Below are 111,745 nucleotides of genomic sequence, written 5' to 3'. Positions count from 1 at the left end.
TACCCTCGGTCGAGCTGTGCAGCAGGTTGGCGTCGATCGAGAAGGGGGCCTCGCCACGCTTGTCCCTCGGCACGGGGATTTGATGCCTTGCGGCATATTCCAGCAACTGGGCGCGCGAGCGGATATCCCATTGGCGCCAGGGGGCGATGACCTCGAGTGACGGGTCGAGCGCATTGACGGCGAGTTCGAACCGGACCTGGTCATTGCCTTTGCCGGTCGAGCCGTGGGCGACGGCATCGGCTCCGACCTCCCGGGCGATGGCGACGAGGTGTTCGGCGATCAGCGGACGGGCGATGGAACTGCCAAGCAGGTACTGGCCCTCATAGACCGTGTTGGCCCGCAGCATGGGAAAGACGAAATCGCCGACGAATTCCTCTCTGAGATCGACGATGCGAATGTCTCGAACACCCAGCATCTTCGCCTTGGCGCGGGCAGTTTCGAGTTCCTCGCGCTGGCCGAGATCGGCGGTGAAGGTGACGACCTCGCACCCATAGGTCTCCTGCAGCCATTTGAGGATAATCGAGGTATCCAGCCCGCCGGAATAAGCGAGCACGATCTTTCCTATCTTTCTTGCCATTAGCTCTTCTCCACATCGATACGTGGAACGATAGGCCAAAGCTCACGCAATGAGATTGCGAAGCATCCCTGAAATTGTAAAAGATTGGCATGATATGCCACTAATGAATCTTATGGAGCTATAAAATGTCCGTCACCCTGGATGCGATCGATCGGCATATCTTGCGTGTCCTCCAGCGCGACGGGCGCATTTCGAATGTCGAGCTGGCGAGGGAGGTGGGGCTGTCGCCTTCGCCCTGCTTGCGCAGGGTGCGGCTGCTCGAAGAGGCAGGCATCATCGATCGTTATGTCGCCGTGCTCGACCCCGCAAAGGTCGGCGCGGGGCTGACGGTGTTTGCCCGCGTCTGGTTCAAGACCCAGGATGCCGAGGTGACGCTGCGGTTTGCCGAAGCCGTCCGGCGGTTTCCTGAAGTCATGGAATGCTACCTGACGACGGGCGAATGCGACGCCGTGCTGCGTATCGTCACCGCCGACCTGCACAGCTACTGGCGCTTCCAAGCCGATCATCTGACCCGCATCCCGAGCGTGCTCAGCGTCAAAACAGACGTGCCGATGGAAACGCTGAAGCGGAGCTGCGAGCTGCCGCTGCGGTAGGTGTCGCCGATTCCTCCAGCAATGTGGGTGGCCAGCCCCGCCCTTCGAGGCCCCTTCGGGGCGCCTCAGGATGAAGCTGGAGAGAAGGGCGCGCCTGAGACGGCTGGAGAAAGGGCGTGCGTGGTATTGCCAGGTGGGGCGGGTGGGAGAGAAGGCGCGTCGAATTCCTTGCCGTAATCGGATCGGTTATCCCCGGCTTCGCGGGCAGACGGCGGAGAACCGCCGTCTGCATGCGTCGTTCTGGTTACGCCGTCAACGCGGCGGCGTAATCGGCCGCATAAGTCTGCAGTGAACGCGGGGCGTTGCCGGTCAGCGTCTCAACATCGCCGTTCACGACGGCGGTCCAGCCTTGGCGGACGGGATAGAAGATCGAGGCGAGGAAGCTTGCGTAATCGGCCGGTACACCGGCGCCGGTGAGCATGTCGATGAAGGTTTCGTCGGAGACGGCGTTATAGGAGACAGGCTTGCCAATCGCTTCGGAGAGGATGGCGGCGCCTTGCGTATAAGAGAGCGCTTCCGGTCCAGTCAGATTGAAGGCCTTGCCGTCGAAGGACGAGGAGGTGAGCGCCGCCACGCCGCTTGCCGCGATATCGCGGGCATCGATGAAGCTCGACTTGCCTTCGGCGGCGGGAAGGGCGATCTGGCCGTGATCAATGCCGGGTTTCCAGAAGGTGTGGAAGTTGTCGGAAAACCAGTTCGGACGCAGGATGACGTAAGGCGTGCCTGACTTTTCCAGGGCAATTTCGACCTGGCGATAGGGGATGGAATCGTCGGCATCGACGCCGAACGCACTCTGGAGCACGACCTTGACCTTGCGGGCCGCGGCCGCCTCGATGACCGGCAGCAGCAGGCCTTTGGCATCGGCATGGCCGGAGGCAAGCAGCACATAGGCGCGATCGACGCCATCGAAGGCCGGCCCGAAGGTTTCGGGCTTGGCGTAGTCGAAGACGACGCCCTCGGCGCCTGCCACCGGCTTGCCGGCGCGGGAGGCGGCCTTGACGGCCTCGCCCTTTGCCAGGAGCCCGTCCACCACGTGCCTCCCCACGGTGCCGGTTGCGCCGATAACCAGAATCTTGCCGCTCATGTCATTCTCCATTGGTTTCTATTGGAAACTATCTTTCCATGGGATAGATACAGAGAAAATGGGATTGGAAAAGAGAGCACTTTTTTCTCACCTGGTTTCCTCAAGGAAACCAGGGACAAACCGGGAGCGGATGATCATGCCAGCGCAGGCCTATAATGTTTACGAGGATCGTTGTCCGACGAGGCTGGTACTCGACCGGCTGGCAGACAAATGGGCGCTTTTGATCCTCGACCGGCTGCGGGGCGGGCCATTACGCTTCAACCACATCCGCCGAGAGATCAAGGGCATATCGCAGAAGGTTCTGTCGCAAACGCTGAGAAAGCAGGAGCGCGACGGCTTGATCACACGCACCATCTTCCCGACCGTGCCGGTAACCGTCGAATATGCGCTGACGCCGCTCGGGCGCACCCTGACGGAGACCGTTTCGGCGCTCACCCATTGGGCGGAGAAGAACATGGACGCGATCCTTGCGGCGCAGCGTACCTATGATGAAAGGGATGCTAGTTGACGGGCGAGGCGTCACACTTGTCGGCCCGCGGTGAACGTGTCTCGGCCGGCAGTCAGGATGGCGCCGCGCCGCTGCTATAGCATGATGCCGAAAAGGGTGAGGCGGTTTTCGGACGACATCATGCTCTAACTCTTTAAACAGGGTTCAGATTTTAGGCCGACCGAGCCTAAAATCATCCTGTTCTAGCCCCTCATGCGGTCCTGATCCGGCGTAGGCGTGTTGAGCACCACTGCCATGCCGGCGCAACGACGTAGCCGACGGCCGGGATTGTCGCCAGCCCGATGAGGATGCCAACGAGACCTGAACCGGCCGCCTGAACCAGCCAGGAAAGCACGGCGCCGCCGGCCGGCACCGCATGGGCGATACCTTCCCCGGCATCGTGGAGGAGATGGCTCGGCCAGGCGAGGCCGAAAGTTTCGGCGCCGTGCACGATGATGCCGCCGCCGACCCAGATCATCGCCGCCGTCCCGATCAGGCCGAGCACCTTGAGAAGATAGGGCATGCCCTGCACGAGGCCGCGCCCGAGCATGCGCAGGAGCGCGCCGGCTTGAGAAGGGGAGGAGCGCTGGGCAAGCCAGAGGCCGAAATCGTCCGCCTTTACGATCAGAGCGACGACGCCGTAAACGGCAGCCGTGATCATGATTCCGACCAGGGCGAGAACCAGCGCCTGCATCGCCAGCCCCGACTCGGACAGGGAGCCGAGCGTGATCGCCATGATCTCGGCCGACAGAATGAAATCGGTCCTGACTGCGCTCGCGACTTTTTCGTCCTCGAAGGTTTTGGCATCGACGCTGATCGTCTCGAGCCCCGCCTCGTGTGAATGGGCGGCATGCGGCACGACGAGCTCGTAGACCTTTTCGGCACCTTCGTAGCAGAGGTAGAGCCCGCCGAGCATCAGCAGCGGCGTCACCGCTTGCGGCAGGAGGAGGCTGAGGGCGAGTGCTGCCGGCAAGAGGAACAGAAGTTTGTTCTTGAGGGAGCCGACGGCGATCTTCCCGATGATCGGCAGTTCGCGCGCCGCCGACAGGCCGGTCACATAACGCGGCGTGACGGCAGCGTCGTCGATCACGACGCCGGCGGCTTTGGCGCCGGCTCTGCCCGCGTGAGCGACGACATCGTCCAGGGAAGCAGCGGCCGCCTTTGCAAGCGCGGCAACATCATCAAGCAGGGCAATCAGGCCGACACTCACAAGCAAACCTCTCGTTTAGGGACATGGATGGCGAAAATAGACAATCGGGCGGCAGCCGGAAAGAGGTGCTGCCATGGATGGTTGCGGCGCGCGCTCGATCGAAACATTCTCCGGGGCGGTCGCGAGGGCTTGTCGGAGAGCGGCGGGCTGCAGTTTCGTCAGCCGGTCGATTGGCTTTGATCGCCAGGCCAAACAGCAATGCCGTCGGCTCCGGGCAGCCCGTCGCCGCGACCATCGCCGCGACAGCGGCAGGCGATCCGACAACAGCGACGATAGTATGTTCCATGATCCACTCTCGATATCGGAGCCGCTGGTTCGTTGCCGGATCAGCTCTAGCGGATTTCCTGTCGCGTGCAAGCGAGTTGGGCAGGTCTCATTCGACCTGGATATGAAGATGGTCGTCGTGGCGGGCGGCCCGGCAGCCCTGAAAGCTGACATGGGCGTCGGTGATCCCGAGCGCGTTCTTCAGGTGCGGTTCAATGAAGATCTTCTGCAGACCAAAGCGCGCGACCCCTTCCGTCGTCAGCCAGGCGACCGCCGCCGCGGTGCGCTGCTCCTCGATCCGGTAGGCCGGGAACAATGGCTGCAGCGCATCGAAATTCCAGCGGGTGGTGAGCCAGTCATGGCGACCCGCGCACGGCAGTTCGTCGCCCGGGCCAGGCTCCTCGAAAGCGAAATAACCGATCGGCGAGCGGGTTGCGCCATTCAAGAAGGCGCCATTTGCATCCTTGTAGTAATAGGCGAAATCAAGCTTCTTGCCGTCGGCATGCGAGAGATGCGGCAGCAGCGGGAAACCGTTGACGAAGGGGAAGTTCGCATCCAGCTGGACGGTGACGGTGCCGGGGAATTGCTTGTCCATATGGGCGGCGAGCGCCGCTGCCAGATCGCGAAGCTTGGGCGTGACGTAGTTGCGGTTCAGCGCGCAGTATTGGCGAGCGGACCACGAGCCTGTCTTCAACGCTTGGCAGGCAGGAGAGAGGAACGCGGCCGAATGCCGGTGCCGCAAACTGCGTGGCGACCGTCGCGGCGGCGTAGCACAAAAGGAAGAGCGCGAGCTTGGCGGGAAATCGCCTGAGGCCGCATATTCGCGCGGCGGCGAGGGCGATGAGATAGGCGATGCCGCCGATCTGGGTGAGCAGCGTCAGGATGAGAGCGGCGAGGGCGTGGATGATGAAGCGGAGCACCGGGCGGACTTGCGGAAGGAGGTTGCATTGCCTTAGGCGAGGGAGTGGAGATGTGCAAGGTGGGTGGGGAGTGCGGTTATTTCGCAGGGCCTCGACCTTCAAGCCGGGACCTGCGCGATCTGGCCGGCACCGGCACCGGCACCTAAGAGGTGTCCGCGCTCATCGAGAGAATATCGGATCTTTTAGTGGTCCAGCTGCTTCGACAGTTCGGCAAAAAGCCTGTCGCCGCGGGTGTTCATCTGGAGCAGATCGACCGCGACCGTGATGGCGCGGCGTCCCTCGACGCTGTCGATGTCGAGTTTCTTCTCGCCGCACCATTGCCGAACGGCATCGGTGACGATGGTTATTTCGTGGTCGTCGAGTGAGATGAGCGATAGGAGCAACGTCGTACCCTCCATAAAGCGGCAAGAGCACTTATGATCTCCCAAGCGGTCGCGCCGATGATGCGATGGGCGATGACGCTCACTCTACGCTCATTCCGCAGCAATGCTAGAGCTATTTTGGCGCGGTCGAGCCGGCCGCCCGGCGGGCGCTGCGACCGGCGCATCCAAGGCTGCCGAAGGCGGACGCACGGCCCGTTTTTTGCTATAGTTGCGGGAGCCGCCGTGGATCCCATGGCCTGGCCAATCGAGGCGCAGGTGTGAGATGATCGATGTTCGGGAACGACTCCTCGACAGCAAGATGACCGAGATGGAGCTTGCCCGGTCATGGAGCCCGCGCGTCATCTCCAAGTTCGAAAGCCTGATCCGCAGCGGCGACGATTTCTCGCTCTACCGCATCAATCCGCTGGCTTTTGCGCGCGATCACGCGATCTCCGAGGCCGAAAGCATCGATCTCTTTCTCCATGCGACGCGCAGCGGCCTGTTCGAGATGAGCTGGGACGTCGTGTGTCCCCAATCCGGCATGGTGCTCGACAGTTTTGGCGCGCTGCGGACGCTGAAGACCCACTATGTCTGCGGCCTTTGCGACGTCTCCGGCGAAACCGACCTCGACGACTTCATCGAAGTGACCTTCACGGTGTCGCCGCAGTTGCGCCGGCTGCCGTTTCACGATCCCGGCTCGCTTTCGGTCGAGGATTTTCACTGGAAGGCGCGGTTTCTGAGCGATGCGCGGCTGCCCGGCCAGCAGGCCCGCTTTGTCGATGTCCTCAAGGGGATGGTGCGCGGCCTGACCTTCCTGGCGCCCGCATCCGTCACGACGGTGAGGGCGGAGCTCGGTCCCGGGGCGCTCGCCGGCATTAACGTGCAGACGCAGGCGAGCTTTGCGCTGCCGGTGGCAGGCGAACCTGTGACGGCGCCGACGTTTCTGCGCATCGGATATGACGGGCAGCGGTTCTGTGCTTCGCTGCCGTCGGTGCGGCCCGGCCCCGTCATCGTCGACGTCGAGAACTCGGCGGCCATGCGAGGCTCGCTGCTGCTGATCAACTGGCCGCCCGAGATCCTGGCGCAGACCACCAAGCCGGTCCTCGACTTCGATCCCTATGTATCGGGCGGAATGCTTTTGGCGCGCCAAACCTTCCGGCGGATGTTTCGTTCCGAGCGCGTCGACGAAAGGGAGGGGCTCGGCATCCGCCAGGTGACGCTGCTGTTCACCGATCTCAAGGGCTCAACCGCAATGTACGAACGGCTCGGCGATCTCAACGCCTATGCGCTGGTGCGCGAACATTTCGCCTTGCTCGGCGCCACGGTGCAGGAGCATTCGGGCGCAATCGTCAAGACGATCGGCGATGCCGTGATGGCTGCCTTCTCCCGCCCGGCCGATGCGGTTTCGGCGGCGTTGCATATGCTTGGGGAAATCGAGCGTTTCAACAGCGAACATGGCGATCCCAGCATCATCCTGAAGATCGGCGCCCATTGCGGCCCGTCCATCGCCGTGACCTTGAACGACAACCTCGATTATTTCGGACAGACGGTCAATGTCGCTGCCCGGGTGCAGTCGCTGGCCGATGCCGGCGAGATCTGCATTTCCGAAGCGCTGTTTTCGGCACCTGGTGTCGCCCAGTTGCTTTCCGGCCACCGGCTGGCCGCCTTCGAGGCCCCGTTGCGGGGCGTCGAGGGAACGGCATGCGTATACCGAGTGATTCCGGGTTAGATCTGACGCGAGCAGGCGACCCTTGCGACCGCCTTGCCCGGACGGCCTGAGCCGGCAATTATTTCGCGAGCACGATATGGGTGGCGTGTTCGCTGGCGACATGTTCGGTGACGCGGAAACCTAGGTCCGGTAGGTCGATGCCTGAAAACATCGCTTCGCCTTTGCCGAGCACCACGGGGGCGACGGCAAAGTGCAGTTCATCGATCAGGCCGGCCTGCAGATATTGCCGCACGGTGCTGACGCCGCCGCCGATCTTCACGTCCTTGTCGCCCACGGCGGCCTTCGCCTTGTCGAGCGCTTCCTCGATGCCCCCGGTGATGAAGTGGAACGTCGTGCCGCCTTCCATGACGATCGGCTCGCGCGGGTAATGGGTGAGGATATAGGTCGGTGCGTGGTATGGCGGGTTCGGACCCCACCAGCCTTTCCAGGTATTGTCCGGCCACTCGCCGCGGATCGGACCGAACATGTTGCGGCCGAGGATGAAGGCGCCGAAATTGGCCATGCCGCGAGCGGCATAATCCTCGTCAACTCCTTGCGAACCGTCGTCCTTTCCCAGCATCGCACGGAAGGTGCGGGTATGGAAAAACCATTGAAACATCTCGGGTCCCCGCTTGCCGAGCGGATCCTGCAGGCTCTGTTCCGGACCGGCGCCGAAACCGTCGACGGAAACGGAAAACCCTGCAACGCGCACCTTGGACATGCTCTCCTCCATGTGATTGCAGTTTGAAACTAGTTGTGTTCTCCCATAAGCGATCCTATAGTGCAACTGGTTTCTACAGGAGATGCTTCGTGGATATTGAATTGCGGTCCGGCTGCCCGATCAACCTGACAATGGAAGTGCTGGGTGACCGGTGGAGCCTGATCATCATCCGCGACATCATGTTTGGCAACCGCCGGCATTTCCGCGATCTGCTCAACAATTCGGAGGAGGGCATCGCCTCCAATATCCTGGCGGCGCGGCTGAAACGACTGCTCTCGCTCGGCTTCATCAGCAAGCGGGACGATCCGAGCCACAGCCAGAAAGCGATCTACAGTCTGACGGAGCCGGCGATCCAACTCGTGCCCGTCTTCGCCATGATCGGCGCCTGGGGACGACGTCACCTGCCGGTGACGGAGGATCTCAGCATTCGCGCGCAGCTTCTGGAGGAAGGCGGACAGTCGCTCTGGGATGAATTCATGGAGGATCTGCGGCAGATCCACATCGTCGATCCGGTCGGCGGGGCGAACGGGACGGTGACCTCGCCGGTGCTGGCGCGGCTGACGGCGGCATTTCTGGAGGTGCGGGAGAAGTTGGCGGCTGGGGTGGCGTGATTTAGGCGAAGGGTCGGATGAGGGGGCCGCACGGCACGCCGTTGCTTCCACCTGGCAGCAAAAGCCAATTACGGTCAATCTCCAATTTTCGTTATCGTTCCTTGGGTTGAATTTCGTCTCTACCTCACGAACAAAATGATCAACGGCCCGGCCAGCAGGCTCGCGAGGATGAAGGTGGAGAGGAGATAAGTCTCCAGGAGGCGGAGGATGGATTTGAAATGGATCATGTCGAGGTCCTGAATTGTGGTGCCTGATCCTCGGGTGGAACAATTGCAGCAGCATGACCGGCTGCCTTTCAAGTTCCGCAATGTTGCTGCAACCCTTGCGGCCGAAACAGGGGCGTGAGGGTTGGTTGGGCGATGCGGATTCTGCTGATTGAGGATGAGAAGGAGCTGGCCGAAGCGCTGACTGCGGCGCTCGGCAAGCATGGGATCGTGACCGATCACACGGCGCATCTTGCCGATGCCGTGGAGCTGACGCGGCAGAACCCCTATGATGCGATCCTGCTCGACCGGCGCCTGCCTGACGGCGAGGGGCTGCGCTTCATTCCGGAACTGAGGCGGACCGGCAAGGATACGCCGATCATCGTGCTGACGGCGCTGAACGCGCCGAAGGAGCGGGTGGAGGGGCTCGATCTCGGCGCCGACGATTATCTCGGCAAGCCATTTCTGGTCGAGGAACTGATGGCGCGGCTGCGGGCCGTGCTGCGGCGGCCGCCGAGCCTTTCCGAGCTGAAGATCACGGCCGGGCGGATGGTGATCGATCCCCTGCATTTGAGCGTCACCGTCGGCGATATGCCGCTCGATCTGCCGCGGCGCGAGCTTCTGGTGCTCGCCGCGCTCGCCAGGCGCAAGGAGAAGACCGTGCTGCGCGCGACGCTGGAGGCAGCCGTTTACAATTATGAAGAAGAAATTCAGTCGAACGCCCTCGATGCCCATATATCGCGGCTGCGCAAGCGGCTTGCCGATGCGGGTGCGGAGGTTTCGATCCACAATATCCGCGGCGTCGGCTATCTCATGAAGGAAGAATGATGGGGGCAGGAAGCTCCAATCCATCGCTCTGGTGGCGGCTCAGCTGGCAGCTTAGCCTGGTCTTCGTCAGCGTGGTGACGGCCGTCATCATCGGTCTCTGCTTCTATGGCGCGGCGATCCTCTCTCCGAATGTCGCGCTGGAGGATCATATCACTGCAGTCCTGGCTCCGGCCGGCTCGCTCGATGCCGAGGGACGACTCGAAATAAGGAATACGCTGGAGCTTAACGCGCTCAAGCAGCAATATGACGGGCTCTGGTATGTCGCGGCGACGCCGAACGGCTCCTTTGTGTCGTACGGGACCATTCCCCCTGTTTACGCCGAGCTTGTACGTCTGACCTATTTGTTTGAAGGAGCCGATATCAGGGGATCGGCCGGCACAAACGAGATCGCATCGGTGGAAAGCGTCGAGACCGGTATTGGCGAGCTGCGTGTGCTCTTCGGCGGTGTCGCAGACAAGGGCTGGCCAATTTTCACGCTGATGGGCATCGCCTATCCGATCTATGTACCGCTGCTCGCCATTGCCTTGCCCGCGGTTTTCCTCACCGTTCCCAGGATCGTCCGGAGGGGCCTTGCCAGCGTCAGCGAGGTCGCCCGCAAAGCCTCGGAGATCGAACCGCGCCGCTACGATGCGCGCCTGCCGCTGGACGGGATTCCGAGGGAGATCGCGCCGCTGGTGATCGCCTTCAACGAGGCACTCGACCGGCTGGAAATCGAGTTCCGCAAGCGGCAGCACTTCCTGATGGACGCGGCGCACGAGCTGCGGACGCCGATCGCCATCATGCAGACCAGGATCGACGGGACGGCTGAGGGGCAGGACCGCAGGCGGCTGCTGGACGACGTCGCGCGCCTCGCCGAGACGGCCGAACAGCTGCTCGATTTCGAGCGCAACGGCCAGGCAACCGATCTCCATGAAATGGTCGATCTCGTCGAGATCGCCCGCGGCGTCGTGGCCGATCTTGCGCCGCTGGCGATCGGCGCCGGCTACCAGATCTCGTTTCAGAGCGAGGTCGAGAGCTTGAAACGCAAGGGCAGTCCTTCGGCGCTGCCGCGGGCCGTCAGCAACCTTGTGCGCAATGCCATCGACCATGGCGGCAACCGAGGCATGATCACGGTCGCAGTCTCGGATGCAGGCGGCGGGCGGATCAGCGTCACCGACGAAGGGCCGGGCATTCCGGCCGAGCACCGGGAACTGGTGTTAGAGCCCTTCTACCGGGTCACTCCGAAGAGCACGGGGGCGGGGCTGGGCCTCAGCCTCGTCAGGCAGATCGCCTTGAACCATGGCGGCGAGGTTCGCATCGCGAGCGCTGCCGCCGGCATCGAGGTGGCGATCCAACTCGGATGACGCCGGTTGTTTCCGGCAGCCGATGCTGCCGGAAACGATGTAATGCTGCGGCAATTCTTCGCCGCCAATTTCCCCGCACATTATCGGCGACGGAGGCCATCAGAGTGCGCAGAAATCTTTTTACTTCATCTTTTTCAAAGGCTTCGAAAGCCGTGTCCCTCGCATTGCCGCTGGCGCTGACCGTGGCTGCGGTCGGGTGCAGCTCGGTCCCGCTCAAGGAGAGCGGCACACTCTCCACTTATTCCAATCTCGGCGCGCCGAAGGGCAAGCTTTCGAAATCACGCGCCTATGTCGATGGCCTCAGTCTCGCCCCGATCAAGACGGTCGCCATCGAGCCGACGCGGTTCGGCTTCGCTGCGGCAAGCCGGATCAAATCGCCGGCCGACCGCGCGATGGTCGCCAACGCGCTTGACCGGGCGCTCTGCATCTCCCTGAGCGACAGATACCAGATGGTGGCAGCAGGCGAGAGCGCGGACCTGACGATCCGCTCGATGGTCACCGACATCGTGCCGACCAACAAGACCATGGCGGGCGTTTCCACCGTCGTGACCGTCGGGACGGGCTTTGCGCTGCCGGTCGGCGTGCCGCGCCTGCCGGTAGGGCTCGGCGGGCTGGCAGTGGAAGCCGAGGCGGTCGACAAATCGGGCGCACAGCGGGCGGCGATGGTCTGGGCGCGCGGGGCAAATTCGCTTCAGAACAATCCGCGCGTTTCCGAGGTGGGTGACGCCTACGGCCTGGCTTCGAAGTTCAGCAGCGAATTCTCCCGCATGCTGATCGCAGGCAAGGAGCGGAAGGGATTGGACCTTTCGCTTCCCTCCCGCCAGCGGATGAAATCCTGGCTCGGCGGCAAGCCGAAATACGTCGCCTGCGATGCCTTCGGCCGCGAGCCCGGGCTGGTCGGCGCCGTCGCCGCCAAATACGGCGCGCCGCCGCAATGGACGGAGAAGAAGCCGAAGGCGGCCGTCGCTTATTGACCGTGCTCAGCCAACCCCGAGGCTGGGCGGACGGGACGGACGGAGCCGGGACCGAAAAGCCGTGCTCCGTCCGTCTTTTGCGTTCGGGTGTTCTCTCAAACGAGTGACAACAAAAAGCCCCGCATCTTTATGCGGGGCTTGCTCTGGAACAGGGGTGACAAAATTACCGGCACTGACGGCGCGGGCCGTAGTTCGGCTGGTAGGTGTTGTCATAGGCGCGATACGACCGATAGCGGGCGTAGCAATATTCGGCATGAGAGCTATAGCCACGCGAACTATAGGCGCGGGGTTGCGAGGCGATGATGCCGCCGATCAGGGCGCCGGCCGCCAGGCCGCCGATAATGGCGCCGGTGTTGTCGTGGTGGCGCCGCCATCTGCGATCATAGCGGCGATGCCCGTAGCGGTCGCCACGATAGTAGTCTCGGTCGCGATAGTAGCTGCGGTCACGATAGTAACGGCGATCGCTGTAATGTCTGCGCCTGTCACCATAGCGCGAGCAGACGATCGAGAATCTGCTGCAGCCGACAGTCATGATCCGGGCATCGTTATCCGCCGGCGCCGGCTGGGCCGCCGATTGTACCGGCCTCGGCACGAAAACCGGGCCTGCCGAAGCCGGCGTTCCGGAGAAAGCCGTCGCTATCGACAGGGCAATGATGGCGAATTTGTTCATTTCATTCACCTTGGATAGACGGATGTATAAGGGGATAACGCTAGGGAAGGGTTTTAGTTTCATTCTGGGAATGATGAAGGCATTTCTCGCAGAAATATTCGGCAGGAAGTTCAAATTGAAAGCAGTTGCTCAATGAGATCTTCATGGGCTTGCTGGTTCAATCCTGATGCAACGGCACTCCAGTGCGGAAGGATTATCATGCGGCTCTGCAGGCTTCTCGGCGTTCTCTGTCTCTCCACGACAGTGGCGCTTTCACCTCTTACCATATTTTCTACCGATCTCTCGCCGGCGTTCGCCAAGGGCGGCAACGGAGGCGGCGGCGGTAACGGCGGAGGAGGAGGCGGAAGCGGCGGAGGAGGCGGTGGCGGCAATAGCGGTGGCGGAGGCAGCCATGGCGGCGGGAGCGGCAGCGGCAACAGCGGCAGCCACGGTGGCGGTCGCAGCAACAGCGGCGGCAGCGGAAAGAGCGCGACCCACTCCAGCGGCAAGTCCGAAAGTGGCCGTAGCGCCAAGAGCGCCGGCAAATCGGTCCAGACCGGCCAGGCCGGCAAGGCGAAGTCGGCCAAGCAGACCGTCAGCACGAAGGGCTCGGCCAAGAAGACGACCATCGCCTCGGCGCCTGCGGCAAAGCCCGCGAAGAAGCCGGCGGCCGAGCTCGCCGGTCTCAATTCGCTCAAACGCAACTTCCATGCCCTGATGAATACGGCTGACCCGCGCATGGCGGCGATCTCGGCATTCGCCACCGCCTATGCGCAGTACGAACTGACCAAGGGGGCTGCCCCGCCGGCCGACGATCCCGCTCTTGGCGACGCCGCGCTGGCGGCCGCGCTTGCTTCCGCCACCAAGACCGGCACGGTCAGCCCTGAGGCCTTAAGCTGGGCAAAGGATACGCTTGGCATCGGCACGGCGGTCGGCAAGATTGACCAGATGCGGGAGACCATGGCGGCGCAAGCCCCAGCGGAAACCCCAGCAGCGGGAACCGAAACCGAGACCAGCGAAGCGGTCGACAGCACCGAGACGACAGATCCTGCCGTGACTGCGGAAACGCCGGCAGCCGACACGGGCAGCTCGGAAGAGGTAGCGGGAGCGATCGAATCCACGTCGGCCATCGATCCGACTGAAACCTCGGCGGCCACGAGCACGGAAACCAGCGGCCTCTGATAACGTCAGCAGGGGTCATGGGAAAACGTGCATCCTATCTCGCTCGTAACGAGGAAGGTCAGGGGCGCGAAGAAGAGGGGAGGCCGGGCATGGCATGACTTGCCCGGTCAGCCTCGTTTCCCGCCGGCAAGCAGGCGAAGCTGGGTCTCGTCATGCACACCCTGCCGATATAGCTCGATGATGAGGGCGCCGAGACGATCGGCTTCCGCGCCTGATCTGTCGATATTGAGCCCGCTGCAAAGAGCTTCATGCACACGCCTGCAGACAGCGAGGTCTTCCGAGGCGAGCGGTTCGTCACGCGTGCTGAACAGCTTGTCTGACATCGCAGTCTGCCCTTTTTCGATGCCGTGAATCGCTATTGCGAAAAAAGATAATTTCGCAGGCCTTGCTCTGCAAGATGGGCGAACGTCTGAATTGAAAAAGCAGCGCAACGCTTCAAGATGCTGCAGTGCCATGTGCGCGTCCCCAAAAAAGCGCGGCGTTGGAAACAGGGCACGCGGAGACGCAGGCGAGGGCATGGAGATGCGCTGGTCGACGGCATCAGAATAGGCCTACCTCGCCGCCGGATCCTTGCCGCCCTGCTGCGATAAGCGCAGTTCTTTCAGCCGCTTGGTCTTTTCCCGGCGGGCCCGCTGCTCCGCCTCGATGGTTTCTTTGGCGGCTCGCTCGGTATTTTCAAAACGATCCTGCCGGTAAGCCTTTGATGAGGGTTCACGTTCTCTTTTCATGGCCGCTAAACGCAAATCGGCGAAAACGGTTTCATGCGAAAGCCGTTTTACCGGAAACGGCATGGCCCGCGGGCGCCTCCAGCGCCCGCCGGCCTAGCGTCAGCCCTTGATGAAGGCGAGGATGTCGGGGTTCACGATATCGGCGTGGGTGGTGCACAAGCCGTGCGGGAGTTTCTCGTACACCTTGAGCGTGGCGTTCTGCAGCAGCTTGGACGAGAGCAGGGCGGAGTCGGCGATCGGCACGATCTGGTCGTCATCGCCATGCATGACGAGGGTCGGCACGGTGATGATCTTCAGATCCTCGGTGAAGTCGGTTTCCGAGAACACCTTGATGCCGTCGTAATGCGCCTTGGCGCCGCCCATCATGCCCTGGCGCCACCAATTGTTGATGACCGGTTCCGACACTTTCGCGCCCGGCCGGTTGAAGCCGTAGAACGGGCCGGCCGGCAGGTCGTGGTAGAACTGCGAGCGATTGGCGGCGAGCTGCTGGCGCAGGCCGTCGAAAACTTCGATCGGCAGCCCGCCGGGATTGGCATCCGTCTTGACCATGAGCGGCGGCACGGCGCCGATAATGACGAGCTTGGCAACGCGGCCCTGCGGCTGGCCGTGGCGGGCGACATAATGGGTCGCTTCGCCGCCGCCGGTGGAATGGCCGACGTGGACGGTGTTCCTAAGATCGAGATGCTCGACGACGGCTGAGGCATCGGCGGCGTAATGATCCATGTCGTGACCGTCGCCGACCTGGGTGGAGCGGCCGTGGCCGCGCCGATCATGGGCGACGACGCGGTAGCCCTTCTCGAGGAAGAACAGCATCTGAGTATCCCAGTCGTCAGCGCTCAGCGGCCAGCCGTGGTGGAACATGATCGGCTGGGCGTTCTTCGGCCCCCAGTCCTTGTAGAAAATCTCGACGCCGTCCTTGGTTGTGACTGTGCTCATGTCATGACTCCTTGATTGGGTGGATTGAACTAGACAGACAGTTGCAGGCGTGATCGGCAAGGCCCGGGAGGGTCGTTACGCCAGGGGCCGGAGAACCGCGCCTGCGGGGGTTAAAATTGGCAAGATAATGAAGTGCTTATTGAGCACATCATTGTATTTCATTGATATGACAGCGGTTTGATAGGCTAGTCTTCATGCCGGGTGCCCATCCTTCCAGGCCGCGGCAGCAGGACATGGCGCGCCTTGCCTGCTGCTTCGCGCTGCGAATATTCCTTTTGATACCCCGCATCTCGGTTGCGGAATGCGCCGAGATACGGGCTGATAATGAGCCATTTTATTTCCATTCGTTCAATCTATCTGTCGCGGTAGTTCGATTTATCCTTCCGGCTAGGTTCGCCTTCCCTCCTGTTGCGCCGGGATGCAAGCTCCGCTGGCGCTCACTTGAACGCGGATCGACGCCCAACCATCTAATTCTCTCGAACAGCGCCATGGCCAACGATCGCAATCGCGATTGCTTTGCCGGCGGCGGGACGGCCGTTGCTGCCGCCAGAGGATCAGATCATGGGTTTCATGGACAAGGACATCGCGCCCGGGGATGACGTGGCGCTGATCGATGCCTATTCGCAATCGATCGCAGCCGCAGTCGACAGGGTTGGGCCGGCGGTCAGCCGGATCGAGCGGGTGGGAGGCCGGCAGGGGCATGGGTCGGGTTTTGCCGTTTCGCCCGATGGCCTGATCATCACCAACAGCCATGTCGTCGGCGACGCCAAGCTCGTCCGCATCACCACGCCGGACGAATTCATCACCGAGGGACGTGTGCTCGGCCGCGATATCGATACCGATATCGCTCTTGTTCGGGCCAATGCGAGCACCGGAGCCTGGGCGAGGCTCGGCGACTCGCAGCGCCTTCGCCGGGGGCATATTGCGATCGCGATCGGAAACCCGCTTGGCTTCGAATGGACGGTCACTGCAGGCATCGTCTCGGCGCTCGGCCGCTCGATGCGGGCGGCAAGCGGCAGGCTGATGGAGGATGTCATTCAGACCGACGCGGCGCTTAATCCCGGCAACTCCGGTGGGCCGCTGGTGTCTTCGGGCGGCGAGGTCATCGGCGTCAACACCGCCGTGATCCAGGGCGTGCAGAGCATTGCCTTTGCCGTGGCATCGAATACGGCCAATTTCGTCGTTTCGGAAATCCTCCGCTACGGCCAGGTCCGACGGGCCTTCATCGGTATTTCAGGCGACACGATCGTGCTGCCGCGCCGGGTTGCGCTGGCAGCGGGCACGCTGCAGACGACCTCCGTTCGCATCCGGCGTGTCGAGCCGGAAGGGCCGGCGGCAAAGGGCGGGCTGCAGGAGGGCGATTACATTCTCGCCATCGACGCAAGCCCGGTCGGCGGCGTCGACGATATTGTCAGGCTGATGGACGGCAGCCGGATCGGCAGAGAAACGGAAATCCTGGTGTTCTCCGTGGCCGGCCGGATCGAAAAGAAGATCTTGCTGCCGATGGCGCGGTCATAAGCCGTGGCAGAGTTCGTAACACAAGGTAAGTACATTCGACGTGGCGACGAACACATAACCTTACGTCAGGCGCTGACCGCTTCCTGTTCCGTCCCGGAAAAATCCACCGCCGCGAAGGCCGCCGCCAGCACCTCCGGTCCGGCGCCGGTTTTTGCCGCGTCGGTGGAGAGAATCTGGCGGTAGCGCCGGGCACCGGGCAGGCCGGTGAAAAGGCCGACCATGTGGCGGGCCACGTGCTGCAGCCGTCCGCCGGCGGCGATATGGCGCTCGGCATAGGTCATCATCCGCTCACAGAGCGCCGGCCAGTCGGGTTCTGCCGCCGGCGCCCCGAAGAAGCGGTGGTCGACGTCGGCAAGCACCGCCGCATTCTGGTAGGCTGCCCGGCCGAGCATGACGCCGTCGACATGGGCGAGGTGGCTCGCGGCCTCGTCGAGCGTGCGGATGCCGCCGTTGATGCCGATGAAGACGTCGGGCCAGCGCTGTTTCATCCGGTAGGCGATCTCGTAGTCGAGCGGCGGGATCTCGCGATTCTCCTTCGGACTCAGGCCTTTCAGCCAGGCTTTGCGCGCATGGATCCAGATCGCGTCGGCGCCGGCATCGAGAACGCGCGTGATAAGCGCGGGCAGGGCCTCTTCCGGCTCCTGCTCATCGACGCCGATGCGGCATTTCACCGTCACCGGCGCGGTCGCGACCGCCTTCATCGCCGCGACGCATGCGGCCACCGTCTCCGGCGTCAGCATCAGGCAGGCGCCGAAGGTGCCCGATTGCACGCGGTCGGAGGGGCAGCCGACATTGAGGTTGATCTCGTCATAGCCATAGGGTTCGGCGATTTTCACCGCCTCGGCAAGCTTGCCCGGATCCGATCCGCCGAGCTGCAGCGCCAGCGGATGTTCCGCCACGTCATGGCCGAGCAGCCGCTCGCGCGGGCCGTGGATGATCGCATCGGCGACCACCATCTCGGTATAGAGCAGCGCCTGGCGGCTGATCTGGCGGTGGAAATAGCGGCAATGCCGATCCGTCCAGTCGATCATCGGGGCGACCGCAAAAATCGGCCTTTTCTGCATCATCGAGGTTTTCTTGTTCCTTGTCGCAGGCGGCAGGGCGCTGCACCTGCAGCCCGCCGGCGGGTTATCATAAAAGGCGCATATAACACTTGCCGGTGCGATCGACAAATTCGCAAGCGCAAACGAAAACGGCGCCCCTTGCGGAGCGCCGTTCATGCCGCAGAAAGCGGATATATGACTTACGAAGCCGAGATGTTGACGGCCTTCGGGCCCTTGCCCATGCGGTCCGGCTCGGTGTCGAAGGTAACCTGCTGGCCTTCGCGCAGCGACTGGATGCCAGAAGCCTGCAGCGCGGAAATGTGGACGAAAACGTCCTTTGCGCCGCCGTCCGGCGTGATGAAACCAAAACCCTTGTCCTGGTTGAAGAATTTTACGGTGCCTTTGGTGGCCATTGGGATCGTCCTTTTCCCTTAGTCTGTCTAGTATCCGCGCCCCCGAGGGGAAGCGGACGGCTTTAGCTTTCGCCCCGAATCGATGGGACGAAGGGTCAGTCGGAGAAGTCACGTACGGGGAAAGAACGTCTACGCAGGCGGGTATTCCCGCGTCTCCTTCCGTAACGGAAGGGATTGCCACATCAGTCCAGTCACCGGCATGCTAATGCCCGAGTAGGTGGATTGGTGCCATCTTTTCGGTCAAAAGGCAAGCGACATTATTGTGGCATGCCGTTTGCCGTGACAGGAAATCCCGAAGATTCAGATACTTGACGAAAAGTTGGCAAATCCTTGCATGGCTGTGCCATGGCGGGATCGGCGTGCCGAAACGGAACGAGGCAGTGCGCAACAACCTTGCATTGCTCTTTGCTCGCGCTCGGTGCATGCGCTCTCTTTGCTCACGTGACTGGCACGCCCCTGCTGACGGGCGGAAGAGGGCAGCGCGTTGGGACTGTCGCCGCCTACTGCGCATCCCCCAACAGTGCGGTCAGGCTCCAGGGAGAATCGCCTTTCTGATTGGCGATGTCATCGACCTTCCAGCCGCCGCGTTCGCGCACCAGGGTATAGAAGAGCGTCACCTCTTCGCCGTTTTCGAACTGCACTTCCACCTCGGCCTTGTCGTCCAGCAGGATCGGCTGGCCGATCCGGACGTTGCTCGCTTCGCCGTCCTGGCCTGCAATGACAGGATCGAAATCGACCGCGCCGACATCACCCTCCGGCGTGTTGTCGAGATCGGCCTGGAGAAGCTTGTTCAGGTGGTCGGAAAAGAAGATCGAATAGGGCGAGGGCGCCTCGGCGTCGCTTCTGTCGGTGTCGTAGTTGTAAAGCGCCTTGAGCAGCGCTTTCGGCGTCTTGTAGGTCTCCGCCAAGGCGGGCAGGGCGGCGAAGACCGAAATGGCGAGGGCGAGGATGAATGTGGGCAGACGCATGCGGCTCTCCTCGGGTGGGTGGAGAATCATAGCCGAAATCGGCGTCGACGTGGAGCGGCATTTTCGCAGGGTGTCCGCATGGCCGCCGGCCTCGCCGGTTTTGGGTGGCCCCCGCGACGACCGGCGGAAGAGTCTCACCGGTGGGGCTTGCAAGACTGCTAGCCCCACCGGTGTTGAGGCAAACTGTCGTGCTAGATCAGCGCCTCATGCCCCAGGCTCGATGACATCGGCTCGAAGACGTCCTTCACGGCGAGCGTGAAGTCGTGGCTGGTGACGTTGCCGGCCGCGTCATAGGCTTCGGCGGTGAAGGTCAGGCTGTGGGTGCTTTCGTAGTCGATCGCCGCCTTGGTCTGGATCTTGTTGCCGACCAGCTTGAAGATGCCGTCGGCATTATCGGTCAGCCGCCACTTGACCACGCCGCCTTCCGGGTCAACGGCCGAGAGCAGGCCGACCGAAGTGCCGATCGCGACATTCTCGGAGATCGAGCTGCGCGAGAAGGCGAGCTTGATCGGCGCCTGGTTGGCCGGGGCCTCGTTGACGTCGAGGACGTTGATGGTGATGTCCTTCTCGACCGTGACCTTGCCGTCGGAGACCGCCACCTTGATCGTGTGGGACTTCGCCGTCTCGTAGTCCAGCTCCTTCGAGGTGACGATGCGATTGCCCTTCAGGCGGAAATGATCGCCGGCGCCGTCGATGAGCGTGTAGGTGAGGGCGTCACCATCGGCGTCCTTGGCGCTGAGCAGGCCGACCGTCGTCCAGATCGGCGTATCCTCGGAGAGGGAGGTTTTCGAGAGCTGGATAATGGTCGGTGCGGTATTGTTAGGTTTGAATGTCTCCGTTGCGAAATCGTAGACGCCATCGGCAAACTGCGCGAATTCAACATCTGTCAGCGTGTCCGTTCCGTCCTCGGCGCTGGTCAGGATGTGGTCGCCGTTGTTCACCGCCAGGGAATAGTTGGCGAAATTGCCGGAAAAGATCGCCGTGTCGATGCCGGTGCCGCCGATCAATCTGTCATCGCCGGTTCGGCCGTTGAAGATGTCGTTGCCGCCGCTGCCATCGAAAATATCGTTGCCGTCGGTGCCGAAGAACTCGTCTGCACCGCCGCCGGTCTTGACGTCGATGCCGGAGGTCACGCTGTAAATGTTAGTCGCACGGTTTGCCAGCTCGTCGGAGAGATCGGCATGGCTGCCGTCCGTCAGTACCAGGGAGACGACGTAATTCTCGTAATCCGGTTGGTCGTAGATAACAATCTTGTCGAAGCTCTCGAACTGCGTGGCGGAGCCGACCACGCTGGCGCTTCGGGTTTCAAGGGTCTCGAAGTTCCGGATGGTCAATCCTTCAAGATTGTAGGCTTGCAGCGTATCGATGCCGGCTCCGCCTTCGACTACTCCAGAATTCCCTACGTTGAGAGCGTTCTCCAGGCTAACAATATCTCTGCCGTCGCCGGCATCGATATCGAAAACTTCCCTATCGATGTAAAAGGCACCGTCGACGATAATATCGTCGCCCGCCCCGCCTTTAATCACGTCATCGCCGATATCACCATAAATTTGGTCCTCGCCTTCGCCTCCAACCAGTATGTCGTCCCCGGCGTAACCATAGATGATGTCGTTCCCGGCTCTGCCGTCGAAAGTATCGTTGCCGTCGGTGCCAGTCAGTTGGTCGTCGCCGCTACCTGTTGTGACATCGATGCCGAAGGCGGTGCCGGTGATGGAGACGTCGAGGCTCGCCAACTCGTCGGAGAGGTCGGCATGCGCACTGTCTGCCAATATCAGCGAACGGTGAATGATCTTATCGAAGCTTTCGAATTGCGCTGCCGACCCGGCGATGTCTGGCCCTGCACCAAGAATTTCGAAGTTTCGGATCGTCAGGCCGATCAGATTGGTGGCTTCCAGCGTATCGGTGCCGGCGCCTCCATCGACCGTTCCTGAATCATTGAGGAAGTTTGAGCTCTGCAGGTACACCGCGTCATCGCCGTCACCTGCATCTATGTCGAAGACTTCAGCGTCGGAGGAATCGTAAATCGAATCGTTGCCGACACCGCCTCTGATGACATCGCTGCCAGCGTCGCCTAGGAGGTGGTCGTCGCCGTCTCCTCCAATCAGCACATCATTTCCGACATCGCCACTAAGCCAGTCATTCCCAGCGCTACCGTCGAAAGTGTCGTTGCCATTAGTGCCAGCTAACAGGTCGTCTCCGCCGCCCGTTTTGACGTCGATGCCGGGGGCGGCCCCGCTGATCCTCACAGAGCGGTTTTCCAGTTCGTCGGCGAGATCGGCATGCGCACTGCCTGTCAATGTTAGGTCGACGCCAGCGCTCTCCGTGCCATCCAGATAGACGATCTTGTCGAAGCCTTCGAACTGCGCGGCCGAGCCGGCAACGGTCGCACCCGTCGTTTCAAGTGTCTCGACATTCTTTATCGTCAGGCCGCCAAGCTTGTAAGCTCGCAATACGTCAGCGCCACCACCGCCATCAATTAATCCAGAATAAACAGCGGCACCGCCTTGCAAACTCACTTTATCGTTGCCATCGCCTGCATCGATATCGAAATCCTCCGTAGTGATACTAAAACCATCATTGTCAGTGATCGTATCATCACCCGCTCCGCTGCGGATGACATCGTTTCCAGTGCCTCCGGAGATCTGGTCGTTACCTTCACCACCAGTCAATACGTCATTTCCCGCTCCACCTTTGATCGCATCGCTACCGGCGCCGCCGTTCAGCGTGTCCGCGCCGTCGCCGCCGGAGATGGTGTCGTTGCCGGCGCCCGTCGTGATCGTGTTGTCGCCGCTCGAGCCGTTCACGGCCGCCGAGACTGAGCCCAACTCGCCGGCCAGATCTGCGGCCGAGGAATCGGAGACAGTGAGAGAGACAGGTGCGGAAGGATTGGCTGCGGAGTCGCGGATAACGTCATAAGCTTCGAACTCGGCGCCGGTCTTGGTGACTGTGGCGCCGTTGGTGTCCAGTATATTCAAGGCCATATCTAAAATTACCCCCAGTAGATGCGTTGTACTTCGAAAACTCAGAAATCCGCGGAAAAACTCGTTAACTGGTTCGGCGCAGGACAACCCCACGGGGATCTATGCCAATCATTAATGATGTTTTCAATGAAAAATTGTGATTTTTTCTTGGTTTTTTAACGAAAAACCAAGGCTGAAATACTGGAGGTTAACTTTGAATTTGCAAACCAAAAGTCGTATTTTAGTCTTTTAATTTATACTCCTTCGTGACTTATATAATTCGCGCTCTAGGTGTCAGCATAGCGGTTCAATAAGACCGGCAATCGGCCTGCCGGGCATTCCGGCAAGTGCACAACTGAAGCTTTGTTGACCGGACGGGGTTCCGGAACATAATCAGAACATCCAATATTCTAACGGCAGCGAGGGAGCATGTGCGGACGCATTTTCGTCAAGACATCGCTTGAAGAACTGATCAGCAATTTTCCCTTTGCTGTGAAGGGCGGAGATATCGATGGGCTTGGGAATCGCTTTCCCCGTTGGAACGGCGCGCCGTCGCAGGATTATCCTATTATCATCCGGGACATTGTGCGCGAACCCGATACGTCAGGTCCTATGTTCGTGGTGGCGCGCTGGGGCCTGATGCCCGCCTGGGCCAAGCCCGGCGGCCGCCCGCCGCCGGCCAATATTCGCTGCGAAGGCATCAGCTCCAACGGTATGTCGCGTGCTGCATACCGCTCGCGCCGCTGCCTGGTGCCGATCAACGGCTTCTTCGAATGGAAGGACATTCACGGCACCGGCAGGAACAAACAGCCCTATGCCATCGCCATGAAGGACGGCTCGGCCTTCGCGCTCGCCGGCATCTGGGAGACCTGGAAGGACGAAGAGGGCGTATCCATCCGCAACTTCGCCATCGTCACCTGCGCGCCGAACGAGATGATGGCGGAGATTCACGATCGCATGCCTGTCATCCTGCATCGCGAGGACTACGAGCGGTGGCTGTCCCCCGAGCCGGATCCTTACGATCTCATGAAGCCTTTCCCGGCGGAACTGATGGTGATGTGGAAGATCGGCCGGGATGTCGGTTCGCCGAAGAACGACAGGCCCGACCTCATTGAAGAGGTCGAGGACGATTCCGAGCCGACGCTGATCTAGGGTACTTCCGGCAAGCCGCGGCGGTCTTGCGTCCGGAATTGCTCCGATGTCACCGGCTCGGGCGGGAGCCATTCACGAAACCATGCGGCAAACACATCCTCACGAGGAGAGGACAACGCATGCAAGACGACATCGGAACGCTCCTGCGGTCGTTCCTCAACAATGCCCTTCGCAGACAGTCTCAGCGCCGCATTCGGGATTTCGGCGGCTATCAAATCGGCAAGCGCCGCAACCTGCATGTCATCGAACCGATCGCGCGGGATACGGCGGAATTTCTCTGCACCTATCTCTGCATCAGCCTGCGCGGCGGCGAAGCGGCAAGCAAGGAAGGCGTCGCCTCCGCCATCGCCGCGGCCTTGAGGAATGTCTCCGACGAGCTTGCCTTCAAGCTGACCCGGCACAGTGACGAGGCGTGGACAACCCTCTGTCATTCTGTGGCGGAGTTTCTGGAAGGCTGCCTGCAAATCGACCATAGGCCCTATGACGGCTCCCTGACCGCGCAATCGGACTTTAACGGCTGGAAGAGCTGGGAGTTGATCACCAGCGGCGAGAAGCCGAAGGGCCAATGGCGCCACGCCTGGAAGGAAAAGCCCGGTGACGATTTCATCGGCTTTGACGGCAATGCCTGCATGGGACGGATCTTCAAGATCGACCTGATGGATTCAAGTGAGCGCTGGTATTGGCTGATCGCGGCCGACGGAAGCCCCCGGCGCGGCTGGCCGGCGGCGGGGTATGAAGCGAGCGCGAGGAGTGCGGCCTGTCGAGTAGAGCGGATTTATTTTGCGCTGGCGAAGGGCGAGGAGAGGATGGGTTTTCGGTGAGCAGGAGGCTAGGCCAGCTTGATGAGGCCGGCTTCGGTTGGCCGGAAACCGCAGGCGCGATAGAAGGAAGTCAGATGCGGCTCGAAATCGACATGCAGCCATTCGGCGCCGCGCTCGCGGGCAATCCGCGTGGCTTCCCTGACCAGCTGCGTGGCGATGCCTTGCCGGCGCATGTCGGGGTGAACGCAGGTATCGAGAAGGAAGGCATGAATGCCGCCATCCCAGGCGATATTGACGAAGCCGACGAGCCTGTTGTCGTGATAGGCGCCGATATGGGCGAGGCTGCGGGGCAGGATGCGTGAGAAGTCAGGCGCGGTGGCAGTGTTCCAGGCGGCGGACCAGAGTGTGGTGAGTTCGGCGGACGAGGGGAAGGGGTCGATGCGCAGGTCGGGCATGGTGGGACCGGATTGTCTGTGGCGGCGCTTGCTAGGTTTTTCTGCCGATTGCGGTCACTTCGCAATAGGTTTCATCGCTGCGGCGGGGCAAATTCCTCTGTGCCTTGACACGAGGCCGGCCCCGCTATCCTCCGTCATTCCTGTGCTTGTCACAGGAATCCAGCCACGGCGCGTCCGCGCCGTGAATGACTCTCTTACTAAAAAGGGAGTCTCCCGCGCCCAAGGACTTGGGCGCACTGGATTCCTGTGACAAGCACAGGAATGACGGAGGAGAGTGGGGCGGCGACCGAGGGAGGCGCTGCCGGTCTTTCAGGAGCATTGAAGTTCACCGCCCCGGCCGCCCGGTCTTCCCCTTCGTCCGCCCCTTGCGCTTCTGCTCGCCCGGCTCCTCATAGCTCCCGGCGCCGACGCGCCCTCGCACTACAGGCCGTACGCCGTCATCGCGCTCCGGCTGTCCTTCCAGCAGCGGCGAAAAGTGCTTCGTGCTCTTTGATGCATCCGGCTTTTCCGGCACCCGACCGATCACCGGCTTCTCCGTGCGGCCGACCGTCATCTCGTCGAGGTCGTTCTTGCGGAAGAGGCTCTTGCCGGCGGGGGTGGTCGGGTCGCGGCCCATTTCGTCGAGGTCGGGTTTGCGGAATAGGGGCGTGGTCGTGTCGGTGCCCGGGCCCATGTCGTCGAGGGAGGGGCGCGAGAAGTAGGAGGGTGTGGCCCCCTCATCCGCCCTGCGGGCACCGACCGGGGTCGAGCCGCTTGTCTCGACCCGTCCTCCGGACCCCCGTTGGGGAGAAGGGGACTTGCCGCGGGCCTTTCCTTCCATTGCCTTCGATTCTTCGCGTGCCATCGGGTCGTCCATGACCGCCAGCTCGGCGGCCTTGAGGCGTTTGATTTCGTCGCGGAGGCGGGCGGCTTTTTCGAAGTCGAGGTCGGCGGCGGCGTCGCGCATGCTTTTTTCGAGCGCGTTGAGATGGGCCTGCAGGTTGTTGCCGACGAGGTTGCCGCCGTCGGCGAAGCCTTTGCCGGAGACGCCGGAGATATCGGCGCGGACGTGGTCGCGTTCGTAGACGCTATCGAGGATGTCGGAAATCTTAGCCTTGACCGATTCCGGCGTGATGCCGTTTTCGAGGTTATAGGCCATCTGCTTTTCGCGGCGGCGGGCGGTCTCGTCCATGGCGCGCTGCATCGAGCCGGTGACTTGGTCGGCGTAGAGGATGACCTTGCCGTCGACGTTACGCGCGGCGCGGCCAATGGTCTGGATCAGTGAGGTCTCCGAGCGCAGAAAACCTTCCTTGTCGGCGTCGAGGATGGCGACGAAGCCGCATTCGGGAATGTCGAGGCCCTCGCGCAAGAGGTTGATGCCGACGAGTACGTCGAAGGCGCCGAGGCGCAGATCGCGGATGATCTCGATACGCTCCAGCGTATCGATATCGGAGTGCATGTAGCGCACGCGCACGCCCTGTTCATGCAGATATTCGGTCAGGTCCTCGGCCATGCGCTTGGTCAACACGGTGCACAGCGTGCGGTAGCCCTTGGCGGCGGTCTCGCGGATCTCGCCGAGCACGTCGTCGACCTGGGTGCGGGCCGAGCGAACCTCGACGGGCGGGTCGATCAGGCCTGTCGGGCGGATCACCTGTTCGGCGAAGACGCCGCCGGACTGTTCCATCTCCCAGCTGCCCGGCGTTGCGGAGACGGCGATGGTGTCGGGGCGCATGGCGTCCCATTCCTCGAAGCGCAGCGGCCGGTTGTCCATGCAGGAGGGCAGGCGGAAGCCGTATTCGGCCAGCGTCGCCTTGCGGCGGAAGTCGCCGCGATACATGCCGCCGATCTGCGGCACGGTGACATGGCTTTCGTCGATGAAGACGAGGGCATTGTCGGGAATGTATTCGAACAGCGTCGGCGGCGGGTCGCCGGGGTCGCGGCCGGTGAGATAACGCGAATAGTTCTCGATGCCCTGGCAGGAGCCGGTGGCTTCGAGCATCTCGATATCGTAGCGAGTGCGCTGCTCCAGGCGCTGGGCTTCCAGCAGGCGGCCGGCCTTTTCCAGCTCGGCGAGACGAAGCCGAAGCTCCTCCTTGATCGACTTGATGGCGCCGTTCAACGTCGGGCGCGGCGTGACATAGTGCGAATTGGCGTAGATCTTCACCGATTTCAGGTCGCCGACTTTCTGGCCGGTCAGCGGATCGAACTCGGTGATGGCGTCGATCTCGTCGCCGAACATCGAGATGCGCCAGGCGGCATCCTCCAAGTGGGCGGGGAAGAGCTCGATCGTATCGCCGCGCACCCGGAAGGAGCCACGCGTGAAATCCATGTCCCGGCGCTTGTATTGCTGGGCGACGAGGTCGGCTAGCAGCTGGCGCTGGTCCAGCCGGTCGCCGACCGACATCTGGAAGGTCATCGCCGTATATGTCTCGACCGAGCCGATACCGTAGATGCAGGAGACCGAGGCGACGATGATGCAGTCGTCGCGTTCGAGCAGCGAGCGCGTCGCCGAGTGGCGCATGCGGTCGATCTGCTCGTTGATCGAGCTTTCCTTCTCGATATAGGTGTCGGAGCGCGGCACATAGGCTTCCGGCTGGTAATAATCATAGTAGGAAACGAAATATTCCACCGCATTGTCGGGGAAGAAGTTCTTGAATTCGGAATAGAGCTGGGCGGCCAGCGTCTTGTTCGGCGCCAGGATGACCGCCGGGCGCTGCGTCGCCTCGATCACCTTGGCCATGGTGAAGGTCTTGCCGGAGCCGGTGACGCCGAGCAGCACCTGGCTGCGGTCGCCATTCTCCAAGCCCTCGACGAGATCGCGGATGGCGGTCGGCTGGTCGCCGGCCGGCTCATAATCCGACTTCATCAGGATGCGGATGCCGCCTTCGGACTTGTCGGGGCGGGCAGGGCGGTGCGGCGTCCAGATCTTGCCGTTCTTGTGCAGCGGATTGCCGCTCTCGATCAGCTTCGACAGCGCCTCGACCGTGGCGGTGACGCCGCCGGGCGCGATATTGCCGGCATCCTCCAGCGAGATATCGAGGCCGGCGACCGGGTTGAGGCCGGCGGCGGCGCGGGTCTTCGGATCGCTGGAACCGCCGATGGAAACGCCGCGTGCGGTCTTGCCCACCGTCGCCTTCTTGTTGACGCTGACGGCTTCCGAATGCTTGCGCGCCTGGTTTTCCACGGCCTTGCGATGCTTGCCGGCCTTGGAGGCGATATCACGCTGGCTCTCGACGCCCGATGCTTCCGCATCTGCCTCGAGCTGCTTCACCCAATCGGCAACGGAACCGGAGAGCGGGGCGCCTTCAAAGGACGATTGCGGAGCTTCCTCGAAGCCATTCGGGGCGGGGGATTTCTTCGGAGATTTGGCCATGGCGGGAATATGGAGAGAGTCAGCGCGAAAGGGAAGAGGGAAAGGGTACAAAAGGGAAACGAATGAATCGTTCGGGATGGTGGATAATGTTGGCGCGGAATGTTGGTGAAGCGCCTGCGTTTAAGGTTTGCGCGGGTGATTAAAAAGTCTGTGGTTGAAGAGTAGGCCACCTCCCGCATTGCGAGCGGTGATGTTACAGCTGCTGCGGGAATAGGGGACCATTCATGAAAAAGATCATTATCGCATTCGTGGCGACGGCGACACTTGCCGGCTGCGCCAAACGTCCTGACGCCATCGTGCAGGTCGATATTCCAATGGCGGCTTATACGAACCTCAGCTGCGAAGCTCTTGCTGCCGAACTCAAGAAGGAGCGGGGCAAGCTGGACGACTTGTCGAAGCAGCAGATCAGCGCGGCGAACGGCGATGCTTTCGGCGTCTTTCTCGTCGGCGTCCCGATCGGCAGCGTTGCCGGAGGAGACAAGGAAGGCGAAATTGCTGCATCGAAAGGCAAGGTTTCAGCCATGCAATCCGCCGGCATGAGCAAAGGCTGCAAGCTGCCAGGTTGATGGCAAGGCGCGCGCAGGGTGGCGCCGTCATGCCGGCGCCCTCGCATTGTCCTTCGAAGACCGGCCTTAGGCTTCGGCGCCTTAGCAACCGTGCTCCTTGCAACCATCCCGCCGGCACACCTTCTGCAGACTGATACCACCTGACCTGCAGTGGAACCGTGATCGGCCTTCCGCAGTTAGTTCGCTGTCCACTCAGCTGCAGGTGCTAATGCCATTAACGACCATTCCGCCTTCTGGAAGAAACCGATTTCGATCGATCTTGATACCGGCGAACGGCTGGTTCTCCGCTCACCGCAGGACGCGCTTTATGCGCTGGTCTCCGACTGGCCGGTCAATGGCGGCGTGCATCAGCAGAGAGCGATCGATTTCTGCCGCGCCTGGCTAGCGGGCCGCATGCCGGCCGAAACGGTGCGGCAAGCTTTTATCCTTGCGGCGCTGGAGGCCGGGGTACCAATCGTCGATGATGAGGATGGGACCGCAAGTTCCGGTTCAAATCCTCCGGTATAAGCCGAGCGGCGCACATCTCGCGGTTATGCTGTCACCTGCTCAGAATAAATAATGTTTATTTTCGTGCATTGCAAATATTGTTCCCGCTGTGTTTGTAGGAATGCGCAGCGGTTATTTTACTGCGATTCTTGGAGATCCACCTGAATGAGAATAAAAGTCCTTGCTTGCGCTGCCCTGCTGATGCTGGCCGGCTGCAACGCCCCTGTGTCGCAATCCGTTGCAGATTCCCAGCGGCCTCCCTCGAACGAAGTCCGGCAGAACTTCATCAACATCGTGTTCAAGAGAAGTTATCGACACGAAGCGGGAGAAGTGGTTTGGGCCCGGATTTCAAGCGTGGTGCTGCTTGATCCCGAGAAGAAGATCTATGCTTACTGTGTGCGCGTGGTGCCAAAGCGCAGCTGGGGAGACTGGGCCTATCTCGGTGTCTCCTACACGGACAGCCAGATCCTGGGCGCGACGGCGAATGACAATCGCTGCAAAGACAAGCGGCTGCGTTACTACTCGTTTCCTGAGTTGACCGGCATGAAGACATGACGAAAGAGACGAGGTTTAATCGCGATAAGCGCTGTTTTACGGCTAGGCTATGCCTGGATATTAGAAGCGACCGCGGATGCAGCCATGCGGCACGGCTGCACCCGTCATTGCTGCAATGATGCCAAGCAGCGCCGGCACAGCAAAGCCAAGCTCTAAACCCGCGAACCGTCCTCCCTCCCACAGCGTCATTGCCTCGTGCAGACGATCGGGTTCCGCGCAACCAGAACCGCCGAAGGTCGCCACGGTCCCCTCAGAATGCGTGCGCCCTGGAATCCGCCACAGCCGGCGCTCTGCAATACCAGGCGATGACGACAATCGTTCCGATGGGAACCAACAGCGCAACCAACTGGAACCAGCCGCTGCGGTTGATGTCGTGAAGTCGGCGGGTGGCCATGGCGATTGACGGGAGGAACACCGCCAGCGACCAAATTCCCGCCAATGCTCCGGTTGGCTCGATAAGGTACAAAGCGATGTCGACGAGAACGACGAAGAGCGTCGAAAACCAGAATTCCGATCGGCTCGCTCTGCCGGTGAAATCCACATATTTCCTGAAAAAGCTGCTGATCGCCTGGCCGAAACCCATCGCCTGCGGCAGGTCACCGAAGCGGTTCGGCCCGGCCGCCGGCTTTCTGAAGGCGAGGAACAGCCCCACACTCAGCGGGACCACGATGATCAACCAGTGAAACAGAGAAAAACTGCCCATGAGAAACCCCAGCTGTTAAAACGGCTTAGAGATAAGCGATGTTTGTTTCCGGAGGATTAACCGGCTGGTAATCGAATATGTTTCGCAATCACAGCGTGAGAAACTGCGGCTGCCATGTTGGCGGCGGGATGATGCTTTGAGCAGGCCGCAATCGCCGTCGCTCAGTGCTTGACAAGTACACGTGCCTGCACCGGCTGCTCGATGCCCTTCAGGGCCAGCATGCGGGTTTCGGCGCCTGCCGCGAGGTCGGGGGCCTTCGCGGCCGTTTCCGCCGAGATCAGGATCTCGCCGGCGGCGGCCTGGGATTCCAACCTCGCGGCTTGATTGACGACGCCGCCGATGGCGGTGAAATCGCTGCGGAAGCTGGAGAATTCGCCGATCTGCACCTCGCCGGAATGGATGCCGACGCCGACGCCGAGGGTGCGGCCGGGCAGGGCTTCGAGCGCCAAGCCATTCAGCGCCGCGGTGCAGTTTCGCTGGATCTCCTGGGCGGCCAGGATCGCGGCGCCGGCGTGATCCTTCCTCACAATGGGAAAATTGAAGATTGCCATCAGGCCGTCGCCCATCTGCTTGTTGACGATGCCGTCATGTGCCCAGATCGCCTGGGCGCAGCGATCCTGGAACAGGCTGACGATCTCGCTCAGCTGTACCGCCTCGATGCGCTCCGACAAATCCGTATATCCTCGGATATCGGCAAACAGGATGGTGGCGTCGACGGTGATCTGGCGCTGCTTTTTGACATATTGGAAGGATCGTTCGCAGATCGTGCAGATATCGGGGTTCATCTTGCTGCGAGTGATGCCCAAGGCGCGGAAGGGCAAGGCGAGCGGGCCGCCGATGGGGATCGGCATGTGCATCTGGTCCCAGCAGCCGCGGCAGATCCTGGCGCTGCCGTGCCTGACTGGCTCCCTGGAAGTGGATTCTGTCATCATCTCGCGTAGTCCGTCCACAATAGCCGGCATCAAGCTTCCTTCAGTTGGTGGCTTTTGGCAATTCATCCATTTGGCTCGGGAGCACCTCCTTGTCCCGAGCGATGATTGCCCGAACTTCTCCCCCGCCGTTGCTGCAACGGCGGCGGTGGAAATTCGGTCACACTTGTTACTCCCGCTGTTCGATTTCCGATGCGAAACTATGTCCGATCAATGCGCACAGAACCGCGGATCGATGATGAGGCGCGGCAATTCGCCCGAACGAGGAGATTAATGCGATGACTGCAACAGCCGAGAATGGAAAGGGCGGACAGCCCATGCAGAAACCCGCGGTAGTATCGCCCGAAGCCTGGGAGGCGGCGCGCAAGCAGCTGCTGGTGAAGGAGAAGGCGCAAACCCGCGCCCGCGACGCGCTTGCCGCCGAGCGGCGGCGCATGCCGTGGATGGCGGTGGAGAAGACATATGTCTTCGAAGCACCTGAGGGCAGGGTGAGTCTGCTCGATCTGTTCGAGGGCCGGCATCAGTTGATCGTCTACCGCGCCTTCTACGAGCCCGGCGTCTTCGGCTGGCCTGACGACGCCTGCCGCGGCTGTTCGATGGTGGCCGATCAGGTCGCCCATATCGCCCATCTCAACGCCCGCGACACGACGCTGGTCTTTGCCTCGCGCGCGCCGCAGGCCGAGATCGCGCGGCTGAAGGCGCGGATGGGCTGGAGCATGCCGTGGGTGACCATCACCGACAGCTTCGACAAGGATTTCGGCGTCGACGAATGGCACGGCACCAATGTGTTCTACCGCGACGGCGAACGCATCTTCCGCACCTATTTCGTCAACAATCGCGGCGACGAACAGATGGGCGGTACCTGGAACTATCTCGACATCACGCCGCTCGGCCGGCAGGAGGTCTGGGAGGACTCGCCTGAGGGCTATCCGCAGACGCCGACCTACAAATGGTGGAACTGGCACGACAGCTACGTTCCGAATGCGGCGCCCGACAAGACATGGGTCGAGGTCTCCGACGCCGGCGAAGCGGCGTTCCGGGCCGAGAGCGCAAACGAGAAGCCTTGAGCGAAATCCGCCGGGGCCGCTGGTGGACCTCCTCCCCGAGAACGGCCGGCAAGCGGTTGCCTTGCCGGCCGCAGCCCATGCATAGTGGCGACGCGGAGGGGCCGATGACCAGATTGCATGCGCTTGTTATGATGATGCTTCTCGTGCCCGCCGCAGCACAGGCGGAAAAGCGCTGCGGCTGGCTGGACAATCCGGCAACAGCGACGTGGTCGCTTAACGACGCAAACGGCGGCTGGATCATCATGGAGAACGGCAGCGGCTACAAGGCCGAGGGAATGAATCATATTCCAGATCTGACGACCGGCGAATATGTCTACACCCATGCCGTCCATGGCTATGCCTGCGCCTGCATGGACGTCGACACGGATGGCGAGGGGGGCATTACCCGCATTCGTTCCGTGCGGCAATTGCCGCTGTCCCGATGCCGGACCGATCCCGCCCTCGGCTGGTTTCTCGATAAGGATCCGTGAGGGGGCAAGGGGTTCCACATTGGAAATCGCCAGGTGCGCGTGCGGTATCGTACACGGCCCGTCGGCGTCGGAACTTTGGCGTCTTCAGCCAGTTTGAGGCCGGCTCACGGGAGAAGACGATGGCGCCATTGACGCAGCCTCACTCAGCACCGGCGAATTTCCAGTTTCCCGGCGAACAGCGGCAGGGCGACCCGATGATGGGGACAATTAATGCCGAGCTCGCCGACAAAGGCTTCCTGGTCACCAGCACCGACGAACTCATCACCTGGGCGCGCACCGGATCGCTGATGTGGATGACCTTTGGCCTTGCCTGCTGCGCCATCGAGATGATGCAGATGTCCATGCCCCGTTACGACATAGAGCGTTTCGGCGTCGCTCCGCGGGGCAGTCCGAGGCAATCTGACCTGATGATCGTGGCGGGCACCCTGTGCAACAAGATGGCGCCGGCGCTTCGCAAGGTTTACGACCAGATGCCGGAGCCGCGATACGTCATTTCCATGGGCTCCTGCGCCAACGGCGGAGGCTATTACCACTATTCCTATTCAGTGGTGCGCGGCTGCGACCGGATCGTGCCGGTCGATATTTACGTGCCCGGCTGTCCGCCCACGGCCGAAGCGCTGCTCTACGGCATCCTGCTTTTGCAGCGGAAAATCCGTCGCAACGGCAGCATCGAGCGGTAGCGGCCGATGATCTTGGTGAATTGGTTACCTTTTTCAAAGACAGGCCGGGCTGTATAGGAAACTTTCGAGCGGGAGTTGCGTTGATCCGATGGCGGGGGTTGTGCTCACCGGCAGCTTGCCGCGGGAGGAGGATGATCCATGAAAGTCATGATCGTTGAGGACGAGGGATTTATCGCCCTGGAGCTCGAGCGGATCGCTCAGGATGCCGGGCATGAGACGGTCGGGCCGGTGTCGACAATCGAGCAGGCTCTCGCCTATGCTCCAAAGAGCGACATTGCACTCGTCGATCTCAGCCTCTCCGACGGCCTCAGCGGCGCCCAACTCGCCCGCCGGCTGATCGATCGCTTCGGCGTCGACGTCATCTTCGTGACCGGCAGCCCGGAAAGCGTCGGACACGGCATCGAAGGTGCGCTTGATGTGATACCCAAGCCCTTTACCGATGAAAGGATTGCCGGCGCGCTCGCGCGGGCGCAGGCTTTACGCAGGGACTTCAATGGAGGCAATGCCATCATGTGAGCCGGATGAAGCATGCACTCGCCGTGGAAGTCGCGGGCCTCAATGATGCCAGCGCCACCTTGATCGAAAGCCTCGACGGCAAGGTGGTGCTGAAGGAAGTGTGACGGGGCTGCCGCTATATAATGGCGAAGTCGTCGCTGCTGCCGATTCCCGCGTTCAACCGTCTGGCGGCAAGTTCGATAAAGGTCTTGACCAGAGGCGGCAGGTGCCGGCTGCTGGGATAGACGACATAGAGGCCGCCGGCCGGAGTCGTGTAACCGTCCAGGACGCGGCACAGCCGCCCATCCCTGATGAAGCCATTGGCGACCCCATGGGGCAGTCGGGCGATGCCATAGCCGGCGATCGCTGTGGCCATGACCGCCTGCATTTCATTGGCGGCGAAGCGTCCCGAGACCGTGACCGTTTCCTGTCCGTGCGGGCTTTCGAGCAGCCATTGCGCATGGGTGGATTGGCCGGCGATGACGCAGTCGTGGCGGACGAGATCTGCCGGGCGATCGGGCGCGCCGCAGCGGGCGAGATAGTCGGGGCTCGCGCAGAGCAAGCGGTGGGTAGAGCCGAGCTTGCGGGCGATCAGCGTGGAATCCTCCAGGATGCCGGTGCGGAAGGCGAGGTCTATGCCATTTTCGACGAGGTTCAGCCTGTCGTCGGTCAGGCGCAACTCGACCCTCGACTTGGGGTAGGTCGCCAGAAGATCGAAGATCGCATCCTGCAGGAAGTGGCCGCCGAAGCCGACCGGCGCCGATATGCGGATCGTGCCGGCGGGCTCCGTCCTTGCTTCCGCGAGACGCAGGTTGGCGCCTTCGATTGTGCGGAGCGCCTGGCTGCTTTGCTCGTAATAGAGGCGGCCGGCATCCGTCGGGTGGAGGCTGCGGGTCGTGCGATGCAGCAGGCGCACGCCGAGTTCGCGCTCGAGGGCGGCGATGCGGCGGCTCACCGTCGTTTTCGGCATGCCAAGCAGGCGCGCCGCGGCGGTGAAGCTGCCGGCCTCGATAACGCGGGCGAAAATCATAATGTCGTTGAGATCCAGCATTGTATCATGAGATGGTACGATGTTTCCCAACTATAGGCTATTATGGCTCAATCCGCCAGGCCTTAGTTTTGCTCCATCGTTCACAACAAGGAGCAGACAGATGAGCAACACACGAAGCGTTCTGGTGACGGGCGCCACCGGCCAGCAGGGCGGCGCGGTCGTGCACGCGCTTCTCGCGCGGGGACACCGAGTCAAGGCGCTCTCGCGTAAGCCGGACGGCGACGGCGCAAAGCGGTTGGCCGCGGCAGGGGTCGAGGTCGTTGCCGGCGACCTGGATGACGGCGCATCTGTGGCGAAGGCTGCAAGCGGCGTCGACACGATGTTCCTGATGGGCAACAGCTACGAGGCCGGGACGGAAGCGGAAACGCGCCAGGGCATCACCGTCGCCAATGCGGCGAAGGCAGCCGGCGTCGGTCACCTGATCTATTCCTCCGTTGGCGACGCCGACAAGAAAACCGGCATTCCACATTTCGACAGCAAGTATCTCGTCGAAAAGCACATCGCAGGCCTCGGCATCCCCTATACGATCAGCGCACCCGTCGCCTTCATGGAAAATAGTGTGGAACCTTGGGCGATTGATGGGCTCCGACAGGGCGTCTATGCGGCAGCGCTGCCGCCCGCACGCGTGCTGCAACAGATCACCATAAAGGATATCGGGGTGTTCGTCGCGGCCTTGGCCGAGCGACGCGAACAGGTGTTCGGCAAGCGTTTCGATATTGCCGGCGACGAATTGTCTGGCGAGCAGCAGGCGGAGATCCTGTCCGAGGCGCTCGACCGGCCGATACGCTATCAGGAACTGCCGATCGCCGCGATGCGGCAGCAGAGCGAGGACGCGGCGCTGATGTTCGAATGGTTCGATCGCACCGGCTACGACGCCGATATCGCCGCCCTGCGCCGGGATTTTCCCGATGTCGGCTGGCACAGCTATGCCGATTGGGCGCGCGGCTTCGACTGGAGCGTTCTCGGCAAGGCATCCGCCTGATACACTCTCCGTCGTCCCCAGCCCGAACCGGGGACGACGGAGAGCCGGATCCGCCTCGCCCAAGGCGACGGATCGCTCAGCTCTGCGGCGATCGACCATCGTCCTTGAAGAGGGAGGCTTCGATGCCATCGAGTTTCAATGTCGAAAGTGCGGATGGTTATGAGCGGCTGATGGGGCGCTGGAGTAAGAGGCTGGCGCCGATGCTGATCGATTTCGCCGGCTTGGCGGATGGGGATCGTGTGCTCGACGTCGGTTGCGGCACCGGCAGCCTGACATTTACGCTGGCCGAAAAGCCAAGCCTGCAAGAAATCGTCGCCATTGATTATTCGCCGGTTTTCGTCGAGGCGGCAATGCGGCGCAATACCGATCCGCGCATCGCCATTCGGCAAGCCGATGCCTGCGCGTTGCCGTTCGAGGATAACCGCTTCGACAGGGCGATGTCGCTGCTCGTGCTGCATTTCGTGCCGGAGGCGGGCAAGGCTGTTTCGGAAATGGCCCGTGTCGTCCGCCCGGGTGGTGTGGTCGCCGCCGCCGTCTGGGACCATTACGGCGGCATGCCGGTCATGCGGATGATGTGGGACACGGCTGTCATGCTCGACGAGGACGCGCTGCCGCTGCGTCGCAAATACTGCTTCCAGCCGATGATGCGGCCGGGGGAGATGAAGCAGAGTTTTCTCAGTCAAGGCCTTGTCGACGTCGAGGAGAGGTCGCTGCTGATCCGGATGGAATACGGCTCCTTTGAGGACTATTGGGGGCCGATCGCCGCAGGCGAGGGGCCGCTCGGCAAGTATGTCTGGGGGCTCGAGTCAGCGAAGCGAAAGGCGCTCGGCGTTGCCATGAGAGCCGCATATGAAGCCGGCGAGCCGGATGGGCCGCGGTCGTTTGCGTCGGTGGCGTGGGCATGCCGGGGCAGGGTGGCGGGCGGCGGGTAGGTTGGTTGTGACGACCAGCCATTGCGCCGCATCCGCTTTCTTGTCGATTCGACGGATCGCCCACTCCACTCTCCATCATTCCTGTGCTCGTGACAGGAATCCAGTGCGCCCATGTCCTTGGGCGCAAAAGACTCCTTCCTTATTCACGGCGCAGACGCGCCGTGGATTCCTGTGACGAGCACAGGAATGAGGGAAGAGAGGTTGGGCGGTCCCGTAGGCGTCGGTGACATAGGTGTCGGAGCTCCGCACGGCGGAATAGAGCGCCCGACGCTGCGTCTCCGCAACGCGCCCCAATCACGCGAAACGTGATGGAACTAGGCCACGACCGCTGACATTATCCCCGCTGTCTCGCCTGCGACCGAGCACACCTCGCGCAATCGCAGCCCCTGACATCCACCCGCCCGGTTCGGGCACCCCTTCCGACGGCATCCGGAATTGCCCGCCTCGCCGCCGCTTTCGGACGGAGGAATATTAGATGTCCGCTTTGGAAAGCCTGCGCCGGCTGACGCCGCAGCAGCGCAACACCGTTATCGCCAGCTATCTCGGCTGGACGCTCGACGCCTTCGATTTCTTCATTCTCGTCTTCGTTCTCAAATATATCGCCGAGGAATTCCATACCGACGTCCCCGCCGTCTCGGTGGCGATCTTCCTGACGCTCGCCATGCGGGCGCTCGGCGCGCTGATCTTCGGACTGGCGGCCGACCGATACGGCCGGCGCATCACCCTGATGGCCGATGTATTGCTCTATTCGATCTTCGAATTCCTGACCGGTTTCTCTACCGGCCTCACCATGTTCCTCGTGTTGAGGGCGCTCTATGGTATAGCCATGGGCGGCGAATGGGGCGTTGGCGCCTCGCTTGTTATGGAGACGGTGCCGGAGGAGAGCCGCGGCATCGTTTCGGGCATTCTGCAGGCCGGCTACCCCACCGGCTATCTCCTCGCCTCGATCGTGTTCTTCCTGCTTTTTCCGGTCATCGGCTGGCGCGGCATGTTCTTCGTCGGCGCGGCTCCGGCGCTGCTGGTGCTCTACATCAGGCGCAATGTCGAGGAGAGCCCAGCCTTCCTGAAGCGGCAGGCCGAGGGAAGCCGGCCATTCCTCACGGCCTTGCGCCAAAATATTCCGCTGTTCATTTGGGCAGTGCTGCTGATGACGGCATTCAACTTCTTCAGCCACGGCACCCAGGATATCTACCCGACCTTCCTGGAAACCCAGCGCAGCTATTCGAGCTATACGGTCGGCGCCATCGCCATCGTCTACAATATCGGGGCGATCTGCGGCGGGCTGTTCTTCGGGGCGCTGTCGCAGCGGATCGGACGCAGACGCGCCATCGTCATCGCTGCGCTGATCGCCGTGCCGGTCGCGCCGCTCTGGGCCTATGCGCCGGGGCCGGTGCTGCTCGCCATAGGCGCCTTCCTGATGCAGTTTTTCGTGCAGGGCGCCTGGGGCATCGTGCCGGTGCATCTGAACGAGCTGTCGCCGGACGAGGTGCGCGGCACATTCCCGGGTCTTGCCTACCAGCTCGGCAACCTGCTGGCGTCAGGCAATGCGACGCTGCAGGCGGGGTTAGCTGTCCGCTGGGACGGCGACTATGCCTATGCGCTGCTGATCGTCGCAGCGATCGTGGCGCTCGTCGTCGCAGCACTTGCCGGCTTCGGCTACGAGAAGAAAGATGTGCGCTTCGGCACGGAGGAGGCCGACGAACCGCATCGCGCGATGCAAATCTAGCGCTGCCTGCGGCTATGGAGGGCCGGCGGCGATGTCGCCGTCCTTCCTTGCTGGCTGCCGCTGTGTCCTTCGAGTTCCTTACAACCCGGCTGGCGCGGGCGTTCCGGCAGCAACGGCGGAAGGCGAGGCGCATGGGCTCTCTCGATTTGAATCGCTGGCGGCGTGAGACGATTGGTCATGACCTTGTGGGCTTGCCGTCGGATGGCAGCATGCTAGGTAAGACCCGCCGGTATCGAGCTTTCGCTACCGGATCGACCGTTTCCTCCACAGCCCCCGAGTTTCTCCATGCTATTTTCTCCCGCCGCCCTCTGGCCTGTCGTCATGCTGTTTGCCTCCAACATCTTCATGACCTTTGCCTGGTATGGGCATCTCAAGCACAAGGGCACGGCCATCTTCCTTGCCATTATCGTCAGTTGGGGCATCGCCTTTTTCGAATATTGCCTGGCGGTGCCGGCCAACCGGATCGGCTCGGCGGTCTATACGACGGCGCAGCTAAAGACGATGCAGGAGGTGATCACGCTGCTGGTCTTTGCCGGCTTCTCGATCTTCTGGCTCGGCGAGGACCTGACCTGGAACCATGCGATCGGCTTCGCGCTCATCGCAATCGGAGCATCCTTCATTTTCCGGGCGTAAACCCCTAGCCTTTTCAATAGATTACAAATCGTCCATGTCTTGATAACGCCACATTTCCTACAGATTGGCGTCGCATTCGGCTGTCAGCGTGTCACTACGTAGTGATCAGGAGTTGATCGGCCATGAGCCTCTCTTTCCCGACAATGGCAGCGATCCGGTTCGGTTATGGATTCCGGCCGGGCGAGGCGCCGCCGCAAAACAAGGATGAGCTGATCGGCCAGCTTGTCATAGGGGCGGCGGCAACGCCGGATTTTCCGCTTGGCGGCCCGGACATGCGTTACCGCGCAATCCTCAGCCTGCAGGAGCAGTTGAAGCAGATCCGCCAGGAGGCGAAGACGACGGAAGACGATCCGGCGCGGCGCGAAATGCGCAAGGGCGTGCAGCGTCAAGCGCAGCAGCAATTCCAGCACGACGCGAACCTGCGGCTGATGCAGGCGGTGCTGTCGCCCTACGGCTTCTTCGAGCGGCTTTCGACCTTCTGGACCGATCATTTCTCCACCAGCGCCAACAAGAACCTGTCGATGCGCCTTATCGTGCCGCTCTACGAGGCAGAGGCGATCCGGCCGTTCATATCCGGCAGGTTCGGTGATCTCCTGCGCAGCGCCACGGCGCATCCCGCCATGCTGATCTATCTCGATCAGGCGGATTCGCTCGGGCCGGATTCGGCCGGCGGCATGAAGCGCAACAAGGGGCTGAACGAAAATCTCGGCCGCGAACTTCTGGAACTGCACACACTCGGCGCCGGCAGCGGTTATACCCAGGCGGACGTCACCGCTGCGGCCAAGGTGCTGACGGGACTCACCATCGATCGCAAGGAGATGGACATCGCCTTCCGGCCGAATATTTCCGAGCCCGGCACGCATGAGGTGCTCGGCGTCAGCTATGGCGGGCGCAAACGCTCGCGCGACGACTATCTCGACATGCTCGATGACCTCGCCGTTCATCCGAAGACGGCGGCGCATATCAGCCGGAAGCTCGCGGTTCACTTCGTTTCCGATCAGCCCGACGAGGGCATGGTCTCCGATATGGCCGCGGCCTGGAAGAAGACGGATGGCGATCTCACCGCCGTCTACACCGCCATGCTCGACCATCCCGCTGCCTGGCAGAATGAAGGCGCCAAGGCGCGCCAGCCCTTCGATTATGTCGTTGCCGGCCTCAGGGCGCTGAATGCCGGGCCGGTCAACGGCGTCGTCGGCAGCTTCCTTGCCGCCAATCAGCAGGGCACCGATGACGGCGACATGGCGGCGAATACACCCGGCATGGCCGGATCGCCGGTGCCGACGGACCCCGCCGGCAAGGCGAGGGACAAGCGTCTCAAGGCCTTCCGGACGGCGCGGGCGCTGGGGCAGGGGGCGCTGAAGCGCATGGGCCAGCCGACCTGGCTGCCGCCGAGCCCGGCCGGTTTCGAGGAAGGCTTTTCCGCCTGGATCACCGGCAGCCAGCTCGCCGAGCGGCTGGCCTGGGCAAGGCGGGCCGCAGCGCAGTTCGGCCGCGACGAGGATCCGCGCGAATTCCTGAAGTCGACGCTTGCCGATGCGGCGCGCGACGAGACGATCCGCGTGGTGTCGCAGGCGCCGAACAAGATCAGCGGGCTTACCCTGGTGCTGGCATCGCCCGAATTCAACCGCCGCTAAGCAGACTTTCGTTGGCAAGCCAACGCTTCGTCTGCTCAGCTCATTTGTTTTGTCGCAGGTTCTGACCGGAAAACCGCTGTACACTTTTCCGGACCCTGCTCAGGAGCCCCGCCCATGACGCTGTCGATGAACAGGATCTCGCTTTCCCGCCGCGGCTTTCTGACGTCTGCCTGCTGTCTTGCCGCCGCTCCCGTCTTCACACCGGTCACCTTCGCGGCGATGCCGGGTGATAAGCGCTTCGTCACCATCGTGCTGCGCGGCGCGATGGACGGGCTGGATCTGGTGCAGCCCTATGCCGATGCCGGCTTTGCGGCGCTGCGGCCGACGCTGGCGCTGACGCCCGAGACCGGGCTTCTCGATCTCGACGGGCATTTCGGGCTTAACCCGGCCGCCGCCGATCTGATGCCGCTGTGGAAGAGCCGGGAGCTTGCCTTCGTGCACGCCGTCTCCACCCCCTATCGTGACCAGCGCAGCCATTTCGACGGGCAGGACATGCTGGAATCGGGCGGCGAGCATGTCGCCGAGGAAGGGACCGGCTGGCTGAACCGGGCGCTTGCCGTCATTCCGCGCTCGGATTCCCGCAAGGCGATCGACGTCAACACCTCGACGGAACTGATCCTCTCCGGGCCGAACGAGGTCGATGTCTGGGCGTCGGATTCCAATCTGGCGCCGGCGCGTGACGAGATGCAGTTCCTGGCGCGGCTCTATGCCGGCGATCCGCCGTTTGCCGCGGCACTTGCCGAGGCGACGCGGGCCGATAGCGCCTCGATGATGACCGAGCCGGACGGCCAGCGCGGCGAAAAGACCGCCGATGTGGCGGCACTCGCCGCCAACATGCTGAAAGGCGATTACCGCATCGCCAGCTTTTCCATCACCGGCTGGGACACGCATATCGGCCAGGCTGGCCAGTTCAAGCGGCCGGCCCGGGATCTGGCGCAGGCGATCAATACGCTGAAGGCGACGCTCGGGCCGGAGATCTGGACGAAGACGGTGGTGCTGGCGATGACCGAATTCGGCCGCACCGTCCGCCAGAACGGCTCTGATGGCACCGACCACGGCACCGGCAGCTGCGCCCTGCTATCAGGCGGCGCCATCAACGGCGGCCGTATCCTCGGCAAGTGGCCCGGGCTCGGTGATGGCCAGCTGCTCGATGACCGCGACCTGATGCCGACGGCCGACGTGCGAGAAGTGGCGGCGGCGATGCTCTACCGGCAGTTCGATGTGGGTCCGGAAGATCTGACGGGGAAGATTTTTCCCGGATTGAGCTTTGATAAGGGATCGCAGTTTTTGAAGGTGTGAAGGGCGGCGATTTTCTTCCTCTTCCGAGTGACGGGCACTGTGAGGAGAGGCGGGACGGCACGGCACACCGAACAGCCCTCATGGTGAGGAGGCCAGAAGGGCCGTCTCAAACCACGGGGGCGGGTGGCTTGGGGCCACGCCAGCCTTGGCATTTGGCGAAGCGGTGGCCACCCCGTCCTTCGAGGCCCCTGCAGGGCGCCTCAGGATGAGGCTGGAGAGATGGCGGGGCTTGAGACGCAGTTGTGGAGCAAGCCGCTGCCCCTCCGGCGAGCTGACCGTTTCCATGCCCTCGATCCTGGTCTGTCACTCCTCGGGGACTTGTTTTGGTTTGCCCTCTTCGTCGAGCGCCACCATGATGAAGGTGCCGGCGGTGACCTTTTCCATCTTGGCGTAACGCGAACGGTGCGCCCAGGCTTCGACAATCAGCGTGATCGAGGTGCGCCCGACGCGGTCGATATCGGTATAAACCGACAGCGTGTCGCCGATCTTGACCGGCAGTTCGAAGGCCATCTCCTTGACGGCGGCGGTGACGACGCGGCCCTTGGCGCGCTCGGCGGCGCGGATGCCGGAGGCAAGGTCCATCTGCGCCATGACCCAGCCGCCGAAAATATCGCCGGCGGGATTGGCATCGCCGGGCATGGCGAGCGTGCGCAGCGTCAGTTCGCCTCTCGGCTTGGCGGCATCGGTCATCAAGGGTTCTCCATCTGATGTTGGTCATGGGGCCGGCGATTCATCGAGATCACCCTAGTGCATGATCGCGAGCCGTGTCAGCGGTTTTCCCAGACTCGACAGAAAAGTTCGAGGTCACACTCTGGATAACACTATTTGTGGAAAATAACGGGTGATGCCGACCTAAATCCCAACCTCATTCAACGGTTGAATTTTACAACCAACACCTCACCAGGCGCTGTTTAAGTCAACCCTAAATAAGCTTTACGCTCCAGTAATTCCGGTGGTGCAGAATGAGACAGATCTCTCATAAGAATCGCCGGGAACCTCATGCGCAACGTCAAGATTTCCACTCGTCTTTATTGCCTCGTCGCCTTCACGCTTGTCGTGCTCGCAGCGACGATGGTCTTTTTTCTGAACTATTCCTATTCCGAGCTGGAAGAGGAGCGAAAGGCAGGGCTGGCGCAGCTGGATGCGACAGCGCTCGGCATCTTCGACAAATATTACAAGTTGGAGCAGGCGGGCACCATGACCCGCGAGCAGGCGCAGACGGCGGCGAAGGATGTGATCGGCGCGATGCGCTACGGCGCAGACGGCTATTTCTGGATCAACGACATGCATCCCAAGATGGTGATGCACCCGATCAAGCCGGCGCTCAACGGCACCGATATCATCCCAGATGAAGGATCCGAACGGCAAGTTCCTGTTCGTCGAGTTCGTCAACAAGGTGAAGAAGGACGGCAAGGGCTTCGTCGATTACTACTGGCCGAAGCCGGGCGCCGATGAGCCGGTGCTGAAATACTCCTACGTCGCCGGTTTCGAGCCCTGGGGCTGGATCGTCGGCACCGGCGTCTATGGCGACGACCTTGCGGCGCTCTATCGCCAGAATGCGATGTGGGCCGCCGTGGTTTGCCTGATCGGCGCGCTGGCGACGATCGCGATCGCCTTCGCCATCGTGCGCAGCGTGACGGCGCCGATCGCCCGGCTAAAGACGGCGATGAATGCGATCGCCGCCGAAGAAGCATCGGTGGAGATTGCCGGCAGCGAGTGCCGCGACGAAGTGGGTCAGATGGCCAAGGTGCTATTGGTGCTGCGCGACTCCGTCGATGAGCGCAGCGCGCTGCGTGGGCGTGAAGACGAAAGGCAGCGGCAGATCGAGGACGAACGCCGCGGCAACGAGGCGAGCCTGCGCTCGGCTTCCGAGCGGCAGAGCCGCGCCATGCAGGCGCTCGGCGTCGGCCTGGAGAAGCTTGCGGGCGGCGATCTGACGGTTGCGATCGGCGATATCGGCGAGGATTACGCCAAGCTCAGGAATGATTTCAACACGGCCGTCGATGCGCTGAATGGCGTCATCCAGGCGATTGCCGAATCGAGCCGCGTCGTCAACGACAGCGCCTCCGATATCAGTGAAGCGACCGGCAACCTGTCGAAACGGACGGAGCAGCAGGCGGCGGCACTTGAAGAGACGGCCGCAGCCCTCGACGAGATCACCGCGACGGTCAAGACGGCATCGGAGCGGGCGAACGAGGCGCGTGAGATGGTGGCCGAGACCAAGGCGAGTGCCGGACGCTCCGGTGAGATCGTCCGCAATGCGGTGACGGCGATGGGCCGGATCGAGGAATCCTCAAGCCGGATCAACCAGATCATCTCGGTCATCGACGAGATCGCCTTCCAGACCAACCTTCTGGCGCTCAATGCCGGCGTCGAAGCGGCGCGGGCCGGCGAGGCGGGCCGCGGCTTTGCCGTCGTTGCCCAGGAAGTGCGCGAGCTTGCGCAGCGCTCGGCCAACGCCGCCAAGGAGATCAAGGAACTGATCCGCCGGTCGGCGACGGAAGTCGAGGGCGGGGTGGCGCTGGTGCGCTCGACGGGCGATGCGCTCCTGGAAATCGAGGCATTGGTCAATCAGGTCAACGATCACGTCGCCTCGATCGCGACGGCAGCGCGCGAACAGTCGACCGGACTCAACGAGATCAACAGCTCCGTCAACCACATGGACCAGATGACGCAGCAGAACGCGGCGATGGTCGAGGAGACGACGGCGGCAAGCCGCACGCTCGCCGACGAAAGCACCCAGTTGAAGACGTTGCTTGCAAATTTCCGCCTGCGCGGAGCGGAGCAGCAGCGGGACGGCCGTTACATACGGGCCGCGTGAGTTCGGCAGCAGTTGGAAGGCGGCGAAAGCCGCCTTTTTCAGTTCCGTCGCGTCCAGATTGTGCCGGTAAGTTTTCATTCACCGTTTTTAATTAAAATTGGACCGAGTTTTTTCGGTCACTCTGCGGCCGGCCCACGGAAGCGATAAGAGTATGGCGTTTGTTTCCTTTCCTCGGCAAGCCTTCATGCCCGTGCTGCTCTCAGTGGCGCTGACGACCTGTTCGATCAGCGACGGACTGGTGCCGCCGGCCAATGTCGACAACGGCACCAGGGTCAGTTCGATTTCGCCATCACGGGGTGCCGCGCGCATGGCGCCGGCCGTGCGCATGGCGCCGGTGGAAAGCCAAGCGTCCTATCCGGTTTCCAGCGCTCCGATCGGCAACACGCAAGGTTCGGTCGATTATCTCGATACGCCGAACCTCGCCGGTACCGGCCATGCAGCTCCCGCGCCGCGGGCGCTGTCTGCGCCGGGGGCGCAGGGGCGAAAACTGCCGATGATTGACAGTGACGAGGCGATGGCGGCCGGCCAGTCGAACGGCAACTGGGGCGGCACACAGAACCTCGCCGTCCCGTCCGGCGGTGTCAACATGGACGATGAGCTCGGCGCCGAACCGGTCGTCGGGCTGGCGCAGGAGCAGCAACAACAAATCGCCGAGGGCAATGCTACCGAGCCGGTCGTCGACGGCATCGGCACCGACAATCCGCTTCAGGTCAACCAACCGATACGCCAGCCCCCACCACAGGCAATGCCACAGCCGGCCGCGCAGTCGCAGATGAGCCGGGCGCCCACCTGGAGCGACGGCAGTCCGGTCACGGCACCGTCCCGAGTTCCTGAGGAGGACGAGGCCGAAGAAGTGGCGATGCTGCGGCCGAACAACCCGATGATGAGTGAGCCCGCCGCACCGGTCGACCCGAGCGTCATGCCGGCTTCCGAGCTGGCCTGCCGGCGCGAGCTGAAGCGCATGGGCGTGCTCTTCGACGAGAAGCCGCCGATCTCGCAAGGGCCGGCCTGCCAGGTGCCGTATCCGGTATCGCTGAAGGGCCTCTCCGGCAATATCGGCGTCAGGCCGGCCGTGACGCTGAACTGCCAGGTGACGCTCGCCTTCGCCAAATGGGTGAAGAACGAGCTGGCGCCGTCGGCCCGCTACCGCTACTGGAGCGGCATCAGAACGATCCAGCCGCTCGGCGGCTATTCCTGCCGGCGCATGAACAACAGCCGTCAGCGATACAATCCGATGTCGGAACACGCCCGCGGCAACGCCATCGACGTCGGCAAGTTCGTGCTGAAGAACGGCCATGAGATCGACGTGCGCAAGAAGGGCCTGTTCTCGCTGCGCGAGGGCCGGCTGCTGAAGGCGGTGCGCACCGATAGCTGCCGCTATTTCAACACCGTGCTCGGGCCCGGCAGCAACCCGGAACACTGGAACCACTTCCACTTCGATCTGCGCTCCCGCAAGAGCGGCAAGGTCTATTGCGACTGAGCTTGTGGCATTGTCGGGCAGGGGCGCAGTCACGCCGCATGACGTCCGCCGGCAGAAAAGGGTTCATCCCGGCCGCCGGGCGCGCTATAGATCGGCCAGGCGGATTGCCGTTTGAGAGTATGATCAATGAGCTATGAGTTTCATGTCGGCCAGAAGGTGGTCTGCATCAACGACACCTTCAAACATGTCAGCATCGACCAGCTGATCCGCAAGGGCGAGATCTATACGATCCGCTGGGTGGGCGAATATACCCATTATGTCGACGGCACGTTTATTGGCGTGAAGCTCGCGGAAATCCATCGCGGCAATGATGACGGGCCGGAAGGCTACGGTGCGGCCGACATGCCCTATCGCGCGACGCGCTTCCGGCCGCTGGTGAAGGACAAAATCGCATCGCTGCGCAAGCTTTTGGCGCCGACGCCGGATGCGCCGGTCGAACCGAAGGAAAAGACCAGGAAAAAAGAGAAGGTCTGAGCGCCGCTCCGGCGCTACAGCGGCCGACTCCCGCATTGCCTTCGGCTGTGGAGGACATCTCAACTCTCCATCTAGGGGGGCTCATTCCCGGACAAGATGTGAACGCGCAACCGGTTCAGCCTGCCTGCGCGGCTGGCTCAAATCTCTTAAAAAGATAAATCGTATCCGATTAAATCGGAATGGTGTTGACATTGACTCCGGCTCGGCTTATTAACGCGCATCCGATTTAATCGGATGCGCTAAAACCATCAACCGAAAGGATACAACAATGACTGAGAAGCTTCTTTTCGCCGGTAAGACCCACATCGCCGGCGGTCGCAACGGCTATGCACGCAGCAGCGACGGCACGCTCGACATCAAGCTTCCGCAGCCGCATCCGGCGGCCGAAAACCTGTTCGGGGCCGCCTGGTCAGCCTGCTATATCGGTGCCATCGAGCTCGCCGCCGCGCAGCGGAAAATCACCTTGCCGGCCAGTCCCGAGGTCGATGCCGAGATTACGCTCAACGGCGATAATGGCTCCTACTTCCTGCGTGCACGACTCAATGTCAGCCTTGCAGACATCGACCGCGAGATCGCACAGGAACTGATCGAGGCGGCCCACGGCATCTGCCCTTACTCCAAGGCGGTCCACGGCAATATCGACGTCGAAACCAAGCTTATCTGAACAGGAAGGGCCAGCCTCGCGTCGTCACCTTCAAGCGGGGGTCTGCCGATCGGCGGCAGACCCGCTTCTGAGCCAGCAGCCAAACCTGCCGATCCGGAGAACATGCCATGGTCAACAGCCACGCGGAGCCGCGCCGGGCCTATGACGAGTTTTCGCTTGTGCTCGATCCCGATGTCTACGAGCCGTTACCTGACGATTGGCTGATCGGCATCACCGATTTCGTCAGCTCGACCGCGGCGATCCGATCGGGACGTTATGAAGACGTCAATTATGCCGGCGCATCGATCATCGCCGCCCTCGGCAATGCCTGGGGTTCGTTCGATTTTCCCTTCGTGTTTCGCGGAGACGGAGCAGCCTTCGCCTTGCCGGCGAACGGCATCATGGCGGCGACATCGGCCTTGCGTGACGTCGCGGGCTTCGCCAAAGCCGAGCTTCATCTCGACTTGCGTGTCGGGCTCGTCACCGTCGGCGAAATCCGTGCCAACGGGCGCGACGTCAGGATCGCGCGCTATGCCGCCTCTGAGAGCGCGACCTATGCGATGTTTGCCGGAGGCGGGATCAAATGGGCGGAGCAGCAGATCAAGAATGGCCTCTTTCTGGTCAAGCCCGGCCGCTATGCGATGAAGCCTGACCTGACGGGCTTGAGCTGCGACTGGGCGCCGTTCCCGAGCCAGCGCGGCGAGATCCTGTCATTGTTGGTTGAACCGCGCGACCACACGCGCCCGGAGGTCTTTGCGGCGCTGGCAAGACGCGTTCTCGCGGTTTTCGATGCCGCGCCGTGCCGGTCCCATCCGCTTTCCGGAGGGACGGGTATGGCAAGAGAGAAGCAGGTCAGCGCGAAACGCTGGTCGGAGGTCGCCTCCAATTCGGATTTCCGCAAGTTCGACGACGGCCTGCGCCTGACGCTGGACTGCGCGCCGGACCAGATCGACAGCGTCGAAGCCATGCTCGTTGCAGCGCGGGCGCGGGGCGAGATCGATTTCGGGCTGCACCGCCAGTCGCATGCGCTGATGACCTGCCTCGTGCCGTCGGGCCGGCCGGATTCACACCTGCATTTCCTCGACGGAATGGGCGGCGGTTATGCCAAGGCGGCCGAGATGATGGAGGAGGGCGCGCTTGAAGAGGTGGTTCGGCAGCGCGCGCTGTAGGGGCGCGCCATTTCCGTCATCATGCCTTTTGGTTCGTTTTCGGTCCGAGCAGGTTTAAGATCAATTCAGCAAGCTGAGGCGGCGCCAGTTCGGTTTCGCATTCTATCTCGGCGGCGGTAAACCATCTGAGTGCCGTGTGTTCATCGTCGATAAGTCGCGGAGCGTCCTGCCATCGGTCGACGTGATAGACATGGAAGGTGGCGAATGCCCCGGGCGGGCTCTCCGAAACGAACTCTCCGGCAGACAGCCAGTGCTGCGGCGTCACGCCAATTTCCTCCAGCAATTCCCGGCGCATGGCCGTCTCGGCATCTTCGCCTTCTTCGACGTGACCACCCGGCAGGCTCCACCGATCCGGGTGCGTCCTGCGCTCCGAACTTCGCCTGGCGAGAAGAACGCTGCCATTTTCAATCAATGCGCCGACTGCGATCTCGGCCATGTCATCAGGTGCCGACATGGGCCGCGATCATGATTTTTGCGGCTCCGCCTGTGCCCGGAGCAGGTTGTCGCGCAGCCGCGTCACCGATTTCTGCACGACGGGGAAATCCTCGCCGAGGCCGACGGCGTCGGTCAGGGCGGAGCCGGGATCCGTTTCCAGAAGATTGCGCCCCGCTGGCGTCAGGCTGACACGCACCTGCCGTTCGTCGGCGGGATCGCGATGGCGGGTGATAAAGCCGGCCGACTCCAGCTTCTTGAGAATGGGCGTCAGCGTGTTGGATTCGAGGAACAGTTTTTCTCCCAGCATGCTGACCGTCTGGTCGTCCTCCTCGGAGAGGGCCACCATGGCGATATACTGGGTGTAGGTCAGGCCGAGCGCGTCCAGGATCGGCTTGTAGGCGCGGCCGAAGGCGAGATTGGCCGAATAGACCGCGAAGCACAGGAAGGTCGAAAGCTTACGGACCTCACCGCCACTTCCAGGAGAGGCGGGTACAGACTGTTTTGCGGCCTTGGACGTGGGCATGGGTTTATCCTGTCTCGGTTACTAGCGCAATATATATATATCGCATCCGATTAAATCGCAATGGTGATGGCGTGATTTCAGGTGACCGCCCGGCCGTCGCCTACCGTAGAGCTGCGGGCGGCGGCCAGATTCGGCGTCGGACGTATCAGCCGAATTTCCAGCGCGTCCAAGTCCTTGGGCGCTGGGAGACTCACTTTTAGGCTCGTCTGGAATCCACAGCGCGCGCCGTGACTGGATTCCTGTGACAAGCATAGGAATGACGGAGGCGGGGGCGGTCTGCTCCATCGGACCTTTAGCCCGCGTAGCCTTGCGGCGAGAGCAGACGGGCAAGTAGCCGCCACTTAGCCTTGCATGGCCGGTGCTTTCACGCGACAAAGTCCGGATGAGCATTCCCGCGACACATCCTTTCGCCTTCGATCCCACTTACGGCATGCAGCTCGACGAGCTGCTTGCGGTCGAGCCGCCGGAGGAGCCGGATGGGTTCGACCCATTCTGGGAGGCGCGGTATCAAAAGGCGCTGACCGTCGATCCGCAGCCGGCGCTTTCCCGCAGCGAGCTCACCCATCCTGACTGGCACGTACTCGACCTCGTCTATCTCTCCACGAATGCGTTCCGGATCGGCGGCTGGCTGCTGCTGCCACGCGAGGGGGAGGTGCGGCGCGGCCTGGTCGTCGGGCATGGTTACGGTGGACGCGAGCGTCCGGATTTCGACCTGCCGGTCACCGAAACCGCGCTCATCCTTCCCTGCTGCCGCGGGCTGTCGCTCAGCGCTCATCCGCCGATTTCCGAGAATCCTTCCTGGCATGTGCTGCACGATATCGACAAGAAGGATTCCTATATCATCGGCGGCTGCGTCGAGGATATCTGGCTTGCCGTCTCGACGCTCGTTGCGCTCTATCCCTGGCTGTCAGGGCATATCGGCTATAGCGGCATCAGCTTCGGCGGCGGTGTCGGGGCGATGGCGATCGCCTATGATGACCGCATCGACCGCGGGCATCTGGCGCTTCCGAGCTTCGGGCACCAGCCGCTGCGCCTCAAGCTGCCGAGCGTCGGCAGCGCGCAAGGGGTGCAGGAATATCAGGCAAAACATGGAGACGTGCTGGAAACGCTGCGTCTCTACGATGCGGCGACAGCGGCGCGGCGGATCAAGGTGCCGATGCTGACGGCGGTCGCGCTTTTCGATCCCGCCGTCGCGCCGCCCTGCCAGTTCGCTGTCGCCAATTCGATACCGAAATTTAATGAAATCTTCATCCTGGACGCCGGGCATTTCGACTACCCTGGAAGTGCTGAGCAAGAGGCGGTTCTCCGCGACAAGATCGGACAGTTTTTCAGGGTGTCATGAACCGCGAATATTTGCGCTGGTACAGTCAGCGTCTGCATCGAGACATGGAGATGCTGGTGTTCGGCCATGCCGGCGCCAAGGTGCTGGTTTTTCCGACGCGGGAAGGGCGATTTTTCGAATATGAGCAGCTCGGCCTGGTCGCCAGCCTTGCCGACAAGCTGCAGGCCGGCCATCTCCAGCTCTATTGCATCGAGGGCCTGGCGGCAGACAGCCTCTACGGCTTCCATCGGCATCCGGCCGAGAGCATCCGCCGGCATGCGGCGCTGGAGGATTATATCCTCAACGAGGTGCTGCCGCTGATGGCGGCGAAGAATTCGCATGACTGCACCATTGTGCATGGATGCAGCCTCGGCGCCTTCCAGGCGGCGAGCCTCGTCTTCCACCACCCGCATCTCTTCCGCAAGCTTGTCGCCTTTTCCGGGCGCTACGACCTGACGATGAAGGTGGAATCCTTCGGCGACCTGTTCGACGGCTATTACGACGACAGCGTCTATTTCCACACGCCAACACATTTCCTGCCCGGCCTCGGCGCCGACTGGCGGCTCGACAGGCTGCGCGAGATCGACATCGTGCTGACCATCGGCGATGCCGATCCCTTCCTCGCCAACAATCGCTATCTCAGCCGGCTGCTGGGCGAGAAGAATATTCGCCATCAGCTGCATGTCTGGGACGGCCGCGCTCATCGCGCCGGCGCCTGGCGGAAGATGGCGCCACTTTACATCTGAATACTGTGGGTCACGGCCAATATAAAGCCGCCGTTGCCACCGGCGCGTCCCAGAGCGAGCGCTCCTCGTCAGTCAGCAAAGCGAGAGTAACGGACAGTCCCTGCATGTCGAGGGAAGTGACGTAGTTTCCAACAAGCGAGCGCTCGATCGGGATGCCGCTCTCCTCGATGAACCGGCGGGCACCGTTATAGGCGAGGTAAAGTTCGGCCGGCGGCGTGCCGCCGAGGCCGTTGACGAAGAGCAGCGCCCGGGCGCCCGGCGCCGCGGCGATGTCACTGATGATCGTCTTGCAGAGATGGCCGACGATGGCGTCGGCGGTGGCGAAGGGCTGCCTGGCATGGCCGGGCTCGCCATGGATGCCGACGCCCATTTCCATCTCGCCGGGTTCGAGCGCAAACGTCGTGCGCTCGGTCTGCGGCACCGTCACGCCGTTCAGCGCCACCCCCATCGAGCGGATGCGTGTGTTCAACCCTTCGCCGAGCTGCTTCAGCTCGTCAAGCGACATGCCGCGTTCGGCCGCAGCACCCAGGATCTTTTCGACGATCAGCGTTCCGGCGACGCCCCGACGGCCTCGGCTTTCGCCTGTTCTCGACGTTTCGATATCATCACTGACGATGACCATGTCGAGGCGGTGGCGCTCGCCAGCCATCTCGATCGCCATTTCGAAATTCATCAGATCGCCGTCGTAATTCTTGACCACGAGCAGGCAGCCGGCGCCGGTATCGGCTGCTTCGATGGCGGCAATGATCTGGCCCGGCGTCGGCGAGGTAAAAATGTGGCCGACACAGGCGGCGTCCAGCATTCCGTGGCCGACGAAGCCGATATGCATCGGTTCATGGCCGGCGCCGCCACCTGATATGAGCGCCACCTTGCCCGATGTAAGATGGCGGCGGCGGATGAATCTGCGCTCCGGCCCGAACATCACGAAAGTCTCATGGGCGCGCACGAAGCCTTCGACGCTTTCGGCGACCATGGTTTCCGCAGTGTTCATGAACTTCTTCATCAAGCCCCTCCCAAGGCCAAGGGCATTACGTTACGTCAAGCATGTCACTCGTCATTCCGCACCGATATCGCGACGATCTTCTGCACCAGATCGGAGATCGCCTCTTCCAGCAGGCGGTTTTTCCTGTCGTCGCCGAAATCCGGCACCATCAGCGACAGGTGCCGCAATTTCTCGGAGTGGCCGAGATCCGGCAGCTTGCCAGGATGGGCGGCCTGATAGGCTTCGAGGAAGCGTTCCTCCTCAGTGGCGCTGAAATGGCAGACGCGGACGATCGTCGCGAGATGGCGCGCCGGCAGCGGCGTCGCATAGGTCGGGCTGGTGATCTGGGTGACGAAGCTTCGGTGTTTTCCAAGTGCCGTTGCCAGGCGCTGGCGCGTGCCCGAAGGCCTGTTGTCGATGATCTGCGCCAGAATGGACTTGTAGGCAATAATGGCGTCTTCGGTGTCTTCGCGCGCCATCCTACTCTCCGGCTGCCCTTGTGCCATCGGCGTTGAGCCCGATGATCGCCGATCTTATCGCGGGACGCCGGGCCGGCGCCACGGAAAAATGCCTGAGGCCGGCGGCGAGCAGTCCCGGCAGATAGCCGGGGTCGCCGGCCATGTCGCCGCAAATGCTGACCGGCTTGCCGGCGGCGAGCTTCACCGCCTGGGCAATCAGCCGGAGCACGGCGGGGGCTGCCGTGGCGGCATCGGCATCGATGTCGTCACGGGCGGAGGCGGCAAGATATTGCGTGAGATCATTGGTCCCGAAAGAAAAGAATGAAGCCGACCCAAAGGTGTCGAGCATCAACGCGGCTGCCGGCACCTCCACCATCATTCCGATCGGCGGCATTCGGTGAAGCAGGCCACGGCGGCCGAGCTTTTCGGCTTCTTCGCGAAACAGCTCGCGCATCCTGTCGATCTCGTCGGGCAAAGTCACCATCGGCAGCATCACCGAAAGCCTGCCGAAGACAGCGGCGCGTAGCAGGGCGCGGGCCTGGACGCGGGCGATTTCAGGCCAGGCAAGCAGCAGCCGGATGCCGCGCAGACCCGAGGCCACGGCAGGCAGATCTTCAAGGCCGGGGAGCGGTTTGTCAGCGCCAATGTCAAGCATTCTAATGCTCACTGGCCTGTCGTCCGCCTGTTCCAGCACGCGGCGATAGATCGCCAGCTGCCGTTCCTCGTTGGCAACATCGGCGATCGAGGTGACCGAAAATTCCGAGCGCATAAGGCCGACGCCTGCCGTTGCCGGATCCAGCGCGCCGATCTCGGCGGGATCGTTGATGTTGATGGAGATGAGGATCGGCACGCCGTCCGCCGTGCGTAGCTCGCCGCTTTCGGTTTGCCTGTCGGCGGGGGGAGTTCGTGCAGGCACCGGCGATGGGATCAGCATGCCGCCCGCCTTGAGGAAGACCGCACCGGCGTCGCCGTCCACCCTCACCGGATCTCCGTCCACGGCGGAAAAGCGGCCCGTGCCGACCACCATCGGCACGGACTTCGCCCGCGCGAGCATAGCGACATGACCGGCGATGCTGCCAGAGAAGAGCGCGATGCCACCGCCTTTCGACCAGTCATGGGCGAGAAAGCGGCTCGGCTCCATGTCCTTGCCGACAAAGACGGAGCCTGGCGGGAAATCGGCGGTCGGGGTGCCGGAGAGCGCATCGAGCACACGATTCTTGATGTCGAGAATATCGACGGCACGCGCCCGCATCTGCTCTTCGTCGGCCGTTTCGAGTTCAGCGATATAGGCATCCAGAGTGGCGACCCAGGCAAAGACGACGTTCTGGTCCTCTTCCATGCGTGCGCCGGTCGCTTCGGCGATGCTGGGATCGCGCAGTACCTCGATTTGGAAATCGATGATATCGCGGCTTTCGGCGTCGGCCCCCTCGGCAAGCCGCTCAAGCTCGCCGATCGAGATGTCGATCGCCTTCTCCAGCGCGCCGTATCCGCCGGCGGTCTGGGGCGCACGACCAGCACCCGACCGCTCGGCCAGAAAGGCCGGGCCGGATGCGATGCCCGGGGATGCGCTCTTTGCTCTCAGCCTAAGCGGTTCGGCCATGTTTTTTTTCCTCATCGAAGTTGCGCTCGATGAGTTCCTTCAACGCGCGGATCGCCTCTTCGGCGAGGATGCCGTTGGCGCGGATCCTGAGGATCGAACCTTTGCGGATTCTCGCGCCCATGATCTTGATGATGCTCTTGCCGTTCAGCCAGACATCGCTGCCGTTGACTGCGATCTCGATCGAACAGGGGAAGGATTTGGCAAGCCGCGTGAAGGTGACCGACGGGCGGGCATGCAGCCCCACGCCATGCTTGACTTCCACCTCCGTCTGGCAGTTCACCTTAGATGGCTCGGGCAATGGCTCGGGCTCCTGTTTTTCTATTCGCAATCCGCTGGTCATCAGGGGGACAGCTCCTCGGCTGTAGCGACGACCTTGGCCAGGGACGCGCCACCCGACGCTTCGGCGGCAGCGATGACGGCTCCCTCGACCAGCGGCGCGTTGCAGATGGAGACGAGGCCCGAGCGGGGAAGCCCCAGCATTTCGATCGCCATCTCGCTGTTGGTTTCGGCGCCGCCGAGATCGACGAAGACGGCAACGCCGGCATCGGACCAGGCGGCCTCGATCGCTCTCAGGATGCCGCCGGCATCGGTGCCGAGTTCGCCATCGACATTGCCGCCGGACCAGGAGAGCGGCACGCAGTCGCCGACCATCTGCCGCACCATGTCGGCGATACCCCTGGCCACCAGCGGCGAGTGGGAGACGATCACGATACCCACATTTGCGGTTTTTCCATTCATTCCGGACGATGCTCCCCGAGATAGCGGCAGATCGCCGTGGTTAGCAGCGCGCAGCTCGACGCTCCGGGATCGACATGGCCGATCGAACGTTCGCCGAGATAGGCCGCGCGGCCGCGCATTGCCTTCATGTCGGCAGTGCGGCTGGCGGAGCGTTCGGCCTTGCGGGCAATGTCACCGAGTGGAGACCGAGCCTCCAACTCGGCATGCACAGGATAGAGCACGTCGAGCAGCGTCTTGTCGCCGGCATGCGCGCGCCCGCGCCTTGCGACGGCATCGATCGCCTTTTTCAGCACCAGCGAAAAATCGGCCTTTTCCTCGCTTTTGCGAAGCTCACGGCCGATTTCCATCAGCAGCGTGCCGTAGAGCGGGCCGGCCGCACCGCCGACACTCATGACAAGCGTCAGGCCGATCTTTTCCACGGCGTCAGCGAAGGGCAGGCTGGACAGGCTTTCGCCTTCGGCGCTCACCGCCTCGCAGCCGCGCCGCATGTTGGTTCCGTGATCGCCATCGCCGATGGCACGATCGAGCGCGCAAAGGTGATCGGTGTTTTCCGCGATCGTCGCGCGGCACACCTCGATCAATCCCGCAACAAGCATCGGTTCCGCCTGCACTGTCATCCTCCCTGTCGTCGCATCTCCCGCGCGGCTCTCAAACCTTACTCCGGTCAGGCGAGGCTTGCCACCACGCCGAATGCGCCGGCAACCGCGACGGCACCGGGATCGGCAACGCCAAGTAGATCTCTTTCGCCGACATAGGAGGCGCGTCCGGCGCCGGCCTTCGTCATCGCCTTGGTCGATTCCGCACCCGCTGCCGCAGCTCTGGCCGCCGCGGCGAGATCGCCGGAGGCGAGCGCCTGCAGGGCAGGCGACAGCGCATCGACCATCGTCCGGTCGCCGACTGCGGCTCCGCCATAGAATGTCATCCTGTCCAGCCCGGCAAGGAGGGCTGCCGATAAATCGGCTCTGTCGGCCATGGCCTTCGCGGCAGCGGTGAAGAAGATCGACAGCAGCACGCCGCTCGATCCGCCCATGCTGGCGCCGAGGATATCGCCGAGCGAGGCAAGTGTTGCCGCCGGCCGGTCGAGCGGCAGCGTGTCGAGGCGAGCAAGCACGCTGCGGGCGCCTGACGCCACCGTCGAGCCGGTGTCACCGTCGCCGACGCGGCCGTCCAGCCGGTTGAGTTCGCTTTCCCGAGAGATAAGATGCTCGCAGAGCGCCGTGATCAGGCGGCGGTTGCGGGCGTTCTCCCCGGCCGCAGCCGCGCCGTTCAAGCCGGCAGCCGTCCTCGGTGCGGCGATGATCCGGATCTCGTGGCGTTCGACCGCCGGCATCCAGGCATGCGGCTCGACCGCCGCCATCAGCGCCGCATCGCGAGCGTCATCCAGCCGAATCAGCGACAGCGAGAAACCGTTCATGTTGAGCGCGGTCATCATCGGCCCCGGGCCGATGATCAGCCGGACGCGGCGGCCAAGCGGCGAGGACAGCACGGCATTGGCAATCACAGCCATTTCCAGCGGCGGCACCGCGCCGAGATTGTTGATGAGGAGGGCATGGCTTTCCCCCTCGCGCAGCGCAGGCGACAGGCGCGCCACCATGGTGGCGACGATATCTGCGACCGGCTGCAGCGTGATGCGCTCGACGCCAGGCTCACCGTGGATGCCGAGGCCGAGTTCGCCTTCGTTCTCGCCGAGGCGGTCCTCATGCGCCTGGCCAGGCACGCTGCAGGTGGAGAGAGACATGCCGAGCGACACGATGTCGCCGGCAGCAGCAGCGGCATGGGCCGCGACCGTCTTCAGGTCGTCGCCCCTTTCGGCGTGGTAGCCCGATATCTTATGAACGAACAGCGTGCCGGCGACGCCACGCGGCTGGTTGATACCGGGAATGGCGATATCGTCGGCAACGATGACCATCTCGACATCGAAGCCCTCGGCGCGCGCCTTTTCGGCGGCAAGGCCGAAATTCAGGCGGTCGCCGGTATAGTTCTTGACGATCAGCAGGGCGCCTTTTGGTCCAGTGACGGCGCGGATCGCCGTCAGCACCGCATCGACGCTCGGCGAAGCGAAGATTTCGCCGGAGACGGCCGCCGTCAGCATGCCCTTGCCGACGAAGCCGGCATGGGAGGGCTCATGGCCTGCGCCGCCGCCCGAGATGATCGCCACCTTCGACTTGTCCCAATCCGCGCGCAGGATGACCTTGATATCGGGGAAGCTGTCGAGGCGGGCGAGACGATCGTTGCTGCTCGTCAGAAGCAGACCATCCAGAGCTTCGGTGACGATGTTTTCCCTGCGGTTGAAGAAGTGTTTCATCGATTGAGACCCGTCTGTTTGTTTCTTCATGCCATCGTCACGTCTGTTTGCCGGTCAGGACAGGCGCTGTCCAGCCGCATCGAAATAAAGGGGATCGCGCAACGCCAGACTGATCCGGTCGCCCGGCGCGATCGCCAGATATGGATCAGCAAGTGTAACGAGCTTGTGATCGCCCGCCCTGATATGCAGATGGTTCTGGTCGCCGAGATGTTCGATCCAGTCGATCTCGGCATTGGCTTCCTTGCCGACGGTGATGTCGAGATGCTCGGTACGGGCGCCGACCGTCTTCGTGCCGGCCGGCGGCTTGCCGCCCGGAAGCAGGTCCGCCGGCAGAAAGTTGATATGCGGTTGGCCGAGGCGGGCGGCGACATGCAGGTTGGCGGGATTGCCGTAGATCTCGCGCGGCGTTCCCACTTGCATCAGCTGGCCCTCGGCGAGGATGCCGATGCGGTCAGCCATCGTCATGGCTTCCACCTGGTCGTGGGTCACATAGAGCAGTGTCGAGCCCAGCTCCTTCTGGATGCGCTTCAGCTCCAGGCGCAGTTCGGCGCGCAGCTTGGCGTCGAGCGAGGAGAGCGGCTCGTCCATCAGATAGATCGCCGGCCGGCGCACCAGCGCGCGGCCGATAGCGACACGCTGCATCTCGCCGCCGGAAAGCCTGGTCGAGCGGTTCTCCAGCTTGTGGTCGATCCTGACCATGCGCGCGACCTCTCGCACGCGCCGGTCGATCTCCTCCGCGCTCAGCTTGCGGACCGGCGCCTTCAGCGGGAAGGCGAGGTTCTCGTAAACCGTCATGTGCGGATAGAGCGAATATTGCTGGAAGACGAAGGCGACATCCCGTTCGGCGGGCGCTTCGGCCGCGACGTTGCGGCCGCCGATCTCGATGCGGCCGCCATCTGGCTTTTCGAGGCCGGCGATCAACCGCAGGGTCGTCGTCTTGCCGGCGCCTGTGGGACCGAGCAGCACGACGAATTCGCCGTCGCGGATCGACAGATCGAGATCGGACAGAGCCTGGGTATCGCCGAAGTGCTTATTGAGGTTTCTGAGGACGACATCAGCCATTCCGGGTCTCCTGATAGAGCTGGGAGGGCACCGCGCGGCCCGACGTGCAGTCGAAGAGCGCGAGTTTTGCCGGGTTGAATTCAAGGCCGACTGTCTCGCCGATCCGGAAGCTGCGATTGGCGGGAACGCGGGCCTTGATCAGGCCGCCCTGGGTTTCCACGGCCACGACCTGGTTGGTGCCGAGATATTCGCTGCCGTAGACGGCGCCGCGCAGCCGCGAGGCGTCGCTGAAGCGGATATGCTCCGGCCGCACGCCGAGCGCCAGCTCGCTTTGGGCCATGTCCTGATGGATCTCCGGAACGGCGACATCGACGCCGTCGAGCAGGATGGAGCGGTCACCGCTTTTCAGGCCCGAGATGAAGCGCATGAAGTTCATCGGCGGCGAACCGATGAAATCGGCGACATACATCGTAGCCGGCTTGGCGTAGATTTCCTGCGGCGTGCCGAACTGCTCGATGACGCCATGGTTCATCACGGCGATCTTATCGGCCATCGCCATTGCCTCGTGCTGGTCGTGTGTGACGTAGACGGTGGTGGCGTGGATGCGGTTGTGCAGTTCGCGCAGCTCGTGAACCATGATCTCCCGGAACTCGGCGTCAAGCGTGCCGAGCGGCTCATCCATCAGGAAGCATTTCGGCCGGCGGACGATAGCGCGGCCGAGCGCTACGCGCTGCCGATCGCCGCCCGCAAGCCCTGAGACCGAACGATCGAGGATATGGTCGATCTGCAGCAGGCGGGCCGTCTCTTCGACTCGCTGACGGATCTCGGCTTTGGGCATGCCCTGCGACAGCAGCGGGAAGCCGATATTTTTGCGCACGTTCATATGCGGGTAGAGCGCAAAGAGCTGGAAGACGAAGGCGATGTCGCGGGCGCTGGCGCGGTTGAAGGTGACGTCCTCGCCATCGAGATAGATCCTGCCGCTTGTCGGCAGTTCGAGCCCCGCGATCATACGAAGCGTCGTCGTCTTGCCGCAGCCGGAAGGCCCGAGCAGCGCCAGGAACTCGCCGTCATGGACGGTGAAGCTCGAATCCTGAACGGCGACGAAGCTGCCGAATTCCTTGCGGAGATTTTCAATACGGATGTCCGCCATGGTTCACTCCGGGAACTTCGAAACGATGATGAACATCACGGTACCCAAGAGCAGGGTCACCAGCGAATAGGTGTAGAGCACCAGCAGGAAGGGCTGGAACAGCATCAGGAAACCGAGCCCGATCAGCACGGTTGCGATGTTTTCCATCGGGCGGCGGCGCAGAAAGAATGACCGTTTCGGGCGGGCAGGGGTGCGGGTGCGTGTTTCGATCAGGTGGCTCATTTGCGGACGGCTCCGAAGGTGATGCCGCGCAGCAGCTGCCTGCGCAATAAAATGGTGAAGACGAGGATCGGGATCAGGAAGATCGTCGTGCCGGCGGCAACGGCCGGCCAGTCCTGCCCGCCTTCGCCGATGATCGTCGGGATGAAGGGCGGTGCGGTCTGGGCCTCGCCCGAGGTCAGCAGGGCGGCGAAGGCATATTCGTTCCAGGCAAAGATGAGGCAGAAGATCGCGGTCGCTGCGATGCCGGTGGTTGCCTGCGGCAGCACGACCTTGCGGAAGGCCTGCAGCCTGGTATAGCCGTCGATCATGGCCGCTTCCTCGTATTCGCGCGGGATCTCGTCGATGAAGCCTTTGAGCAGCCAGACGGCGAGCGAGACGTTGACGGCAGTGTAGAGCAGGATCATGCCCAGGGCCGTGTCCGACAGGCCGAGCTCGCGGTACATCAGGTAGACCGGGATGGCGACGGCGATCGGCGGCATCATTCGCGTCGACAGGATGAAGAACAGCAGGTCGTCGGCGAGCGGGATCTTGAAGCGGGAGAAGCCATAGGCGGCGAGCGTGCCGAGGAAGACTGCGAGGAAGGTGGAGCCGAAGGCGATCACCAGCGAATTGACGAAGCGCGGCAAGAAATTCGACGGACCGGCGATAACCATGTTGCGCTTGCGCGTCACCTCATCACAGGCGCCGACCGGAGCCGGCAGCGAAGCGATATAGTCAGGGGTCTGCCGGGTGCGCGTCGTGAACAGGTTGCAATAGCCTTCGAGAGACGGCGTGAAGACGATCTTCGGAGGATAGCTGATCGAATCCGGCGGCGACTTGATGCTGGTCAGGAAGATCCAGACGAGCGGGATGAGGGTGATCAGCGCGTAGAGCACGACGATCGTCCCGGCGATGCGTTTGCTGGACAGGCTCGGTACGACGACCGAATGGGCGGAGTTGGCGGCGCTCATCGTTGCTTCACCTTGTTCAATGCCTTGACATAGATGTTGGCGAGGCCGAACACCGCGACGAAGAGGACGATGGCGAAGGCCGAAGCCCGGCCGGTCGCCCAGCTTTCAAAGGCGGCGCGCTTCAGCGTGATCGAGGCTACCTCGGTGACCGAACCCGGCCCGCCGCCGGTGAGCAGCGTCACCATGTCGAACATCTTGAAATTCTCGATGCCGCGGAAGAGCACGGCGAGCATGATGAAGGGCAGGGCCATCGGCACCGTGATCGACCAGAATTGGCGCCATGGCGAGGCATGGTCGACCTCTGCCGCCTCGTAGATATAGTCGGGGATCGAGCGCAGGCCGGCGAGGCAGATCAGCATCACATAGGGCGTCCACATCCAGGTATCGACGATGATGATTGCCCAGGGCGCCAGTGTGACGTTGCCGAGCATCTGGATATCTGAGGTCGGAACGCCTGATACCAGCGAGACGGCATAGGCGAAGAGCCCGATCTGCGGCTCGTAGAGAAAGCGCCAGAAATTGCCGACCACGGCGGGCGACAGCATCATCGGGATCAGGATGATCGTCGTCCAGAAGGCATGGCCGCGGAACTTGCGGTCGATGAGATATGCGAGTGTAAAGCCGATCACCGTCTGCAGCACGATCGTCCAGAAGACGAAATGCGCAGTGGTCTGCATCGCCTGCCAGATATCGGGATCGTTGAGAACGCGTTCGTAGTTTCCAAGGCCGACGCCCTGGACCGGCGCATTGGGCCGGTTGGCGCGGTAATTGGTGAAGGAGAGATAGACCGCCCAAAGCAGCGGGAAGATATTGATCGCCAACAGCAAGGTGATGGCCGGCGCAATGAACAGCCAGGCGATCGCCCTGTCGGAGAGGCCGCGAACGCGCCTGGCGACCGAGACCGGCGTTGCCCTTGCTGTCGCATCGGCCGCCTTCTCGACAATGGAGGAATGGGAAATGGTCAATTTTTCACCCGGTCTATAGGGATACGGAAGATCTGGCGGCCCGGCTCGTCTGCCGATCCGGGCGCCATCCTAGTCAGGATGGCGCGCAGAAGGATGCCGACTGTCGCGTCGTCCGGCACTAGATCTTGCCGTCGTCCTTGAAGACGTCGCTCCAGTCCTTCACCAGGCCGTCGAGCGCTTCCTTGGCGGTGCCGTTGCCGGCGACCACGTAGTTATGGACGCGCTTCTGCATGGCCTGTAGCAGCGAGGCGTAGCTCGGCTCGGCCCAGAAGTCCTTGACGATCGCCATCGAGTCCAGGAAGGCCTGGGCATAGGGCTGGCTCTTGGTAAAATCCGGCGCGTTGACGACGGAGTTCAGGCAGGAGAACCCGCCGAGCTCCCACCATTTGGCCTGCACTTCGGGCTGTGCGAACCACTTGATGTATTGCAGGGCGGCGTCGCGCTTGTCGGAGTAGGACACCACAGAAATGCCCTGGCCGCCGAGCTGGGCGAAATGCGCCTTTTCAGCAGGATTGGGGAAGAAGCCGATCCTGTCGCCGCCGACCTTCTCGTCCTTGTAGAGGCCGGGCCAGGTGAAGGCGAAGTTCATCTGCATCGCGACTTGGCCGGATTTGAAGGCGTCGGCGGATTCGACCATATAGACGTTGGAGCTGCCGGGCGGAGTGCAGCAATCATAGAGCGACTTGTAGAATTCGAGACCCTTGACCGCGTCGGCCGAGTTGACGAAGCCCTCCATATCGTAAGGCTTCTTCGGGTTGTCGTACTGGAAGCCCCAGTCGTAAAGCACGTTGGTTACGCCCATGGTGATGCCTTCGGAACCGCGCTCGGTATAGATCGAGGCGCCGTAGACGGTCTTGCCGTCGATCTCGCGCTTCTGGAAGAACTCGGCGATCTGCTTCAGTTCGTCGTAGGTCTTCGGGGCTGCGAGATCGTGGCCGTATTTCGCTTTGAATTCCTTCTGCAGTTCCGGCTTCTCGAACCAGTCCTTGCGGTAGGTCCAGCCGACGACATCGCCCATGGCGGGCAGCGCCCAGTAGTTCGGCGTGTTCTTCGGCCATTCCGAGTAGCCGACGACCGTCGCCGGCACGAAGTCATCCATCTTGATGCCTTCCTTGCCGAAGAAGTCGTTGAGCTTGACGTAGTGGCCGTTCTCGGCCGAGCCGCCGATCCACTGGCTGTCGCCAATAATGAGGTCGCAGAGCTTGCCATGGGAATTCAGCTCGTTGAGGAAGCGGTCGGCATAACTCGTCCAGGGAACGAATTCGAACTTCATCTGCGTGCCAGTCTTGGCGGTGAAGTCCTTCGACAGCTCGACCAGCGCATTGGCGGGGTCCCAGGCGGCCCAGCACAGCGTCAGTTCATCGGCTTTGGCGAGATTGGGCAATGCCGACGACATGACGAATGCCGCGGACAGCCCAAGAAGGGCTTTCGATGTTTTCTGCATAAGTTCCTCCCAGAACCAATGCCGGCTCCCCGCCGGCGTCGCATGTTCACCCGTTTTAGAGAATGCTCACATGAACTCCTCAATCATCATGTTTAGCAATATGTTTAGTGATACGCATTTTTATAAACATTGCAAGGCACAATCGTCGCTGCAGCGCACGCGCCGCGTCGGTCGGCGGCAGCGGGTCCGGCCCTCTATTTCCGAAAATCCGGGAAATTTCTGCGGCAGGCGTACCAATGGGACGAAATCTGGCCTCGCGGCGATATGGGCCGCAGGATATGGAGTCGACGCCGCTCCTGTTTTCCCGGGAGGGTTCAAACTTGGCCTCGCTTCGGCGGGGCTTTTTCTTTGGGCCGACCGCCGGCCGTATCGGGAATATTCTGTCCCACTGCAAGATTTAGCCTTTCCGGCCTGATGCAACGGGCGTATTCAGCCAACGCGCGGCGTCGTTCGCGCGCTTCCCGCGGCAGATCCTCCGATCGGCTCCTTCCAGTTTCCCGCCGCGCCGACAATTCGCATTGTGAGATCGATGACCACGGCAGAGACAAGCGAGAACCGGCAAGAGGCGGCAAGCGGCCGCCAGGCGAAGATCGTGGCGCTGGTCGTTGCCGTCTCCTTCTTCATGCAGATTCTCGACGGTACGATCGTTGCCACCTCGTTGCCGCAGATGGCGGCAAGCTTCGGCGTGCAGCCGGTGTCGATGAGCATCGGCATCACCGTCTATATGCTGACGATGGCGGCCTTCATTCCGCTGTCGGGCTGGCTCGGCGATCGCTTCGGTGCGCGCCGTGTCTTCCTGATGTCGATCGGCGTCTTCACCGGCGCCTCGCTGTTCTGCGGGCTGTCCGGCAGCCTTATGGAATTCGTGCTGTGGCGCGCCGTCCAGGGGGCGGGCAGCGCGCTGATGACGCCGGTCGGGCGCATCATCGTGCTGAAGAACGCCCGCAAGTCCGAACTCGTCCAGGCGATTGCGCTGATCACCTGGCCGGCGCTGACCGCGCCGGTGATCGGCCCCGTGCTCGGGAGTTTCATCACCACCTATGCCAGCTGGCACTGGAATTTTCTCATCAATATCCCGATCGGTATTCTCGGCATGGGACTGGTGCTGCGCTTCGTGCCGGAGCAGCGCGAAGCCGACACCGGCCGTCTCGATCTCGTTGGCTTCGTGCTTAGTGCGGTAGGGCTCACCTTCCTGCTCGCCGCCCTGGAACTCTCGGTCAAATGGGAAGGCGGGCTCCTGCCGGTCATATCCATGCTCGCAGCCGGCATCGTGCTCTCCGTCATGGCGACGCGGCATTTCCTCGCAGTCGACAATCCGCTTCTCGACCTTTCGGCCTTCCGCGTACAGACCTTCTCGATGTCGACGCTGTCGGCGGGCACGGCCTGCAGGGTCGCCGTCAATGCGACGCCGTTCCTGCTGCCGCTATTGTTCCAGCTCGGTTTCGGGCTGAGTTCAATTGCCGCCGGCACTTATCTGCTCGTCTATTTCCTCGGCAATCTCGGCATGAAGACGGTGACGACGCCGCTCCTGCGCTTGTTCGGTTTCCGCACGGTGCTTGTGCTGAATGGGCTAATCGCGGCGTTTTCGATCGTCGCCTGCGGGTTTCTGACGCCTGACACGCCGCAGTTTTTGATCCATGCGCTGCTTTTTCTTGCCGGCCTGTCGCGGTCGATGGAATTCACCGCGCTGAACACGCTGGCTTTCGCCGATATCGGCCCGGCGCAGCGAAGCTCGGCCTCGACGCTGTCGAGCATGCTGCAGCAGGTGTCGATGCTGCTCGGCGTGGCCGTGGCGGCCGCCGTGCTCAACATCGCGGCGGCTCTCAGAGGCGCCGAGACGCCCGTTCTTGCCGACTTCCGCTGGGCCTTCGTCTTGGTCGGAGCGATCGGGGTCGTCTCGTCGCTGCGCTTCATGCAATTGCCGGCGGAGGCGGGAGCGGAAGTTTCGGGTCATCGGAAATTCCGGAAAAACTAACCCTGCCGACGGAGCTTATCAAGCCGCTGTCGATGCCGGTTTTCCAATATCGTCCTTGTGCGCAGCCTGCGACAAGAGCGAGGGATAACGGCTGTTTACCTCGGGCGATCGATGCAATACGACATTGCCATGCGGACGAGTCGGACGCTTGCGGTCCGTCGTCGCTGCGGGAGAACGCCGGGAGACGGAATGAGCAATTCTAGCGGCGATGCGGATGTCCTGATCCACATCCTCTATATCGACGATGACGAAGGGCTGGCATTGCTGATGCAGAAAAACCTGCTTCGGCGCGGCTTTTCGGTCGAGTGGGCTAAGAACGGCGCTGCCGGTCTGGCGAGACTCGGCGAAGGCGGAATCGATGCCGTCGTGCTCGATCATGTGCTGGCCGACGAAACCGGCCTCGACATTCTACCCTGCATCACGGCGATGCCGGATCATCCGCCGGTCATCTATGCGACGGGTTCGGACGATACCAGCATCGCGGTCGCGGCGCTGAAGGCGGGTGCCGACGACTACGTACTGAAGGGGATTTCGGCCGATTATTTCGATCTGCTCGCGGCTGCTCTCGAACAGGCATTGGAGCGGGCGCGTTTTCGCCGCGAGACGGCGCAGGCGCAGGAGGTGATCCGCCAGCAGCGCGATCTTGCCGAGATGCTGCTTGCCGAGGTCAATCACCGCATTGCCAACAGCCTCGGGCTGGTCGGCGCACTAATCCGCATGCAATCCTCGATGACCAAGGACCAGGTGGCGATCGACGCGCTGCACGAAACGCAGATGCGCATCAATGCCATCGCCAGCGTGCACCGTCGGCTTTATACAAACCGGCAGGTCGGATCGGTGCAGCTTGATGAATATCTGAACAGCCTGCTGACCGAACTCGAAGCGTCTATGCGTGACGACAAGCGGCCGCACCGTATCATGCTGACTGCCGCACCCGTCAATCTGGCAACCGACAAGGTTATCACGCTCGGGCTGATCGTCAGCGAACTCGTCACCAATGCCTTCAAATATGCCTATCCGGACAGCGTGACAGGCGAGATCCGCGTCAGCGTCGACCAGATGGAAGAGGTGCTGAAGGTTATCGTCGAGGATGACGGTGCCGGGTTCGATCCGGAGAGCCCGGCAAGGGGAACGGGGCTCGGTACGCGTATTTTGACTGCCATGGCTGCAAGCTTGAAATCGGATTTCGCCTATGATCCCGGTCATGACGGGACGAGGGCGACGCTGGTGTTTTCGTTGCAGGAGGGGAAGTAGGACGTGTGGTGCAGGGCGTGCCGTGAGGCCCCTCATCCGCCTGCCGCACCTTCTCCCCGAGGGGAGAAGAGACTCGTGGCACCGTCTCGATTCCCCTTCTCCCCTTGGGGAGAGGTGCCCCGTAGGGCGGATGAGGGGGGCCTCACGGCACGGCGTTACCCTTTTTCCGCAATAGCTTACTGACATCGCATCATCAAACCTGACGCAAGGGGAGGACAGACATGACGACGATCCGCACGCCGCGTGAAGTCTATGATTTCTGGTTCGTTCGATGCGGCCGGGAGCTGTGGTTCCAGCCGCCGCCGGAACTCGACGTGGAGATCCGCGATGTTTTCCGCGATACCCATCTGGCGCTGGCCGCAGGCATCAGTGACGAGTGGCGGGCCGATCCGATATGCCGGCTGGCGGCGGTCATCGTGCTCGACCAGTTCCCCCGCAACATCTATCGCGGCACGCCGCTCGCCTTCGCAACTGACGGACTGGCGTTGCGGGAAGCCAAGCTCGCGCTCGCGGCCGGTGCCGACAAGGCGGTCGAGGTCGCCTGTCGCACCTTCTTCTACCTGCCGTTCGAACATGCCGAAAACCTCGACGAGCAGGAACGTTCGGTGGCCTTGTTCACGGCGCTTGGCGACGCGGAATATCTCGATTATGCCATCCGGCATCGCGACGTGATCGCCGCCTATGGCCGATTTCCGCACCGCAATGCTATCGTCGGACGGGAGGCGACGGCTGCGGAGCGCGACTATCTCTCCCGGCCCGGCGCCGGCTTCTGAGTGCTTTCATGCATCGGTTCGATTTCGCTGCGAGGCGCTTTAGGCATCTTCCGCCTTTCTGTCGCCTTTGTTTGCAATGAAAAGCTGACATTCTATCCCGACGACAACCTTCCCGGAGGCGCTTTTGCGGCTGAGAACGATCCTGCTTCGTACAATTCTTCTGATGACGCTGGCGTTTGCCGGGGCGCATTTCGAGAGTGCTGCAGCCTTGGCGCAGGAGCCGCAGACGCAGGCGGCGGCAGAGACGCCGATTGTCGATACGCCATCCGATCAGGCGGCGAAGGAACTCGAAAAGGCGAAAGTCCAGCTTGGTTCGCTTCAGGACAGCGTCAAGCAGAACGCCGATAATGACGATGCCCTGGTCGGGATTGCGGCCAAGGCCGACGAACTCAGCCGCGCCGTCATCACTATCTCGGTCAATCTCAGGCCGCGTTTCGATCAGATCAAAAACCGCCTTGGCGAGATCGGCGATGCGCCGAAGGACGGACAGCCGCCCGAGGCTGAGATCGTTACTCAGGAACGCAATGCGCTTGCCGCCGAGCGTGCGCAGATCAATGCGGTGACAGGCGACGCCGAAAACCTGTCGATCGCGGTGACGAAGCTTGTCAACGAAATTATCGAGATGCGACGACGGCTTTTTGCCGATACGCTTTTCAGACGCACCGAAATCTCCGTCTCGGTGCTCGACGATGCCGCCGGCGCTTTCGTGCACGAGGTCAGCGAATTCTCGCAGGCCCTGTCGAGCTGGGCCGCCTTCGTCTGGAAGTTCAAGCGCTTCCCGTTGTTTGCGGCGATCTTCCTGTCGCTCGCCTCGGCGCTCATTCTGCTCTCCGGCAGCTACCGGCTGTTTGGCGCATATCTGCGCCGCGATGAGGCGGTCGAGAACCCGTCCTATATCGGCCGGCTGTCGATTGCCTTCTGGTCGACGTTGATCCGCACCCTGGCGCTTGCGGTACTGCTCGTCACCTCGTTCTTCTTCCTCAATAGTTTCAATGTGCTCAGGCCCGATATCGCACCCGTCATCGGCGCGCTGTTCGGCACGATCGGGCTCGTCTATTTCGTCGGCCGGTTCGTCAACGCCATCTTCGCGCCGCGCGAACCGCGTTGGCGGCTGGTGAAGCTTTCCAATCTCGGCGCCCGCTCGATCGGCTACTGCCTGCTGGCGATGGCTGTCGTCAACGGGCTCGACTATCTGTTCGGCACCGTCAGCGAGGCGATGGGTTCGCCACTGGTGCTGACGGTGGTCAGGAGCCTGATCGCTGCGCTCATCATAGGCGTGATCCTGATCGCTGCCTCCTTCGGCAAGCCGATACTGGCAAGAAGCGGCGATCCGGATGCGCCGGGCCGGCATTGGCCGCGCGGCATGGCGATCATCCTGCGCGTCGTCGGCGCCGGCCTCATCGTCACGGCGCTCTCAGGCTATGTCGGGCTGGCACGCTTCGTCGCGACGCAGCTCATCATCACGGGCGCAGTGGTCGCCACCATGTATGTCGGCCTGCTCTCAGGCAAGGCGATCTCGCGGCAGGAGAGCTTCGGCGATACCTTCTTCGCGCGCTTCCTGACGCGCCGCTTCAATCTCGGGCCGGTGGCGATCGACCAGGTCGGCTTGCTCGTCGGCCTTGCGATCTATGCGGTGGCGCTGCTCGTCGGCATCCCGCTGATCCTGCTGCTCTGGGGATTCCATGTGCAGGACCTGCAGCTGATCGCCTACCGGCTGTTTACCGAGGTCAAGCTTGGCGGCATCAGCATCTCGCTGCTCGGCATCTGTACCGGCATTCTGCTGTTTGCCGGCGTCTACCTGTTGACGCGCTGGTTGCAGCGCTGGCTCGACGGCAATGTCATGGCGCGAAGCCATGTCGATCTCGGCGTGCGCAATTCGGTCAAGACGGGCATCGGCTATCTCGGCGTAGGCATTGCGGCGATCATCGGCGTTTCGGCCGCCGGCATCGATCTGTCGAGCTTTGCGCTCGTTGCCTCGGCGCTCTCGGTCGGCATCGGTTTCGGCTTGCAGAACATCGTCTCCAACTTCGTCTCCGGCCTGATCCTGCTGGTGGAGCGGCCGTTCAAGGTCGGCGATCATGTGGTTTCCGGCACGGCCGAAGGCATCGTCAAGCGCATCTCGGTGCGCGCTACCGAGATCGAAACCTTCCGCAAGCAGTCGATCATCGTGCCGAATTCCGAGCTGATCAACGGCCTGGTCGGCAACTGGACGCACCGCAATAAGATCGGCCGCTCGGAAATTCCAGTTTCGGTCAGCTACGACGCCGATCCGCAGAAGGTGATGGACATCTTGCTGGAACTGACGGCCAAGGTTCCGCTCGTCATGCGCAATCCGGAACCGCATGTCGAATTCCTGCGCTTCGGCCCCTATTCGCTGGATTTCGAGCTGCGCTTCTTCCTCGCTGACATGGGCGACAGCATGACGGTGCGCAACAATCTGAGGATCGAGATCCTCCAGCGCTTCAAGGCCGAGGGCATCGAGATCCCGTTGCCGCAGAGCGATCTGACCATCCACCGCGAGGCGCCCGCGGCCATCGCGAACGAGGGCAGGGACGTCAGGCCCAGTTCCGCGGACGGGGCTGCCGGCGACGATGAACATCGGGTGCGACAGCTGCGCGGCCGCACCGCCGAGGCCAGTCTGAAGAGCTGAACGGCTCATTCAGCCATCATTCACAGGTCGATGTGCATGATCCCTCGCATCGGGATCGCTGCCGAGGGCAGCACCGATCGTTCGAGGGGAGGGCGCACCCGCGCCGCCGCACATGATGGCAAGATTTGCCGCCGTTCTGCTTATCCCGCTGCTTGCCGCGCCGGCGGCCCATGCGGCATCCGTCACCAACACCGATCCTGCAGCCGTGGTGCTTGTCATCACCGAGGGCGGCCAGCGCGTCGAGGTCGTCGTCGATGCCGGGGCTTCGGAAAATCTCTGCACTTCTGGCTGCTTCATGACGACGCCCGACGGTGACCGCATCGGCCTCGATGGCGGCGAGACGATCGACATCATCAAGGGCTCCGCCGTCGTTAAATAAGGCTGCGGCCCCGTGGGGCTACGGCCGTCCGCGCGCCAGTGCCGTTTGCGCCGGTGCGGACATCCGCATCAGCGGCCGGATGGCGAGGAATGCCGCCACGGCCGCGGCGCCGAGCGCGGCAGTGATCGACAGCGACCAGGATACGCCTATATTGCCCATCAGGAAGGCCAGCGCGAAAGGCGCCGCCGAGGAGACGGCGAGGCGGGCCGACATCACTTTTCCCTGCCGCTGGCCATAGCCTTCGCTGCCGAAGAGCGCCAAGGGCAGCGTTCCCTGCACGATGCTGCTCAGGCCGGAGCCGAGGCCGAAGACCACGGCAAAGGCCACTGCGCCGGGAACCGATGGCGCCGTGAGGAGGAGAATGACAAGGGCCGCCGGCAGGAGCACGGCGGAAATGAGGGCGAGCATGAGCTGCGGCAGGCCGCCGCCGAAGACCATGTTGATGAACCGGCTCAGCACCTGCGAGGGTCCGAAAAGCGTACCGGCCATGACGGCCATGGCGCCGAGTCCGAGCGCCGACATCACGGGCACCATATGGACCAGAAGTGCCGCGTTGACGAAGCTTTCCAGCGCAAAGCCGGTGACCATCAGGATGAAGGCCGGCGCGCGCGCGGCGGCGGGAAGGCTGGGTTCAATAGGCCTCGTCGCAGCGCTCTTCTCGCCCGTGCTGCCATGGCCCGCACTGCGCGCCAGCCAGGCATGAATGGGAAGGCAGATGAGCAGATTGATCGCGGCGAAGATGAGATAGACGCTCTGCCAGGAGAAGTGGGCATGCAACGCCGTGGTGATCGGCCAGAAGATGGTCGAGGCGAAACCGCCGATCAGCGTGAGATAGGTGATGCTGCGCTGGGCCACCTGCGGCCTTATCTGAACCAGCAGGGCAAAGGCTGCGCCATATTGCACGAGATTCGACGCCGTCTCGACGGCGATCAGGGCGATGACGAAGGCGACCTTGCCGGGAGCAAAAGCGCAGCCGGCAAGGGCGATTGCCGCAATCGCCGAGCCAAAGGTCATGATCCGGCCGGCGCCGAAGCGATCGATCCACTTGCCCATGGCGGGTGCCGCCAGGCCGCCGATCAGCAGCGCCGCCGACAGCGCGCCGAAGATCCATTCCGCCGACCAATCGAGCCCGCGCGCCATTTCGGGCGCCAGGATGCTGAAGCTGTAGTAGAGGGTGCCGTAGCCAATGACCTGCGTCAGACCGAGCGCGAGGATGGCGGCAACCGGCGGCCGTTCGGAAGCGGCGGGGGTCATATGGATTTGAGACCCACACGTCGTTCAAGCTTGTCGGCTTCTTCCCTGCGCTCGCTGTAGCGGTCGGTGAGATAGGCCGAGGCGTCGCGCGTCAGCCATGTGAACTTCACCAGTTCCTCGCAGACGTCAACGACGCGGTCGTAATAGGATGAGGGCTTCATGCGCCCGTCGCTGTCGAACTCCTGGAAAGCCTTTGCCACCGATGACTGGTTCGGAATGGTGATCATCCGCATCCACCGGCCGAGGATGCGCATCTGGTTCACGGCATTGAACGACTGCGATCCGCCCGATACCTGCATGACGGCGAGCGTCTTGCCTTGCGTCGGCCGGACCGAACCCACCGACAGCGGTATCCAGTCGATCTGCGCTTTCATTATCCCGCTCATTGCGCCGTGTCGCTCGGGGCTGACCCAGACCTGGCCTTCCGACCAGGCAGAGAGCTCGCGCAACTCCTGCACCTTCGGATGGGCGACCGGAGCTCCGTCGGGAAGGGGAAGACCCTCCGGATCAAAGATCCGCACCTCGCAGCCGAAGTGCTCGAGCAGCCGTGATGCCTCATGCGCCAGGAGGCGGCTGTAGGATACGGCCCTCAGCGAGCCGTAGAGGATGAGGATGCGCGGCTTGTGCGTCGAGAAGGGCGGCCGCAGGGCCTCCAGATCCGGCTGGTGAAGATGGGCCGGTGAAGTCGCTGGAAGGTCAGACAATGCGCTTGCCTTCGGCATCGAGCACCTTCTCGCCGTCTTCCTTGGTGAAGGCGCCCTTGTGCGTCTCCGGCAGGATTTCCAGGACCAGCTCGGAGGGGCGCGACAGGCGCGTGCCGAGCGGGGTGACGACGAAGGGCCGGTTGATCAGGATCGGCTGGGCGAGCATGGCGTCGAGCAGCTGATCGTCGGTCAGATCGGGATTGTCGAGGCCGAGTTCGGCGTAGGACGTGTCCTTCTCGCGCAAGGCCTGGCGCACGGTCAGGCCGGCATCGGCGATCATCTTGACCAGCTCCGCACGCGATGGCGGGGTGTTGACGTATTCGATGATATCAGGCTCGATTCCGGCGTTGCGGATCATCGCCAGCGTGTTGCGCGACGTGCCGCAGGCGGGATTGTGGTAGATGGTGACGTTCATAGTTTCGCCTCGGAGGATAGGGTTGATGACGATGACGCGGCTGGCTGCAGCAGCCAGGTGAACAGAAAGAAGGCTGCGACCGCACCTGATACTTCGGTAAGCCAGAAGCCCGGCAGGTCGACCGGGCGGATGCCGGAGAAAGTGTCGGTCAGGGAGCGGGCGAAGGCCACGGCCGGATTGGCAAACGAGGTCGAGGCGGTGAACCAGTAGGCGGCGGTGATGTAGAGTCCCACCAGCCATGGAACGGCTTTCTGCTCGAAGCGGATGCCGGCGAGAATGACCGCGACGAGGCCGAAGGTCGCAATCCCCTCGGAAAACCATTGCGCGCCGCCGGTGCGGACCTTGCTTGACAGTTCCAACAGCGGCAGGTTGAACATCAGATGGGCGCAGATCGTGCCGGCGACGCCGCCGGCAAACTGCGCCAGCACGTAGCCGCCAAGGTCGCGTTTCGGCAGCGAGCCCGATATGGTGAAGATCAACGAGACGGCCGGGTTGAAATGGGCGCCGGAAATCGGCCCCAGCACGGTGATCAGCACCACCAGGATCGCGCCGGTCGCCAGCGTATTGCCAAGCAGAGCGAGGCCGACATCCGTAGTCAGCGATGTCGCCATGATGCCGGAGCCGACCACTGTTGCGACCAGCATGGCGGTGCCGAGCGCCTCAGCGACCAGTCGCCGCGATAGATCATATGGCGCCATCAGCCGGCTCCTGTCGGTTTTGCCGTCGTGCCTTCCATCGCGCCGATCTGGCGCAGGTGCGCTTCCAGCGCCAGCTTGTCGATCGAGGCCAAGGGCAGGCTGAGGAAGGCCATGATCCTGTTTTTCAGGAAACGGGCGGCCTGGGCGAAGGCTCGGCCCTTCTCGACCTCGCTGCCCTCGACGGCGGCTGGATCCTCGACGCCCCAGTGAGCGGTCATCGGGTGGCCGATCCAGACGGGGCAGGCTTCGCCGTGGGCGGTGTCGCAGACGGTGAAGATGAAATCCATCTGAGGTGCATCGGGCTTAGCGAATTCGTCCCAGCTCTTCGAGCGAAAGCCGGTTGCGGGATAACCCAACGCCTGCAGCTCCTTCAGCGCCAACGGGTTGACTTCGCCTCTCGGCTGGCTGCCGGCGGAGTAGGCCTTGAACCGGCCCTTGCCTTCGGTCTCGAGGATCGACTCGGCCAGGATCGAGCGCGAAGAATTGGCAGTGCAAAGAAAGAGCACATTGTAAACGCGATCTGTGGTCATTGCAGTTCCTCCTTGGTTGCAGGTGTACAGCATGCGGCGACGGCGGCGGCGGGCGCGCAGATCTCGGCGTTCCCTCCGCAGCAATCCTCCATCAGAAAACGGATCAGGCCGCCAAGCGCCTCATAATTGGCGGTGTAGATGATTGAGCGCGATTCACGCTGCTGGGCGATCAGCCCGGCTCGTTCTAGCTCCTTCAAGTGGAAGGAGACGTTGGACGGCGAAACCTCCGCCTTTTCGGCGATGGAGCCCGCCGCCATTCCGTCAGGACCCGAGACGACAAGCATGCGAATGATGTGGAGGCGGGTTTCCTGCGAAAGCGCTCCGAACGCGGCGAGGGCTTGACGTTGATCCATATTTCAATAATCCTTGAATCGTTGAAACAAGGATTAGCGCAGATGAACGCCATCGACAACAATAAAATCCAGGCGGAGGAGATCAGTCTCGGCCTGTTGCTTGATGCGCTCTCCGGCGACAAGGACGCGACGCTGGTTTTCCATTACGATGGCCGGCGGGTGAAGCCGGGCTATCATATCACCGAGGTCAAGGCGGGCCAATTCTCGGCGCTTGATTGCGGTGCCAATCCCGAGGGCTGGACTGAGATCTTCATCCAGCTCTGGGACATCGCCGAGGGTGAGCGCACGCATATGCCGGCCGGCAAATTCCTTGCGATCATTCGCAAGGTGACGGAGCATGTGCAGCTCGACGGTTCGGCCAAACTTACCTTCGAAGTCAGCGACGGCGTGCGGCCGATGCAGCTTTATTGCGCGGCAATGCCGATTTTGCGTGGCGGGGCCGTGCATGTCGATCTTTCGCCGCGGCCGGCAAGCTGCAAGCCGCGCGACCGCTGGCTCGCCGAGGAGACCAGAAAGGCTGCAGCTTGCTGCGGTCCGTCAGCGGCGGAGGGCGGCTGCTGCGCGTAGAGACCTGCGGGGATGGGGCAATGGTGGGCTGCGACGAATTGCTGCGCGCGGTCGAGGCGCATGCCTTGCTCTTGCTGGGCTTGGCGTCAGGCGTTGACTGAGGCGTGGGCATCCCACCATCGGAGCACCCGCATCGCCCGGAGCGTGATCCAGCGCGAGGGCTGACCTACTCCCTCGTCGATCTCGAACCAGACGCGCCCCGGCAGGGTCCAGTCGAGCGGCCATCTGCCGTCCTGAAGACGGCGGAAGCGAAGATGGGCGATCGCCTCGCCGAGGCGCGGATCGGGGGCGGAGCCGGTCAGGAGGGCGCTTGACCGAAAATAGTCGAGGGCGCGGAGGATGTCGTAGCGCCAGCGGTTCGGGTGCAGGAAGTGCAGGAAGCGTTCGTCGGCTGGCTCGCCGGTGCCGAGACGGCGGAAAAGGTCGCGCTTGAGCAGGAATTCCTCGCCCGTTCTGCGCGCCTCCCGGGATTGCGGCGTACCACCGATCGCTCGCTCGAACACCAGCAGCCCTTCCAGCACGTTGATGGTGCTGGCAAAGGACGACCGAATGGAGCCGTTGCACCGTTCGCAATTCCAGCCGCCATCCTCGAGGCGCTCGCCGGTCAGCCTCTCGACAATGGAGGAGACGTCGATACCGAAATAGGCGCCGTCGGCGACGGTGCGGCCATTGATGCATTCCTCGACTTCGCCGTTCCAATAGGGCTGACCGCCTTCCTCCCAATGGGCATTGGCGCCGATCAATGCGACGGTGCGCCTGGCCCGCTCGCAGGCGGGATCGAGACCGAATTCCCGCAGTTGCGACAGCGAGAAATTTGTCGCCGTCCACGGCTGGCCGCGCTCCCGCCACTCGCGAGGGTCGAAACCGGCGGGAAGAAAGGCGCCGCCCGCCCATTGGCCGTCCTCGTCCTGGCAGGTAAGCAGCCTCGCGCCCCAGCCTTGCGTCTCCACCTTGGCCCGCTCGGCCATCCAGTCCGTCTCGGGGGCATCGATGAGATCGCACATCACCTGCCACCGGATTGCCGGGTCGGAATCGAGCAGCCATTCGATTACCGGGTCGGGTTGGGTCATGAGCACATCCGCCCATAGGTGTGGGTCGATCACGCACTTATAATGGCTTCTGCGGAGCTTCGCCAGCCGGACGGGTTCAAGGCAGCTCTTGTCTCGCGGCGTTGCGACGCTCTATCGCCGCACCGGTCTACCTGGTTCCGGCCGTCGCATACGAGATCTGCCTTCGATCAGTCGGTAAGCAAATGCTTGCCATGCCGCGGCCCGACTGCGCCAAAGAGAGCACGGAGCTGAGATCAAGGTTCACGACCTATCACGTGACAATTGTCGGCGAAAGCCCGTTCGATGCGGACAACGCGGCGCTTGGCGCCTGATTTCTTAATCATATCTGCAAGAAAATCGCGGGCGGGTCCAGCTGGACGCTTCGCCGTCTCTCGCTGATTAATGATTAGTCAAATCAATTGATGTATCAGTTTGAGCCGGGGATGGATTTTACATTAAAGGTTTACCATGGCGTTTTTGGGTATTTCGGGGATGCAATATTCCGGAGAGATGTTTGCCGGCGCGCGCATTATTGTCGCGGAAGATTCAAACGTGTTCACCTCGATGATCAGCAAACGCCTCAAGGAGTTGTTCGACATTAATGTCGAGATCTGCCGCAACTTCGAGGATTTGCAGTTTTCCTACGACAAATCTTCCGATCCGATCACGCTGGCGATCTCGAACATCAATCTGCCGGGCGCCGAAAACGGCGAGGCGCTGGAATATCTGGTCGATCTCTCCATTCCCACCATCGTCTTTACCGGCACCTTCCATGAAAGCATGCGCGACAAGCTGATGGCCAAGGATATCGTCGACTATATCCTCAAGGACAATATATTCGCGGTCGATCTGCTGGCGGAGTCGATTTGCCGGTTCCTGACCAATCATCGCCACCATGTGCTGATCGTCGACGACAGCGCGACGGCGCGCGCCCTGCTGTCGAGCCGGCTGAAACGCTACAATTTCCGCGTCAGCGTCGCCGACAGCGGCGGCAAGGCATTGGAGATCCTGAAGGCCAACCGGGATATCGGCCTGATGATCACCGACTACAACATGCCCGACATTGACGGCTTCGAGCTGACACGGCGCATCCGCGCCAATATCGGCTCGCACGAGCTGCGCATCATCGGGGTTTCCTCCTCCTCGAACCGGTTGCTTTCGGCGCGGTTCCTCAAAGCCGGCGGCAACGATTTCATGCTGCGCCCCTTTATCGACGAGGAGTTCTACTGCCGCGTCAATCAGAATCTCGATACGCTTTTGCAAATTCAGTCGATGCGCAAGGAGCGGGCGGTTGCCTGACGGCCCTTCCAGCATGAGTATTGCCAGTGAGGCGGAGATGCCGGTCCATGACCGGCATCGAATTTTTGCAATTACAAGTAACGCCATCATTTGTCCTCTTCACGCGCACAGGCCTCTCGGTTATCGTCCGCCCGGCCGGGGGGAGGGCCGAGTCGAGCCCGTCGGGCGCAGGGGGGAATAGCGGCTGTGGCGTTTCAAGCGGATTTTCAGCGAGATGGAATCGGGCTGCGCTCGGGCGGGCTCAAAATACTTCTGGTTGAAGATTCCCGGATGTTTTCCGCCGTGCTCTGCCACCGGTTCCAGACGGAACTTGGGCTTGCCGTCAAATCCTGCTCGTCGCTGAAGGCGCTGCGCAGGGAGCTTGCCGAAGACGGTCACGGCTACACCATGGCCGTCGTCGATCTCAACCTGCCGGATTCGCCCTATGGCGAGGCGCTCGACTGCACGATCGAGCACGATATCCCGGCGATCGTCTTTACCGCCACGTTCGATCTCAACACGCGCAACAGGATCATGGAGCGCAATGTCATCGATTACGTCTTGAAGGACAATGAGTTCGCGCTCGACAATCTGGTCGCCACCGTCCGCCGGGCGATCTCCAACCGCAAGACGCGGGTCCTCGTCGTCGACGATGTCGTCTCGGCACGCCAGGTTCTCGTCGATCTCTTGAAGGCGCAGCAATATCTCGTCGTCGAGGCAAGCTCGGGGCTCGAGGCGCTGGCCGCTCTTGAAGCCTACAGCGACATCGAACTCGTCGTCACCGATCACCATATGCCCGATATGAGCGGTTACGAGCTGACGCGGCGCATCCGCCATCGCTTCGGTTCCGACAGGCTGCGCGTCATCGGAGTGTCTTCGTCCAACGACCGCATGCTGTCAGCCAGTTTCCTGAAGGCGGGCGCCAGCGACTTCCTCTACCGGCCTTTTGTCGCCGAGGAGCTGCAATGCCGCATTGCCAACAATGCCGAGACGCTGGCGCAGATGCGGCAGCTGAGGGCGGCGGCCGCATGCGACTACCTGACCGGCCTCTATAACCGCCGCTACTTCTACGACAACGGCCCGAAGCTGGTGAACGAATGCCTGCGGCTGAAAGTGCCGAGTTCAGTCGCCATCCTTGATATCGACCATTTCAAGCGCCTCAACGATACCTACGGTCACGAGATCGGCGACAAGGTGCTGAAGGCGGTGGCGAACCGGCTGTTTACGATCTTCGAAGGCAGCGACAATCTTCTCTCGCGACTTGGCGGCGAAGAATTCGCCATCCTCTTCCCGCAGATGGATTCGGCCGCTGCGACCAAGCTTTGCGATGAGATCCGCTCGGATATATCGCGGTTGAAGGTCACCGCTGACGACGAGGACCTCGGCGTCACGATTTCGATCGGCATTGCCGAGATCGGCGGCTACGAGACTTTCGAGAATTATTTGAACGCCGCCGACCAATTCCTCTACATGGCCAAACACCGGGGCCGCAACCAGGTCTATTCCGACGCTAGGATGACGGAGGAGGCGGCGCAGTAGCGCCGCTCGACCCTGCTCGGCGCCACCTCGGCCACTGCCTACCCTCGTGGTGACGGCCTCTTATCTCAAGCCGCAACTGCCTGGCGCGCTGTCGCCATGGTCAACTTGCGCTCGGCGCGTTCCTGCTGCGGCGAGCGATGGTAGAGTTCGCGATAACACTTGGAGAAATGCGAGGCCGAGACGAAGCCGCAGGCGACGGCGACTTCTACCACGGGCATCGAGGATTGCACCAGCAGGTGGCGGGCGCGGTCGAGGCGGATTTCGAGATAGTAGCGGGCCGGCGAGCGGCCCATCTCCTGGCGGAACAGCCGTTCGATCTGGCGCCGCGAGAGGCCGGCGCCGTCGGCGATCTCGATCAGCGACAGCGGCTCGGCCAGATTGCCTTCCATCAACTCGATGATCGACAGCACCTTGGCATTCTGCACGCCGAGGCGGGCGCGCAGCGGCAGGCGCTGACGGTCGTGCGGATTGCGCACGCGATCGGTCAGGTGCTGCTCGCAGATGCGATTGACGAGGCTCTCGCCGAAATCCTCGCCGACGAGGTTCAGCATCATGTCGAGCGAGGCGGTGCCGCCGGCGCAGGTATAAAGATTGCCGTCAATTTCGTAGAGATCGGCATAGACCTCCGCCTGCGGGAAGGCTTCGGAGAAGCCCGGCAGGTTTTCCCAGTGGATGGCGCAGCGCTTGCCGTTCAAGAGGCCAGCCTGGGCCAGCACATGTGCGCCCGTACAGAGGCTGCCGACGGCAACGCCGCGATTGTAGCATTCGCGCAGCCAGGCATTGACCGATTTGTTGTTGAACTCTTCGACATCGATGCCGGAACAGACGAGCACCATGCCCGGCCGGTTTTCGCCGCCGAGATGGCGGCGCTCCTCGGCGAGCGAGGAATTCGCCTCGACGCCGATGCCGCAGGAGGAATAGACCTTCTCCCCGTCGAGGGAGGCAAGCCGCCAGGTATAGGCCTGATAGCCGAGCATGCGATTGGCGATGCGCAAGGTGTCCACGGCGGCCGAGAAGGGCAGCATGGTGAATTGCGGTACCATAAAGAAGACCAGTGAACGCTTCTTGATCTGCATCCTGTTCATAGCGAAATCCATGCTCGAGGGACGATGACATATTCGTTGCGCGGAATGCGTCGCGCCGATGTCCTGAAAGCGACACTGGCATGGAAAAATGCGGCCGGGAAGAGCAAATATGCGACATTGACCGCGATTTGACCGGTCAAGTCGCAGGCGAGGGCGCCAGCGGGGCGGAGGAGAGCTCACAGCCAACCGAAATTCAGGGGCTGAAGTGGAATGGGGAACGAGATGGCGGACACGAAAAAGGCGGCGTTGCAAGATGCAGACGCCGCCCTCATCTCAGGAGGAATGTCGCATTCATTACATGGTCCGGTGTTTGCTGTCGTCGGTGCTCGGCCAGCCGATATCCTTGCGGACGTCGAACGGCATGGCTTCGATTTCGCGGGCAGTCTGCCAGCGGGTCCAGGCGAGCACGAGCTTGTGGGCATAATGGCCCAGATCGAAGCGGCCTTCGCTGGAGGTGAGGGTCTTGCCACCACCCCGATAGGTGAGCGTGGTCATTTTTCGGTTCCTTTCTTGAGCCGGGACATGGTCGCGATGGGAGGTTCGTCCTTGTCCATGCTGTTAATATGGGCTTCGCGAACCCATCATTCAAACGAATAGAGTTTATGGATAACATCAACGAATTTGAATGATCCCGGTGCGCGCTCCGGGGCGGTTTTGTCGCTAAAAGGATGTCTATGGATAAGGTCGGCACGACTGGAGCAGATAGCAGCAGGACCGCTGGGAAGGACATGGTGGCCACCGATCGATGGGCCCGGTTTTGGCCTTTTGCGGGGTGTTGGATTTTCTACTGGCCGGTGAGGCAAGAGGTGGGGGCGCCTTCGACACTGGCCGGAGCTGCACGCCGAACCGCGCCCCGTCGTCTTTACATCGAGCGTTTGGCCTTCTTGCGACAAGTGATACAGTTGAATTTCGGTCGTTCAGCTGGAGAAAAAGGAACTATTCCCATGACAGACCAGAAGCGCCCGCTACAGCCTGGAGATTCCGCGCCCGCGTTCGCGCTGGCCACGGCAAACTTCGACGGAACGATCTCGCTCGCCGACTTGAGCGGTCGCCCGTTCTTGATCGGCTTCTTTCGCGGGCTGCACTGCCCGTTCTGCCGGCGTCAGGTAGAACAGCTCGCCGGCGTGCAGCCAACCCTGCGCGCCGCCGGGCTGGAGACCGTGGCCGTCATCAACACACCGGTGGAACGCGCCCGCCTGTATTTCCGGCACCGGCCGACGCCGGTAACGCTTCTGTGCGACCCCGACTGCCGCACGCATCGCGCCTACGGCGTGCCGCATGCCGAGTTCTTGCCAGATGGGAGCAGCGGACAGTCCGAATGGCCATATGGCGCAACGATGCCGCAATTCCAAGCGGCACGCATCAACCCAACGGGCGAGCTGCCAGAACCGCTACAGCCGATGGAAGCCAACACGATCCTCAACGCCAAAGACCGCTTCGAGCTTGATGAAGCCGATAAGGCAATATTCGAGAAGCACGCTACTCAGCTCGTCGGGCACTTCCTGGTCGATGCGAACGGCACTATCGGCTGGGCTCAACTCGAAGCGCTCGACGGGCCGAACAGCCTCTGCATTTTTCCGACCGCGGCGGAGATCGTCGCCGCCGCTGGCAGCCTTGGACGCTGACCTGCAGCGAACCGTCCGCGTTGCTACACGATGTCGAATGAGGGAGACCACCCATATGGGCCGCTCAGGTGGGCGGGCGCACCTCCTTAGCCTGCATATCCTTGATGCCAGCTCTCGGACTCATCGACACTTCGAAGCTCCAGCAGGCGGGCAGCGTACCTGCTGGACGATGCGACCAGAAAATACCCCGAGCGGCGACGCTCAACGTGGTCCTGCAAACCGTTCAATCGCCGCTGCCAGGTCGTCGTAGTTTTCGACAATAATATCCGCGCCGGATCGCATTAGGCTTTCACCATGATTCGCCGAGCAATGGTTGCCAGCGGTAAAGCCGATGACACGCATGCCAGCCGCTTTGCCTGCAATGACGCCATTGACGCTGTCTTCGACAACGACGCACTCGTGCGGGAGCACGTTCATCGCCGTGGCTGCATGGAGAAAGAGATCCGGGGCTGGCTTTCCATTTGCGACCAGATCAGCTGAGAAAATATGCGGGTCGAACAGATCGATCAATCCAACATGCTGCAATTTCCAACGCAACCTTCTGGAAGGGGTACTGGAGGCTACGCACCGCAGTGTCGCGATCTTGTTTATCGCTTGCCGCGCGAACGGTATTTCCGCCAAATCAGCTTCCAATCTCATTGTCGATATGTGCTCGATTTGAGCATAGAAATCGCGCGGAAGAGGTGTTCCGGTTTTCGCCTCCACGCAATTCTGAAGCTTCGCTTCCCACATACTGGGAGAGAGCCCCATGAGTGACTGCATGTAGGCTTTGGGTTCAAAACCAGCGCCGATGGATTCCAGAAATTCGAGTTCAGCAGCGAGATAAATCTCCTCGCTATTCACAAGGACGCCATCGCAGTCGAGAATAGTCAGTTTCATCAGGCGTACCCTGGCAGTCTATTAAAGCGGGGTCTCACCCGATGGAAGACAGTATAAAGCCGGAGCGCCCTTCAGTATCTGGATAATCTATCGAACGGTAACCTTTTCGCGGCAGGTTGTATTTATACAGGTTGGATCCGCGTATTCCACCTTATTTGGCAGCTATCTCCCGACCTCTTAATGCGCGGCGGCTGGGGTGATGATGCCGAGGCTGCCAAGGCCGGTGACGATCAGCTGAACTGCGACCGCCGTCAGCAGAATGCCGAAGACGACCTCCGAGACGATCATGCTGACCGGCTTCATGCGCTTGGCGAGCTTGTCGATGTTGGTAAACACCAGATAGTCGAACGCGCCGACGAGCAGGATCAGAGCGGCGACCAGTATCGCGCTGGCGATCGAGGTGACTGCGCCGGAGGCGATGATGATGACGGTGATGCCGACGGGATTGAGCAGATAAGGGACGGCGAGCGGAAATATGGCCAGCTTGTCCGGGTCGACCGGAGCGGCGAACTCGTCGTGCGGCTTCTCTGTCGGTCCAGACGCCATCTTAATGGCGATAAGCGCGAGTATGATGCCACCGGCGACGGCGACGGAGCCACCGGTAATGTGGAGAAGCCGCATCAGCAGAGCGCCTGTCGCGAACAGGATCAGCGCCGTGACGACAGCGATCAGAACCATCTGGCGGCCGATGCGCACCTTGGTTTCGGTGTCGAAGGCGTGGGTCTTTTCCAGAAACGGCACCAGGGCGATCTTCGGCCCCATGCCGATCAGAAGCAGCAGCAGAAGTTTTCCGACGAGTGCGATGTCGATGACTGTGAAATCCATGGAACGTGCCCTCTAAAATTCGCGACGCGAAAATCGTGGCCCTCCCCACTGTGGGGAGGGCGTTGACGTAGTAAACCAGACGGACTCGCCGGTCTTTCTGCGAGCCGCTCAGCGCGGGCATACGTCCCAGAAGCCCGTCGTCTTGGCGGGCGAGGTGTAGTACCAGCATTGACCGGATTGAGGCGGCGTACCTGCCAATGAAACGGCGGCAGCTCCGGCGACGAAGCCGATGGCAGCACCTGCGGCAATGGCGGTACCCGGACGCCAGTAGCGGCGAGGGGTAACGACCACGACGCCACGCCGAAGGGGCGGCCGAACGGCGGGTCGGTATGCCGGACGGGTCCGGACCGCAGCGCATCCGCGCGGCCCGCAAGCCGCAGCGCCGCAACCTCTCGGGCCGCAGGCCGCCACTCCACGACGGGCGGCCTCGGCCGTCGCCGGAACGAGGACGGGCGCGCTGATCATCATCAGCACGGCAAGTGTCGTCAGCATGTGCGATAGATTGACCAAGATCTTCATTTCAAATCCTCCCTTGCTCTCGTGTTTCGTGCCATTTCCAAAGAGGTCCCCTCAGGCCGGGTTTGCGGCGGCCGCTGCGCTGTGCGCTGCGAGCGTCTGCTGGGCAGCGGCAGCGACGGCGTCGTCCTTTCCGCCCGAGACCTGGACTGTGGGCACGGCGAGCTTGATGCCGTGTTCGTTGAACGCCTGATGGATCATCCTGAGGGCCCGCCGCTTCAGCGTGAACTGCTGGCCGGGAAGGGTCATCACCTTCATCCGCAGGAGCAGGCCGGAGTCGCCTAGACTGTCAATTCCCTGCATCTTCAGAGGCTCGATCGTCGTCGGTTTGAACTCCGGATCCTCGAATAGCTCCAAGCCGATCTTCTTGATGATCTTTCGGGCCTTCTCGATATCGGAATCGTAGGTGATGGTGATCGTCATCTTCTCGATCACCCAGTCGCGGCTCATGTTCTGGATCGCTCCGAGCTCGCTGAAGGGAACGATGTAGAGGGCGCCGCGGTGGTGCCTGAGCTTGACCGATCGCAGGCTGAAGGACTCGACGGTGCCCTTGTAGCTGCCGCTCTGGATATATTCGCCCACGCGGAAGGCGTCGTCGAGCAGGTAGAACATGCCGCTGATGACGTCCTTGACCACCGTCTGCGCCCCGAAGCCGATTGCGACGCCGACCACTCCTGCGCCTGCGATCAGCGGGCCGATTTCAACGCCGAGCGACGACAGGGCCATCATGATGGCGACGGCCGAAAAAAGGATCATGACGAAGTTGCGCAGGATCGGCAGCAGCGTTCTGAGACGCAGGCGCCGCCGCTCCCGTTCGCTGCCGATTTCATGGGTCGCCTCGGTGTCGCCGAGCTTGCGATCGATCAGCACTTTCACGATGTTCCAGGCAAGATCGACGATCATGAGAATGATCCCGGCACTGAGAAGGCCGCGCACCAGGCGCAGAAGCGGGGAATCCTGCGTCGTCATCTCAGTGAGCCGCACATCCAGCGCACCAGCGAGCAGAATGATGGCTCCAACGATCAGTGTCGCCCGGATGCCGCGCTCCACGATCACCGAGGCGACCGTTCCTGTCTTGTGGCCGCCCTCTTCGGCTGAGGAAGGGCGAAGGATATTGTTGACCGACGCGTTGGTCAGGGCGATGGCGCAGGGCAGCGCCGCGCAGGCCAGCGCAATCCAGAACAGCCGCATGGCGCCGACCACCCACAGCAGCCAAAGGGTGACGAAATAGACTGTCCACAGCCAGTTCCGCACCCGCAGACTGATCCGCCTCGGCGGGCCGGCTGATAGTTGCGATGGCCGCCTCCAGACGGCTTCGACACCGATGACAAGGAGCACGAGGCCGAGGGAATAGGCGGCCAGCTGCCGGACCGGGAGGGAAAAGGCGAGCGTGCCCAACAGGCGGATGGTCACCCAGCCAAAGGCAAACCAACCGACGAGATAGCTCAGGCGCTTTGCCCAATGGCGGGCCGCCTCGTGTCCAAGCGGGACGACACGAAAGCCGTTTTCTGCCTCGGCCCGGGGTGCCAGAAACACATCGAAAAGCGCGCTCGCCAGACGGAAGACGACGATCGCCAACAGGTATCCGACGACGATTTCTCTGATGATCGGTGGCCATTGGAACAGCAGGAAGAAGCCGATGCTGCCAAGGCCGAACGAAAGAACATAGCATGCCGCCCACAGAAGCCTCGCAGCCAGCGCGGTCATTCTTTCGAGAACCGTTCGATAGGGCGCGCGGGCCATCCATGACCGCCAGCCCGCGCTGATCGACCGGAACAGCCACTGCGCGGCCAATCCGGCGGCGATAAAGGCGATGATCAAGACGATCGGCCGCGTTCCGCCATTTGCCTGAATGTCGCCTTCGAGTGCACTCCTGCCCCGGGTCGCTTCCGAGGGAAAGGAATTGACGGCTCCGAGAAGGCCTGCGGCGTGCGCGCGGAAGCGTGTTGCGAATTCGGAAAATGAAGGGTCGCGGTTCGGCGTTTCCGGCGGCGGCGGCTCTGTCGCATCCTTGGCGGCTTGCGACTGCTGCTGGAGGAAGCGCTGGACGTCGGGATCCGCGAGCATGCCGATAAAGCGATGAACGCTTTCAGGCTGCGGGCTCACAGGTGCCGTACCCTGGGCCACGGCGATCGAAGCCCAAAGGAGAGCGGAAGCCAGGGCAGCCGCCATGGGAAGCGGCACAACCATGCGGATCCTGGAGAATAAAGTCATTTTCCACCCTGATCTATGAACCGGTCCCCGAACCGCAGCGGAAAGGATCAGGCCCGCAGCGCTAACCGCCGCGGCGCTCAACGCGGCACCGAGGTCAGACTATGCGAAGATGAGACGGCTTACCCGTATGATCGGGTATGTTACGGTCGGGGAGACGGCATCAGCGGGGTTGCGGGTCCGAGGTGCCCGTGGCAGTCGACGCCATTTTTTCCGGATCGGGCACTGCCAGCCCCGCCTTCCGAAGCCCTTCAATCAGCCGATCGCGATCGCCAGGCTGCATGTTACGCATCGCCAGTTCGGCGAGAATGTTCGGCAGGAAGTCAGGCCGCATGCTGACGAAAACCTCTCCCTCCCGGCGGGCCTCGTCCGTCATGCCGGCCTCGGCATAGATGATGGCGGCGACAGCATGGAACAGAGGGAACTTCTGCATATTGGCCTGTCGTATCTCCAGCACCGCGGTCTGGTTGTCGTGAAGCATGTATGCGGCCAGAGCCCGTGTTCCATGATAGAAGCCGCCACCACCCGGATTGAGGGCGATGGCTTGGTCGAGGAGGGCTGCGCCGCGCTGCCACTGGCCACCGATCGCGAGCCGCGTTCCGAACTCACCCATCAGTTCTGTGTCGTTGGGATTCGTGGCGAGCGCCAGTTCTCCGACGCGAAACGATTCAGAAAGCTGTCTGTCGAAGAACAGCACCGTCATCAGTGCTTGAAGTCCGCGGGTATTGCTCGGATCGATTTGCGTTGCGCGTCTGGCGGCATCGAGTGCGCGGTGTATGGCTGCGTTCTGGTTTGCTGTTGGATTGAACTTGTAGCGATCTTCATCGAGGTAGACGATCGACAGCATCGCCCAGGCGGTGGCGTAGTTCGGAAACCGGGCAAGCGCCGTCTCAAGGCAGTTGCGGACTTGCGCATGCGCCTCGACGCTCAGTTCCGAACGATACGCATAAAAGCGCAAGGTGCACTCATAGGCGCCCAGATCGTCCGGCGGAGGACTTGCGGCGTCGACCTGCGCCATGACCCCGTATGGCTGAGCGATCGCGGTCGCCACCTTTCTGGCGACGTCGGTCTGGATCGCAAACAGGTCTCCCGATGCAAGATCCTTGTCATAATTCTGCGACCAAAGAATCTCGCCGTCTGACGTATCGAGCAATCTGGCCGTTACACGAAGACGCTTGCCCGACGTGCGCACCCCGCCGGCAAGGAGATAGCGCGCGCCGAATTCGGCCCGGATTGCCGATGCGCCGATATCGGCGGGAAGGGACTTGGAGGTCTCGCGCCCGAAGACCTTGATTTCCTTGAACCGTGGCAGGATGGTCATCAATTCCTCGGTCAGGCCGGCAGCATAGAGCTGCGCCTCCGGGCCTTCTCCGAGATTGGCAAAGGGAGCCACCACGAGGGCCGGACGATCGGGCGACAGACTTGCAAGCCGTTCGAGCGGCGGCGCGGGCGACCATGTCCCGATCCAATAGAGCGACATGGCGACTGCGGCGAGGGCGGCAACGCTTGGCAGCGAAAGCCGGCGTGCCTGCCGCCAGCGCCCGGGCGGGGCCGGGGAGGGTATTATTTCGCGAGGTTCTTCGGTGCGCGTGTCGGCCGAGGCCGAGGACGACCAGGTGAAGGTTGGGATATAGCCACCCTTTGGAATGTCGATCCTGACCGGATCATGCTGCCCAGCGACGAGATAATAACGCTCGAGAGACCGTCGCAGCCGTCCAGCCTCGATCCTGACGACCGGATCGTCCTGGGTGAAGCCGGCATCCCTGCCGAACACTTCGATTGCAATCGAATAGGCTTTTATCCGGTTGCCCCGACCGTTCAGCGTTTCCGACACGACGTAGCGGAGAAACGCTGCGGCACGACCTACACCGGGAAATTCAGGGCTGGAAATGACACGTTCAAGTTGCGCCTGGATCTCGTCGGCCTGAGGCGCAGGTTTTGAGGGAGCCCCCGCAGACCCCTCCGCTGGTATCGACGTCTGCATCTCTGTCCCCAATCCCCCGTTGAGTCACATCAGCCAGACCGTATCTTACAGTAACATACTCCACGAACCGGTCGTCGTCCACGAAGATCGGGATCGACACATCTTGCAGTGGCAGCCTCTCAAATGCGGTCAAGGAGTGAACCATGGACAAAGGGGTGGCCGCAGTCTGTCGGCAGTTTCCAGCCAGGATCAAGACGATCGACGATCTTTCTGCCCGCAGCGAAGACTTCCGGGAAATCTGCAGAGATTTCGCCGACGCCCAATCCGCGCTGAAGAAATGGACCGTCTCAACCGATCCGAAGCGCAATGAGCGCGTTGCCGAGTACCAGGAACTGATCGCAGAACTTTCGAAGGAAATAGAGGGCGCGCTCGACCAGGTTTTGCGGCCACCATCTGTTCGCTGATGCGCGCAACGGGCCGGCGGCAAGCCGTCGGACGGCGTATGTTACGGTTATCTACTTGCGTTTCATCTTGCCGGTCATGACCATTGTGACAAACGTCCGGCGCTGAAACTCTCCGCGCTTTAGGCAACGCTTCGGAAGGATATTGTCGTGGTTTCCGAGAACTTGGACGAGCCTGCCATTTCGTCGACGCCGCGCAATCCGCTGCGCAGGATCGCCCTGATCGTCGTCCTGCTGGCGCTCGCCCTGTTCGTGCTCTCCATCTTCATGGAGCGGCGGACGCCATCGACCTCGCAGGCTCAGGTTCAGGCCTATATTGTCGGCATCGCGCCCGAAGTCACCGGCCGGGTCGTGGAAGTCGGGGTTGCCGACAACTCCCGTGTCGAGGCCGATCAGGTTCTCTTTCGTATCGATCCCGAGCGCTATGAACTGGCCGTCAGCGAGGCCGAAGCAGCGCTTGCGAGCGTGGGCCAATCGATCGGGGCATCGACTGCATCAGTCGATGCGGCGCAGGCCAAGCTTGTCCAGATGCAGGCCGACAGAGACAATTTGCGCGATCAATATGCCCGGGCGACCGAACTGGTGAAACGCGGCGTTTTCTCGAAGGCTCGGTTCGATGCAGCCAAATCCGCTTATGATCAGGCGGAGGCTTCCGTTTCGGGGGCGCAGGCCGACCTTGCCAAGGCGAAAGAGCAACTCGGCCCGTCCGGCAACGACAATCCGCAACTGCGCGCTGCTCTTGCCGGACTGGAGAAGGCGCGGCTCGATCTGGTGCGCACGACCGTGCACGCGCCTTCTGCCGGTGTCGTCACCAACCTGCAGCTCACCATCGGCAAGGTGGTCTCGGCCGGCCAGCCTGCCATGACCTTCATCGACGCCGGCACCATCTGGATCAATGCGGCCTTCAAGGAGAACAGCCTGGAGAAGGTCGCCGTCGGCAACAAGGCGGACATACTTTTCGATGCGCTTCCCGGCCGGCTGTTTCCGGCGACGGTCGAGAGCGTCGGGTTTGGCGTATCGCAAGGCAGCACGGACCCGAACACCGGATTGCCGACGATCCGAAACGATAGCGGCTGGGTCCAGGAGGCGCAGCGTTTTCCCGTCCGGCTCGTCATCGAGGAGGCGCAGCGGCCCAAGGGCGGCGTGCGCTACGGCTCGCAGGCGACGGTCGTCATCTATACGGGCGACAACCCGGTGACCAATGCCTGGGGATCGCTCTGGATCCGCATCAAATCGGTGCTGACCTATGTCAATTGAAAGGAGCCCTGCGGTCGAGGCGCAGAAACGCCAGGGGTTGCGGGTGGCGCTGGCGGTCTCCGTCGGCTTCACGCTCGCGGTCCATGCTGGGGCTATCGTGCCGTTCCTCGGTCCGCTCTTTGCCGCCCAGTTCCTGCTCGGCAGCTCGCGCCCTATGCCGTTCGGTAAGACCGTCGGCGCGGCGGTGGTCATTCTGATCGCCGGGATGGCGATGATGGTTCTGACCAACGTCCTCGGCGACCGTCCGGCGCCCTTTCTTCTGATCCTGGGGCTGACCTATTTTGCGTGCTTTGCCGCACAGTCGACGGGAAAGGGAGGACCCGCGGTCTTTCTCGTACTCGTCGTTTCGATCATCGTGCCTCTGCTCGGCATCCTGAACAAGGAACTCGCCAATTCCATCCTGTCCATCCTGGTCGCCGGGGTGCTGTCGGGCACGGTTCTAATGTGGTTCGCCCATGCGGTCTTTCCCGAACCGCTCTCCGGGAATGTCGAGGCGGCACCAATCGAGCGGCGACCGCCGGCCTTGCTTCGGGCGCTAGCAAACACGGTGATCCTTCTCGGCTCCGTCGTGATCTGCCTGACGAGCGACAACCTGACTGCTGCGGCGGTCATTCCGATAACGGTGGCGTCGCTGCTCGGGCAGCTGGACATTGCCGCAAGCGCGCGAACGGCGATCGGGCTCGTGCTCGTCAACCTCTTCGGCGGCGTGCTTGCCTCCGTCGCCTATGCCGCCCTGTCGCTGCGCCCCAATCTCCTCTCGATCTTCCTCATCGTTCTCATCGTCGTCCTTCTCATTGGAGGGCGTGCTGCCGGCCGCTCGAGGAACGCTCCGGTTTTTGCCGGCGCCCTGACAATCTTCCTGATCCTCTTCGGTCTCGGGGTCTCGCCTCTGCCGGGCAGCGCTGCAGAATCCTTCGCCACCCGCATCATCTATGTCGCGGCAGCCTTGATCTACGCGCTGCTGTTTGCCGCGATCCTGTGGCCGCGGACGGGGGAAGCGAAGAGGATGCCGGCGTGAACGGCCGCTTCGCCGCAGCTCGGTGCATCAGCGGTACCAGTGACGCTTCCGCTGTCGATTCCCGTCACCGGAATGAATGTAAGCGCGATTGAATGTATGGTGCGAACAGCCGACACACCATGTCTGACCGTAAGGAGGATTTGAGATGGCTAGACCTCACGCATTGTTGCTCGCCACGGCCCTGTTCCTGCCTTTTCCAGGCCCCCCGTTTTCACCACATCTGTTTCTGACCGCCACCGCGCAGGAGCCGGTCGCTTCCGGTCCCGTCGCGGCCGAAGATGACGCGCCGGCGCCGCTCAGCGAAGACGAACTCGATATATTGGTGGCGCGAATCGCGCTTTATCCGGACGAACTCGTTGCCCTCGTCACGTCGGCATCGCTCTATCCGCTGCAGGTCGTGGAAGCGGCCCGGTTCCTCGAAACCTTGAAGAAGCAGCCCGAGCTCAAGCCGAAGACGACGTGGGACGGCAGCATCGTTTCCCTGCTGAATTATCCGCAGATCGTCACGATGATGAGCGAGGATCTGGATTGGACGCAGTCTCTCGGTGAGGCGCTCTCCTACCAGCAGAAGGACGTTCTGATCGCCATACAGCAACTGCGCGACAAAGCGGTCGCCGACGGCATCATCAAGACCGATGACAAGATCAAGGTCAGCCAGGAGAACGACAACGTCGTGATCGTCTCCGCCAGTCCCGAAAAGATCTATGTTCCGCAATACGCGCCGGAGATGCTGTATGAACCGAACTTTGTCGCCGAGCCGATCGGCTTCTATCCCGACCCCTATCCAAACTACTACTATCCAACAGCCACCTTTTTCGCAGGCGTGGTGACGGGAGCGGTGTGGGCCGCCGCCGTCGACTGGAATCGCTGGGGCGTATGGGGCGGGCGCTGGAACGGCAACGTCGATATCGACTGCAACAATTGCCTCAACAACATTAACGGCAAGGTGAACATCAACGATGTCGACTGGAAAAACGTCGACCGCAGCAAGATCGTGTTCGACGGCGCCCAGTTTAACAAGATCGATCGCAACGCCTTCCGGACCAGTATCGTGGCGAACGCCGGCAACAGGGTCGGAGCAAGAGGCAACGACCGTGCGAACTCGATCCGCGACCAGCCGGGCAAAGTCAGTGTCAACGATGTCCGCAAGAGCAAGATCGATGCGGACAGGGTAAATGCTGCTCGCAACAAGGCAGGCAATACAGGAGCCGCCGTTGGAGGCGGGAAGGCAGCGCAGGCCGCACAGAACCACAGGCCCGACGCAAGAACGACGAACAGGGCAGCCGAAATTGCACAGCCTGGGGTCAACGCCAAACGCCCGGTCGCAAAGCCGAAGCCCGCGGCCAAGGTCGACAGCCGGCCGAGAAAGCCTTCGGCGCTCGGTCAGGTCGACAGCGGCAGGCGCGCTCAGATGCAGTCCAGCCGAGGCAGGCAGGCCATGGCCGGTGGCAATCGCGGTGGCGGTGGAGAAATGCGCCGCGGCGGCGGCCGTCGCCGGTGACCGGAAGAAGGAGGAACGTCATGACAAAGTCAGTCAGAAACATGCTTCTGGGTTTGGTATTCGCCCTTGCGGCTCTCGCCACCGATCCGGTTTTGATGTCTGCAGCAGAGCCATCCGATACAACCGTCATCGCGGGCTTCGCTTCGCAGAGCGATCCGCCGGTATTCGACACGCCGGAACAGGCCGTCGACGCCTTTAAAGCGGCGCTCGCAGCTGATGATTTCGACAAATTCGCGGCACTGCTCGGTATCGATGCAGCGAAAGCGAAGGCGGGCGAAGGGGTGATGGACACCTACGCACAAATCCGGGACGGCACACAGAAGAAGATCGTCGTGAATGATGTCGATGGCCGCAAGATCATCGAGATCGGCGACAAATTATGGCCTCTGCCATTTCCGATCGTGAAGGGTGGCGATGGCAAATGGAACTTCGACACCTTCGCCGGCTTCGAGGAGATCATCGAGCGCCGCGTCGGCGAGAACGAATTGCAGACCATCGAAACGATGCGGGCCTATGTCGACGCTCAAAAGGAGTATTCCTTCGCCGACCACGACGATGACGGCGTGCTGGAATATGCGCAGAAACTGATCAGCAGCGACGGCAAAACCGATGGTCTCTACTGGTCGCCCGATTTGGGCGCGGGCGATAGCCCGGCGGGCAACGCGCTCGAAGACAATGCGGCGCTTGACAAGGCGAAAGCCGGTGAGGGCTATTACGGCTACCGCTACAGGATCATCGACAGCCAAGGGCCGAACATCGCGGGCGGAGAGTTCAATTATGTGATCAACGGCAACATGATTGCAGGATTTGCCCTTATCGCCTGGCCCATCCGATATGGCGAAACCGGCGTGCACACTTTCGCAGTGAACGCGAACGGTACGGTTTATCAGGCCAATCTCGGCCGGGAGACCGAGAAAATAGCTGCCGGCATCAGGACATTCAACCCGGACGACAACTGGGAGGTGACGGCCGATTGAACACGTTCAGCGTGCTTGGAACCAAGTCCGCTCCACGTCGTTGCCGCTTCGTAGCTGACAATGACGCAAAGGAGGAAATGATGATTTCCGCAGATCAGATCCGAGAACATATGGAAGTGCGGGCTGCAGACGGCACCCATATGGGGACGGTCGATCATCTCGATGGTCCCACCCGCATCAAGCTGACGAAGGCCGACTCGGAAGACGGCAAGCACCACCTGATCCCAATCGATTGGGTCGATCACGTCGACGCGCATGTTCACCTGTCGAAGAACGCCAGGGATGTCCGCAGCCAGTGGGCCACCATCAACTGACGAGCGGTCGGCTGCGGCTTTCGCCGCAGCCTTCTCCCCGCAAGGGAGGCCACAAAGAGGGCGACGAGAGCTGGATACCAGCTTGGGGGCGGCTGATCCCAAGCAAAAGGAGGTTTCGATATGCCAGCCAAGTCCAAGGCTCAGCAGAAGGCGGCAGGCGCCGCACTCTCGGCCAAGCGCGGTGAGACGCCCAAAAAAGAATTGAAGGGCGCTTCAAAACAGATGGTCGAGTCCATGAGTGAAAAGCAGCTGGAGGAATTCGCCTCGACCAAGAGAAAGGGCAAGCCCGAGCACGTCTCCAAATAGGAAGGCTCCGGGGTATCAGGTGGTCGTTGATTGCATCGAGAACCCTGCGACATCAAGGGCGGAAAGCGCTTTCAGAATCGCCCTCGATGACGCCTCGCGGTCGTCTGCCATCCATCTCAGCTCGTACGTCACGCCTGTGCGGCCATCGCTTGTTGGCCCGTATGCAACAAAGAGGGCACGGCATCCCAAGGGGTTCAGCAGCGCCGACAAGTCCGGTACCTCGACTTCGGAGCTATTGATGACTAGCGTTGCCTTGCGTTCGCAGGTCAGCCAGGCATCCAGGCGCTTCATGGGCGACAGGACGATGTAGGCGACAATCGTCGCCGCCGTCCCGGTGACAATCTGGCCGCCGCCGAAGCAGAGGCCGACCACCGTCATGAACCACAGGGTCGCTGCCGTGGTGACGCCGGTCATCATGTCGCCGCGCCTGAGGATCGCTCCACCGCCGAGGAAGCCGACGCCCGTCAGGACGCCCAGGGGAAAGCGCAATACGTCCATCTGCGTGAAGTAGCTGAAGGTCTTTCCGTATGTCGACAGAAGGAGATTGGCCTGGATCATTGCCAGGCAGGCGGCAAGCGCCACCAGAATCGTCGTCCTGAAGCCGGCCGCGTGGCCGCCGCGCTCGCGATCGAGGCCGATAAGGCCGCCGGCGATCACTGTCAGTACGATCCGCGCGGCGATATCCCACCAGCTCGGGGTCAGCGGCATGCTATCCGTCAGGAACGAAGGCATGTTTTGCTCCAGTCCTTGTCGCAGGCATTTCGCCGTTCGCCGGGCATTCGATCCTCCTCGACGCTATGCGGCGATAAACGCTGTGCGCGGCAGGACGTTCCCGAAGTCGTGACCGGGAAAGCCGCTGCCGATGGGGGAGATTGGCGGTTCGCTCGCAGTCGGTATATTGTATGGTGTCGACGAATACAGGGCGCAGTTGCCATCGGTGATTGGCGCGCACTGCGCCGGACATGGAGTTTTGATTGGCCGTTGCCTTCACCAAGGAAGAGAGTTTCGAAACCGCGTCGGAAACCCTATTGCCCGACCGCCCGGTTTCGCCGCATCCGAATCTCGTTACGGAAGCGGGATTGAAGGCTCTCGAACTGCAGTTCCAGCAGGCGCGCGAGGCCTATGATGCGACGAACACCATTGAAGATGTGAATGAACGGCGGCGGCAGGCTGCCAATCCATTGCGTGATCTTCGCTACTTAGCGGCAAGACTTCGCACCGCCCAGTTGATGCCTTACCCAACGTCAGTCAATGTGGTTGCCTTCGGCAACACGGTGACCTTCCGCCGTGACGACGGGCGGGTGCAAACTTATCGGATCGTCGGAGAGGACGAGGCCGATCCCAAGGCCGGCTCGATCTCCTACGTCTCGCCGGTGGCGCGGCTTTTGATGGGCAAGGCTGCCGGCGATGCCGCGGAGGCGGGTGGCCACGAGCTGGAGATCATCGCCATCGCATAGAGACGATGCAGAAGCGGCCGCCGGGGAAGCGGAGCCAACCGTCGATCAAAGGCCCGGGGAATCGGTTTTCGATCTGTCTTTTCCGAGATTGCGCCCTGCTACGCTGATGACTTCGCGCGTCAGCTCCGCTAGCCGATCGGCGGCAAAGCGGTTTATCTGCCAGAATAGCGGAACATCGAGGGGGGTGTCCGGCACCAGCTCCACCAGCCGCCCCGACGCCAGATGCTCGCGGGTCAGTTGAGTCGGGTTCATTCCCCATCCCATGCCCGATAGGGTTGCCTCGACGAAGCTTTGCGGCGAGGGGAGCCAATGGGTGGGATAGTCGAGATCGCGTCCGAAGGTTTGGCGGACCCACGTGCTCTGCAGCCTGTCCTTCTGGCTGAAGGTCAGAGCCGGAGCGTTGCGGATCGCCTCGGCGCTCACACCCTGCGGAAAATTACGGGCGACGAAGTCGGGCGTTGCCGTCGCATGATAGCGCAGAACGCCAAGCGCGAAACGCCGGCAGCCCCTTATCGGCTTTTCCAGGCTGGTGACGGCCGCAATCACGCGGCCGCGCTGCAGCCATTCGGCGGTGTGATCCTGATCGTCGACGGCGATATTCAACAGATAGGAGGAGTTTCTAGCGAAGGTCGACATCGCCTCCACGAACCAGGTGCCGAGACTGTCGGCATTGGTGGCAATCTGAAGCGTCACCCTCTGGCGGGGTTCGTCGGGATCAACGAGCGCCGGCAGCTGGCCGAAGAGCTCGGCTTCGAGCATGCCGACATTTTCCATATGACGGCACAACCATTCTCCCTTTTCGGTTGCCGTGCACGGCGTGCCTCGAACGACGAGCACAACGCCGAGACGCTCCTCGAGCTGCTTGACGCGCTGCGAAACTGCCGAAGGGGTGACGTTCAGCACGGTCGCTGCGCGTTCAAAGCTGCCTGTCTGGACAACAGTCGCGACGGCACGGAGGGCGGGGTAGTCAAGCATGGATTAGCGCCGCTTAATTGAGATTAGGCAGATTAATTAGCCTAATTGCCGTCGCCGCGATAGCGAAGTCTGGTCGAAGCGAAAGGCGTTTGCAGAAGCTATGAATTTTTCAATCTATTTTACCGGCCTGGTGATGGGCCTCAGCCTGATTGTCGCGATCGGCGCTCAAAACGCCTTCATTCTCCGCCAGGGCCTGCGCAACCAGCATGTCTTTGCCGTCTGCCTCGCATGCGCACTGTCAGACGCCGTGCTGATCGTGCTCGGCGTCACCAGCCTGCAGCAGATTGCCCGGGTGATGCCCTGGCTTGATCCGGTCATGCGTTACGGAGGAGCCGCGTTTCTTGCCTGGTATGGAGCAAAAAGCCTCTATTCCGCCTTGCGGTCGAACGCCGCTCTCGCGGCGGCCGAGGCCAAAACGGCAAGCTTCAGGCAGACGCTTGCGACCTGCCTTGCACTCACCTGGCTCAATCCGCATGTGTATCTCGACACGGTGGTACTGCTCGGCACAATATCGACGCGTTATCCTGGGCAGCAGGCTTCGTTTGCCGCAGGCGCGGTGACCGGTTCCTTCCTGTTCTTCTTCTCCCTCGGATATGGCGCGACATGGCTGCGGCCGATCTTCTCGAAGCCATCGTCCTGGCGGATGCTGGAAACGCTAGTCGCTGCGACCATGTGGATCATCGCCTTCAAGCTCATGGGCGGAATGTGAGCGCTGTTCGACGGAACGATCATGCGGATCGCGACATCTCGGCACCAGGGTCAGGTGGGTCAATGGGGGTGGCTAGCTTTTGACGGATGGGCGCTTCCGACCACCGTGACCTTGCGCCAAGATCCGAAAAACTTCAGCTGCGCACATTATGCGCGCGATTCCACGATCCTCAGGTGGCGGGTCGGCCGGGCGGCTACGCTCGGCAAAGGCAACTCCTCCCGCTGACAATCGGCCAGCAGGTGCGATGGGAATCGTTTCAATTCGCGCAGGGCATGTTCGTGATTTGCATCTCTGCGCCGGCGCGACTTGAATGCGGAAAGGGTCTGTAGGATATTCCAGGTGCTTGGTTGCGCCATGTCGAGCCTCCTTTGCTGCATCAGTTCCGATACACAGACTATGCGGAGCGATTGACATTCAATCAAACAAAATGATATTGGGTTATAAATCAGAAAAATTGAAAGATGCGACGATGAGCCTACCCTTTCGCCGTCCCATTCCTTTGCTTGACAACGATGTGTTGCGCACTTTCGTCGCCATCGCCGAGACGGGCAATTTTTCCACTGCCGCCGAGGCTGTCTTCCGCACGCCGTCGGCGGTTTCCATGCAGATCAAGAAGCTCGAGGAGCAACTCGGCGCGACGTTGTTTTTGCGCGACGCCCGCTCGGTGACGCTGACACGTCATGGCGAGATGCTACTCTCCTACGCCCGCAACATACTGGCGCTGTCGAACGAGGCGGTGTCGCGCTTCATCATGCCGGAGCTGACCGGCGTCGTCAGGCTCGGCGCCCCGGAGGATATCGGCGAGCGGCTGCTGCCGAGAATCCTGAAGAGCTTTGCCGAAAGCTATCCTGGCATCATGGTCGATGTGACGATCGACATGAGCGTTGGCCTCAAGAAGCGCATGGAGGAGCAGCGGCTCGACCTGGCGCTGATCAACTGCGCCACGCGGCCGTTCCCGACAGGCGGCGAGGTGGTGTTCCGCGAGCGGCTGGTTTGGGCCGGCGCCCGCTGCGGGTCGGCGCATCGCCGCGATCCCCTGCCGATCTCGATCTGGGAGGACGGCTGCATCTGGCGGCAGGAGGCTCTCGCCCAGCTCGAACGCAACAAGCGGCCTTATCGGGTCGCCTATCTCAGCGGCCACACGATGGCGCAGCGCGCCGCCGTGCTCTCCGATCTCGCCATCGCGCCGCTGCCGCTCTCCTATGTCAGCGAGGACATGGCGATCCTCGGACTTCAGGAGGGGCTGCCGGAGCTCGGCTCCTTCGATATCCGGCTGCTGACCGCCGCGCAGCTGTCAGGCCCGATCGAGACGGTAGCCGATAGCATCCGCGGCGCTTTTGCCGAAAGAGCGAAGGCGGTCGCCGCCTAAGGATGTCTTTCAGCGGTTGAACCTTTTGTTCCCTTGTGCGTTATCGGCGCGAACGGCATGACAGCCGTTCGGGGTTGATTTCAAACAAGGATATTCGAAATGACGACAACGGCCAAAATTGCCGCAGCCTTCATGGTTCTTCTTGCTCTTTCCTCCTGCGGCAACACGATCCGCGGCATAGGGAAGGACACGGCAAACACAGTGAATGCCACGCAGGATGCCGGCCGCTCGGTTGATCGCGCTGCGAAGAAGTAAGCGGTAGGTAGGTTTGCCGGGCTGATGAGGCTGGCTGACGCCTAAAGCCGGACCATTCTGTCAAACGGCCGGGACCGGGCCGGGGTCCGGACCACTTTAACGAGTGGCCGGGGGATGTGCCCTTTCTAGGCCGCCGGATCGGCCGAGCCCGGTCCGGAAGGCTTGATAGGCGGGGTGCTGGCTGGAGCGGGCCGTTTCCATCAGCCGGATTTGCAATCGGTCCGGCGCCTGGGTTCCGAGCCACAATCCGAGATTTTCGAGCTTCAGCGAGTTCAGGAAAGGCGATCCCGCGGCAAGATCGAGGTGGCGGCGCAGGCCGTCAAGCAGATTGTCGTCCTGGGCGGCATTCTCCATGAGAAGCGTCAGGTAGGATTTATCGGGCTCCGACAGCGCGGCGAGCTTCTCCGCAACGGTATCGCGGTCGGGAAAGGGAACGCTGGCTGTCATTCGAATCGTCCGGTCGTTGATCGTCTCCCGCGGTTATAAGCTCGCCTTGATCTTCTCGGCTATATCGGCCGGCACCCATTTCGACCAAAGATTCTCGTAATTGCGCAGGAAGTGGATCGCGGCATCCTCGTTGCTTTCGCGGTTTTCGTCCTGCCAGGCGAGCACTTGGTTGATCGTCGCGTTGTCCCATTTGCGAGCCTTGAGATAGGCCGTGACAGGCCCGGAGCGGGTGGCGAAGGATCTGGTCATAAGCGTGAAAGCGCGCGAGACCGGGTAGGAATTGAGCTGCAGGTTGGTGGTCGATATGTGGCAGCTCCAGTCGGCCGGGCAATTGTAGATTGCACCCTTGGATGTATCGTCTTCGGCCGGAAAAAGCTCAGGATGTCTTAGCGCGTCCTCGACAGAGCGGATGTCGGGATTGGCGTCGGCAATGAATTTCGGGATGAACCAGCCTTCGACGGCGCCGTCGGCGAGGATCTCGGCGCCTTGCACCAGCCGGCCGGTTTTGACGGCCTGATCGAGCAAGGCCCTGACGGAATTGATCCAGTATTCCGAGGCGATGTCGGGCGTGCCTTTTTCATTCATCGAGGCGAAGGTCGGCAATGTGTCGCCGGCGACGATGGTGACGGAGCAGCCATAGCCCCTTTCCAGAATGATCTTATCGAAATTTGCCGCAATGCCGGCCGAGGCCCATTTCATCTCGGCGATGGACACCTGGCCGCAATCTTCGGCGGCAGCCGGCGCAGCAATGGAAAAAGCCGCGGTAAAGACGGCCGATATCAGAAGCGTCTTCATCGTCATTCCCCGAATTTACTTTGCTGGGACGCGCCGCTGGGTCCCAAAAAAATTATCTGCAAAGCTTTGGTGCGCCCGAAAGGGAGGATGCCTGCCGGCGATGCCGCAACAGGCCATCCTGTTCACGGACGCCGTTCATCCTTGCGGCTTCGGCGGCGGATCGCAGGTCATGTTCAACAATGGCGCATTTTGATCAAGCCTACGCGTTCGCCCGCAGAAATCAACCGCATTTTGCTCATGGTTGCGAGACTAAATGATTGAATTCGAAGAATTTATGTCAAATGGGCCGAAAATGGCGCCGCCGATGGACTCGCGACCGCAGATGGGTTTTCAGAAGAAAATTCGCCGGCACTGCTGAAAAAAGTCAAAATTAACATTTGCGTAAGTCTTCAATAACTCTCCGGTAAGAATGTGCCGCTATCAGTGAGGTCGTAGCGGCAACGACCGCTGCTTCTCCGGTTCAGGTAGTGCGTACCGGAGAAAGCGAGCTTCGCCGTGTAGGGGCGAAGACGCCTGAGTTTTCGGCAAACCGCGCAGAGCCAAGGCCATGCGCGGTTTTCGCGTTTTGCCTGGGCAGATCACGCCTTGACCCAGGATCGGCCGCCATTGTAGGCCTCGCCGCAACGAAAGGCGATGGCCATGGCAAGAGCGATCATGCTGCAGGGAACCGGCTCGGATGTCGGAAAGACGGTGCTGGTCGCGGGTCTCTGTCGGCTGGCGGCCAATCGCGGACTGGCGGTCCGGCCGTTCAAGCCTCAGAACATGTCGAACAATGCGGCGGTTGCCGACGACGGCGGCGAGATCGGCCGAGCGCAATGGCTGCAGTCATTGGCCGCCCGCACGCCGTCCTCGGTGCATATGAATCCGGTGCTGCTCAAGCCGCAATCGGAAAACGGCAGCCAGATCATCGTGCAGGGCAGCGTGTTCGGACAGGCGAAGGGGCGGGATTATCAGCGGTTGAAGCCGCGCCTGCTCGGCGCCGTGCTCGAGAGCTTCGAAACAGTGGCTGCCGGAGCCGACCTCGTCGTCATCGAGGGCGCCGGCTCGCCGGCCGAAATTAATCTCAGAGCCGGCGATATCGCCAATATGGGCTTTGCGACCAAGGCGGGCGTGCCCGTCGTGCTCGTCGGCGATATCGACCGCGGTGGCGTCATCGCCTCGCTGGTCGGCACGCACGCGATTCTCGATGGCCGCGATCGAGCGATGATCGCCGGCTATATCATCAACAAGTTTCGCGGCGACGTCTCGTTGTTTACCGATGGCATCCACGCCATCCGGGGCTTCACCGGCTGGCCCTGCTTCGGCATCGTGCCGTGGCTGCCGGATGCCGCGCGCCTGCCGGCCGAAGATTCGGTCGTGCTCGAACGGCTGGTGAGGAGCGGGACGGGCGCGCTGAAAATCGCCGTGCCGATGCTGCCGCGCATTGCCAATTTCGATGATCTCGATCCGTTGAGAGCGGAGCCGGATGTCGAACTGGTCTTCGTGCGATCAGGCGAGCGGCTACCTGTCGATGCGAGCCTGGTCATTCTTCCCGGCTCGAAATCGACGATTTCGGATCTCGCCGATCTCAGGATTCAAGGCTGGGACCGCGATCTTGCGGCGCATGTCCGGCGCGGTGGCCGGGTGATCGGCATTTGCGGCGGTTACCAGATGCTCGGTCGCACGGTACGCGATCCGCTCGGCATCGAAGGCGGGACGAGCGAGGCGGCGGGGCTTGCGCTGCTCGACGTCGAGACCGAGATGGCGCCTGAGAAGACGGTGCGCAACAGCCAGGCCCGTTCGACCGAATACGACGTACCGCTCGCCGGCTACCAGATCCATCTCGGCGTCACCCGCGGCCCGGATTGCGTTCGGCCCTCGGCGATCGTCGACGGCGCGCCCGATGGAGCGCTGTCGACCGACGGGCGGATCATGGGCACCTATCTGCATGGGCTCTTCGGCAGCGACGCCTATCGCGCCCGGCTGCTTCAGAGCTTCGGCCTATCCGGCGAGCGGCGGAATTACCGTGACAGCGTCGAGCAGGCGCTCGACGAGATCGCCTTGGCATTGGAGCGTCACCTCGATCCGCACTGGCTGGCGGGGCTGCTCGGTTAGCCGCAGCGGTGCGGCCGAATTTCGCATCACTTTCACTCGACCGGGAGTAGCATCGCGACATCAAGCAGGCTAATGAATAAGAAGCGCGATTTCGCTCTTTCATCGTCTGTCCGGCGAGTTAGGCGCAGCAGGCCCGACGGCGGAAAGATTCCTTCACTTTGTCGCCCTCATTCGGAGATGCAAAAAATTAACGATCATATTCAGTGGCTTATCGAGCAGGGAATCACCTGTGAGCATATTGGCGATCTCGTCGCCGGTTTATGCGACCGGCTGATTGCAGACGGCGTTCCGATCTGGCGTGCGAGCATCAGAATGCGTTCCCTCCATCCCATGTATCGTGGCGTCGCCGCCAATTTCGAGCGGGGCGGTGCAATCGTTCTCGAGAATGCCGAGCATGGCAGTGAGACGGAACGCAGCTTCGAGAAGACGCCGATCTTTCACCTTTTGAGCCGCGACGAAAAAACCGGGCGATGGAACCTGGCGAAAGGCGAGGGGCTTGAGTATGCCGAGCTTCACGAATTCGCGCTTGCCGGCGGCACGGATCACGTCATTAGCATTTTCGAATTCCCGAAGGAGGTCGCGTTACGCGGACTGGGCTTTTCGCTCACCAGCGATGCGCCCGGCGGATTTTCCGACGACCAGCTGGCGATCATCCAGGAGCTGTTGCCGGCTCTGGGGCTGGCGGCCTACCGTGTCGCGGTGTCGAAGACCGCAACCGAAATCCTCGCGGTCTATACCGGCGCCAGAACGAGCGCGCGTATCCTTGCGGGGGAAACCCGCAGGGGAATGGGCGGCTCCATCGATGCAGCGATCCTGATTGCCGACCTGCGCAATTTCACCGCGCTGACCGAGGTATTCCAGCCCGCAGAGATCGTCGGGTTTCTCAACGAGCATTTCGAGCTGATCGACCGGCATGTCGAGGAAAATTCCGGCGAGATCCTCAAATTCATGGGCGACAGCGTGCTGGCGATCTTTCCAACAGAGGCCGAGGACCCGCAAAAGGCCTGCAAGGCGGCGCTAGCTTCGGCTCAGAATCTGCTGAAGGCAAACGAAGAGCTCAATCGGGAGCGCACGCGCCACGGCGGCCCGGATATCGGCATCGATGTCGTCTTGCATCTCGGGGAAGTTTTCTACGGAAATGTCGGCGCTCACGGCAGGCTGGACTTCACGGTGATCGGCAGAGCGGTAAACGAGGCTTCGCGGCTGGAAAAGCTGTGCGGGATGCTTGAGCAGCCCCTGCTGCTGTCAGCGAGCTTCGCGACGACCTGTGCCGTGCCCTGTGACTATCTCGGATCTTTCGAGCTGCGCGGCGTGTCGAAGGCGGCCGACGTTTTCAGGCTTGCCGGCGCCGCCTCATAAGGCACCTAAATCTCGCCCGATACTTCGCGGCGGCGGCGATCGAGTTCTTCGCTGTAACGGCGCAGCGTGTGGCTTTCGCTAAGCTGGCCGACCACCTTGCGCTCGATCAGATTGTTGACGACGGCGAGCGCTTCGCTTTCGCTCTTGTCGAAGATCGCCGCCGCCTGCCTGGCATTCATCTGCGGCTGCAGGAAGTCATTGCGGTAGCGGACGAAATCGGCAAGCGTCTGGCTCTCGTCCTGAACATCGGTCGGGTTGGCGTAGATCTCCGGCACCAGCACGAGCCCGGCATATTTGTCGTTTTCCTCGACGAGAATGACACGCTGGGTCGAGCCGATGGGGAAGGCCTTCTTGAACTCCTCCAAGGAGATGCCCGCCTTTGCGGTCTTGACGTCGGCGCGCATCAGCTTGTCCACCGTCAGGTTGCGGATCCAGCCAACGTCGTGGGCGCTGCGGATGCTTTCGCCGCGCAGATGGAAGCGCCATGTGGCGAAGGAATAACCGAAGGTCGAGCGCACGACGAGCGAGGAGGTGATGACGGCGGCAAGCACCAGCGCAGTGATCGGAAAATCGCCGGTGATCTCGAGCGCCAGGAAGGTCATCGTCAGCGGTCCGCCAATGACGGCGACGGCCAGCGAACTCATGCCGACCACGGCATAGATCACCGGCGTCAGCGTGGCATCGGCGAAATAAGGACCGCAATAGGCAAAGAGCTTGCCGAGCAGGGCGCCCATGAACAGCGAGGCGAAAAACAGGCCGCCCCTGAAGCCTGAACCGATCGAAATTGCCGAGGCCAGCGATTTCAGCAGAAAAAGGCTGATCAGCGCCGGGATGGTCACGTCGCGGGAAAGGTTGAGATGCAGTGCGCCGTGACCGGCCGATAGCACCTGTGGCGAGATCATCGCCAGGAGCCCGACGATTATGCCGCCGAGCGCCGGGCGAAAGGGCGGAGCGATCGCGCTTTTGCGCGCAAGCTCCTCGACGAAGGCCACGCCCTGCATGAGAAGAATGCCAACGCCGGCGCAGAAGACGCCGAGCAGCAGCGCCGGGACATAATCGGCCGGCACGACCGAGCCGAAGCTGCCGATATCGATGGTGAAATCGCCTTCGGCAAGCAATCTCGCGATGAGGGTGGAAACGAGGGCGGAGACGACGACCGGGGTCAGCGAGACGATCGTGTAGGTGCCGATAATCAGTTCGAAGGCGTAGAAGGCGCCGGTCAGCGGCGCGTTGAAGGCGGCGGCGATGGCGCCGGCTGCGCCGCAGCCGACGAGAATGCGCAGATCCGAGCGGCGCAGCTGCAGCTTCAGGCCAAACTTGGAGGCAATGCCGGCGGCAAGCTGGGTATAGCCGGCCTCCAGGCCGACTGAGGCGCCGAAGCCGTTGGAGATCAGGTTCTGGACGGCGACGATGATGCTGTCGGTCAGGGAGAGACGACCGCCATGCAGCGCATTGGCCTCGATGGGGTCGACCATCGGCTTCTTGCGCCGTTTTGCCAGCACGAAAAGAAGCAAGCCGAGCAGGACACCGCCGATGACGGGGGCAGTCAGCAGCAGCATCTTGTCGTCGATCACCGACGAACTCAATCTTTCGCTGTCGGCGATGCCGAAAACCAGCTGGTGCAGTTCGTTGGAGACGAAGCTCATGCCGGTGACGGCGAGCCCGGAGGCGATGCCGACGACGGCGCCCGCCAGCGACAGGCCGACTTCGCTGCGGCGGGTCAGCGCACGCACCCGGCCCGGATCGAAGAAAACACGCAGCGCGCGCAGGCGGCGCCGATCCAATTTCATAAGCATGGCTAGACAACTAGGCGGGGAGAGGCCCGGTCAAGGGCGGCGGTGCCGTCCGCTTGCAACGCAATTGCGGCGAAAAGCCGGCGCGCGGGATAAATTTTTATGACGTAAGTCTCTGATATAAGACGACTTTTTATTTAGGATAAGTCGTTTTTATGCGAGATCCTCCTCCGACCGGCCATCGTCGCCGTCACACCAAGGCCGTTGACTCCATCCCCTGGCTTGCCTAACCATCCCTCAACGGATGGTCGTTTTGCCATCCCGACATAACGGATGGTTCCGGATCGGCAGTTGCCTTTCCGGATGAAAAGGGAATGTGACGGGGCGGACCCAAGCCGGGCGCCTTCATCACAGCCGACCCCGCGACTGTAGAGCGGTCAGGGTCTTCCATCCGGCATCGAGCTCTTTCGGCCGGCAGCCTGCAATGGTGCAGGCGGGCGGAAGGAGCGCATGCCGGAAAAGCCACTGGAAATGCATGGTGATCAACCGGGGTCGGACGCCTCCATCTCTACGAATCGTCCACCTTTTCACCGATGCAGCCGGGAAGGCGAGGCGGATCCGCTGGCACGATCAGGGGCGACCGGTTTTCCGGTCCGCCCCGATCGCGGCCGATAACCGCGAGCCAGGAGACCTGCCTTCCGTGACGGGCGAAAAGCCCACCCTGGGTAAAAGACCCGCTGCCAGCACGGAGGTTGTTTTGGCTGAACGAATGAATTCTGTGCTGACTGGTGCGGCGCGATCAACTGGTGCCGTTTCGAGGCTTGCTGACGCTAGGCTCTTGCAAGGCGCTTACCTCTCCTCCCTCATTCCTGTGCTTGCCACAGGAATGCAGCGTGCCCAAGTCTTTGGGCACAGGAGAACTATTACGTCAATTAGAGTCATCCACGGCGCCGACGCGCCGTGGCTGGATTCCTGTGACAAGCACAGGAATGAGGGCAGAAGGTGGGGTGCCGCATCCAGCAAAGGGACCGTTTGCTCATGACGACTGCCCCATTCACCACAGTCTTCATCCTCGGCGGCGCCCGCTCCGGCAAATCGCAATTCGCCGAATCCCTCGTCGTTTCGACCGGCCTTGATCGCCACTATCTCGCGACCAGCCGGGCGTGGGACGAGGAGATGCAGGCGCGCATTGCCCACCACAAGGCCGACCGAGGCCCGTCTTGGACCACGCATGAGGAGCCGCTCGATCTTGTCGGCAAGCTCGCCGCCATCGACGGCGAGGACCGTGTGGTGCTCATCGACTGCCTAACGCTCTGGGTCACCAACCTGATGATGGAAGAGCGGGACATGGCAGCGGAGTTTGCCGCGCTTGGGGATTTCGTGGCGCGAGCAAAGGCGCGGCTGGTCTTCGTCTCCAACGAGGTCGGCCTCGGCATCGTGCCGGACAATCGCATGGCGCGGGATTTTCGCGATCATGCCGGCCGATTGCACCAGTTGATCGCGGCGAAAGCCGCCGAAGTTTATTTCATCGCGGCAGGCCTGCCGCTGAAAATGAAGGGTTGAAGTTTCATGAACCAGAAGATTCCCGCAACCGTCATCACCGGCTTTCTTGGTGCCGGCAAGACGACGATGATCCGCAACCTGCTCACCAATGCCGGCGGCAAAAAAATCGCGCTCATCATCAACGAGTTCGGCGATCTCGGCGTCGATGGCGACGTGCTGAAGGGCTGCGGGGCCGAAAACTGCAGCGAGGACGATATCATCGAGCTGACCAATGGCTGCATCTGCTGCACCGTTGCCGACGATTTCATTCCGACGATGACAAAGCTGCTCGAGCGTGAACAGCGGCCCGACCATATCGTCATCGAAACCTCGGGCCTCGCCTTGCCGCAGCCGCTGGTCGCCGCCTTCAACTGGCCTGACATCCGCACCCAGGTGACCGTCGACGGCGTCATCACGGTGGTCGACAGCGCTGCTGTTGCTGCCGGCCGTTTCGCCGACGACCACGATGCCGTCGAGGCGGCCCGCAGCGAGGACGAATCGCTCGATCACGAGAGTCCGATCGAGGAGCTGTTCGAGGATCAGCTGACCTGCGCCGATCTGATCGTGCTCAACAAGACCGACCTGATCGATGTGGCGGGCCTCGGCCGCGTGCGCGACGAGGTCGCGTCCCGCACCCAGCGCAGGCCCGTGATGATCGAGGCGAGAAACGGCGAGGTGCCGGCCGGCATCCTGCTCGGCCTCGGCATCGGCACGGAGAATGATCTGGCCAACCGCAAGTCGCACCACGAGTTGGAGCATGAGGACGGCGCGCCGCACGATCACGATGAATTCGACAGCTTCGTCGTCGAGCTTGGCCCGATCGCCGATGTTGCCGGCTTCGTTGAACAGTTGAAGGCGATCATATCAGCCCATGACGTGCTGCGCCTCAAGGGCTTTGTCGACGTTTCCGGGAAGCCGATGCGCCTGCAGCTTCAGGCGGTCGGCAGCCGCATCGATCACTATTTCGATCGTGCCTGGGCAGCCGATGAAAGGCGCGCCACGCGCCTCGTCGTCATCGGCCTGCACGAGATGGATGAGGAGGCCGTGAGAACGGCGATCGAGGCGCTGGCGTAATCGATGCATCTGCTTCTGGCCCAGCAGGGAACGATCAGCGACGGCGAGGAGGCGATCGACCTCGGGCAGACCCCGGGCGAGATCCTGTTCCTGTCGGCGGCCGACAGCGAGCTGGCGGCGATCGCGGCCGCCCATCGCGCCTGCGGTGGGCCGCATTCGCTGCGGCTCGCCAGCCTGATGAGCCTCAAGCATCCGATGTCGGTCGATACCTATGTCGAGCGCACGGCGCGGCACGCCAAGCTCATCATCGTGCGCGCGCTGGGCGGCGCCAGCTATTTCCACTATGCGCTGGAGGCGCTGCATGCTTGTGCGGCCCGCAGCGGCGCGCTGGTTGCAGTGCTGCCGGGTGACGCCAGGCCGGATGCGGGGCTGACTCCGTTTTCCAACATCGGGCTCGATGATCTCAATGCCCTCTGGACCTATCTGATCGAGGGCGGCGATGCCAATGCACGCGCCTTTCTCGATTATGCCGGTGCGATGCTGTCGGGCGCGCAGAAGCCGGCGCCGGCGGTGCCTTTGATGAAGGCCGGCATCTGGTGGCCGGGACGGGGGCTGATCGGGGTGGAGGAATGGCGGCGGGTTGCCGGTTCGCATGTTGCGCCACCTTCGGCCGCCGAGCGTGGGACGGAGAAGGTGGAACTCGAACCCACAACATCCCCCGTCGTCGCCATCAGCTTCTACCGCGCGCTTGTGCAGAGCGGCGAAACCAAACCAGTAGAAGCGCTGATCGAAGCCTTGCGGGCACTTGGTCTTCGGCCGCTGCCGGTATTTGCCTACAGCCTCAAGGATCCTGTCTCCACAGGCATTCTCGAAAGCGTATTTTCGGCGCTGAAACCCGAGGTCGTGATCAACACGACCAGTTTTGCGGTCTCGGCACCCGGCGCCGATCGGCAGCCGACGGTGCTGGAGGCGAATGGCGCGGTCGTGCTGCAGGCGATCCTGTCGGCCTCGTCGCGGGAAGCATGGGCGGCCTCCTCGCAAGGCCTGTCTGCGCGCGATCTCGGCATGAACGTGGCGCTGCCCGAGGTCGACGGTCGGGTGCTGGCGCGGGCGGTCTCCTTCAAGACGGCGGCGCGTTACGATGCGGCGGTCGAGACCAACATCGTCGCCAGCGAACCGGACGCCGGTCGGGTGCGCTATACGGCGGAACTCGCCGCCAATTGGGCGCGGCTGCGCGCCACACCGGCGCGTGACCGGCGCATCGCCCTTGTCATGGCGAATTATCCGAATCGCGACGGCCGGCTCGGCAACGGGGTTGGTCTGGATACGCCGGCCGGCAGCATTGAGGTGCTGCGGGCGATGAAAGCAGCGGGTTATTCAGCCGCCGATATTCCGGCCGACGGCGACGCGCTGATCCGGCATCTGATGCAGGGGCCGACCAATTCAGGGCATGACGGCCGAGTGATCCGCGAGACGTTATCCCTGAGTCGTTACAACAGCTTCCTGGCGTCTCTTCCCAATCAGATTCAGGATGAGGTGAGGGCTCGCTGGGGCGATCCCGAGAAAGATCCGTATTTTCGCGAGGGCGTCTTCGCTCTGCCTTTCGCCCGCTTCGGCGGCGTCCTCGTCGGCATTCAGCCGGCGCGCGGCTATAATATCGATCCGAAGGAAAGCTACCATTCGCCGGACCTCGTGCCGCCGCACGGTTATCTTGCCTTCTACGCTTTCCTGCGCCGCGAGTTCGGCGCCGACGCCGTCATCCATATGGGCAAACACGGCAATCTCGAATGGCTGCCGGGCAAGGCGCTGGCGCTGTCGGACAACTGTTATCCCGAGGCGATCCTCGGACCGCTGCCGCATCTCTATCCCTTCATCGTCAACGATCCGGGCGAGGGCACACAGGCCAAACGGCGGGCTACCGCCGTGATCATCGATCACCTGACGCCGCCTTTGACGCGGGCCGAGAGCTATGGACCGCTCAAGGATCTGGAAGCGCTGGTCGACGAATATTACGAGGCCTCCGGCGGCGACCCGCGCCGCATCCGGCTGCTCAGCCGGCAGATTCTCGATCTTGTCACCGATATCGGCCTCGACCGGGATGCCGGCATAATCAGCGGCGAAAGCGAAGGCGAGGCGCTGAAGAAGCTCGACGCCTATCTCTGCGACCTCAAGGAAATGCAGATCCGCGATGGGCTGCATGTGTTCGGGATGTCGCCCGAGGGGCGGTTGCTGACGGATTTGACCGTAGCGCTGGCCCGGGTGCCGCGCGGGCTGGGCGAGGGTGGGGATGCGAGTTTGCAGCGGGCGATTGCTGGGGATGTGCTTCAAAGCCCCGCCCCAACCCCTCCCCACAAGGGGGAGGGGCTTGCTGGGCGCGCCGTCCCACCATCAGCTTTGGTCGCAGAGGTTGCCGCAAGTGCGACGGTAAGCCCCTCCCACCTGTGGGGAGGGGTTGGGGAGGGGTCTTCTTTTGACCCACTCGACTGCGACATGGCCGCTTCCTGGACCGGCCCACACCCTCAGATTCTCGCCGACATTATGGATGCCCCCTGGCGGACCAGCGGAGACACCGTCGAGCGCATCGAACTGCTGGCGGCCAAGCTCGTCTCCGGCGAGATTGTCTGCCCCGCGGAATGGACGGCGACGCAGGCGGTGCTCTCCGAGATCGAGACCCGTCTCAAGCCCTCGATCCTTGCCTGCGGCGAGGCGGAGATATCCGGCCTGCTTGCCGGGCTCGACGGCCATTTCGTGGCCCCCGGTCCCTCCGGTGCGCCGACGCGCGGGCGGCCCGATGTGCTGCCGACAGGCCGCAATTTCTATTCGGTCGATAGCCGCGCGGTGCCGACGCCGGCGGCGTACGAACTCGGCAGGAAATCGGCAGAACTGCTGATCCGCCGCTATGTGCAGGACCACGGCGAATGGCCCGTTTCCTTCGGCGTGACGGCCTGGGGCACGTCGAACATGCGCACCGGTGGCGACGATATTGCTCAGGCGCTGGCGCTGATCGGCGTCAAGCCGCTCTGGGATATGAGCTCGCGGCGGGTCACCGGCTATGAGATCATCCCGCAGGCGGTGCTTGGGCGGCCTCGCGTTGACGTGACGCTGAGAATTTCCGGCTTCTTTCGCGACGCGTTTCCCGAGCAGATTGCCTTGTTCGACAAGGCGGTTCGCGCCGTCGGCGCGCTGGAAGAGGACGATGCCGACAATCCGGTCGCAGCGCGCATGCGCGGCGAAGCGGCAAGGCTTGCGGCCGCCGGTCTCGACGCCGCCTCGGCGAAACGGCGGGCGGGTTATCGGGTTTTCGGCTCGAAACCCGGCGCTTACGGCGCCGGGTTGCAGGCGCTGATCGACGAAAAGGGCTGGGAGCGGCGTGCCGATCTTGCCGAAGCCTATCTCGTCTGGGGAAGTTATGCCTATGGCGCCGGCGAGGAGGGCAAGGCCGAACGCGGCTTGTTCGAGGAGCGGCTACGATCTGTGCAAGCCGTCATTCAGAACCAGGACAACCGCGAGCATGACCTGCTCGACAGCGACGACTATTACCAGTTCGAGGGTGGTATGGCGGCTGCGGCCGAGGCGCTGAGCGGCGCGCGTCCGGCAATCTATCATAATGATCATTCGAGACCCGAGCGGCCGACGATCCGTTCGCTGGAGGAAGAGATCGGCCGGGTGGTGCGCGGGCGCGTGGTCAATCCGAAATGGATATCCGGCGTCATGCGCCACGGCTACAAGGGAGCGGCCGAAATCGCCGCCACCGTCGACTATCTCTTCGCCTTCGCGGCGACGACCGGGGCGGTCGGCGCACATCATTTCGAGGCGGTGTATCAGGCTTTCGTCGCCGATCCCGCCGTGCGTGATTTCATGGTCGAGAAGAACCCTGCGGCATTCGACGAGATGAAGGAGCGGCTGCGCGAGGCGATCGACCGCAAGCTCTGGACGCCGCGCAGCAATTCGGCCCGGTTCGACCTGGCCGCCACGCAACTGAATGAGGTGCAGCGATGAACGACGAAACTCCGGAAAACGAAGCGGCCAAGGATGATGCAC

Annotated in this window: 111 protein-coding genes, 3 pseudogenes and 1 riboswitch (2 of these 115 running past the window's edge); of the genes and pseudogenes, 58 read left to right on the top strand and 56 right to left on the bottom strand. The window is 62.2% G+C overall.

The window, feature by feature from the left end; translation table 11 throughout:
• Positions 1–577 (bottom strand): annotated as a pseudogene (locus EFR00_RS06585) (argininosuccinate synthase) (it extends 646 nt beyond the left edge of the window).
• Positions 578–702: 125 nt separating this feature from the next.
• Between EFR00_RS06585 and EFR00_RS06580 the strand changes: the two are divergent.
• Positions 703–1,170 (top strand): Lrp/AsnC family transcriptional regulator, encoded by a 468-nt coding sequence (locus EFR00_RS06580; RefSeq protein WP_009994690.1) that lies wholly within the window; start codon positions 703–705, stop codon positions 1,168–1,170.
• Between the two features lie 244 nt (positions 1,171–1,414).
• Here EFR00_RS06580 and EFR00_RS06575 read toward each other — a convergent pair whose 3' ends face one another.
• A complete protein-coding gene (locus tag EFR00_RS06575) occupies positions 1,415–2,254 on the bottom strand; it encodes an SDR family oxidoreductase (protein WP_077989385.1) in 840 nt (279 codons plus the stop codon).
• 130 nt (positions 2,255–2,384) lie between these two features.
• Between EFR00_RS06575 and EFR00_RS06570 the strand changes: the two genes are divergently transcribed.
• Positions 2,385–2,762: a winged helix-turn-helix transcriptional regulator gene (locus EFR00_RS06570; protein WP_038689642.1), complete on the top strand. Its 378-nt coding sequence runs from the start codon at positions 2,385–2,387 to the stop codon at positions 2,760–2,762.
• A 190-nt stretch (positions 2,763–2,952) separates the two neighbouring features.
• On the opposite strand, the gene EFR00_RS06565 is transcribed toward EFR00_RS06570, so the two are convergent.
• The 3 genes and pseudogenes from EFR00_RS06565 to EFR00_RS06555 all read right to left on the bottom strand — a co-directional run bounded on the left by EFR00_RS06565 (position 2,953) and on the right by EFR00_RS06555 (position 5,518).
• Positions 2,953–3,951, bottom strand: a complete 999-nt coding sequence (locus EFR00_RS06565) for a DUF808 domain-containing protein (protein WP_077989384.1) — start codon at positions 3,949–3,951, stop codon at positions 2,953–2,955.
• A gap of 373 nt (positions 3,952–4,324) precedes the next feature.
• Positions 4,325–5,135: pseudogene (locus tag EFR00_RS06560) on the bottom strand (hypothetical protein).
• Between the two features lie 182 nt (positions 5,136–5,317).
• Complete coding sequence (locus tag EFR00_RS06555) at positions 5,318–5,518, bottom strand: hypothetical protein (protein WP_039623333.1); 201 nt, start codon at positions 5,516–5,518, stop codon at positions 5,318–5,320.
• A 262-nt stretch (positions 5,519–5,780) separates the two neighbouring features.
• Here EFR00_RS06555 and EFR00_RS06550 point away from each other — a divergent pair, with 262 nt between their 5' ends.
• Positions 5,781–7,226 (top strand): adenylate/guanylate cyclase domain-containing protein, encoded by a 1,446-nt coding sequence (locus EFR00_RS06550; protein ID WP_077989383.1) that lies wholly within the window; start codon positions 5,781–5,783, stop codon positions 7,224–7,226.
• 58 nt (positions 7,227–7,284) lie between these two features.
• On the opposite strand, the gene EFR00_RS06545 is transcribed toward EFR00_RS06550, so the two are convergent.
• Positions 7,285–7,926, bottom strand: a complete 642-nt coding sequence (locus EFR00_RS06545) for a dihydrofolate reductase family protein (protein ID WP_077989434.1) — start codon at positions 7,924–7,926, stop codon at positions 7,285–7,287.
• A gap of 89 nt (positions 7,927–8,015) precedes the next feature.
• Between EFR00_RS06545 and EFR00_RS06540 the strand changes: the two genes are divergently transcribed.
• From EFR00_RS06540 to EFR00_RS06520, 4 genes are all read left to right on the top strand, one after another.
• The gene (locus tag EFR00_RS06540; RefSeq protein WP_009993700.1) at positions 8,016–8,537 is read left to right on the top strand and encodes a winged helix-turn-helix transcriptional regulator; all 522 of its coding nucleotides are present in this window, start codon (positions 8,016–8,018) and stop codon (positions 8,535–8,537) included.
• A 359-nt stretch (positions 8,538–8,896) separates the two neighbouring features.
• Positions 8,897–9,568, top strand: a complete 672-nt coding sequence (locus EFR00_RS06530) for a response regulator transcription factor (protein WP_077989381.1) — start codon at positions 8,897–8,899, stop codon at positions 9,566–9,568.
• The gene (locus EFR00_RS06525) at positions 9,565–10,911 is read left to right on the top strand and encodes a sensor histidine kinase (protein WP_077989380.1); all 1,347 of its coding nucleotides are present in this window, start codon (positions 9,565–9,567) and stop codon (positions 10,909–10,911) included. The genes EFR00_RS06530 and EFR00_RS06525 overlap by 4 nt, the downstream gene beginning before the upstream one ends.
• Before the next feature lie 152 nt (positions 10,912–11,063).
• Positions 11,064–11,885: a DUF3313 domain-containing protein gene (locus EFR00_RS06520; RefSeq protein WP_077989433.1), complete on the top strand. Its 822-nt coding sequence runs from the start codon at positions 11,064–11,066 to the stop codon at positions 11,883–11,885.
• A gap of 163 nt (positions 11,886–12,048) precedes the next feature.
• On the opposite strand, the gene EFR00_RS06515 is transcribed toward EFR00_RS06520, so the two are convergent.
• Positions 12,049–12,555: a BA14K family protein gene (locus EFR00_RS06515; RefSeq protein WP_009995551.1), complete on the bottom strand. Its 507-nt coding sequence runs from the start codon at positions 12,553–12,555 to the stop codon at positions 12,049–12,051.
• A gap of 198 nt (positions 12,556–12,753) precedes the next feature.
• Between EFR00_RS06515 and EFR00_RS33275 the strand changes: the two genes are divergently transcribed.
• Entirely contained in the window at positions 12,754–13,716 is a 963-nt protein-coding gene (locus EFR00_RS33275) for a hypothetical protein (RefSeq protein ID WP_208655940.1), read from the top strand.
• Between the two features lie 107 nt (positions 13,717–13,823).
• On the opposite strand, the gene EFR00_RS06500 is transcribed toward EFR00_RS33275, so the two are convergent.
• The 3 genes from EFR00_RS06500 to EFR00_RS06490 form a co-directional block, all read right to left on the bottom strand.
• Entirely contained in the window at positions 13,824–14,039 is a 216-nt protein-coding gene (locus EFR00_RS06500; protein ID WP_038689620.1) for a hypothetical protein, read from the bottom strand.
• A 228-nt stretch (positions 14,040–14,267) separates the two neighbouring features.
• Entirely contained in the window at positions 14,268–14,507 is a 240-nt protein-coding gene (locus EFR00_RS06495; protein ID WP_009996943.1) for a hypothetical protein, read from the bottom strand.
• A gap of 36 nt (positions 14,508–14,543) precedes the next feature.
• Entirely contained in the window at positions 14,544–15,380 is an 837-nt protein-coding gene (locus EFR00_RS06490; protein ID WP_009996941.1) for an alpha/beta fold hydrolase, read from the bottom strand.
• 561 nt (positions 15,381–15,941) lie between these two features.
• Between EFR00_RS06490 and EFR00_RS06485 the strand changes: the two genes are divergently transcribed.
• Positions 15,942–16,898, top strand: a complete 957-nt coding sequence (locus EFR00_RS06485) for a S1C family serine protease (RefSeq protein WP_077989377.1) — start codon at positions 15,942–15,944, stop codon at positions 16,896–16,898.
• A 65-nt stretch (positions 16,899–16,963) separates the two neighbouring features.
• Here the strand turns inward: EFR00_RS06485 and dusA are convergent, their stop codons facing one another.
• The 4 genes from dusA to EFR00_RS06465 all read right to left on the bottom strand — a co-directional run bounded on the left by dusA (position 16,964) and on the right by EFR00_RS06465 (position 22,303).
• Positions 16,964–17,965, bottom strand: coding sequence for a tRNA dihydrouridine(20/20a) synthase DusA (gene dusA / locus EFR00_RS06480; protein WP_009996937.1), 1,002 nt, complete (start codon positions 17,963–17,965; stop codon positions 16,964–16,966).
• 176 nt (positions 17,966–18,141) lie between these two features.
• Positions 18,142–18,354 carry a cold-shock protein gene (locus EFR00_RS06475; RefSeq protein ID WP_003540801.1) on the bottom strand — a complete coding sequence of 71 codons (213 nt, stop codon included), beginning with the start codon at positions 18,352–18,354 and terminating at the stop codon, positions 18,142–18,144.
• 500 nt (positions 18,355–18,854) lie between these two features.
• Entirely contained in the window at positions 18,855–19,322 is a 468-nt protein-coding gene (locus EFR00_RS06470; RefSeq protein WP_009996933.1) for a DUF3828 domain-containing protein, read from the bottom strand.
• A 191-nt stretch (positions 19,323–19,513) separates the two neighbouring features.
• The gene (locus tag EFR00_RS06465; protein ID WP_077989376.1) at positions 19,514–22,303 is read right to left on the bottom strand and encodes a metal-binding protein; all 2,790 of its coding nucleotides are present in this window, start codon (positions 22,301–22,303) and stop codon (positions 19,514–19,516) included.
• A 408-nt stretch (positions 22,304–22,711) separates the two neighbouring features.
• Between EFR00_RS06465 and EFR00_RS06460 the strand changes: the two genes are divergently transcribed.
• A complete protein-coding gene (locus EFR00_RS06460) occupies positions 22,712–23,434 on the top strand; it encodes an SOS response-associated peptidase (RefSeq protein ID WP_009994454.1) in 723 nt (240 codons plus the stop codon).
• 119 nt (positions 23,435–23,553) lie between these two features.
• Positions 23,554–24,255, top strand: coding sequence for a hypothetical protein (locus EFR00_RS33270; RefSeq protein WP_086156246.1), 702 nt, complete (start codon positions 23,554–23,556; stop codon positions 24,253–24,255).
• A gap of 8 nt (positions 24,256–24,263) precedes the next feature.
• On the opposite strand, the gene EFR00_RS06450 is transcribed toward EFR00_RS33270, so the two are convergent.
• Complete coding sequence (locus EFR00_RS06450; protein WP_077989375.1) at positions 24,264–24,650, bottom strand: GNAT family N-acetyltransferase; 387 nt, start codon at positions 24,648–24,650, stop codon at positions 24,264–24,266.
• A gap of 325 nt (positions 24,651–24,975) precedes the next feature.
• On the bottom strand, positions 24,976–28,002 hold the full coding sequence (uvrB, locus tag EFR00_RS06445; RefSeq protein WP_077989374.1) for an excinuclease ABC subunit UvrB: 3,027 nt from the start codon (positions 28,000–28,002) through the stop codon (positions 24,976–24,978).
• A gap of 224 nt (positions 28,003–28,226) precedes the next feature.
• Between uvrB and EFR00_RS06440 the strand changes: the two genes are divergently transcribed.
• The 3 genes from EFR00_RS06440 (at position 28,227) to EFR00_RS06430 (ending at position 29,609) form a co-directional block, all read left to right on the top strand.
• Positions 28,227–28,568 carry a lipoprotein gene (locus EFR00_RS06440; protein ID WP_077989373.1) on the top strand — a complete coding sequence of 114 codons (342 nt, stop codon included), beginning with the start codon at positions 28,227–28,229 and terminating at the stop codon, positions 28,566–28,568.
• A gap of 213 nt (positions 28,569–28,781) precedes the next feature.
• Positions 28,782–29,075 carry a DUF982 domain-containing protein gene (locus EFR00_RS06435; protein ID WP_342588541.1) on the top strand — a complete coding sequence of 98 codons (294 nt, stop codon included), beginning with the start codon at positions 28,782–28,784 and terminating at the stop codon, positions 29,073–29,075.
• Positions 29,076–29,219: 144 nt separating this feature from the next.
• Positions 29,220–29,609, top strand: coding sequence for a hypothetical protein (locus EFR00_RS06430; protein WP_077989371.1), 390 nt, complete (start codon positions 29,220–29,222; stop codon positions 29,607–29,609).
• Positions 29,610–29,669: 60 nt separating this feature from the next.
• On the opposite strand, the gene EFR00_RS06425 is transcribed toward EFR00_RS06430, so the two are convergent.
• The 3 genes from EFR00_RS06425 to EFR00_RS06415 form a co-directional block, all read right to left on the bottom strand.
• Positions 29,670–29,852, bottom strand: a complete 183-nt coding sequence (locus EFR00_RS06425; protein WP_086156245.1) for a hypothetical protein — start codon at positions 29,850–29,852, stop codon at positions 29,670–29,672.
• A 7-nt stretch (positions 29,853–29,859) separates the two neighbouring features.
• A complete protein-coding gene (locus EFR00_RS06420; RefSeq protein ID WP_077989370.1) occupies positions 29,860–30,312 on the bottom strand; it encodes a DUF805 domain-containing protein in 453 nt (150 codons plus the stop codon).
• Between the two features lie 161 nt (positions 30,313–30,473).
• Complete coding sequence (locus EFR00_RS06415; protein WP_077989432.1) at positions 30,474–31,241, bottom strand: adenylate/guanylate cyclase domain-containing protein; 768 nt, start codon at positions 31,239–31,241, stop codon at positions 30,474–30,476.
• Positions 31,242–31,519: 278 nt separating this feature from the next.
• Here EFR00_RS06415 and EFR00_RS06410 point away from each other — a divergent pair, with 278 nt between their 5' ends.
• The 4 genes from EFR00_RS06410 to EFR00_RS06395 all read left to right on the top strand — a co-directional run bounded on the left by EFR00_RS06410 (position 31,520) and on the right by EFR00_RS06395 (position 33,974).
• On the top strand, positions 31,520–32,308 hold the full coding sequence (locus EFR00_RS06410; protein ID WP_077989369.1) for a DUF899 domain-containing protein: 789 nt from the start codon (positions 31,520–31,522) through the stop codon (positions 32,306–32,308).
• A 104-nt stretch (positions 32,309–32,412) separates the two neighbouring features.
• Positions 32,413–32,778: a DUF4087 domain-containing protein gene (locus EFR00_RS06405; protein ID WP_077989368.1), complete on the top strand. Its 366-nt coding sequence runs from the start codon at positions 32,413–32,415 to the stop codon at positions 32,776–32,778.
• Between the two features lie 119 nt (positions 32,779–32,897).
• Positions 32,898–33,458, top strand: coding sequence for a NuoB/complex I 20 kDa subunit family protein (locus EFR00_RS06400; protein ID WP_009996731.1), 561 nt, complete (start codon positions 32,898–32,900; stop codon positions 33,456–33,458).
• A gap of 138 nt (positions 33,459–33,596) precedes the next feature.
• Positions 33,597–33,974 (top strand): response regulator, encoded by a 378-nt coding sequence (locus tag EFR00_RS06395; protein WP_009996734.1) that lies wholly within the window; start codon positions 33,597–33,599, stop codon positions 33,972–33,974.
• Positions 33,975–34,089: 115 nt separating this feature from the next.
• On the opposite strand, the gene EFR00_RS06390 is transcribed toward EFR00_RS06395, so the two are convergent.
• Positions 34,090–35,004, bottom strand: coding sequence for a LysR family transcriptional regulator (locus tag EFR00_RS06390; protein ID WP_009996738.1), 915 nt, complete (start codon positions 35,002–35,004; stop codon positions 34,090–34,092).
• Between the two features lie 100 nt (positions 35,005–35,104).
• Between EFR00_RS06390 and EFR00_RS06385 the strand changes: the two genes are divergently transcribed.
• From EFR00_RS06385 to EFR00_RS06360, 6 genes are all read left to right on the top strand, one after another.
• A complete protein-coding gene (locus EFR00_RS06385; protein WP_009996739.1) occupies positions 35,105–35,986 on the top strand; it encodes an NmrA/HSCARG family protein in 882 nt (293 codons plus the stop codon).
• A 122-nt stretch (positions 35,987–36,108) separates the two neighbouring features.
• Positions 36,109–36,918 carry a class I SAM-dependent methyltransferase gene (locus EFR00_RS06380; RefSeq protein ID WP_009996741.1) on the top strand — a complete coding sequence of 270 codons (810 nt, stop codon included), beginning with the start codon at positions 36,109–36,111 and terminating at the stop codon, positions 36,916–36,918.
• A 475-nt stretch (positions 36,919–37,393) separates the two neighbouring features.
• On the top strand, positions 37,394–38,644 hold the full coding sequence (locus EFR00_RS06375; RefSeq protein WP_077989367.1) for an MFS transporter: 1,251 nt from the start codon (positions 37,394–37,396) through the stop codon (positions 38,642–38,644).
• A 285-nt stretch (positions 38,645–38,929) separates the two neighbouring features.
• Positions 38,930–39,277 (top strand): DMT family protein, encoded by a 348-nt coding sequence (locus tag EFR00_RS06370; protein WP_009994093.1) that lies wholly within the window; start codon positions 38,930–38,932, stop codon positions 39,275–39,277.
• Between the two features lie 122 nt (positions 39,278–39,399).
• A complete protein-coding gene (locus tag EFR00_RS06365) occupies positions 39,400–40,911 on the top strand; it encodes a DUF1800 domain-containing protein (RefSeq protein WP_077989366.1) in 1,512 nt (503 codons plus the stop codon).
• Between the two features lie 114 nt (positions 40,912–41,025).
• Positions 41,026–42,210 (top strand): DUF1501 domain-containing protein, encoded by a 1,185-nt coding sequence (locus EFR00_RS06360; RefSeq protein ID WP_077989365.1) that lies wholly within the window; start codon positions 41,026–41,028, stop codon positions 42,208–42,210.
• A 303-nt stretch (positions 42,211–42,513) separates the two neighbouring features.
• Here the strand turns inward: EFR00_RS06360 and EFR00_RS06355 are convergent, their stop codons facing one another.
• A complete protein-coding gene (locus EFR00_RS06355) occupies positions 42,514–42,900 on the bottom strand; it encodes an acyl-CoA thioesterase (protein ID WP_038689585.1) in 387 nt (128 codons plus the stop codon).
• Between the two features lie 309 nt (positions 42,901–43,209).
• Between EFR00_RS06355 and EFR00_RS06350 the strand changes: the two are divergent.
• The 5 genes and pseudogenes from EFR00_RS06350 (at position 43,210) to EFR00_RS06330 (ending at position 48,797) form a co-directional block, all read left to right on the top strand.
• Positions 43,210–45,031: pseudogene (locus tag EFR00_RS06350) on the top strand (methyl-accepting chemotaxis protein).
• Positions 45,032–45,182: 151 nt separating this feature from the next.
• Entirely contained in the window at positions 45,183–46,511 is a 1,329-nt protein-coding gene (locus EFR00_RS06345) for an extensin-like domain-containing protein (RefSeq protein WP_077989364.1), read from the top strand.
• 126 nt (positions 46,512–46,637) lie between these two features.
• Positions 46,638–46,985 (top strand): CAP-Gly domain-containing protein, encoded by a 348-nt coding sequence (locus tag EFR00_RS06340; protein ID WP_008535048.1) that lies wholly within the window; start codon positions 46,638–46,640, stop codon positions 46,983–46,985.
• A gap of 268 nt (positions 46,986–47,253) precedes the next feature.
• A complete protein-coding gene (locus EFR00_RS06335) occupies positions 47,254–47,649 on the top strand; it encodes an Ohr family peroxiredoxin (protein ID WP_039620462.1) in 396 nt (131 codons plus the stop codon).
• 107 nt (positions 47,650–47,756) lie between these two features.
• The gene (locus EFR00_RS06330) at positions 47,757–48,797 is read left to right on the top strand and encodes a DUF3095 family protein (protein ID WP_077989363.1); all 1,041 of its coding nucleotides are present in this window, start codon (positions 47,757–47,759) and stop codon (positions 48,795–48,797) included.
• Positions 48,798–48,816: 19 nt separating this feature from the next.
• Here EFR00_RS06330 and EFR00_RS06325 read toward each other — a convergent pair whose 3' ends face one another.
• Entirely contained in the window at positions 48,817–49,233 is a 417-nt protein-coding gene (locus EFR00_RS06325) for an NUDIX hydrolase (RefSeq protein WP_077989362.1), read from the bottom strand.
• Between the two features lie 27 nt (positions 49,234–49,260).
• Positions 49,261–49,755 (bottom strand): MarR family winged helix-turn-helix transcriptional regulator, encoded by a 495-nt coding sequence (locus tag EFR00_RS06320; RefSeq protein ID WP_009988203.1) that lies wholly within the window; start codon positions 49,753–49,755, stop codon positions 49,261–49,263.
• Between the two features lie 382 nt (positions 49,756–50,137).
• Between EFR00_RS06320 and EFR00_RS06315 the strand changes: the two genes are divergently transcribed.
• Both EFR00_RS06315 and EFR00_RS06310 read left to right on the top strand, forming a co-directional pair.
• A complete protein-coding gene (locus tag EFR00_RS06315; RefSeq protein ID WP_077989361.1) occupies positions 50,138–51,097 on the top strand; it encodes an acetylxylan esterase in 960 nt (319 codons plus the stop codon).
• Positions 51,094–51,822: an esterase family protein gene (locus EFR00_RS06310; protein WP_077989360.1), complete on the top strand. Its 729-nt coding sequence runs from the start codon at positions 51,094–51,096 to the stop codon at positions 51,820–51,822. The genes EFR00_RS06315 and EFR00_RS06310 overlap by 4 nt, the downstream gene beginning before the upstream one ends.
• 10 nt (positions 51,823–51,832) lie before the next feature.
• Here the strand turns inward: EFR00_RS06310 and dhaK are convergent, their stop codons facing one another.
• The 13 genes from dhaK to EFR00_RS06245 all read right to left on the bottom strand — a co-directional run bounded on the left by dhaK (position 51,833) and on the right by EFR00_RS06245 (position 63,638).
• Positions 51,833–52,825: a dihydroxyacetone kinase subunit DhaK gene (gene dhaK, locus EFR00_RS06305; RefSeq protein WP_009983281.1), complete on the bottom strand. Its 993-nt coding sequence runs from the start codon at positions 52,823–52,825 to the stop codon at positions 51,833–51,835.
• A 44-nt stretch (positions 52,826–52,869) separates the two neighbouring features.
• Positions 52,870–53,283, bottom strand: coding sequence for a hypothetical protein (locus EFR00_RS06300; protein ID WP_077989359.1), 414 nt, complete (start codon positions 53,281–53,283; stop codon positions 52,870–52,872).
• 1 nt (position 53,284) lies between these two features.
• Positions 53,285–54,862 (bottom strand): putative PEP-binding protein, encoded by a 1,578-nt coding sequence (locus EFR00_RS06295; RefSeq protein WP_077989358.1) that lies wholly within the window; start codon positions 54,860–54,862, stop codon positions 53,285–53,287.
• Complete coding sequence (locus EFR00_RS06290) at positions 54,846–55,202, bottom strand: HPr family phosphocarrier protein (protein ID WP_077989357.1); 357 nt, start codon at positions 55,200–55,202, stop codon at positions 54,846–54,848. Before EFR00_RS06290 ends, EFR00_RS06295 begins: the two co-directional genes overlap by 17 nt.
• Positions 55,202–55,600 (bottom strand): dihydroxyacetone kinase phosphoryl donor subunit DhaM, encoded by a 399-nt coding sequence (gene dhaM, locus EFR00_RS06285; RefSeq protein ID WP_009983349.1) that lies wholly within the window; start codon positions 55,598–55,600, stop codon positions 55,202–55,204. The genes EFR00_RS06290 and dhaM overlap by 1 nt, the downstream gene beginning before the upstream one ends.
• A complete protein-coding gene (gene dhaL, locus EFR00_RS06280) occupies positions 55,597–56,217 on the bottom strand; it encodes a dihydroxyacetone kinase subunit DhaL (RefSeq protein WP_077989356.1) in 621 nt (206 codons plus the stop codon). Before dhaL ends, dhaM begins: the two co-directional genes overlap by 4 nt.
• Positions 56,218–56,264: 47 nt before the next feature.
• Positions 56,265–57,905 carry a dihydroxyacetone kinase subunit DhaK gene (locus EFR00_RS06275; RefSeq protein WP_077989355.1) on the bottom strand — a complete coding sequence of 547 codons (1,641 nt, stop codon included), beginning with the start codon at positions 57,903–57,905 and terminating at the stop codon, positions 56,265–56,267.
• 54 nt (positions 57,906–57,959) lie between these two features.
• On the bottom strand, positions 57,960–58,967 hold the full coding sequence (locus tag EFR00_RS06270; protein ID WP_077989354.1) for an ABC transporter ATP-binding protein: 1,008 nt from the start codon (positions 58,965–58,967) through the stop codon (positions 57,960–57,962).
• Positions 58,960–60,057 (bottom strand): ABC transporter ATP-binding protein, encoded by a 1,098-nt coding sequence (locus EFR00_RS06265; RefSeq protein ID WP_077989353.1) that lies wholly within the window; start codon positions 60,055–60,057, stop codon positions 58,960–58,962. The genes EFR00_RS06270 and EFR00_RS06265 overlap by 8 nt, the downstream gene beginning before the upstream one ends.
• Before the next feature lie 3 nt (positions 60,058–60,060).
• Complete coding sequence (locus EFR00_RS06260) at positions 60,061–60,279, bottom strand: hypothetical protein (RefSeq protein ID WP_064682447.1); 219 nt, start codon at positions 60,277–60,279, stop codon at positions 60,061–60,063.
• The gene (locus EFR00_RS06255) at positions 60,276–61,229 is read right to left on the bottom strand and encodes a carbohydrate ABC transporter permease (RefSeq protein ID WP_077989352.1); all 954 of its coding nucleotides are present in this window, start codon (positions 61,227–61,229) and stop codon (positions 60,276–60,278) included. Before EFR00_RS06255 ends, EFR00_RS06260 begins: the two co-directional genes overlap by 4 nt.
• On the bottom strand, positions 61,226–62,194 hold the full coding sequence (locus EFR00_RS06250; RefSeq protein ID WP_077989351.1) for a carbohydrate ABC transporter permease: 969 nt from the start codon (positions 62,192–62,194) through the stop codon (positions 61,226–61,228). Before EFR00_RS06250 ends, EFR00_RS06255 begins: the two co-directional genes overlap by 4 nt.
• Before the next feature lie 118 nt (positions 62,195–62,312).
• Positions 62,313–63,638: an ABC transporter substrate-binding protein gene (locus EFR00_RS06245; RefSeq protein ID WP_077989350.1), complete on the bottom strand. Its 1,326-nt coding sequence runs from the start codon at positions 63,636–63,638 to the stop codon at positions 62,313–62,315.
• Positions 63,639–63,708: 70 nt separating this feature from the next.
• On the opposite strand from EFR00_RS06245, the gene EFR00_RS32930 reads away from it, so the two are divergent.
• The 6 genes from EFR00_RS32930 (at position 63,709) to EFR00_RS06220 (ending at position 70,669) form a co-directional block, all read left to right on the top strand.
• Positions 63,709–64,053, top strand: coding sequence for a hypothetical protein (locus EFR00_RS32930; protein ID WP_164519011.1), 345 nt, complete (start codon positions 63,709–63,711; stop codon positions 64,051–64,053).
• A 114-nt stretch (positions 64,054–64,167) separates the two neighbouring features.
• Positions 64,168–65,613 carry an MFS transporter gene (locus EFR00_RS06240; RefSeq protein ID WP_077989349.1) on the top strand — a complete coding sequence of 482 codons (1,446 nt, stop codon included), beginning with the start codon at positions 64,168–64,170 and terminating at the stop codon, positions 65,611–65,613.
• Positions 65,614–65,802: 189 nt separating this feature from the next.
• Positions 65,803–66,867 (top strand): sensor histidine kinase, encoded by a 1,065-nt coding sequence (locus EFR00_RS06235; RefSeq protein ID WP_038689563.1) that lies wholly within the window; start codon positions 65,803–65,805, stop codon positions 66,865–66,867.
• Between the two features lie 221 nt (positions 66,868–67,088).
• Positions 67,089–67,640 (top strand): DUF924 family protein, encoded by a 552-nt coding sequence (locus EFR00_RS06230; protein WP_039620449.1) that lies wholly within the window; start codon positions 67,089–67,091, stop codon positions 67,638–67,640.
• Positions 67,641–67,764: 124 nt separating this feature from the next.
• The gene (locus tag EFR00_RS06225; protein WP_039620447.1) at positions 67,765–70,290 is read left to right on the top strand and encodes a mechanosensitive ion channel family protein; all 2,526 of its coding nucleotides are present in this window, start codon (positions 67,765–67,767) and stop codon (positions 70,288–70,290) included.
• Between the two features lie 112 nt (positions 70,291–70,402).
• Complete coding sequence (locus EFR00_RS06220) at positions 70,403–70,669, top strand: hypothetical protein (protein ID WP_038689555.1); 267 nt, start codon at positions 70,403–70,405, stop codon at positions 70,667–70,669.
• An 18-nt stretch (positions 70,670–70,687) separates the two neighbouring features.
• Here EFR00_RS06220 and arsK read toward each other — a convergent pair whose 3' ends face one another.
• The 6 genes from arsK to EFR00_RS06190 are packed head-to-tail and all read right to left on the bottom strand — an operon-like array spanning position 70,688 to position 74,623.
• A complete protein-coding gene (gene arsK / locus EFR00_RS06215; RefSeq protein ID WP_077989348.1) occupies positions 70,688–71,923 on the bottom strand; it encodes an arsenite efflux MFS transporter ArsK in 1,236 nt (411 codons plus the stop codon).
• Positions 71,920–72,645: an arsenical resistance protein ArsH gene (arsH, locus tag EFR00_RS06210; RefSeq protein ID WP_039620443.1), complete on the bottom strand. Its 726-nt coding sequence runs from the start codon at positions 72,643–72,645 to the stop codon at positions 71,920–71,922. The genes arsK and arsH overlap by 4 nt, the downstream gene beginning before the upstream one ends.
• Entirely contained in the window at positions 72,620–73,042 is a 423-nt protein-coding gene (gene arsC / locus EFR00_RS06205) for an arsenate reductase (glutaredoxin) (protein ID WP_077989347.1), read from the bottom strand. Before arsC ends, arsH begins: the two co-directional genes overlap by 26 nt.
• Positions 73,039–73,740, bottom strand: coding sequence for an aquaporin (locus tag EFR00_RS06200; protein ID WP_077989346.1), 702 nt, complete (start codon positions 73,738–73,740; stop codon positions 73,039–73,041). The genes arsC and EFR00_RS06200 overlap by 4 nt, the downstream gene beginning before the upstream one ends.
• Complete coding sequence (locus EFR00_RS06195) at positions 73,740–74,270, bottom strand: arsenate reductase ArsC (protein ID WP_039620436.1); 531 nt, start codon at positions 74,268–74,270, stop codon at positions 73,740–73,742. Before EFR00_RS06195 ends, EFR00_RS06200 begins: the two co-directional genes overlap by 1 nt.
• Complete coding sequence (locus tag EFR00_RS06190) at positions 74,267–74,623, bottom strand: ArsR/SmtB family transcription factor (protein ID WP_009996912.1); 357 nt, start codon at positions 74,621–74,623, stop codon at positions 74,267–74,269. The genes EFR00_RS06195 and EFR00_RS06190 overlap by 4 nt, the downstream gene beginning before the upstream one ends.
• A 42-nt stretch (positions 74,624–74,665) precedes the next feature.
• Between EFR00_RS06190 and EFR00_RS06185 the strand changes: the two genes are divergently transcribed.
• A complete protein-coding gene (locus EFR00_RS06185) occupies positions 74,666–75,190 on the top strand; it encodes a DUF6428 family protein (protein WP_009996914.1) in 525 nt (174 codons plus the stop codon).
• A gap of 86 nt (positions 75,191–75,276) precedes the next feature.
• Here EFR00_RS06185 and EFR00_RS06180 read toward each other — a convergent pair whose 3' ends face one another.
• Positions 75,277–76,260, bottom strand: a complete 984-nt coding sequence (locus tag EFR00_RS06180) for a squalene cyclase (protein WP_077989345.1) — start codon at positions 76,258–76,260, stop codon at positions 75,277–75,279.
• Between the two features lie 447 nt (positions 76,261–76,707).
• Between EFR00_RS06180 and EFR00_RS06175 the strand changes: the two genes are divergently transcribed.
• Together EFR00_RS06175 and EFR00_RS06170 are read left to right on the top strand one after the other, a co-directional pair.
• A complete protein-coding gene (locus EFR00_RS06175; protein ID WP_039620428.1) occupies positions 76,708–77,538 on the top strand; it encodes a response regulator in 831 nt (276 codons plus the stop codon).
• Between the two features lie 186 nt (positions 77,539–77,724).
• Positions 77,725–79,056: a diguanylate cyclase gene (locus EFR00_RS06170; RefSeq protein WP_039620426.1), complete on the top strand. Its 1,332-nt coding sequence runs from the start codon at positions 77,725–77,727 to the stop codon at positions 79,054–79,056.
• 65 nt (positions 79,057–79,121) lie between these two features.
• On the opposite strand, the gene EFR00_RS06165 is transcribed toward EFR00_RS06170, so the two are convergent.
• Positions 79,122–80,141 carry a GlxA family transcriptional regulator gene (locus EFR00_RS06165; protein ID WP_010059399.1) on the bottom strand — a complete coding sequence of 340 codons (1,020 nt, stop codon included), beginning with the start codon at positions 80,139–80,141 and terminating at the stop codon, positions 79,122–79,124.
• A 294-nt stretch (positions 80,142–80,435) separates the two neighbouring features.
• A complete protein-coding gene (locus EFR00_RS06160; RefSeq protein WP_010034163.1) occupies positions 80,436–80,636 on the bottom strand; it encodes a hypothetical protein in 201 nt (66 codons plus the stop codon).
• A gap of 449 nt (positions 80,637–81,085) precedes the next feature.
• On the opposite strand from EFR00_RS06160, the gene EFR00_RS06155 reads away from it, so the two are divergent.
• Positions 81,086–81,766: a redoxin domain-containing protein gene (locus tag EFR00_RS06155; RefSeq protein WP_009986939.1), complete on the top strand. Its 681-nt coding sequence runs from the start codon at positions 81,086–81,088 to the stop codon at positions 81,764–81,766.
• A gap of 201 nt (positions 81,767–81,967) precedes the next feature.
• Here the strand turns inward: EFR00_RS06155 and EFR00_RS06150 are convergent, their stop codons facing one another.
• The 5 genes from EFR00_RS06150 to EFR00_RS06130 form a co-directional block, all read right to left on the bottom strand.
• On the bottom strand, positions 81,968–82,645 hold the full coding sequence (locus tag EFR00_RS06150) for an HAD family hydrolase (protein ID WP_077989344.1): 678 nt from the start codon (positions 82,643–82,645) through the stop codon (positions 81,968–81,970).
• 177 nt (positions 82,646–82,822) lie between these two features.
• A complete protein-coding gene (locus EFR00_RS06145) occupies positions 82,823–83,470 on the bottom strand; it encodes a MarC family protein (RefSeq protein WP_077989343.1) in 648 nt (215 codons plus the stop codon).
• A gap of 108 nt (positions 83,471–83,578) precedes the next feature.
• The gene (locus EFR00_RS06140) at positions 83,579–83,989 is read right to left on the bottom strand and encodes a hypothetical protein (protein ID WP_077989342.1); all 411 of its coding nucleotides are present in this window, start codon (positions 83,987–83,989) and stop codon (positions 83,579–83,581) included.
• Between the two features lie 51 nt (positions 83,990–84,040).
• Positions 84,041–86,200 carry a mechanosensitive ion channel family protein gene (locus EFR00_RS06135; RefSeq protein ID WP_077989341.1) on the bottom strand — a complete coding sequence of 720 codons (2,160 nt, stop codon included), beginning with the start codon at positions 86,198–86,200 and terminating at the stop codon, positions 84,041–84,043.
• Between the two features lie 160 nt (positions 86,201–86,360).
• Positions 86,361–88,181 (bottom strand): adenylate cyclase, encoded by a 1,821-nt coding sequence (locus EFR00_RS06130; protein ID WP_077989340.1) that lies wholly within the window; start codon positions 88,179–88,181, stop codon positions 86,361–86,363.
• Positions 88,182–88,324: 143 nt separating this feature from the next.
• Between EFR00_RS06130 and EFR00_RS06120 the strand changes: the two genes are divergently transcribed.
• The 7 genes from EFR00_RS06120 to EFR00_RS06090 all read left to right on the top strand — a co-directional run bounded on the left by EFR00_RS06120 (position 88,325) and on the right by EFR00_RS06090 (position 93,955).
• The gene (locus EFR00_RS06120; RefSeq protein ID WP_010033769.1) at positions 88,325–88,585 is read left to right on the top strand and encodes a KOW domain-containing RNA-binding protein; all 261 of its coding nucleotides are present in this window, start codon (positions 88,325–88,327) and stop codon (positions 88,583–88,585) included.
• A 147-nt stretch (positions 88,586–88,732) separates the two neighbouring features.
• A complete protein-coding gene (locus EFR00_RS06115) occupies positions 88,733–89,839 on the top strand; it encodes an HlyD family secretion protein (RefSeq protein WP_077989338.1) in 1,107 nt (368 codons plus the stop codon).
• The gene (locus EFR00_RS06110; protein WP_077989337.1) at positions 89,829–90,857 is read left to right on the top strand and encodes a DUF2955 domain-containing protein; all 1,029 of its coding nucleotides are present in this window, start codon (positions 89,829–89,831) and stop codon (positions 90,855–90,857) included. Before EFR00_RS06115 ends, EFR00_RS06110 begins: the two co-directional genes overlap by 11 nt.
• Before the next feature lie 145 nt (positions 90,858–91,002).
• On the top strand, positions 91,003–92,358 hold the full coding sequence (locus EFR00_RS06105; protein ID WP_077989336.1) for a DUF3300 domain-containing protein: 1,356 nt from the start codon (positions 91,003–91,005) through the stop codon (positions 92,356–92,358).
• A 20-nt stretch (positions 92,359–92,378) separates the two neighbouring features.
• The gene (locus EFR00_RS06100; RefSeq protein WP_077989335.1) at positions 92,379–93,335 is read left to right on the top strand and encodes a DUF2950 domain-containing protein; all 957 of its coding nucleotides are present in this window, start codon (positions 92,379–92,381) and stop codon (positions 93,333–93,335) included.
• Positions 93,336–93,415: 80 nt separating this feature from the next.
• Entirely contained in the window at positions 93,416–93,649 is a 234-nt protein-coding gene (locus EFR00_RS06095) for a DUF2171 domain-containing protein (RefSeq protein WP_038689522.1), read from the top strand.
• A 120-nt stretch (positions 93,650–93,769) separates the two neighbouring features.
• Positions 93,770–93,955: a DUF3008 family protein gene (locus EFR00_RS06090; RefSeq protein ID WP_038689520.1), complete on the top strand. Its 186-nt coding sequence runs from the start codon at positions 93,770–93,772 to the stop codon at positions 93,953–93,955.
• Positions 93,956–93,970: 15 nt separating this feature from the next.
• On the opposite strand, the gene EFR00_RS06085 is transcribed toward EFR00_RS06090, so the two are convergent.
• Complete coding sequence (locus tag EFR00_RS06085) at positions 93,971–94,687, bottom strand: MgtC/SapB family protein (RefSeq protein WP_077989334.1); 717 nt, start codon at positions 94,685–94,687, stop codon at positions 93,971–93,973.
• A 242-nt stretch (positions 94,688–94,929) separates the two neighbouring features.
• Between EFR00_RS06085 and greA the strand changes: the two genes are divergently transcribed.
• Positions 94,930–95,412: a transcription elongation factor GreA gene (gene greA / locus EFR00_RS06080; protein WP_077989333.1), complete on the top strand. Its 483-nt coding sequence runs from the start codon at positions 94,930–94,932 to the stop codon at positions 95,410–95,412.
• A 45-nt stretch (positions 95,413–95,457) separates the two neighbouring features.
• Here greA and EFR00_RS06075 read toward each other — a convergent pair whose 3' ends face one another.
• Positions 95,458–96,387, bottom strand: a complete 930-nt coding sequence (locus EFR00_RS06075; RefSeq protein WP_077989332.1) for a LysR family transcriptional regulator ArgP — start codon at positions 96,385–96,387, stop codon at positions 95,458–95,460.
• 100 nt (positions 96,388–96,487) lie between these two features.
• Between EFR00_RS06075 and EFR00_RS06070 the strand changes: the two genes are divergently transcribed.
• The gene (locus EFR00_RS06070) at positions 96,488–97,096 is read left to right on the top strand and encodes a LysE/ArgO family amino acid transporter (RefSeq protein WP_039620276.1); all 609 of its coding nucleotides are present in this window, start codon (positions 96,488–96,490) and stop codon (positions 97,094–97,096) included.
• A 146-nt stretch (positions 97,097–97,242) separates the two neighbouring features.
• Here EFR00_RS06070 and EFR00_RS33465 read toward each other — a convergent pair whose 3' ends face one another.
• Positions 97,243–97,452: a hypothetical protein gene (locus EFR00_RS33465; protein WP_077989431.1), complete on the bottom strand. Its 210-nt coding sequence runs from the start codon at positions 97,450–97,452 to the stop codon at positions 97,243–97,245.
• 71 nt (positions 97,453–97,523) lie between these two features.
• Between EFR00_RS33465 and EFR00_RS06060 the strand changes: the two genes are divergently transcribed.
• Both EFR00_RS06060 and EFR00_RS06055 read left to right on the top strand, forming a co-directional pair.
• Positions 97,524–98,465 carry a LysR family transcriptional regulator gene (locus EFR00_RS06060; RefSeq protein ID WP_170961533.1) on the top strand — a complete coding sequence of 314 codons (942 nt, stop codon included), beginning with the start codon at positions 97,524–97,526 and terminating at the stop codon, positions 98,463–98,465.
• Positions 98,466–98,564: 99 nt separating this feature from the next.
• A complete protein-coding gene (locus EFR00_RS06055) occupies positions 98,565–98,720 on the top strand; it encodes an entericidin domain-containing protein (RefSeq protein WP_003560194.1) in 156 nt (51 codons plus the stop codon).
• 96 nt (positions 98,721–98,816) lie between these two features.
• Here the strand turns inward: EFR00_RS06055 and EFR00_RS06050 are convergent, their stop codons facing one another.
• Entirely contained in the window at positions 98,817–99,167 is a 351-nt protein-coding gene (locus EFR00_RS06050) for a hypothetical protein (protein ID WP_009994696.1), read from the bottom strand.
• A gap of 33 nt (positions 99,168–99,200) precedes the next feature.
• A complete protein-coding gene (locus EFR00_RS06045; protein ID WP_077989430.1) occupies positions 99,201–99,962 on the bottom strand; it encodes a glycine betaine ABC transporter substrate-binding protein in 762 nt (253 codons plus the stop codon).
• 639 nt (positions 99,963–100,601) lie between these two features.
• On the opposite strand from EFR00_RS06045, the gene EFR00_RS06040 reads away from it, so the two are divergent.
• Together EFR00_RS06040 and EFR00_RS06035 are read left to right on the top strand one after the other, a co-directional pair.
• Positions 100,602–102,056: a cobyric acid synthase gene (locus EFR00_RS06040; protein WP_077989429.1), complete on the top strand. Its 1,455-nt coding sequence runs from the start codon at positions 100,602–100,604 to the stop codon at positions 102,054–102,056.
• A 270-nt stretch (positions 102,057–102,326) separates the two neighbouring features.
• Positions 102,327–103,415 carry an adenylate/guanylate cyclase domain-containing protein gene (locus tag EFR00_RS06035; protein ID WP_077989428.1) on the top strand — a complete coding sequence of 363 codons (1,089 nt, stop codon included), beginning with the start codon at positions 102,327–102,329 and terminating at the stop codon, positions 103,413–103,415.
• A gap of 5 nt (positions 103,416–103,420) precedes the next feature.
• Here EFR00_RS06035 and EFR00_RS06030 read toward each other — a convergent pair whose 3' ends face one another.
• The gene (locus EFR00_RS06030; protein WP_077989331.1) at positions 103,421–105,211 is read right to left on the bottom strand and encodes a chloride channel protein; all 1,791 of its coding nucleotides are present in this window, start codon (positions 105,209–105,211) and stop codon (positions 103,421–103,423) included.
• 254 nt (positions 105,212–105,465) lie between these two features.
• Positions 105,466–105,614: riboswitch (cobalamin riboswitch) on the top strand.
• A gap of 572 nt (positions 105,615–106,186) precedes the next feature.
• Here EFR00_RS06030 and cobU point away from each other — a divergent pair.
• The 4 genes in view from cobU to cobO are tightly spaced (at most 6 nt apart) and all read left to right on the top strand, a layout consistent with a single transcriptional unit that may run on beyond the window.
• Positions 106,187–106,711 carry a bifunctional adenosylcobinamide kinase/adenosylcobinamide-phosphate guanylyltransferase gene (gene cobU, locus EFR00_RS06020; protein ID WP_077989330.1) on the top strand — a complete coding sequence of 175 codons (525 nt, stop codon included), beginning with the start codon at positions 106,187–106,189 and terminating at the stop codon, positions 106,709–106,711.
• Positions 106,712–106,717: 6 nt separating this feature from the next.
• A complete protein-coding gene (gene cobW, locus EFR00_RS06015; RefSeq protein ID WP_077989329.1) occupies positions 106,718–107,764 on the top strand; it encodes a cobalamin biosynthesis protein CobW in 1,047 nt (348 codons plus the stop codon).
• A gap of 3 nt (positions 107,765–107,767) precedes the next feature.
• Positions 107,768–111,703, top strand: a complete 3,936-nt coding sequence (gene cobN / locus EFR00_RS06010; RefSeq protein WP_077989328.1) for a cobaltochelatase subunit CobN — start codon at positions 107,768–107,770, stop codon at positions 111,701–111,703.
• Positions 111,700–111,745, top strand: partial view of a cob(I)yrinic acid a,c-diamide adenosyltransferase gene (cobO, locus tag EFR00_RS06005; protein ID WP_009996487.1) — the 5' end (the start) only. Its footprint extends 590 nt past the window's final position; the window shows 46 of its 636 coding nt (coding positions 1–46); it begins with the start codon at positions 111,700–111,702; the stop codon falls past the right edge of the window. Before cobN ends, cobO begins: the two co-directional genes overlap by 4 nt.

The sequence above is a fragment of the Rhizobium sophoriradicis genome, assembly GCF_003939025.1.
Classification (GTDB): Bacteria; Pseudomonadota; Alphaproteobacteria; order Rhizobiales; family Rhizobiaceae; genus Rhizobium; species Rhizobium sophoriradicis.
The sequence above is the reverse complement of the archived record's forward strand: the minus strand, read 5'-3'. Positions and strand labels throughout refer to the sequence as shown.

Coding starts and splice junctions, on each gene's coding strand:
- dhaL (WP_077989356.1), bottom strand. CDS start 56,217: ATGACAGTGCAGGCGGAACCGATGCTTGTTGCGGGATTGATCGAGGTG.
- EFR00_RS06345 (WP_077989364.1), top strand. CDS start 45,183: ATGGCGTTTGTTTCCTTTCCTCGGCAAGCCTTCATGCCCGTGCTGCTC.
- EFR00_RS06095 (WP_038689522.1), top strand. CDS start 93,416: ATGATTTCCGCAGATCAGATCCGAGAACATATGGAAGTGCGGGCTGCA.
- EFR00_RS06155 (WP_009986939.1), top strand. CDS start 81,086: ATGACAGACCAGAAGCGCCCGCTACAGCCTGGAGATTCCGCGCCCGCG.
- EFR00_RS06050 (WP_009994696.1), bottom strand. CDS start 99,167: ATGACAGCCAGCGTTCCCTTTCCCGACCGCGATACCGTTGCGGAGAAG.
- EFR00_RS06245 (WP_077989350.1), bottom strand. CDS start 63,638: ATGCAGAAAACATCGAAAGCCCTTCTTGGGCTGTCCGCGGCATTCGTC.
- EFR00_RS06110 (WP_077989337.1), top strand. CDS start 89,829: ATGTCAATTGAAAGGAGCCCTGCGGTCGAGGCGCAGAAACGCCAGGGG.
- EFR00_RS06490 (WP_009996941.1), bottom strand. CDS start 15,380: ATGAGCACAGTCACAACCAAGGACGGCGTCGAGATTTTCTACAAGGAC.
- EFR00_RS06470 (WP_009996933.1), bottom strand. CDS start 19,322: ATGCGTCTGCCCACATTCATCCTCGCCCTCGCCATTTCGGTCTTCGCC.
- EFR00_RS06255 (WP_077989352.1), bottom strand. CDS start 61,229: ATGAGCGCCGCCAACTCCGCCCATTCGGTCGTCGTACCGAGCCTGTCC.
- cobN (WP_077989328.1), top strand. CDS start 107,768: ATGCATCTGCTTCTGGCCCAGCAGGGAACGATCAGCGACGGCGAGGAG.
- EFR00_RS06440 (WP_077989373.1), top strand. CDS start 28,227: ATGAAAAAGATCATTATCGCATTCGTGGCGACGGCGACACTTGCCGGC.
- EFR00_RS06485 (WP_077989377.1), top strand. CDS start 15,942: ATGGGTTTCATGGACAAGGACATCGCGCCCGGGGATGACGTGGCGCTG.
- arsC (WP_077989347.1), bottom strand. CDS start 73,042: ATGAACGTCACCATCTACCACAATCCCGCCTGCGGCACGTCGCGCAAC.
- EFR00_RS06420 (WP_077989370.1), bottom strand. CDS start 30,312: ATGGGCAGTTTTTCTCTGTTTCACTGGTTGATCATCGTGGTCCCGCTG.
- uvrB (WP_077989374.1), bottom strand. CDS start 28,002: ATGGCCAAATCTCCGAAGAAATCCCCCGCCCCGAATGGCTTCGAGGAA.
- EFR00_RS06140 (WP_077989342.1), bottom strand. CDS start 83,989: ATGAAGATCTTGGTCAATCTATCGCACATGCTGACGACACTTGCCGTG.
- EFR00_RS06175 (WP_039620428.1), top strand. CDS start 76,708: ATGGCGTTTTTGGGTATTTCGGGGATGCAATATTCCGGAGAGATGTTT.
- EFR00_RS06525 (WP_077989380.1), top strand. CDS start 9,565: ATGATGGGGGCAGGAAGCTCCAATCCATCGCTCTGGTGGCGGCTCAGC.
- EFR00_RS06355 (WP_038689585.1), bottom strand. CDS start 42,900: ATGACCGATGCCGCCAAGCCGAGAGGCGAACTGACGCTGCGCACGCTC.
- EFR00_RS06310 (WP_077989360.1), top strand. CDS start 51,094: ATGAACCGCGAATATTTGCGCTGGTACAGTCAGCGTCTGCATCGAGAC.
- arsH (WP_039620443.1), bottom strand. CDS start 72,645: ATGCCGAAGGCAAGCGCATTGTCTGACCTTCCAGCGACTTCACCGGCC.
- EFR00_RS06575 (WP_077989385.1), bottom strand. CDS start 2,254: ATGAGCGGCAAGATTCTGGTTATCGGCGCAACCGGCACCGTGGGGAGG.
- EFR00_RS06085 (WP_077989334.1), bottom strand. CDS start 94,687: ATGCCTTCGTTCCTGACGGATAGCATGCCGCTGACCCCGAGCTGGTGG.
- EFR00_RS06370 (WP_009994093.1), top strand. CDS start 38,930: ATGCTATTTTCTCCCGCCGCCCTCTGGCCTGTCGTCATGCTGTTTGCC.
- EFR00_RS33275 (WP_208655940.1), top strand. CDS start 12,754: ATGCGGCTCTGCAGGCTTCTCGGCGTTCTCTGTCTCTCCACGACAGTG.
- EFR00_RS06320 (WP_009988203.1), bottom strand. CDS start 49,755: ATGCCCACGTCCAAGGCCGCAAAACAGTCTGTACCCGCCTCTCCTGGA.
- EFR00_RS06500 (WP_038689620.1), bottom strand. CDS start 14,039: ATGTCAGACAAGCTGTTCAGCACGCGTGACGAACCGCTCGCCTCGGAA.
- EFR00_RS06395 (WP_009996734.1), top strand. CDS start 33,597: ATGAAAGTCATGATCGTTGAGGACGAGGGATTTATCGCCCTGGAGCTC.
- EFR00_RS06200 (WP_077989346.1), bottom strand. CDS start 73,740: ATGGCGCCATATGATCTATCGCGGCGACTGGTCGCTGAGGCGCTCGGC.
- EFR00_RS33270 (WP_086156246.1), top strand. CDS start 23,554: ATGCAAGACGACATCGGAACGCTCCTGCGGTCGTTCCTCAACAATGCC.
- EFR00_RS06385 (WP_009996739.1), top strand. CDS start 35,105: ATGAGCAACACACGAAGCGTTCTGGTGACGGGCGCCACCGGCCAGCAG.
- EFR00_RS06090 (WP_038689520.1), top strand. CDS start 93,770: ATGCCAGCCAAGTCCAAGGCTCAGCAGAAGGCGGCAGGCGCCGCACTC.
- EFR00_RS06530 (WP_077989381.1), top strand. CDS start 8,897: ATGCGGATTCTGCTGATTGAGGATGAGAAGGAGCTGGCCGAAGCGCTG.
- EFR00_RS06180 (WP_077989345.1), bottom strand. CDS start 76,260: ATGACCCAACCCGACCCGGTAATCGAATGGCTGCTCGATTCCGACCCG.
- dhaM (WP_009983349.1), bottom strand. CDS start 55,600: ATGAATGGAAAAACCGCAAATGTGGGTATCGTGATCGTCTCCCACTCG.
- arsK (WP_077989348.1), bottom strand. CDS start 71,923: ATGACCCCCGCCGCTTCCGAACGGCCGCCGGTTGCCGCCATCCTCGCG.
- EFR00_RS06495 (WP_009996943.1), bottom strand. CDS start 14,507: ATGCCGTTTCCGGTAAAACGGCTTTCGCATGAAACCGTTTTCGCCGAT.
- dusA (WP_009996937.1), bottom strand. CDS start 17,965: ATGATGCAGAAAAGGCCGATTTTTGCGGTCGCCCCGATGATCGACTGG.
- EFR00_RS06325 (WP_077989362.1), bottom strand. CDS start 49,233: ATGGCCGAGATCGCAGTCGGCGCATTGATTGAAAATGGCAGCGTTCTT.
- EFR00_RS06070 (WP_039620276.1), top strand. CDS start 96,488: ATGAATTTTTCAATCTATTTTACCGGCCTGGTGATGGGCCTCAGCCTG.
- EFR00_RS06545 (WP_077989434.1), bottom strand. CDS start 7,926: ATGTCCAAGGTGCGCGTTGCAGGGTTTTCCGTTTCCGTCGACGGTTTC.
- EFR00_RS06275 (WP_077989355.1), bottom strand. CDS start 57,905: ATGAAACACTTCTTCAACCGCAGGGAAAACATCGTCACCGAAGCTCTG.
- EFR00_RS06465 (WP_077989376.1), bottom strand. CDS start 22,303: ATGGCCTTGAATATACTGGACACCAACGGCGCCACAGTCACCAAGACC.
- EFR00_RS06430 (WP_077989371.1), top strand. CDS start 29,220: ATGAGAATAAAAGTCCTTGCTTGCGCTGCCCTGCTGATGCTGGCCGGC.
- EFR00_RS06135 (WP_077989341.1), bottom strand. CDS start 86,200: ATGACTTTATTCTCCAGGATCCGCATGGTTGTGCCGCTTCCCATGGCG.
- EFR00_RS06415 (WP_077989432.1), bottom strand. CDS start 31,241: ATGACAGAATCCACTTCCAGGGAGCCAGTCAGGCACGGCAGCGCCAGG.
- dhaK (WP_009983281.1), bottom strand. CDS start 52,825: ATGAAGAAGTTCATGAACACTGCGGAAACCATGGTCGCCGAAAGCGTC.
- EFR00_RS06100 (WP_077989335.1), top strand. CDS start 92,379: ATGACAAAGTCAGTCAGAAACATGCTTCTGGGTTTGGTATTCGCCCTT.
- EFR00_RS06365 (WP_077989366.1), top strand. CDS start 39,400: ATGAGCCTCTCTTTCCCGACAATGGCAGCGATCCGGTTCGGTTATGGA.
- cobU (WP_077989330.1), top strand. CDS start 106,187: ATGACGACTGCCCCATTCACCACAGTCTTCATCCTCGGCGGCGCCCGC.
- EFR00_RS06380 (WP_009996741.1), top strand. CDS start 36,109: ATGCCATCGAGTTTCAATGTCGAAAGTGCGGATGGTTATGAGCGGCTG.
- EFR00_RS06570 (WP_038689642.1), top strand. CDS start 2,385: ATGATCATGCCAGCGCAGGCCTATAATGTTTACGAGGATCGTTGTCCG.
- EFR00_RS06185 (WP_009996914.1), top strand. CDS start 74,666: ATGAACGCCATCGACAACAATAAAATCCAGGCGGAGGAGATCAGTCTC.
- EFR00_RS06230 (WP_039620449.1), top strand. CDS start 67,089: ATGACGACGATCCGCACGCCGCGTGAAGTCTATGATTTCTGGTTCGTT.
- EFR00_RS06165 (WP_010059399.1), bottom strand. CDS start 80,141: ATGAACAGGATGCAGATCAAGAAGCGTTCACTGGTCTTCTTTATGGTA.
- EFR00_RS06295 (WP_077989358.1), bottom strand. CDS start 54,862: ATGGCCGAACCGCTTAGGCTGAGAGCAAAGAGCGCATCCCCGGGCATC.
- EFR00_RS32930 (WP_164519011.1), top strand. CDS start 63,709: ATGAACTCCTCAATCATCATGTTTAGCAATATGTTTAGTGATACGCAT.
- EFR00_RS06475 (WP_003540801.1), bottom strand. CDS start 18,354: ATGGCCACCAAAGGCACCGTAAAATTCTTCAACCAGGACAAGGGTTTT.
- EFR00_RS06195 (WP_039620436.1), bottom strand. CDS start 74,270: ATGACCACAGATCGCGTTTACAATGTGCTCTTTCTTTGCACTGCCAAT.
- EFR00_RS06390 (WP_009996738.1), bottom strand. CDS start 35,004: ATGCTGGATCTCAACGACATTATGATTTTCGCCCGCGTTATCGAGGCC.
- EFR00_RS06190 (WP_009996912.1), bottom strand. CDS start 74,623: ATGGATCAACGTCAAGCCCTCGCCGCGTTCGGAGCGCTTTCGCAGGAA.
- EFR00_RS06290 (WP_077989357.1), bottom strand. CDS start 55,202: ATGACCAGCGGATTGCGAATAGAAAAACAGGAGCCCGAGCCATTGCCC.
- EFR00_RS06270 (WP_077989354.1), bottom strand. CDS start 58,967: ATGGCTGATGTCGTCCTCAGAAACCTCAATAAGCACTTCGGCGATACC.
- EFR00_RS06145 (WP_077989343.1), bottom strand. CDS start 83,470: ATGGATTTCACAGTCATCGACATCGCACTCGTCGGAAAACTTCTGCTG.
- EFR00_RS06330 (WP_077989363.1), top strand. CDS start 47,757: ATGGTCAACAGCCACGCGGAGCCGCGCCGGGCCTATGACGAGTTTTCG.
- EFR00_RS06460 (WP_009994454.1), top strand. CDS start 22,712: ATGTGCGGACGCATTTTCGTCAAGACATCGCTTGAAGAACTGATCAGC.
- EFR00_RS06260 (WP_064682447.1), bottom strand. CDS start 60,279: ATGAGCCACCTGATCGAAACACGCACCCGCACCCCTGCCCGCCCGAAA.
- EFR00_RS06030 (WP_077989331.1), bottom strand. CDS start 105,211: ATGCTTATGAAATTGGATCGGCGCCGCCTGCGCGCGCTGCGTGTTTTC.
- EFR00_RS06450 (WP_077989375.1), bottom strand. CDS start 24,650: ATGCCCGACCTGCGCATCGACCCCTTCCCCTCGTCCGCCGAACTCACC.
- EFR00_RS06360 (WP_077989365.1), top strand. CDS start 41,026: ATGACGCTGTCGATGAACAGGATCTCGCTTTCCCGCCGCGGCTTTCTG.
- EFR00_RS06075 (WP_077989332.1), bottom strand. CDS start 96,387: ATGCTTGACTACCCCGCCCTCCGTGCCGTCGCGACTGTTGTCCAGACA.
- cobW (WP_077989329.1), top strand. CDS start 106,718: ATGAACCAGAAGATTCCCGCAACCGTCATCACCGGCTTTCTTGGTGCC.
- EFR00_RS06130 (WP_077989340.1), bottom strand. CDS start 88,181: ATGCAGACGTCGATACCAGCGGAGGGGTCTGCGGGGGCTCCCTCAAAA.
- EFR00_RS06120 (WP_010033769.1), top strand. CDS start 88,325: ATGGACAAAGGGGTGGCCGCAGTCTGTCGGCAGTTTCCAGCCAGGATC.
- EFR00_RS33465 (WP_077989431.1), bottom strand. CDS start 97,452: ATGGCGCAACCAAGCACCTGGAATATCCTACAGACCCTTTCCGCATTC.
- EFR00_RS06220 (WP_038689555.1), top strand. CDS start 70,403: ATGATGGCAAGATTTGCCGCCGTTCTGCTTATCCCGCTGCTTGCCGCG.
- EFR00_RS06105 (WP_077989336.1), top strand. CDS start 91,003: ATGGCTAGACCTCACGCATTGTTGCTCGCCACGGCCCTGTTCCTGCCT.
- EFR00_RS06515 (WP_009995551.1), bottom strand. CDS start 12,555: ATGAACAAATTCGCCATCATTGCCCTGTCGATAGCGACGGCTTTCTCC.
- EFR00_RS06550 (WP_077989383.1), top strand. CDS start 5,781: ATGATCGATGTTCGGGAACGACTCCTCGACAGCAAGATGACCGAGATG.
- EFR00_RS06400 (WP_009996731.1), top strand. CDS start 32,898: ATGGCGCCATTGACGCAGCCTCACTCAGCACCGGCGAATTTCCAGTTT.
- EFR00_RS06580 (WP_009994690.1), top strand. CDS start 703: ATGTCCGTCACCCTGGATGCGATCGATCGGCATATCTTGCGTGTCCTC.
- EFR00_RS06045 (WP_077989430.1), bottom strand. CDS start 99,962: ATGAAGACGCTTCTGATATCGGCCGTCTTTACCGCGGCTTTTTCCATT.
- EFR00_RS06340 (WP_008535048.1), top strand. CDS start 46,638: ATGAGCTATGAGTTTCATGTCGGCCAGAAGGTGGTCTGCATCAACGAC.
- EFR00_RS06265 (WP_077989353.1), bottom strand. CDS start 60,057: ATGGCGGACATCCGTATTGAAAATCTCCGCAAGGAATTCGGCAGCTTC.
- EFR00_RS06150 (WP_077989344.1), bottom strand. CDS start 82,645: ATGAAACTGACTATTCTCGACTGCGATGGCGTCCTTGTGAATAGCGAG.
- EFR00_RS06240 (WP_077989349.1), top strand. CDS start 64,168: ATGACCACGGCAGAGACAAGCGAGAACCGGCAAGAGGCGGCAAGCGGC.
- EFR00_RS06055 (WP_003560194.1), top strand. CDS start 98,565: ATGACGACAACGGCCAAAATTGCCGCAGCCTTCATGGTTCTTCTTGCT.
- EFR00_RS06410 (WP_077989369.1), top strand. CDS start 31,520: ATGACTGCAACAGCCGAGAATGGAAAGGGCGGACAGCCCATGCAGAAA.
- EFR00_RS06235 (WP_038689563.1), top strand. CDS start 65,803: ATGAGCAATTCTAGCGGCGATGCGGATGTCCTGATCCACATCCTCTAT.
- EFR00_RS06375 (WP_077989367.1), top strand. CDS start 37,394: ATGTCCGCTTTGGAAAGCCTGCGCCGGCTGACGCCGCAGCAGCGCAAC.
- EFR00_RS06060 (WP_170961533.1), top strand. CDS start 97,524: ATGATATTGGGTTATAAATCAGAAAAATTGAAAGATGCGACGATGAGC.
- EFR00_RS06160 (WP_010034163.1), bottom strand. CDS start 80,636: ATGACCACGCTCACCTATCGGGGTGGTGGCAAGACCCTCACCTCCAGC.
- EFR00_RS06040 (WP_077989429.1), top strand. CDS start 100,602: ATGGCAAGAGCGATCATGCTGCAGGGAACCGGCTCGGATGTCGGAAAG.
- EFR00_RS06335 (WP_039620462.1), top strand. CDS start 47,254: ATGACTGAGAAGCTTCTTTTCGCCGGTAAGACCCACATCGCCGGCGGT.
- EFR00_RS06315 (WP_077989361.1), top strand. CDS start 50,138: ATGAGCATTCCCGCGACACATCCTTTCGCCTTCGATCCCACTTACGGC.
- EFR00_RS06405 (WP_077989368.1), top strand. CDS start 32,413: ATGACCAGATTGCATGCGCTTGTTATGATGATGCTTCTCGTGCCCGCC.
- EFR00_RS06300 (WP_077989359.1), bottom strand. CDS start 53,283: ATGGCGCGCGAAGACACCGAAGACGCCATTATTGCCTACAAGTCCATT.